The organism is Methylobacterium sp. P5_C11 (genome assembly GCF_054049775.1).
This window is the reverse complement of record NZ_JBFULS010000004.1, coordinates 54,880-168,240: the sequence shown is the minus strand read 5'-3', so window position 1 is coordinate 168,240 and position 113,361 is coordinate 54,880. Positions and strand designations below refer to the sequence as shown.

General features: G+C 70.3%; 103 protein-coding genes (2 of these 103 cut by a window edge). 60 read left to right on the top strand and 43 right to left on the bottom strand.

Annotation, left to right across the window (positions count from 1 at the left end; translation table 11 throughout):
• The 9 genes from ACXJKQ_RS04465 to dxr all read left to right on the top strand — a co-directional run.
• On the top strand, nt 1-722 hold the 3' portion of the coding sequence (locus ACXJKQ_RS04465) for a class I SAM-dependent methyltransferase (protein ID WP_457104569.1). Its footprint begins 184 nt before the window's first position; 722 of the gene's 906 nt are visible here — the last part of the coding sequence; its start codon lies off the left edge, out of view; its stop codon occupies nt 720-722.
• A 13-nt stretch (nt 723-735) separates the two neighbouring features.
• Nucleotides 736-1,476, top strand: a complete 741-nt coding sequence (locus ACXJKQ_RS04460) for a pseudouridine synthase (RefSeq protein WP_457104568.1) — start codon at nt 736-738, stop codon at nt 1,474-1,476.
• Between the two features lie 269 nt (nt 1,477-1,745).
• Nucleotides 1,746-2,813, top strand: a complete 1,068-nt coding sequence (locus ACXJKQ_RS04455; RefSeq protein ID WP_457104567.1) for a 30S ribosomal protein S2 — start codon at nt 1,746-1,748, stop codon at nt 2,811-2,813.
• A gap of 118 nt (nt 2,814-2,931) precedes the next feature.
• A complete protein-coding gene (gene tsf / locus ACXJKQ_RS04450; RefSeq protein ID WP_457104566.1) occupies nt 2,932-3,858 on the top strand; it encodes a translation elongation factor Ts in 927 nt (308 codons plus the stop codon).
• A gap of 110 nt (nt 3,859-3,968) precedes the next feature.
• The gene (locus ACXJKQ_RS04445; RefSeq protein ID WP_457104565.1) at nt 3,969-4,115 is read left to right on the top strand and encodes a hypothetical protein; all 147 of its coding nucleotides are present in this window, start codon (nt 3,969-3,971) and stop codon (nt 4,113-4,115) included.
• A 196-nt stretch (nt 4,116-4,311) separates the two neighbouring features.
• A complete protein-coding gene (gene pyrH / locus ACXJKQ_RS04440; RefSeq protein WP_457104564.1) occupies nt 4,312-5,034 on the top strand; it encodes a UMP kinase in 723 nt (240 codons plus the stop codon).
• A gap of 115 nt (nt 5,035-5,149) precedes the next feature.
• Nucleotides 5,150-5,713, top strand: coding sequence for a ribosome recycling factor (gene frr / locus ACXJKQ_RS04435; RefSeq protein ID WP_457104563.1), 564 nt, complete (start codon nt 5,150-5,152; stop codon nt 5,711-5,713).
• A 19-nt stretch (nt 5,714-5,732) separates the two neighbouring features.
• The gene (locus tag ACXJKQ_RS04430) at nt 5,733-6,590 is read left to right on the top strand and encodes a phosphatidate cytidylyltransferase (protein WP_457104562.1); all 858 of its coding nucleotides are present in this window, start codon (nt 5,733-5,735) and stop codon (nt 6,588-6,590) included.
• Between the two features lie 19 nt (nt 6,591-6,609).
• Nucleotides 6,610-7,788, top strand: a complete 1,179-nt coding sequence (dxr, locus tag ACXJKQ_RS04425; protein WP_457104561.1) for a 1-deoxy-D-xylulose-5-phosphate reductoisomerase — start codon at nt 6,610-6,612, stop codon at nt 7,786-7,788.
• Between the two features lie 31 nt (nt 7,789-7,819).
• On the opposite strand, the gene ACXJKQ_RS04420 is transcribed toward dxr, so the two are convergent.
• A complete protein-coding gene (locus tag ACXJKQ_RS04420; RefSeq protein WP_457104560.1) occupies nt 7,820-8,458 on the bottom strand; it encodes a TetR/AcrR family transcriptional regulator in 639 nt (212 codons plus the stop codon).
• Between the two features lie 137 nt (nt 8,459-8,595).
• Here ACXJKQ_RS04420 and ACXJKQ_RS04415 point away from each other — a divergent pair, with 137 nt between their 5' ends.
• The 9 genes from ACXJKQ_RS04415 (at nt 8,596) to lpxB (ending at nt 20,359) form a co-directional block, all read left to right on the top strand.
• Entirely contained in the window at nt 8,596-9,852 is a 1,257-nt protein-coding gene (locus tag ACXJKQ_RS04415) for an HlyD family secretion protein (RefSeq protein WP_457104559.1), read from the top strand.
• An 8-nt stretch (nt 9,853-9,860) separates the two neighbouring features.
• Nucleotides 9,861-11,447, top strand: coding sequence for a DHA2 family efflux MFS transporter permease subunit (locus ACXJKQ_RS04410; protein ID WP_457104558.1), 1,587 nt, complete (start codon nt 9,861-9,863; stop codon nt 11,445-11,447).
• Between the two features lie 164 nt (nt 11,448-11,611).
• On the top strand, nt 11,612-12,766 hold the full coding sequence (locus tag ACXJKQ_RS04405) for a M50 family metallopeptidase (RefSeq protein WP_457104557.1): 1,155 nt from the start codon (nt 11,612-11,614) through the stop codon (nt 12,764-12,766).
• A 422-nt stretch (nt 12,767-13,188) separates the two neighbouring features.
• Entirely contained in the window at nt 13,189-15,759 is a 2,571-nt protein-coding gene (bamA, locus tag ACXJKQ_RS04400; RefSeq protein ID WP_457104556.1) for an outer membrane protein assembly factor BamA, read from the top strand.
• Nucleotides 15,760-15,809: 50 nt separating this feature from the next.
• Entirely contained in the window at nt 15,810-16,868 is a 1,059-nt protein-coding gene (gene lpxD / locus ACXJKQ_RS04395; protein WP_457104555.1) for a UDP-3-O-(3-hydroxymyristoyl)glucosamine N-acyltransferase, read from the top strand.
• A 108-nt stretch (nt 16,869-16,976) separates the two neighbouring features.
• The gene (fabZ, locus tag ACXJKQ_RS04390) at nt 16,977-17,453 is read left to right on the top strand and encodes a 3-hydroxyacyl-ACP dehydratase FabZ (RefSeq protein WP_331317020.1); all 477 of its coding nucleotides are present in this window, start codon (nt 16,977-16,979) and stop codon (nt 17,451-17,453) included.
• A complete protein-coding gene (gene lpxA / locus ACXJKQ_RS04385; RefSeq protein ID WP_457104554.1) occupies nt 17,450-18,268 on the top strand; it encodes an acyl-ACP--UDP-N-acetylglucosamine O-acyltransferase in 819 nt (272 codons plus the stop codon). The genes fabZ and lpxA overlap by 4 nt, the downstream gene beginning before the upstream one ends.
• Before the next feature lie 11 nt (nt 18,269-18,279).
• Nucleotides 18,280-19,143, top strand: coding sequence for an LpxI family protein (locus ACXJKQ_RS04380; RefSeq protein ID WP_457104553.1), 864 nt, complete (start codon nt 18,280-18,282; stop codon nt 19,141-19,143).
• Nucleotides 19,144-19,168: 25 nt separating this feature from the next.
• The gene (gene lpxB, locus ACXJKQ_RS04375) at nt 19,169-20,359 is read left to right on the top strand and encodes a lipid-A-disaccharide synthase (RefSeq protein WP_457104552.1); all 1,191 of its coding nucleotides are present in this window, start codon (nt 19,169-19,171) and stop codon (nt 20,357-20,359) included.
• On the opposite strand, the gene ACXJKQ_RS04370 is transcribed toward lpxB, so the two are convergent.
• A complete protein-coding gene (locus tag ACXJKQ_RS04370; protein ID WP_457104551.1) occupies nt 20,329-21,009 on the bottom strand; it encodes a peptidase inhibitor family I36 protein in 681 nt (226 codons plus the stop codon). The genes lpxB and ACXJKQ_RS04370 overlap by 31 nt on opposite strands.
• A gap of 20 nt (nt 21,010-21,029) precedes the next feature.
• The gene (locus ACXJKQ_RS04365) at nt 21,030-21,662 is read right to left on the bottom strand and encodes a 2OG-Fe(II) oxygenase (protein ID WP_457104550.1); all 633 of its coding nucleotides are present in this window, start codon (nt 21,660-21,662) and stop codon (nt 21,030-21,032) included.
• Nucleotides 21,663-21,955: 293 nt separating this feature from the next.
• Between ACXJKQ_RS04365 and ACXJKQ_RS04360 the strand changes: the two genes are divergently transcribed.
• Both ACXJKQ_RS04360 and ACXJKQ_RS04355 read left to right on the top strand, forming a co-directional pair.
• Nucleotides 21,956-22,273 (top strand): hypothetical protein, encoded by a 318-nt coding sequence (locus ACXJKQ_RS04360; RefSeq protein WP_457104549.1) that lies wholly within the window; start codon nt 21,956-21,958, stop codon nt 22,271-22,273.
• Between the two features lie 150 nt (nt 22,274-22,423).
• Nucleotides 22,424-24,535: an ABC transporter ATP-binding protein/permease gene (locus ACXJKQ_RS04355; protein ID WP_457104548.1), complete on the top strand. Its 2,112-nt coding sequence runs from the start codon at nt 22,424-22,426 to the stop codon at nt 24,533-24,535.
• 78 nt (nt 24,536-24,613) lie between these two features.
• Here ACXJKQ_RS04355 and eda read toward each other — a convergent pair whose 3' ends face one another.
• The 3 genes from eda to ACXJKQ_RS04340 all read right to left on the bottom strand — a co-directional run bounded on the left by eda (nt 24,614) and on the right by ACXJKQ_RS04340 (nt 28,639).
• Nucleotides 24,614-25,243 (bottom strand): bifunctional 4-hydroxy-2-oxoglutarate aldolase/2-dehydro-3-deoxy-phosphogluconate aldolase, encoded by a 630-nt coding sequence (gene eda, locus ACXJKQ_RS04350; RefSeq protein ID WP_457104547.1) that lies wholly within the window; start codon nt 25,241-25,243, stop codon nt 24,614-24,616.
• Nucleotides 25,244-25,268: 25 nt separating this feature from the next.
• Nucleotides 25,269-27,095 (bottom strand): phosphogluconate dehydratase, encoded by a 1,827-nt coding sequence (gene edd, locus ACXJKQ_RS04345; protein ID WP_457104546.1) that lies wholly within the window; start codon nt 27,093-27,095, stop codon nt 25,269-25,271.
• Between the two features lie 422 nt (nt 27,096-27,517).
• A complete protein-coding gene (locus ACXJKQ_RS04340) occupies nt 27,518-28,639 on the bottom strand; it encodes an asparaginase (protein WP_457104545.1) in 1,122 nt (373 codons plus the stop codon).
• A gap of 162 nt (nt 28,640-28,801) precedes the next feature.
• On the opposite strand from ACXJKQ_RS04340, the gene ACXJKQ_RS04335 reads away from it, so the two are divergent.
• Nucleotides 28,802-29,014, top strand: coding sequence for a hypothetical protein (locus ACXJKQ_RS04335; protein ID WP_457104544.1), 213 nt, complete (start codon nt 28,802-28,804; stop codon nt 29,012-29,014).
• 171 nt (nt 29,015-29,185) lie between these two features.
• Here ACXJKQ_RS04335 and ACXJKQ_RS04330 read toward each other — a convergent pair whose 3' ends face one another.
• The 4 genes from ACXJKQ_RS04330 to ACXJKQ_RS04315 all read right to left on the bottom strand — a co-directional run bounded on the left by ACXJKQ_RS04330 (nt 29,186) and on the right by ACXJKQ_RS04315 (nt 34,903).
• Nucleotides 29,186-30,508, bottom strand: coding sequence for an MFS transporter (locus ACXJKQ_RS04330; protein ID WP_457104543.1), 1,323 nt, complete (start codon nt 30,506-30,508; stop codon nt 29,186-29,188).
• A 147-nt stretch (nt 30,509-30,655) separates the two neighbouring features.
• Nucleotides 30,656-32,056, bottom strand: a complete 1,401-nt coding sequence (locus ACXJKQ_RS04325; RefSeq protein ID WP_457104542.1) for a sigma-54-dependent transcriptional regulator — start codon at nt 32,054-32,056, stop codon at nt 30,656-30,658.
• A complete protein-coding gene (locus ACXJKQ_RS04320; protein WP_457104541.1) occupies nt 32,041-33,504 on the bottom strand; it encodes a sensor histidine kinase in 1,464 nt (487 codons plus the stop codon). Before ACXJKQ_RS04320 ends, ACXJKQ_RS04325 begins: the two co-directional genes overlap by 16 nt.
• A gap of 724 nt (nt 33,505-34,228) precedes the next feature.
• On the bottom strand, nt 34,229-34,903 hold the full coding sequence (locus ACXJKQ_RS04315) for a YfdX family protein (RefSeq protein ID WP_457104540.1): 675 nt from the start codon (nt 34,901-34,903) through the stop codon (nt 34,229-34,231).
• Between the two features lie 469 nt (nt 34,904-35,372).
• Here ACXJKQ_RS04315 and ACXJKQ_RS04310 point away from each other — a divergent pair, with 469 nt between their 5' ends.
• Nucleotides 35,373-35,714 carry an Hpt domain-containing protein gene (locus ACXJKQ_RS04310; protein WP_457104539.1) on the top strand — a complete coding sequence of 114 codons (342 nt, stop codon included), beginning with the start codon at nt 35,373-35,375 and terminating at the stop codon, nt 35,712-35,714.
• A 20-nt stretch (nt 35,715-35,734) separates the two neighbouring features.
• Here ACXJKQ_RS04310 and ACXJKQ_RS04305 read toward each other — a convergent pair whose 3' ends face one another.
• From ACXJKQ_RS04305 to ACXJKQ_RS04280, 6 genes are all read right to left on the bottom strand, one after another.
• Nucleotides 35,735-36,922 (bottom strand): sensor histidine kinase, encoded by a 1,188-nt coding sequence (locus tag ACXJKQ_RS04305; RefSeq protein ID WP_457104538.1) that lies wholly within the window; start codon nt 36,920-36,922, stop codon nt 35,735-35,737.
• A gap of 312 nt (nt 36,923-37,234) precedes the next feature.
• A complete protein-coding gene (locus ACXJKQ_RS04300; RefSeq protein WP_457104537.1) occupies nt 37,235-38,866 on the bottom strand; it encodes an ABC1 kinase family protein in 1,632 nt (543 codons plus the stop codon).
• Nucleotides 38,867-39,075: 209 nt separating this feature from the next.
• Nucleotides 39,076-39,777: a substrate-binding domain-containing protein gene (locus ACXJKQ_RS04295; RefSeq protein ID WP_457104536.1), complete on the bottom strand. Its 702-nt coding sequence runs from the start codon at nt 39,775-39,777 to the stop codon at nt 39,076-39,078.
• Nucleotides 39,778-39,961: 184 nt separating this feature from the next.
• On the bottom strand, nt 39,962-40,756 hold the full coding sequence (locus ACXJKQ_RS04290) for a hydroxypyruvate isomerase family protein (RefSeq protein WP_457104535.1): 795 nt from the start codon (nt 40,754-40,756) through the stop codon (nt 39,962-39,964).
• A gap of 3 nt (nt 40,757-40,759) precedes the next feature.
• Nucleotides 40,760-41,431 carry an aspartate/glutamate racemase family protein gene (locus ACXJKQ_RS04285; protein WP_457104534.1) on the bottom strand — a complete coding sequence of 224 codons (672 nt, stop codon included), beginning with the start codon at nt 41,429-41,431 and terminating at the stop codon, nt 40,760-40,762.
• A 107-nt stretch (nt 41,432-41,538) separates the two neighbouring features.
• Nucleotides 41,539-42,579: a LacI family DNA-binding transcriptional regulator gene (locus ACXJKQ_RS04280; protein ID WP_457104533.1), complete on the bottom strand. Its 1,041-nt coding sequence runs from the start codon at nt 42,577-42,579 to the stop codon at nt 41,539-41,541.
• Nucleotides 42,580-42,764: 185 nt separating this feature from the next.
• Here ACXJKQ_RS04280 and ACXJKQ_RS04275 point away from each other — a divergent pair, with 185 nt between their 5' ends.
• The 4 genes from ACXJKQ_RS04275 (at nt 42,765) to ACXJKQ_RS04260 (ending at nt 47,613) form a co-directional block, all read left to right on the top strand.
• Nucleotides 42,765-44,072: an alpha-hydroxy acid oxidase gene (locus tag ACXJKQ_RS04275; protein WP_457104532.1), complete on the top strand. Its 1,308-nt coding sequence runs from the start codon at nt 42,765-42,767 to the stop codon at nt 44,070-44,072.
• Nucleotides 44,073-44,086: 14 nt separating this feature from the next.
• Complete coding sequence (locus ACXJKQ_RS04270) at nt 44,087-45,148, top strand: lactonase family protein (protein ID WP_457104531.1); 1,062 nt, start codon at nt 44,087-44,089, stop codon at nt 45,146-45,148.
• A 319-nt stretch (nt 45,149-45,467) separates the two neighbouring features.
• Complete coding sequence (locus tag ACXJKQ_RS04265; protein ID WP_457104530.1) at nt 45,468-46,763, top strand: MFS transporter; 1,296 nt, start codon at nt 45,468-45,470, stop codon at nt 46,761-46,763.
• Nucleotides 46,764-46,779: 16 nt separating this feature from the next.
• The gene (locus ACXJKQ_RS04260; protein WP_457104529.1) at nt 46,780-47,613 is read left to right on the top strand and encodes an NAD-dependent epimerase/dehydratase family protein; all 834 of its coding nucleotides are present in this window, start codon (nt 46,780-46,782) and stop codon (nt 47,611-47,613) included.
• Nucleotides 47,614-47,809: 196 nt separating this feature from the next.
• On the opposite strand, the gene ACXJKQ_RS04255 is transcribed toward ACXJKQ_RS04260, so the two are convergent.
• Both ACXJKQ_RS04255 and ACXJKQ_RS04250 read right to left on the bottom strand, forming a co-directional pair.
• The gene (locus ACXJKQ_RS04255; RefSeq protein WP_457104528.1) at nt 47,810-48,841 is read right to left on the bottom strand and encodes a hydroxyacid dehydrogenase; all 1,032 of its coding nucleotides are present in this window, start codon (nt 48,839-48,841) and stop codon (nt 47,810-47,812) included.
• Between the two features lie 4 nt (nt 48,842-48,845).
• Complete coding sequence (locus ACXJKQ_RS04250) at nt 48,846-50,051, bottom strand: amino acid aminotransferase (RefSeq protein WP_457104527.1); 1,206 nt, start codon at nt 50,049-50,051, stop codon at nt 48,846-48,848.
• Between the two features lie 212 nt (nt 50,052-50,263).
• On the opposite strand from ACXJKQ_RS04250, the gene ACXJKQ_RS04245 reads away from it, so the two are divergent.
• The 3 genes from ACXJKQ_RS04245 (at nt 50,264) to ACXJKQ_RS04235 (ending at nt 52,852) form a co-directional block, all read left to right on the top strand.
• Nucleotides 50,264-51,400 carry a branched-chain amino acid ABC transporter substrate-binding protein gene (locus ACXJKQ_RS04245; protein ID WP_457104526.1) on the top strand — a complete coding sequence of 379 codons (1,137 nt, stop codon included), beginning with the start codon at nt 50,264-50,266 and terminating at the stop codon, nt 51,398-51,400.
• A gap of 211 nt (nt 51,401-51,611) precedes the next feature.
• On the top strand, nt 51,612-51,887 hold the full coding sequence (gene infA, locus ACXJKQ_RS04240; RefSeq protein WP_012320343.1) for a translation initiation factor IF-1: 276 nt from the start codon (nt 51,612-51,614) through the stop codon (nt 51,885-51,887).
• Complete coding sequence (locus ACXJKQ_RS04235) at nt 51,884-52,852, top strand: DMT family transporter (RefSeq protein WP_457104525.1); 969 nt, start codon at nt 51,884-51,886, stop codon at nt 52,850-52,852. The genes infA and ACXJKQ_RS04235 overlap by 4 nt, the downstream gene beginning before the upstream one ends.
• Here ACXJKQ_RS04235 and ACXJKQ_RS04230 read toward each other — a convergent pair.
• Nucleotides 52,822-53,124, bottom strand: coding sequence for a hypothetical protein (locus ACXJKQ_RS04230; RefSeq protein ID WP_457104524.1), 303 nt, complete (start codon nt 53,122-53,124; stop codon nt 52,822-52,824). The two genes, ACXJKQ_RS04235 and ACXJKQ_RS04230, sit on opposite strands and share 31 nt — an antisense overlap.
• 155 nt (nt 53,125-53,279) lie before the next feature.
• Here ACXJKQ_RS04230 and ACXJKQ_RS04225 point away from each other — a divergent pair, with 155 nt between their 5' ends.
• Both ACXJKQ_RS04225 and ACXJKQ_RS04220 read left to right on the top strand, forming a co-directional pair.
• Entirely contained in the window at nt 53,280-53,885 is a 606-nt protein-coding gene (locus ACXJKQ_RS04225) for a sulfite oxidase-like oxidoreductase (protein WP_457104523.1), read from the top strand.
• A complete protein-coding gene (locus ACXJKQ_RS04220; protein WP_457104522.1) occupies nt 53,860-54,597 on the top strand; it encodes an FAD-binding oxidoreductase in 738 nt (245 codons plus the stop codon). Before ACXJKQ_RS04225 ends, ACXJKQ_RS04220 begins: the two co-directional genes overlap by 26 nt.
• Before the next feature lie 10 nt (nt 54,598-54,607).
• On the opposite strand, the gene ACXJKQ_RS04215 is transcribed toward ACXJKQ_RS04220, so the two are convergent.
• Nucleotides 54,608-55,705 carry a calcium:proton antiporter gene (locus ACXJKQ_RS04215; RefSeq protein WP_457104521.1) on the bottom strand — a complete coding sequence of 366 codons (1,098 nt, stop codon included), beginning with the start codon at nt 55,703-55,705 and terminating at the stop codon, nt 54,608-54,610.
• A gap of 258 nt (nt 55,706-55,963) precedes the next feature.
• On the opposite strand from ACXJKQ_RS04215, the gene ACXJKQ_RS04210 reads away from it, so the two are divergent.
• Entirely contained in the window at nt 55,964-57,718 is a 1,755-nt protein-coding gene (locus ACXJKQ_RS04210) for a DEAD/DEAH box helicase (RefSeq protein WP_457104520.1), read from the top strand.
• Between the two features lie 115 nt (nt 57,719-57,833).
• On the opposite strand, the gene ACXJKQ_RS04205 is transcribed toward ACXJKQ_RS04210, so the two are convergent.
• Complete coding sequence (locus tag ACXJKQ_RS04205) at nt 57,834-58,739, bottom strand: hypothetical protein (protein WP_457104519.1); 906 nt, start codon at nt 58,737-58,739, stop codon at nt 57,834-57,836.
• Between the two features lie 259 nt (nt 58,740-58,998).
• Here ACXJKQ_RS04205 and ACXJKQ_RS04200 point away from each other — a divergent pair, with 259 nt between their 5' ends.
• The 7 genes from ACXJKQ_RS04200 (at nt 58,999) to ACXJKQ_RS04170 (ending at nt 64,374) form a co-directional block, all read left to right on the top strand.
• Nucleotides 58,999-60,480 (top strand): ATP-binding protein, encoded by a 1,482-nt coding sequence (locus ACXJKQ_RS04200; RefSeq protein ID WP_457104518.1) that lies wholly within the window; start codon nt 58,999-59,001, stop codon nt 60,478-60,480.
• On the top strand, nt 60,477-61,151 hold the full coding sequence (locus ACXJKQ_RS04195) for a response regulator (protein WP_457104517.1): 675 nt from the start codon (nt 60,477-60,479) through the stop codon (nt 61,149-61,151). Before ACXJKQ_RS04200 ends, ACXJKQ_RS04195 begins: the two co-directional genes overlap by 4 nt.
• Nucleotides 61,152-61,154: 3 nt before the next feature.
• Nucleotides 61,155-61,856: a thiaminase II gene (gene tenA / locus ACXJKQ_RS04190; protein ID WP_457104516.1), complete on the top strand. Its 702-nt coding sequence runs from the start codon at nt 61,155-61,157 to the stop codon at nt 61,854-61,856.
• A 7-nt stretch (nt 61,857-61,863) separates the two neighbouring features.
• The gene (locus tag ACXJKQ_RS04185) at nt 61,864-62,658 is read left to right on the top strand and encodes a DJ-1/PfpI family protein (RefSeq protein WP_457104515.1); all 795 of its coding nucleotides are present in this window, start codon (nt 61,864-61,866) and stop codon (nt 62,656-62,658) included.
• Between the two features lie 114 nt (nt 62,659-62,772).
• A complete protein-coding gene (locus ACXJKQ_RS04180) occupies nt 62,773-63,234 on the top strand; it encodes a tellurite resistance TerB family protein (RefSeq protein WP_457104514.1) in 462 nt (153 codons plus the stop codon).
• A gap of 15 nt (nt 63,235-63,249) precedes the next feature.
• Nucleotides 63,250-63,654 (top strand): CidA/LrgA family protein, encoded by a 405-nt coding sequence (locus ACXJKQ_RS04175; RefSeq protein WP_457104513.1) that lies wholly within the window; start codon nt 63,250-63,252, stop codon nt 63,652-63,654.
• Between the two features lie 3 nt (nt 63,655-63,657).
• Complete coding sequence (locus ACXJKQ_RS04170; RefSeq protein WP_457104512.1) at nt 63,658-64,374, top strand: LrgB family protein; 717 nt, start codon at nt 63,658-63,660, stop codon at nt 64,372-64,374.
• Nucleotides 64,375-64,378: 4 nt separating this feature from the next.
• Here ACXJKQ_RS04170 and ACXJKQ_RS04165 read toward each other — a convergent pair whose 3' ends face one another.
• Complete coding sequence (locus ACXJKQ_RS04165) at nt 64,379-65,476, bottom strand: NAD(P)/FAD-dependent oxidoreductase (protein WP_457104511.1); 1,098 nt, start codon at nt 65,474-65,476, stop codon at nt 64,379-64,381.
• Between the two features lie 299 nt (nt 65,477-65,775).
• On the opposite strand from ACXJKQ_RS04165, the gene ACXJKQ_RS04160 reads away from it, so the two are divergent.
• Nucleotides 65,776-66,069 carry a MucR family transcriptional regulator gene (locus tag ACXJKQ_RS04160; protein ID WP_457104510.1) on the top strand — a complete coding sequence of 98 codons (294 nt, stop codon included), beginning with the start codon at nt 65,776-65,778 and terminating at the stop codon, nt 66,067-66,069.
• A gap of 137 nt (nt 66,070-66,206) precedes the next feature.
• Here ACXJKQ_RS04160 and ACXJKQ_RS04155 read toward each other — a convergent pair whose 3' ends face one another.
• From ACXJKQ_RS04155 to ACXJKQ_RS04145, 3 genes are all read right to left on the bottom strand, one after another.
• Nucleotides 66,207-68,864: an MGH1-like glycoside hydrolase domain-containing protein gene (locus tag ACXJKQ_RS04155; protein WP_457104509.1), complete on the bottom strand. Its 2,658-nt coding sequence runs from the start codon at nt 68,862-68,864 to the stop codon at nt 66,207-66,209.
• A gap of 85 nt (nt 68,865-68,949) precedes the next feature.
• Nucleotides 68,950-69,732, bottom strand: a complete 783-nt coding sequence (locus ACXJKQ_RS04150; protein ID WP_457104508.1) for a fumarylacetoacetate hydrolase family protein — start codon at nt 69,730-69,732, stop codon at nt 68,950-68,952.
• Nucleotides 69,733-69,853: 121 nt separating this feature from the next.
• Complete coding sequence (locus tag ACXJKQ_RS04145) at nt 69,854-70,519, bottom strand: HAD-IA family hydrolase (protein WP_457104507.1); 666 nt, start codon at nt 70,517-70,519, stop codon at nt 69,854-69,856.
• Nucleotides 70,520-70,729: 210 nt separating this feature from the next.
• Between ACXJKQ_RS04145 and trpA the strand changes: the two genes are divergently transcribed.
• From trpA to ACXJKQ_RS04125, 4 genes are all read left to right on the top strand, one after another.
• Nucleotides 70,730-71,569, top strand: a complete 840-nt coding sequence (gene trpA, locus ACXJKQ_RS04140; protein WP_457104506.1) for a tryptophan synthase subunit alpha — start codon at nt 70,730-70,732, stop codon at nt 71,567-71,569.
• Nucleotides 71,570-71,649: 80 nt separating this feature from the next.
• Complete coding sequence (accD, locus tag ACXJKQ_RS04135) at nt 71,650-72,546, top strand: acetyl-CoA carboxylase, carboxyltransferase subunit beta (protein ID WP_457104505.1); 897 nt, start codon at nt 71,650-71,652, stop codon at nt 72,544-72,546.
• Nucleotides 72,547-72,554: 8 nt separating this feature from the next.
• Nucleotides 72,555-73,880 carry a bifunctional folylpolyglutamate synthase/dihydrofolate synthase gene (locus tag ACXJKQ_RS04130; protein WP_457104504.1) on the top strand — a complete coding sequence of 442 codons (1,326 nt, stop codon included), beginning with the start codon at nt 72,555-72,557 and terminating at the stop codon, nt 73,878-73,880.
• 234 nt (nt 73,881-74,114) lie between these two features.
• On the top strand, nt 74,115-75,014 hold the full coding sequence (locus tag ACXJKQ_RS04125; protein WP_457104503.1) for an outer membrane protein: 900 nt from the start codon (nt 74,115-74,117) through the stop codon (nt 75,012-75,014).
• A gap of 122 nt (nt 75,015-75,136) precedes the next feature.
• Here ACXJKQ_RS04125 and trxA read toward each other — a convergent pair whose 3' ends face one another.
• Complete coding sequence (trxA, locus tag ACXJKQ_RS04120) at nt 75,137-75,460, bottom strand: thioredoxin (protein WP_010682902.1); 324 nt, start codon at nt 75,458-75,460, stop codon at nt 75,137-75,139.
• Nucleotides 75,461-75,665: 205 nt separating this feature from the next.
• Nucleotides 75,666-79,163: a double-strand break repair helicase AddA gene (gene addA / locus ACXJKQ_RS04115; protein ID WP_457104502.1), complete on the bottom strand. Its 3,498-nt coding sequence runs from the start codon at nt 79,161-79,163 to the stop codon at nt 75,666-75,668.
• 115 nt (nt 79,164-79,278) lie between these two features.
• On the opposite strand from addA, the gene minC (ACXJKQ_RS04110) reads away from it, so the two are divergent.
• The 5 genes from minC (ACXJKQ_RS04110) (at nt 79,279) to ACXJKQ_RS04090 (ending at nt 83,087) form a co-directional block, all read left to right on the top strand.
• Nucleotides 79,279-80,028 carry a septum site-determining protein MinC gene (gene minC / locus ACXJKQ_RS04110; RefSeq protein ID WP_457104501.1) on the top strand — a complete coding sequence of 250 codons (750 nt, stop codon included), beginning with the start codon at nt 79,279-79,281 and terminating at the stop codon, nt 80,026-80,028.
• A gap of 110 nt (nt 80,029-80,138) precedes the next feature.
• Nucleotides 80,139-80,867 carry a septum site-determining protein MinC gene (gene minC, locus ACXJKQ_RS04105; RefSeq protein ID WP_457104500.1) on the top strand — a complete coding sequence of 243 codons (729 nt, stop codon included), beginning with the start codon at nt 80,139-80,141 and terminating at the stop codon, nt 80,865-80,867.
• A gap of 13 nt (nt 80,868-80,880) precedes the next feature.
• Nucleotides 80,881-81,696, top strand: coding sequence for a septum site-determining protein MinD (gene minD, locus ACXJKQ_RS04100; protein WP_149311042.1), 816 nt, complete (start codon nt 80,881-80,883; stop codon nt 81,694-81,696).
• Complete coding sequence (gene minE, locus ACXJKQ_RS04095) at nt 81,693-82,034, top strand: cell division topological specificity factor MinE (protein WP_457104499.1); 342 nt, start codon at nt 81,693-81,695, stop codon at nt 82,032-82,034. Before minD ends, minE begins: the two co-directional genes overlap by 4 nt.
• Before the next feature lie 168 nt (nt 82,035-82,202).
• Nucleotides 82,203-83,087, top strand: a complete 885-nt coding sequence (locus ACXJKQ_RS04090) for an alpha/beta fold hydrolase (protein ID WP_457104498.1) — start codon at nt 82,203-82,205, stop codon at nt 83,085-83,087.
• Here ACXJKQ_RS04090 and ACXJKQ_RS04085 read toward each other — a convergent pair.
• Together ACXJKQ_RS04085 and ACXJKQ_RS04080 are read right to left on the bottom strand one after the other, a co-directional pair.
• Nucleotides 83,077-84,513, bottom strand: a complete 1,437-nt coding sequence (locus tag ACXJKQ_RS04085; protein WP_457104497.1) for a cytochrome P450 — start codon at nt 84,511-84,513, stop codon at nt 83,077-83,079. The genes ACXJKQ_RS04090 and ACXJKQ_RS04085 overlap by 11 nt on opposite strands.
• A gap of 77 nt (nt 84,514-84,590) precedes the next feature.
• Nucleotides 84,591-87,239, bottom strand: a complete 2,649-nt coding sequence (locus tag ACXJKQ_RS04080; protein ID WP_457104496.1) for an ABC transporter transmembrane domain-containing protein — start codon at nt 87,237-87,239, stop codon at nt 84,591-84,593.
• A 963-nt stretch (nt 87,240-88,202) separates the two neighbouring features.
• Between ACXJKQ_RS04080 and typA the strand changes: the two genes are divergently transcribed.
• Together typA and ACXJKQ_RS04070 are read left to right on the top strand one after the other, a co-directional pair.
• On the top strand, nt 88,203-90,026 hold the full coding sequence (gene typA / locus ACXJKQ_RS04075) for a translational GTPase TypA (protein WP_457104495.1): 1,824 nt from the start codon (nt 88,203-88,205) through the stop codon (nt 90,024-90,026).
• A gap of 239 nt (nt 90,027-90,265) precedes the next feature.
• Nucleotides 90,266-90,406 (top strand): hypothetical protein, encoded by a 141-nt coding sequence (locus ACXJKQ_RS04070; RefSeq protein WP_457104494.1) that lies wholly within the window; start codon nt 90,266-90,268, stop codon nt 90,404-90,406.
• A 53-nt stretch (nt 90,407-90,459) separates the two neighbouring features.
• Here the strand turns inward: ACXJKQ_RS04070 and ACXJKQ_RS04065 are convergent, their stop codons facing one another.
• The 5 genes from ACXJKQ_RS04065 to cysK all read right to left on the bottom strand — a co-directional run bounded on the left by ACXJKQ_RS04065 (nt 90,460) and on the right by cysK (nt 93,080).
• The gene (locus ACXJKQ_RS04065) at nt 90,460-90,621 is read right to left on the bottom strand and encodes a hypothetical protein (RefSeq protein ID WP_457104493.1); all 162 of its coding nucleotides are present in this window, start codon (nt 90,619-90,621) and stop codon (nt 90,460-90,462) included.
• A complete protein-coding gene (locus ACXJKQ_RS04060; RefSeq protein ID WP_457104492.1) occupies nt 90,618-90,932 on the bottom strand; it encodes a hypothetical protein in 315 nt (104 codons plus the stop codon). The genes ACXJKQ_RS04065 and ACXJKQ_RS04060 overlap by 4 nt, the downstream gene beginning before the upstream one ends.
• Nucleotides 90,932-91,111 carry a hypothetical protein gene (locus tag ACXJKQ_RS04055; RefSeq protein WP_457104491.1) on the bottom strand — a complete coding sequence of 60 codons (180 nt, stop codon included), beginning with the start codon at nt 91,109-91,111 and terminating at the stop codon, nt 90,932-90,934. The genes ACXJKQ_RS04060 and ACXJKQ_RS04055 overlap by 1 nt, the downstream gene beginning before the upstream one ends.
• A gap of 82 nt (nt 91,112-91,193) precedes the next feature.
• The gene (locus ACXJKQ_RS04050) at nt 91,194-91,697 is read right to left on the bottom strand and encodes a hypothetical protein (RefSeq protein WP_457104490.1); all 504 of its coding nucleotides are present in this window, start codon (nt 91,695-91,697) and stop codon (nt 91,194-91,196) included.
• A gap of 408 nt (nt 91,698-92,105) precedes the next feature.
• Nucleotides 92,106-93,080: a cysteine synthase A gene (cysK, locus tag ACXJKQ_RS04045; RefSeq protein WP_457104489.1), complete on the bottom strand. Its 975-nt coding sequence runs from the start codon at nt 93,078-93,080 to the stop codon at nt 92,106-92,108.
• A gap of 353 nt (nt 93,081-93,433) precedes the next feature.
• On the opposite strand from cysK, the gene ACXJKQ_RS04040 reads away from it, so the two are divergent.
• Nucleotides 93,434-94,309 carry a TAXI family TRAP transporter solute-binding subunit gene (locus ACXJKQ_RS04040; protein WP_457104488.1) on the top strand — a complete coding sequence of 292 codons (876 nt, stop codon included), beginning with the start codon at nt 93,434-93,436 and terminating at the stop codon, nt 94,307-94,309.
• Between the two features lie 12 nt (nt 94,310-94,321).
• Here ACXJKQ_RS04040 and ACXJKQ_RS04035 read toward each other — a convergent pair whose 3' ends face one another.
• Nucleotides 94,322-94,849, bottom strand: coding sequence for a GcrA family cell cycle regulator (locus ACXJKQ_RS04035; protein WP_457104487.1), 528 nt, complete (start codon nt 94,847-94,849; stop codon nt 94,322-94,324).
• 440 nt (nt 94,850-95,289) lie between these two features.
• Between ACXJKQ_RS04035 and ACXJKQ_RS04030 the strand changes: the two genes are divergently transcribed.
• Nucleotides 95,290-96,477 carry a patatin-like phospholipase family protein gene (locus tag ACXJKQ_RS04030; protein ID WP_457104486.1) on the top strand — a complete coding sequence of 396 codons (1,188 nt, stop codon included), beginning with the start codon at nt 95,290-95,292 and terminating at the stop codon, nt 96,475-96,477.
• Between the two features lie 55 nt (nt 96,478-96,532).
• On the opposite strand, the gene ACXJKQ_RS04025 is transcribed toward ACXJKQ_RS04030, so the two are convergent.
• From ACXJKQ_RS04025 to ACXJKQ_RS03990, 8 genes are all read right to left on the bottom strand, one after another.
• Nucleotides 96,533-96,661 carry a TFIIS helical bundle-like domain containing protein gene (locus ACXJKQ_RS04025; protein WP_457104485.1) on the bottom strand — a complete coding sequence of 43 codons (129 nt, stop codon included), beginning with the start codon at nt 96,659-96,661 and terminating at the stop codon, nt 96,533-96,535.
• A gap of 95 nt (nt 96,662-96,756) precedes the next feature.
• Entirely contained in the window at nt 96,757-98,169 is a 1,413-nt protein-coding gene (gene pyk, locus ACXJKQ_RS04020) for a pyruvate kinase (protein WP_457104484.1), read from the bottom strand.
• 152 nt (nt 98,170-98,321) lie between these two features.
• The gene (locus tag ACXJKQ_RS04015) at nt 98,322-98,816 is read right to left on the bottom strand and encodes an SRPBCC family protein (RefSeq protein ID WP_457104483.1); all 495 of its coding nucleotides are present in this window, start codon (nt 98,814-98,816) and stop codon (nt 98,322-98,324) included.
• Nucleotides 98,817-98,897: 81 nt separating this feature from the next.
• Nucleotides 98,898-100,781, bottom strand: coding sequence for a potassium transporter Kup (locus ACXJKQ_RS04010; protein ID WP_457104576.1), 1,884 nt, complete (start codon nt 100,779-100,781; stop codon nt 98,898-98,900).
• A gap of 261 nt (nt 100,782-101,042) precedes the next feature.
• Nucleotides 101,043-101,915, bottom strand: coding sequence for a carboxylating nicotinate-nucleotide diphosphorylase (nadC, locus tag ACXJKQ_RS04005; protein WP_457104482.1), 873 nt, complete (start codon nt 101,913-101,915; stop codon nt 101,043-101,045).
• Nucleotides 101,912-103,435, bottom strand: a complete 1,524-nt coding sequence (locus ACXJKQ_RS04000; RefSeq protein WP_457104481.1) for an L-aspartate oxidase — start codon at nt 103,433-103,435, stop codon at nt 101,912-101,914. Before ACXJKQ_RS04000 ends, nadC begins: the two co-directional genes overlap by 4 nt.
• Nucleotides 103,432-104,448, bottom strand: a complete 1,017-nt coding sequence (nadA, locus tag ACXJKQ_RS03995) for a quinolinate synthase NadA (RefSeq protein ID WP_457104480.1) — start codon at nt 104,446-104,448, stop codon at nt 103,432-103,434. The genes ACXJKQ_RS04000 and nadA overlap by 4 nt, the downstream gene beginning before the upstream one ends.
• A 137-nt stretch (nt 104,449-104,585) precedes the next feature.
• Nucleotides 104,586-105,416 (bottom strand): aldo/keto reductase, encoded by an 831-nt coding sequence (locus ACXJKQ_RS03990; RefSeq protein WP_457104479.1) that lies wholly within the window; start codon nt 105,414-105,416, stop codon nt 104,586-104,588.
• Between the two features lie 319 nt (nt 105,417-105,735).
• On the opposite strand from ACXJKQ_RS03990, the gene paoA reads away from it, so the two are divergent.
• From paoA to lptB, 7 genes are all read left to right on the top strand, one after another.
• Nucleotides 105,736-106,386 carry an aldehyde dehydrogenase iron-sulfur subunit PaoA gene (gene paoA, locus ACXJKQ_RS03985; RefSeq protein WP_457104478.1) on the top strand — a complete coding sequence of 217 codons (651 nt, stop codon included), beginning with the start codon at nt 105,736-105,738 and terminating at the stop codon, nt 106,384-106,386.
• Between the two features lie 10 nt (nt 106,387-106,396).
• Entirely contained in the window at nt 106,397-107,371 is a 975-nt protein-coding gene (locus ACXJKQ_RS03980; protein ID WP_457104477.1) for an FAD binding domain-containing protein, read from the top strand.
• A gap of 23 nt (nt 107,372-107,394) precedes the next feature.
• The gene (locus ACXJKQ_RS03975) at nt 107,395-109,617 is read left to right on the top strand and encodes a molybdopterin cofactor-binding domain-containing protein (protein WP_457104476.1); all 2,223 of its coding nucleotides are present in this window, start codon (nt 107,395-107,397) and stop codon (nt 109,615-109,617) included.
• 204 nt (nt 109,618-109,821) lie between these two features.
• Complete coding sequence (gene htpG, locus ACXJKQ_RS03970) at nt 109,822-111,654, top strand: molecular chaperone HtpG (protein ID WP_457104475.1); 1,833 nt, start codon at nt 109,822-109,824, stop codon at nt 111,652-111,654.
• Between the two features lie 221 nt (nt 111,655-111,875).
• Complete coding sequence (gene lptC, locus ACXJKQ_RS03965) at nt 111,876-112,595, top strand: LPS export ABC transporter periplasmic protein LptC (RefSeq protein ID WP_457104474.1); 720 nt, start codon at nt 111,876-111,878, stop codon at nt 112,593-112,595.
• Complete coding sequence (locus ACXJKQ_RS03960) at nt 112,592-113,269, top strand: LptA/OstA family protein (protein ID WP_457104473.1); 678 nt, start codon at nt 112,592-112,594, stop codon at nt 113,267-113,269. The genes lptC and ACXJKQ_RS03960 overlap by 4 nt, the downstream gene beginning before the upstream one ends.
• Nucleotides 113,270-113,277: 8 nt before the next feature.
• A protein-coding gene (gene lptB, locus ACXJKQ_RS03955; RefSeq protein ID WP_457104472.1) for an LPS export ABC transporter ATP-binding protein crosses the window boundary here: on the top strand, nt 113,278-113,361 show its start. It continues 774 nt past the right edge of the window; only the first 84 of its 858 coding nucleotides appear in the window; the start codon lies at nt 113,278-113,280; the stop codon falls past the right edge of the window.

The window sequence follows — 113,361 nt, the reverse complement described above, 5'->3', positions numbered from 1 at the left end:
TGCTGCGTGCCCTGGGGCCGGGCGGCCGCATGGTCGCCCTGGCCCCGAAGGATCGGGGCGGCACCCGCCTCGCCAAGGAACTGACCACGTTCGGCTGTACCGCGGCCGACCAGCCCCGCCGGCATCACCGGATCTGCACGACCGAGCGCCCCCCGGTCCCGGCAGGCCTCGTCGAGGCAATCGACGAGGGCGCCCCCCGGCACGTCGACAACCTCGCCCTGTGCACGCAGCCCGGGATCTTCTCGTGGGACAGGCTGGATCCCGGCTCGGCGCTGCTCCTGGCGAACCTGCCGCCGATGAAGGGGCGCGGCGCGGATTTCGGATGCGGGCTGGGAATCCTGTCGCGTGCCGTTCTCGGCTCCGACGCCGTGACCGCCCTGACACTGCTCGAGATCGACCGGCGTGCCGTCGAGATGGCGCGCCGCAACGTCGCCGACCCGCGGGCGGTGATTCTCTGGGCGGACATCCGGGCGCCCGGCGTCGTCCCGGACAAGCTCGACTTCGTCGTCACCAACCCGCCCTTCCACGAGGGCGGGGCCGAGGACCAGGCGCTCGGCCGGGCGTTCATCGCCCGGGCCGCCGAGGCGCTGCGGCCCGGCGGCGCGCTCTGGCTCGTGGCCAATGCCCATCTGCCCTACGACGCCGCCCTCCGCGAGACGTTCCGGCAGGTCGCCGTGGCCGTGCAGGGGAACGGCTACCGGGTCTACGAGGCCCGCCGGTGATGGCGGTGCCGGCATGAGCGCGGTGAAATCCGTCCGCCTGGACAAGCTCCTCGCCAATCTCGGCTACGGCTCGCGTCGAGAGATCCAGACCCTCGCCCGCGCCGGCGCGATTCGCCTCGACGGCGCGGATCTCGACGATGCGGGGGGGCGGATCGCCCTCGATCCGGATCTCCCGCATCGCCTGACGATCGACGGCGCCCCCATCGATCCGCTGCCCGGCCTGTGCCTGATGCTGCACAAGCCCCTGGGCGTGACCTGCTCGCACAAGGAGGCCGGGCCGCTGGTCTACGGGCTCCTCCCCGAGCGCTGGCGACGCCGCGAGCCGCCGCTCTCCACGGTCGGGCGGCTCGACAAGGAAACGTCGGGCCTCCTGCTGCTCACCGACGACGGCGCGCTCCTGCACCGGATCATCAGCCCAAAGGCCGGTGTGGCGAAGCGCTACCGCGTGACCCTCGACCGGCCGCTCGCAGGCAGCGAGGCGGAGGTCTTCGCCTCAGGGACGCTGATGCTGGAGGGCGAGGCGCATCCGCTGCTGCCGGTTCGCCTCGACGTCGAGGATGAAACGCACTGCGCGGTAACCCTGACGGAGGGCCGCTACCATCAGGTCCGCCGAATGTTCGCCGCCGTCGGCAACCACGTCGCGGCCCTGCACCGGGACCGGGTCGGCGGCCTCGATCTGCCGGGGGATCTGGCGGCGGGGGAGCACCGGGTTATGACGTCCGAGGACGTGGCGGCGGTCTTCGCGGGGGCGTGAGCCGCGGCCTTTTTCCGGGTCCCGTCGACGCGCGTTCGGCGTTCCCCCTGAGCGTCCCGCCGCCGCTCGAGGCCGCGAACGCGACCGGCGCCACGGCAGCCGCCGCGATCTATCCGGCTCCTTGCCTCCGCCTGCGCACTCTGCTAAGCGCCCGCCTATCCCACACGCGGAGCCGGCCTCATGCCTGAATGAGGCGTTTCCGGTGGTCGCCCGACCGTATCAGGCGGCTGCATCCCTCCGCGGCGGATCCAACCGGAGAGTACAAAGACATGGCCGTCGACTTTTCCATGCGTCAGCTCCTCGAAGCGGGCGCCCATTTCGGTCACCAGTCCCACCGCTGGAACCCGAAGATGCAGCCGTACATCTTCGGCACACGCAACAACATCCACATCATCGACCTCGCCCAGACCGTGCCGGCGCTGCACACGGCGCTGCAGGCGGTGAGCGACACCGTCGCCAAGGGCGGCCGCGTGCTGTTCGTCGGCACCAAGCGGCAGGCGGCCGACACGATCGCCGAGGCGGCCAAGCGCTCGGCCCAGTACTATGTCAACTCCCGCTGGCTGGGCGGCATGCTCACCAACTGGAAGACCATTTCGGGCTCGATCTCGCGCCTGCGCAAGGTCACCGAGACGCTGGAGACCGGCGGCCCGGGCCTGACCAAGAAAGAGCGCCTGATGCTCTCCCGTGAGAAGGATAAGCTCGAGAAGGCGCTCGGCGGCATCAAGGACATGGGCGGGGTGCCCGACCTGCTGTTCGTGATCGACACCAACAAGGAGCAGCTGGCGATCAAGGAGGCGAACCGCCTCGGGATCCCGGTGGCCGCCATCGTCGACACCAACTGCAACCCGGACGGCATCACCCACATCGTCCCGGCCAACGACGACGCCGGCCGCGCCATCGCGCTCTATTGCGACCTGATCGCCAAGGCCGCCATCGACGGCATCTCGCGCGCCCAGGGCTCGTCGGGCATGGATCTCGGCGCCTCGGAGGAGCCGATGGCCGAGGAGCTGCCGGTCGACAACACCGCCGCCGTCACGGTCGAGTCCGATGCCCTCGACCCGGCCGACGTCGCGATGCTTGCCGAGACGACCGAGCATTTCGAGCTGCTCGCCGCTCCGCGCGGCGCGCCGGACGACCTGACCAAGCTCAACGGCGCCGGCCCGCAGATCGTCCAGAAGCTCAACGACGCCGGCATCTACCATTACTGGCAGCTCGCCGCGATGACCCCCGAGGACGTCGCAAAGGTCGATGCCGAGCTGAAGCTCAACGGCCGCATCGACCGCGACTCCTGGGTCTCGCAGGCCCGCGGCTTCGTCGAGGCTGCTGCCGCGGCCTGATCCATCGGGATTTCGCGGCGGCCCCGTCATCGGGCCGTCGCGGTTCCAGACATACCGGGCCCGGCCGCTCACCCGCGCGCCGGGCCTCTCGCATCCAGACCGTACGAAAGGGACCGCCATGGCCAACATCACCGCCGCGATGGTGAAGGAGCTCCGGGAGAAGACCGGCGCCGGCATGATGGACTGCAAGGGCGCGCTCAACGAGACGCAGGGCGACATCGAGGCCGCCGTTGACTGGCTCCGCAAGAAGGGTCTCGCCAAGGCCGCCAAGAAGGCCGGCCGCGTCGCCGCCGAGGGCCTCGTCGCCGTCGAGTCCGCCGGCCACCACGCCGCCGTGGTCGAGGTGAACTCCGAGACCGACTTCGTCGCCCGCAACGACGCCTTCCAGGCCTTCGCCCGCGAAGCCGCCAAGATCGCGCTCAACACCGACGGCACGCTGGAAGGCCTCCAGGCGGCCCACTTCCCGGGCGCCACCGAGACCGTCTCGGAGAAGCTGCAGGCTCTGATCGCCACCATCGGCGAGAACATGAACCTGCGCCGCGTCGCCAAGCTCGAGGTCAAGAAGGGCGTCATCGCCTCCTACGTGCACAACCAGATTTCCGAGGGCCTCGGCAAGATCGGCGTGCTCGTGGCGCTCGAGTCCGAGGGCGACGTCGACGCGCTCTCGGCTCTTGGCCGCCAGATCGCCATGCACATCGCGGCGACCAATCCTGTGGCGCTGGACGCCTCGGGCGTCGACGCCGCCACGGTCGAGCGCGAGTCGAACATCCTGCGCGAGAAGAATGCCGGCAAGCCGGACCACGTCCTCGCCAAGATCGTCGAGAGCGGCCTGAAGAGCTACTACAAGGAGGTCACCCTCCTGGATCAGCCCTTCGTGCATGACGGCTCGAAGACGGTCAGCCAGGTCCTGAAGGAAGCCGGCTCCAAGGTCGGCGGTCCGGTCGCCCTCATGGGCTTCGTCCGCTACGCGCTGGGCGAGGGCATCGAGAAGGAAGACGGGCCGGACTTCGCCACCGAGGTCGCACAGCAGGCCGGTCGCGCCTGACGGCGGTTCGATCACCCGGCGCGCCGGACCGCAGCGAGAGCAACCCCGCCCGGCGCAAGCCGGGCGGGGCTGCTCGTTTCTGGACCTGCGAAAGCGTTCCGCTGCGGATCGTGCTGCGGCGCACACCTCGATTTGCGGCGCTGCGCTATCTCGTCGGCATGGCTTTGAAATCCTTCTCCTACCTGATGATCGGCGTGTTCGCGTCCGGTCTCGTGATGACCGTCCTGGGCGCCGTCGGCGTCCTGGCGGGCAGCTGACAGCCGGCGCCGGCGCGCCTTCGCGCGTGCCGGCGCCGCGCCCGATATGCGGGCGCTTCATCCACGCGGCCTCAAGCGTCGGTTGCGATTCGACCGGTGCGGCGCGCCGGATCGCCCGGAACCCCTCGACGTGGCTCCCGCGCCTGACGTAGAAGCCTCCCGGCTTGCGCGATGCGGGATGGAGCCGGGAACCCCGATGCCGGATACGACGCCGTTTCGCCGGATCTTGCTGAAGCTGTCGGGTGAGGCGCTCGCCGCCCCGGACGGCTACTGGTTGCACCCGCCGACGCTGGCGGGGCTGGCCGAGGACATCGCCCGCACCATCGAGGCGGGCGCCGAGATCGCCATCGTGGTTGGCGGCGGCAACATGATCCGCGGCGCGCGGATCTCGGCGGCCGGCTGGATCGACCGAGCGACCGGGGATTCGCTCGGCATGATGGCCACCGTCATGAACTCCCTGGCCATCGAGACGGCGCTCAACGCCGCGGGCGTCCAGGCGCGCACGATGTCGGCGGTCTCGATGCCGACCATCTGCGAGACCTATGCCCGCCAGCCTGCGCTCCATCATCTGGACAAGGGTCAGGTGGTCGTCCTCGCCGGTGGCACCGGCAATCCGTTCTTCACCACCGACACCGCCGCGGTGCTGCGCGCCGCCGAGCTGCGCTGCGACGCGGTTCTCAAGGCCACGCAGGTCGACGGCGTCTATTCGGCCGATCCCAAGAAGGATCCGAGCGCCACCCGTTACGACCGGATCACCCACGACGAGGCTATCGCCCGCGATCTCAAGGTCATGGACACGGCGGCCTTCGCCCTGGCCCGGGAGAGCCGGCTGTCGATCCTCGTCGGATCGCTGCACCCGCCGAGCTCCATTGCCGCGATCCTGTCGGGCGAGGCACCCTCGACCCTCGTTGTGCCCTGACGCCGCGGCGGGAATGCCGGCGCAACGGTTTGCGGCCCTGAAGAAATTCGTCCATTGAGGCCGCGACTGCCCAAGCCGGGCTCAAGACAACGTCAGACGTGTCGGGACGACCATCATGGCCACACCGGAATTCGACCTCAACGACCTCAAGCGCCGGATGCAGGGCGCGGTCTCCTCGCTCTCGAAGGACCTCGGATCCCTGCGCACCGGCCGTGCGACGCCCTCGCTGCTCGACCCGATCCAGGTGGATGCCTACGGCTCGATGATGCCGATGGCCCAGGTCGCCACGGTCAGCGTGCCGGAGCCCCGGCTCCTGTCGATCTCGGTCTGGGACCGCAGCATGGTCACGGCCGTGGAGAAGGCGATCCGCGAATCCGACCTCGGCCTCAACCCGCAGACCGAGGGGCAGACCATCCGGCTCCGCATCCCCGAGATGAACGAGCAGCGCCGCAAGGAGATGGTCAAGGTCGCCCACAAGTACACCGAGGAGGCGCGCGTCGCCGTGCGCCACGTTCGCCGGGACGGGCTCGACCACCTAAAGAAGCTCCTGAAGGACAGCGCCATCTCGGAGGATGACGAGAAGCGCCAGGCCGCCGACGTACAGAAGGCGACTGATCAGTTCATCTCCGAGATCGACGGCGTGCTGGCCTCCAAGGAGAAGGAAATCATGCAGGTCTGAGGCGCAGGCCGAGACGCCTGTGACCTCCGCCGCCGCACCGGCCGCGCGTCCCTCGGGGCGGCGCGAGCTGTGGCTGCGCGTCGCCTCGGGCCTCGTGCTCGGGGGCGGCGTGCTGGCCGCGCTCGTCTATGGCGGCTGGCCGTTCGCGGGGATCTGGCTCGCTGCCGGCATCGTCGGCTTCGCCGAGTGGATGGTGATGAGCCGCACCGAGCCCCGCGAGATGCTGATCGCCCTGGGGGCCGCGACGCTCGGCGCCCTGCTCCTCTGCCAGCGCGGCGGCGCCCCGGCCTCGGCCTGCATCGCCGTCCTGCTGCTGGGCGCCGCCGCCTGCGCCACGGTGGCGCGGACCGGCCGGGGACGGCTGCGGGCTCTCGTCGGCGTGCTCGGCGCGGCGGCGATCGCGGCGGTGCCCGTGGCCCTGCGCGATGACCCCGCCATCGGCCTCGTCGGGCCGGCCTGGATGTTCGCGGTGGTCTGGTCCACCGACATCGCCGCATATTTCGCCGGCCGGAAGATCGGCGGACCGAAGCTGATGCCCCGGGTCTCGCCCAACAAGACCTGGTCCGGCGCGATCGGGGGCCTGATCGGCGCGGTCGCGGCCGGGACACTCGTCCCGGTCATCGCCGATCTTGCCGGCATGACCCTGCCCAGCGCCGCCTCCCTCCCGGTGGTGGCGGGCGTGAGTGCCGTGGCCTCGATCCTCAGCCAGGCGGGGGACCTCATCGAATCTGGTCTGAAACGCCGCTACGGCGTGAAGGATTCCGGCAAGATCATCCCGGGTCATGGCGGCGTCATGGACCGGCTCGACGGTTTCTTCGCGGTCGCCGTTCTGGCGGCTCTCTACCTGGCCCTGCGCGGGGGCGGTCTGATCCCGTGACGATGAGGGAGTTGAACCCGTGACCCAGGTCGTCACCGTCTTCGGCGCCACCGGCTCGATCGGCCGCTCCACCGCCGACCTGCTCGCCCAGCATGCGGACCGGTTCAGCGTCGGTGCCCTCGTGGGCGGCCGGGATCCCGTCGCGCTGGCCAAGGTCGCGCGGGAGCTGAATGCATCCTTCGCGGCCCTCGCCGACGAATCGGCCGGCCCGGCGCTCGCCGAGGCACTGTCCGGCTCCGGCATCCCCAATGGGGCCGGGGAGGGGGCCGTCATGGAGGCGGTCGCCCGGGATGCCGACATCGTCGTCGCGGCGGTGAGCGGCGCGGCCGGCCTGAAATCGACCCACGCGGCGCTCCGCCTCGGCCGCAAGGTCGCGCTCGCCAACAAGGAGAGCTTGGTCTGTGCCGGCGACGCGTTCATGCGCGACGCCGCGCGCTACGGGGCCACGATCCTGCCGATGGATTCCGAGCACGATGCCCTGAGCCAGGCGCTCGCCGGCCGGCCGCTCGCCGACGTCCGCACCATGATGATCACGGCCTCGGGCGGACCGTTCCGCACGTGGAGCCGCGAGCGGATCGCCGCCGCCTCCGCGGCCGAGGCGGCCGCCCATCCGACTTGGTCGATGGGCATGAAGATCAACATCGATTCGGCCAGCCTCATGAACAAGGGCCTCGAACTGATCGAGGCGCACCACCTGTTCGGCATCGAGCCGGAGCGCCTCGACGTCGTCGTGCACCCGCAATCGGTGATCCACGGGATGGTCTACTGGCTCGACGGCGCCGTCACCGCCGAGCTGGCGCTGCCCGACATGCGGGTGCCGATCTCGCACTGCCTCGGCCTCGGCGACCGCCTCACCATCCAGCGGGGACGGTCCCTCGACTTCGTGACGCTCGGGTCGCTGACCTTCGAGGCGGCGGACGAGGCGCGATTCCCGTGCCTGCGGATCGCCCGGGCGGCCCTGGCCGCCGGCGGTGCGGCGCCGACCGTGATGAATGCGGCCAACGAGATCGCGGTGGCGGCGTTCATCGCCGGCCGGATCGGCTTCTATGGGATCAGCGATCTGGTCGAGCGCGCCTGCACGCATTTCGCCGGGTCGTACCGGACCGCCCCGGCCGACGTCGACGAGGCCCTCGCCATCGATGCGCATGTCCGGATCTGGAGTGCCGAGGTCCTGCCGGAACTGCGCGCGGCGGGCTGACGGCCTTCTTCTCCGTCGCGAGCGGTTTCTTTCAGCGGAGCGCGCCGTAGCCGGCCAGGAACATCCGCACCGCCTCGTCGACCTGATGGCGCGTCTCCGCCTCGCTCGCGACCCCGCCGGCCCGGAACAGCAGGCGGGTCAGCAAGCCGGCCTGGCAGAGATGCAGGAAGTGACGGGCGGCGAGTTCCGTATCGGCGATCCTCAGCCGGCCGGCCTCGACCTGCGCGTCGAGGTAAGCCGACAGGCGCTCGACGCCGCAGGCCGGCCCTGCCTCGTAGAAGGCTTGGCCGAAGCGCGGGAATTTCTCGCAGGCACCGATCACCATCCGGACCACCGACACGTGTTCGGGCCGGCACATTTCCGTCAGGAAGCTCGTGCCGAGCCGGGTTAGGACGCCCGGCACATCGGGGTTCTCCGCGTCGAGGGTGAAGAGAGCCTCGGCCAGGCTGGACTTCTCCTGAATGATCAGCGCCTCGAACAGGTCTTCCTTGCTGTCGAAGTAGACGTAGAGCGTCCCTTTCGAGACGCCCGCTGCCCGGGCGACCTCGCCCATGCTGGCACCGTCGAACCCGGCCGCCAGGAAAACGGTCCGTGCGCCGTCGAGGATCTGCCGACGCTTGTCGCCCTCGTACTGAGCCTGTTGCCGCTCCAGCACCGCACCCTGAGCCATCGTTCCGCTCCACCTCCGAGGCGCTGCCGCGCTTGACCGAACCGTTCGGTCAACATAACCTGCGGCTTCTTCGACGGCGCGTCAAGACGTGCCCGTTCACTGACCGAACGGTTCGGTCATCAGTCTTGAGGCGTCAGATGTCCCTTCGCGAGGACGCGGATCGACCCCATTCCGGCATCGACGCCCGTATCGAGGCCGGCGACGAGGATCGGGCCGAGCATCCTGCGCCACGTGCACCGGTCTCCGCTCCGATGCCGGCGGTAGAGTCGAATCGGGCCGCGCCGGAGACGACAGCGCCCCGCAGGCGTCCGCTCAAGAGGTTCGTCCTTCTCGTCCTGCTGTTCGCCACCGCGATCGGCGGGGCCTACGAGGGATGGCAATGGTGGTCAGTCGGACGGTTCTTCGTCTCGACGGATGATGCCTATGTGCAGGCCGACATCTCGGTGCTCGCCGCGAAGGTGTCGGGCTACCTCGACGCCGTACCGGTGGTGAACGGCCTGTCGGTGAAGAAGGGCGACGTGATCGCCAAGCTCGACGATGGCGATTACCGCCTCGCCCTTCAGGCGGCGCAGGACAAGCTCGCGACGCAACAGAGCACCATCACCCGCATCGCCCGCCAGACCGAAGCCGCGCAGGCGCAGGTCGCCCAAGCCGCCGCGCAACTCGATGCGACGCGCGCCGACGCCGTCCGCGCCCAGGCCGATTTCATACGGTCGACGCAGATGCAGGCGGATTACGTCGCCAAGTCGCGCATCGATCAGACCCGCGCCGACCGCGACCGGACCGAGGCGTCGGTCAAGGCCATGGAGGCCGGCCTGGTCGCCGCCCGCGCCAACGTCGACGTCCTCCAGGCGCAGAAGCGCGAGGCGGAGAGCCTGGCGGCGGAACTCCGCACCGCCGTGGACCGGGCGCGCCGCGACCTCGATTTCACGGTGATCCGTGCCCCCTTCGACGGCGTGGTGGGCAACAAGGCCGTCGAGGCCGGCGCCTATGTCGGCCCCGGCACGCGGATTGCCGCCCTCGTGCCGCTCCAGAGTGTGCGGATCGACGCGAACTTCAAGGAGACCCAGGTCCAGCGCATGCGTCCGGGCCAGCCGGTGACGGTGACGGTCGACGCCTATCCCGACCGCGAGATCCACGCGGTGGTGGAATCGTTCTCGCCGGCCTCCGGCTCGGTGTTCAGCCTGCTGCCACCCGACAACGCGACGGGGAACTTCACCAAGATCGTCCAGCGCCTGCCTGTGCGTGTCCGCGTGCCCGAGGACGTCGCCCGCGAGGGCCTGCTGCGTCCGGGCCTGTCGGTCGTCGTCCGGGTCGATACCCGTTCCGGTGCGGATCGGTCGGTGCTGGACCGGGCCTCGGCCGCCCAGCCCGTCAGCACCGCGAGCCGCTGAGACCGTTCATGGCCGCCACCGCCGCCCTCGCGCCGGGAGCGCCCGCCCGCGCCGCCGAGCCGCCCCTCGACCGCCGCCGCATGGTGGCGTTCGTCTGCATGGTGTTCGGCATGTTCATGGCGATCCTGGACATCCAGATCGTCTCGGCCTCCCTGAACGAGATCCAGGCCGGCCTCTCGGCCTCGGGGGACGAGATCCCCTGGGTCCAGACCAGCTACCTCATCGCCGAGGTCATCTCGATCCCGCTCTCCGGCACGCTGTCGCGGGTGCTCTCGACGCGCTGGATGTTCGCGATCTCGGCCGGCGGCTTCACCGTCATGAGCCTGATGTGCGCCACCTCGTCGTCGATCGGCGAGATGATCGTCTGGCGGGCGCTTCAGGGCTTCATCGGCGGCGGCATGATCCCAACGGTGTTCGCCGCGGCCTTCACGATCTTCCCGCCCTCCAAGCGGACCATTGTGTCGCCGATGATCGGCCTCGTGGCGACCCTCGCGCCGACCATCGGACCCACGGTGGGCGGCTACCTCACCGACCTGATGTCCTGGCACTGGCTGTTCCTGATCAACGTCGTGCCGGGAATCTTCGTGACGGTCTCGACCTGGATCCTGGTCGATTTCGACCAGCCCAACTACGGCCTGATCAAGTCGTTCGACTGGGCCGGACTCGCCTTCATGGCCGGCTTCCTCGGCTGTCTCGAATACGTGCTCGAGGAGGGACCGAATCACGACTGGCTTCAGGACGAGACGGTCTTCGCCTGTGCGGCGGTCTGCGGGATATCGGCGCTGCTGTTCTTCTGGCGGGTCTTCACCGCCAAGCAGCCGATCGTCGATCTGCGGGCCTTCTCGGACCGTAACTTCGCCAGCGGCTGCGTCGCGAGCTTCGTGCTCGGCATCGGGCTCTACGGGCTGACCTACATCTACCCGGTCTATCTCGCCCGCGTACGGGGCTATTCGGCGCTGATGATCGGCGAGACGATGTTCGTCTCCGGCCTGTGCATGTTCGCCACCGCTCCCATCGCCGGCCGGCTGTCCGGGAAGGTCGATCCGCGGATCATGATGGGGATCGGATTCGTCGGCTTCGCCTGCGGCACCTGGATCGTCACCGGGCTCACCAAGGACTGGGACTTCTACGAATTGCTGCTGCCGCAGGTGCTGCGCGGCTGCTCGCTGATGCTGTGCATGATCCCGATCAACAACATCGCCCTCGGGACGCTGCCGCCGGCGCGCATGAAGAATGCGTCCGGGCTCTTCAACCTGACGCGCAACCTCGGCGGGGCCGTCGGCCTCGCCCTGATCAACACGATCCTCAACGACCGCTGGGACCTCCACCTCTCGCGCCTCCACGAGCGCTTCACCTGGGCGAACACGGCCGCGCTGGAGCGCCTCGACACGATGCGGCAGGGCTTCGATGCCTATGGCAGCGCCGCGTCCGACATGGCGCTGAAGGCCCTGTCCAACACGGTGCGCATCCAGGGCCTGGTGATGGCGTTCGAGGACGTGTTCCTGGCCCTCACGGTGCTGTTCCTAGCCATGGCCTGTGCCGTTCCGATGATCCGGCGTCCGATCGCCGTGGGCGGCGGCGGAGGCGGCCATTGACGGGGGCCATCTGAGGATCGGCCGGCCGGTGCGGAAGCGGACGGCGCGTGCGACCTCGCGCGACCGGCACGCAGGATTGCGTTGGCGGTCGGCACCGCCGATCTGCTAGACTGGTGCGATGCCTGGCCCGAGAAGCCGGCGCGACGACGGCCAGGGAACGGCTCATGGACTTCCTCAATGCGATGGGCGGCACCGCCGGCAGTTTCTTCGGCGCGGTGATCCCATTCCTGTTCGTGCTCACCGTCGTCGTCTTCGTGCACGAGATGGGGCACTTCCTGGTCGGGAGGTGGTGCGGCGTCGGCGTGCACGCCTTCTCGCTCGGCTTCGGGCCGGAGCTGTTCGGCTTCAACGATCGCCGCGGGACCCGCTGGAAGCTCTGCGCGATCCCCCTCGGCGGCTATGTGAAGTTTCACGGCGACGTGAACGGCGCCAGCGTGCCCGATCCCGAGGCCGTCGCCCGGATGACCCCGCAGGAGCGGGCAATCAGCTTCCCGACCCAGCCGGTGTCCAAGCGCGCCGCCATTGTCGCCGCCGGGCCGGTGGCGAACTTCATCCTGGCGATCCTGCTGTTCGCCGGCGCGATCTGGCTCGGCGGTCGCTACGAGCTGCCCGCCCGGGTCTCTGCGGTAGAGGCGGGCAGTGTCGCCGCCCAGGCCGGCTTCCAGCCCGGTGACGTGATCACCGCTATCGACGGCGAGAAGATCGGCGACTTCAACGCCATGTACCGCACGGTGACCGGCAGCGCCGGCACGCCGCTGACCTTCACGGTCGAGCGCAACGAGCAGCCCATCACCATCCAGGCGACGCCGGCCACCTTCGAGGAGAAGACGCCCTTCGGCCGCCACCGGATCGGCCGTCTCGGCATCCGGTCGCCGGCGGGTTCGGAGGCCAAGCTGGTGCGGTACGGGGCGCTGGACTCCCTGGATCTCGGCGTGCGCGAGACCTACTTCGTGGTCGAGCGCACCTTCTCGTATCTGAGCAAGCTCGCCACGGGCCGCGAATCCGCCGACCAGCTGTCCGGCCCCATCGGCATCGCCCGCGTCTCCGGCGAGGTCGCCAAGACCGGGGGCGTCGGCGGCCTCGTCGGCCTGATCGCGCTGCTCTCCGTCTCGATCGGTCTCCTGAACCTGTTTCCGGTGCCGCTGCTCGATGGCGGCCACCTCCTGTTTTACGCCTTCGAGATCGTGCGCGGCCGTCCGCTCAGCGAGCGCGCCCAGGAGATCGGCTTCCGCATCGGCCTCGCCCTGGTTCTGATGCTGATGCTGTTCGCCGCCTGGAACGATATCCTCAATCTCGGTGCCTCCTGGCGCAACACCTGATCCCGGACCACCGCGGGGTCCGGCGGTTCCGCCGGATCTCCACCGGAAAGGGTGCCCCAATGCCGCCGCGATCTCGCCCGGCCRCGGCCTCGATGGCGCCGTCGCGGCGGTGCGAAACACGGTTACCATCGTGTTTGCGGGAACGGGAGCGGGCCTGAAAACGCCCGTGGGCACAGGCGTTTACGTCCCGTTCACCACGATCCGCGGATTGTCGGCAGGGTGACGGCACCGTTAAGTGGCGCGAAGGCCACGACCCCCCAAAATCCCCTGACGATGGCCGACCGCGCGTTTGCTTGGCAGGGGAATCCCGCTAAGAGCTACGCTTGGACCGAAGCCACGCTTGGACCAGGTGACGGGACGGCCGATCAACGGTCGCCTGTGACGGGCTAACCCCCGCGACCAGAACAGAAACGGGCGATTGCATGATGTCGTTGACGGGGAAGCCCCGACGGAAGTCGGTGCGGAAAACCATCGTCCTAGTCACTGCGGGTCTTGGCGTCGTCCTGAGCGGGGCCGCACAGGCGCAGCAGATCGTCGTCCAGGGCAACCAGCGCGTCGATGCCGACACGATCCGGTCCTACGTGACCGGGACGGCGTCGGGTTCGGCCGAGGAGGCCCGCCGCAACCTGCTCGCGAGCGGGATGTTCTCCGACGTGAAGGTCGCCCAGTCCGGCGGCCGCACGGTGGTGACCGTCCGCGAGAACAACCTGATCAACCGCGTGGTCTTCGAGGGCAACAAGAAGATCGAGAAGGGCACCCTCGAGGGGGTGGTCGAGGCCAAGGCGCGGGGCCCCTACAGCGAGGCGATCATCAACGCCGACCTCGCCCGCATCCGCGACGTCTACAAGCGCTTCGGCCGCGGGACCGCCAAGGTGACCTACCGGACGGTCGACCTGCCCAACGGCCGCGTCGACGTGATCTATCAGATCGACGAGGGCGATAAGACCGGCATCCTCTCGATCAACTTCGTCGGCAACAACGCCTTCTCGGAGCGGACCCTGAAGGGGCTGATGAGCTCCTCGGAGATGAACTTCCTGTCGTTCATCAAGACCTCCGACGTCTACGATCCGGACCGCATCACCAACGACCTCGATCAGGTGCGCCGCTACTACCTGAAGAACGGCTATGCCGACTTTCAGGTGGTCAACGCCGACGCGCGCTACGTCGAGGGCGACAAGTCCGGCTACGTCATCACCGTCACGGTGAACGAGGGCGAGCAGTACAAGGTCGGGGCCGTCCAGGTGGATTCGCGTCTGCCGGGCCTCGACACGACGAAGCTCGACAGCGATGTCGCCACCGCCGTGGGCGACGTCTACAACGCCGACGACGTCGAGAAGACGCTCAACAACGTCACCCGCGAGGTCAACCGCGCCGGCTATCCGTTCGCGCAGGTCCGTCCCACCGGCCAGCGCGATCCGGGGAGCCACCAGGTCTCCCTGGGCTTCGTGGTCGAGGATGGCCCGCACGTCTACGTCGAGCGCATCAACATCCGCGGCAACACCCGCACCCGCGACTACGTGATCCGCCGCGAACTCGATATCGCGGAAGGCGATGCCTACAACCGCGTGCTGACCGACCGCGCCGAGCGGCGCCTGAACGGCCTGGGCTTCTTCAAGAAGGTCCGCTTCTCCAACGAGCCGGGCTCGGCGCCTGACCGCGTGGTCATCAACATCGACGTCGAGGATCAGCCCACGGGTTCGTTCTCGGTGGCGGGCGGCTACTCCACCCAGGACGGCATCATCGGCGAGGTCTCGGTTTCCGAGTCGAACTTCCTCGGTCGCGGCCAGTACGTCCGGCTCGCCGGCACGGGCGGCCAGTACTCGCGCGGCGTCGATTTCTCGTTCACCGAGCCTTACTTCCTGGGCTACCGGCTCGCCGCCGGCTTCGATGCCTTCTACAAGTACTCCGACCTGACCCGGTACTCGCGCTACGAGACTACGGTTTACGGCGGCCAGCTGCGCCTCGGCCTGCCGATCACCGAGGAGTTCGGCATCACGCTGCGCTACTCGCTGTACAACACCGAGCTGAAGGTGCCGAACACCCTCAAGCGGCCGTACAACGACTGCTCGATCCCGATCCCGGGCTACACCGCCACCTACGCGGCCGGGACGATCGACCCGAACACGGGTCGGAACATCGGCGGTCAGTCGGTCTATCCGAACTGTGCGTATGACGGCGAAGCCTCGATCGCCATCAAGGGTTCGCAGGGCAATACGCTGACCTCGCTGGCCGGCCTGACGCTCGCCTACTCGACGCTGGACGTGATCGGCGCACCGCGGAACGGCCTCTACGCCGAACTGAAGCCCGACGTCGCGGGGCTGGGCGGCGACTCGAAGTTCTTCCGCGTGACCGCCGATGCGCGTTACTACAAGGAGATCTTCGAGGACGTGGTCGGCTTCATCCGCTTCCAGGGTGGCCACATCTCGTCGCTCAACAACGATCCGCTTCGTGTGACCGACCAGTTCTTCCTCGGCCCGTCGCTCGTTCGCGGTTTCGCGCCGAACGGCATCGGTCCGCGCGACGTCGGCATCGCCGATGCGCGCTCGAACGCGATCGGCGGCTCGACCTATATCGGCGGTACCCTCGAAGTGCAGTTCCCGCTTCCTGCGGTTCCGCGCGATCTGGGCCTGAAGGGCGCGCTCTTCGCCGATGCCGGCACGCTGTTCGGCTACCACGGCCAGAGGGCGTTCAACGTGAACGGCGATGCGTTCATCAACGGCATCTCGCCGCAGACCGGAAAGTGTAACTTCAACGCCTTCACGATCGGCGTCGAGCCGGAATGCGTGAACGTCCGCGATACGTCCGCGATCCGCTCCTCGATCGGCGCCTCCATCCTGTGGAACTCGCCGCTCGGCCCGATCCGGTTCGACTACGCCTACGCTCTGACGAAGGACGAGGGTGAGAAGGTGTTCGTCCCGATCCTCGGCAAGTACGGTCATATCGGCAAGGATCAGACCCAGGCGTTCCGCTTCTCCGGCGGCTCGCGCTTCTGATCACAGCCTCGCGCGCCGGCCGGATCATCCCGGTCGGCGCGTTATCGCACATGACAGATCCCGTCTTCTTCACCGCCGCCACCGGCCTCGCCCTGGCCGAGATCGCAGCGGCCGCTGGTACGACCCTGCCCTCGGGGGCGGATCCGGAGCAGCGGCTCATCGGTGCCGCCTCCCTGGAGAGCGCCGGCCCGGAGCATCTCGCTTACATGGACAATGCCCGCTACGGCGATGCCCTCGCCGCCACGCGTGCGGGCGTGTGCCTGGTCTCCCCACGGTTCGCCGCCCGCTGCCCGGCCGACACTGTCGCCTTGGTGTGTCGCGATCCCTACCGCGTGTACGCGACCCTGCTCGGGCGCCTTCATCCGGACGCCCTCCGTCCCGGATCGCAATTCGCCGCCCGCGGCATCGCACCCGGCGCCCATGTCCATCCCGACGCCCGTCTCGAGGACGGCGTCACCGTCGATCCGGGCGCCGTAATCGGGCCTGACGCCGAGATCGGCGCCGGAACCGTGATCGGCCCGAACGCGGTGATCGGCCCGGGCGTCCGCATCGGGCGCGACTGCGCGATCGGGGCCGGGTCGACGCTCAGTCACGCCCTTCTCGGAAACCGGGTGATCCTCCATCCGGGTGCGCGGCTCGGCCAGGACGGGTTCGGCTTCGCCATGGGCGCGACCCATCTCAAGGTGCCGCAGGTCGGGCGGGTGATCGTCCAGGACGATGTCGAGATCGGCGCCAACACCACGGTCGATCGGGGGGCCTCCCGCGACACCGTGATCGGTGAGGGAACCAAGATCGACAACCTCGTACAGATCGCCCACAACGTCGTGATCGGCCGCCACTGCATCATCGTGTCGGGCGTCGGCATCTCGGGCTCGACCACGCTCGAGGATTACGTCGTCCTCGGCGGGCAGGTCGGGGTCGTCGGCCACCTGCGGATCGGCCGCGGGTCACAGATTGCCGGCTCGTCCAACGTCAACCGGGACGTGCCGCCGGGCAGCCGCTGGGGCGGAACGCCCGCCAAGCCTGTGCGGGCTTGGTTCCGCGAACTGACGACCCTGGCGCGCCTCGCCGAACGGTCGGGGAAGGATGCCTCCGACGACGGCGCGTGACCGGGAAGGCCTTGCGCTTCCGGCGATTTCTGCCGAAGAGGGCGCTCCGTTCGTCGATGGCGGCCGGATTCAGGCCGCTGCGGGCGGCAAGTCGAGGTGCGGATTTCGATGAGTGAGGCGGCGCGCGAGACCGGCACCGAGCTGGGCATAGCCGATATCCAGACGCTGCTGGAGCTGCTGCCGCACCGCTATCCGTTCCTGATGGTGGACCGCATCGTCGAGATCGACCGGGACGAGTCCTGCGTCGGCATCAAGAACGTCACGGCCAACGAGCCGCAATTCATGGGCCATTTCCCGGACATGCCGGTCTTTCCGGGGGTGCTCCTGATCGAAGGCATGGCGCAGACGGCGGGTGCGATCTGCTGCCGCCACATCCGGGCGGACGGGCGGAACACCAAGCAGGTGTTCTTCATGACCATCGACAAGTGCAAGTTCCGCAAGCCCGTCACCCCCGGGGATCAGGTGCGCTTCCATATGACGAAGCTGAATCAGCGCCGGACCATGTGGTGGTTCCGTGGCGAGGCCCGCGTCGACGGCACGCTGGTCGCCGAGGCCGAGATCAGCGCCATGCTGGTGACGGAGTGAGCGCCCCCTTCATCCACCCGAGCGCCGTCGTCGAGTCCGGCGCCGAGATCGGTGACGGGGCGCGCATCGGACCGTTCTGCCACGTCGGCCCCGAGGTGGTCCTCGGGCGGGACTGCGAGCTGATCAGCCACGTCGTGCTGGCGGGCCGCACCACCGTCGGAGCCCGCACGCGGATCTTCCCCTTCGCGTCGATCGGTCATCCGCCGCAGGATCTGAAGTACCGGGGCGAGGCCTCGACCCTGACGATCGGCGCCGACTGCCTGATCCGGGAAGGCGTGACCATGAATCCCGGCACCAGCGGCGGCGGCCTGGAGACCGTGGTCGGCGATCACTGCACCTTCCTGGCGAATTCCCACGTGGGCCACGATTGCCGCGTCGGCGCGCACGTGATCTTCTCCAACAACGTCATGCTGGCGGGCCATTGCAGCGTGGGCGATTATGCGATCCTCGGCGGCGGCGCCGCCGTGATCCAGTTCGCCCGGGTCGGCGCGCATGCCTTCGTGGGCGGCCTGTCAGGCCTGGAGAACGACTGCATCCCCTACGGCATGGTGCTGGGCAACCGGGCCTACCTGTCGGGGCTCAACATCATCGGCCTGCAGCGCCGCGGCTTCGCCCGCGAGGACATTCACGCCCTGCGGCGCGCCTACCGACTGCTCTTCGCCCCGGAGGGCACGCTGATGGAGCGCGTCGAGGACGTGGCCGCGACCTTCGAATCGCACGCGGCGGTTCGCGAGATCCTCGATTTCATCCGGCTCGGCGGCAAGCGCTCGATCTGCACGCCGCGCGAGCTCCCGACCCCGATCAGCGCCGCCTGAACGGCCGAGCCGTGGCCGAGGCCGATCCCGTGCCCGAGGGGGCTCTGGTCCTGATCGCCGGGGCCGGACGCCTGCCGGAACTCGTCGCCGAGTCGCTGCGCCGGACGCAGCGACCCTTCCGGGTCATCGCGTTGCGCGGCTTCACGGGGCCGGTCCTGCGCGGGGTCGCCGACGCCACGGTCGATCTCCTCGACCTCGCCGCCACCCTGAAGTTGCTGCGGCGCTGGGGGCCGGCGCTCGTGGTGCCGGCCGGCGGCGTCGCCCGGCCGAGCCCGGCCGCGATCCTCAATGCCGGCGCTGCCCTGCGCAACCGGGAGGCCCTGCGGGCCATTGCGGGCGGCGGCGACGATCGCCTCCTGCGCGCCGCGCTCGCGCTGGTGGAGGAGGAGGGCCACCGGGTCATTGGCGTCCATGAGGCCGCCCCGGACCTGCTGTGCCCTGAGGGACCCCTGGGGTGCCGGACACCGGATGCCGGGGCGGCCGCGTCGATCCGCGCTGGGCGCGCCGTGCTGGAGGCGCTCTCGTCTCACGATCTGGGGCAGGCCGTGGCCGTGGCCGGCGACCGCGTCCTCGCCGTGGAGGGGCCTGAGGGCACCGACCGGATGCTGGCGCGGGCTCGAGCGCTGGGGCGCCGGCCGTTCGGGTTCGGACGGGCGATGCCCGCGACCGTTCTGGTGAAGGCTCCCAAGGCCGGCCAGGACCGGCGCATCGATCTGCCGGCGGTGGGGCCGCGCACGGTCCGGAACGCGGCGCGGGCCGGCTGCGTCGGCCTGGCGCTGGAGGCCGGCGGCACCCTGGTCATCGACCGGGCCGCCACGGCTGCCGAGGCCGATCGCCTCGGTCTGTTCGTCATCGGCTACGGAGGCGCGGCGTGATCCCTCGGGTGCCGGGACCTGCGCGATGACCCAGCCGCGCACCATCTGGCTCGTGGCCGGCGAGGATTCCGGTGACCAGCTCGGCGCCAAGCTGATGCGGGCTCTGCGCGAGGCGGCCCCCGGCGTGGTCTTCGGCGGTGTCGGCGGCGAGGCCATGGCGGAGGAAGGGTTCTCGTCCCTGTTCCCCATGGATGACGTGGCGGTGATGGGGTACCTGCCGGTGCTCGCCCGCGCGCCGACGCTCCTGAGGCGCATCCGCGAGACCGTTGCGGATGCGGTCCGCGCCAAGCCGGACGTGCTGGTGATCATCGACAGCCCCGGTTTCACCCACGCGGTCGCGCGGCGGGTGCGCAAAGCGTCCCCCGAGATCCCGATCATCGACTACGTCTCGCCGAGCGTCTGGGCCTGGCGGCCCTGGCGGGCGAAGGGCATGCGGCCGTTCATCGACCATGTCCTGGCGCTCCTGCCGTTCGAGCCCGACGCACACCGGCGGCTGGGCGGCCCGCCCTGCACCTATGTCGGGCACCCGCTGATCGAGCGCCTTCCGGAACTTCGGCCAATCGGAGCCGAGCGGCGGCGGCGCGAAGCCGTCCCCTACAGCCTCGTGGTGCTACCCGGCTCCCGCCGGTCCGAGATCGAGCGGCTCATGCCGGTCTTCGGGGCGGCGCTCGCGCGGGTGGCCGGCACGCTCGCGATCGAGGCGCTGCTGCCCGCCGTGACCCGCCACCGGGCGCTGCTCGAACGGATGGCCGCCGACTGGCCGGTGCCGGTCCGGATCGTGACCGGCGAGGCGCCGAAATACGCGGCCTTCCGGGAGGCCCGGGCGGCGCTCGCCGCTTCCGGCACGGTGACGCTGGAACTGGCCCTCGCCGGCGTCCCGATGGTCGTCGCCTACAAGGTGTCGCGGGCCGAGGAGATCATCGCCCGTCGGCTCATCCAGGTCCCGAGCATCGTGCTGCCGAACCTGATCCTGGCGGAGAACGCCATGCCGGAATTCGTCCAGGCCGCCTGCACCCCCGGGCCTCTCGCGGAGGCACTGAGGCCGCTGCTGGTGGGCGGTGCCGAGCGCGACGCGCAACTCGCCGCCCTCGCCCGGATCGACGGACGGATGCGGCTCGCGGAAGCCGATACGCCGAGCCGGGCCGCCGCGCGGATCGTCCTGCGCGCGGCGGACGCCCGAGAGGCTCAGCCGGCGCGCCGGCCGCAGCGGATATAGGCCGAGGTCCCGCGGCTGCTCGACCAGGTCAGATGGTCTCCGTCCACCTGCAGGCGGACCTGGGAGGACCAGTGCCGGCCGCGATCGCTGCATTCGGCCGAGGTGACCCAGGCGGCGCCGGCCCGCCGCGTGTCGTGGAAGGTGCAGATCGTCCGGCCGGCGCGGGCGCGATCCTGCGTGATCGTGGCCGGGATGTAGCCCCGGCGCCGCGACCGGGTCCCGCAGGCTTCGTGGGTCGGCCCCCAGACGCCGACATAGTCGACGTTGGCCGACACAGGGGCCGACACAGGGGCAGGAGTCGGTACCGCTGCCGGCGGGGCCTTTGCCGCATCGCCCGGCATCGCCGCGGCCGCCTGCGGTCCCGACGCCGCCATGGCGGTCGAAGGGGTGTTCGACGGGGCGTCAGGCCCCGTCGCCTCCGCGGGTGGCGCCGGCTCGTCGGGGCTGTCGAGCATCACGACCCGGTGTGGGGCCGCGCGCGGCCCGGCGGAGACCGGCGCGGGGCGAAACGGCAGATCCTCCGTCAGGTAGGCGATGCTGTAGGCGAAGAGGCCGATCCAGCCCAGGACCAGGAGCGCCGGCAGGGCGTAGCGGCGCCGGGAGCCGGAATGCTCCCCGTCGCCCGGATTCGCCAGCACGACCGCCCCCATGATCCCCCCCGTTTGTCCGATCAGCGGCCGAAGATACCCTTCAGGAACTGGGCCGTGCGGTTGCGCTTGCGCTTGCGCTCCAATTCCGACGCGTCCTTCAGCCACGCGACCTGCACCACCCGCCGCTCGCCCTCGAAGGGCTCGTGGCCGTGCCAGGAATTGTCGGCGCGCAGGAAGGCGAACATCGTGCCCATGGTCGGCGGCACCTCGACCGCGAAGGGCTCGTAGTTGCGCCCGTCGTACAGCACCCGCAGGCGGCCGGCGGCCGGGGCGTCCCAGGCGTCGTTCATGTAGACGAGCAGGGTCAGCACCTTCGAGGGGCCGTCGGTGTGGATCGAGCCGTATTTGAGCTGGCTGCGGCGCATGATGGTGGTCAGCCGCGGGCATGAGACGAGGTCGATCCCGAACTTTTCGCCGAGGATCTCCGAGAACGCGTCGCTCTCCAGTTCGTCGATCAGCGCCTTGAACCGGCCCTTGAGGGCGACCTCGTCGACGGTGAGGTAGCCGGGCTTGGCGATGTCGGGGAAGTCGCGGCGGATGTCGTCGATCGCGTCGGGATTCAGGACGTTGTTGCCGAGCGTGTAGACGTAGGGCTCGCGGGAGACGGGCGCGGCGCGCACGGCGGAGATGTCGAGGATCGAGAGGGCGGACATCGCTGGGTCCCTTGGCTCCGGCGCCGGTCGGCCGGCACGCCCGGCGCCGGAGACGCGTGCCGGAGGGCCGGTCGCGCCGTCGTGCCGGGGACGCCCGCGCAGGCGTCCGCGATCACAAATCTACAGCTGCATCCGGCGATCCCGGAATCTCATAATCGGCCGATTGCGGCGGTCCGACGGCGAAAGCGGCGTGGTGGCACATTCCGGTGACAGTCTCGGACGGCCCGCTTGTGCAGGATGGCGCCAGACCCGCGGGCTTTCTTCCCGGGTGTGTGTGCCGGAACCCGTTCCCGATGCGGCCGTTGGCCCTCGCTTTGCTCTTGACCCACCTCGCCGCGCTCGTGGCCGGGGCGGAGGCTCATGCCCAGTCGCGGGCGCCGCGCGGCTCGATGACCGCACGGATGACCTGTGCCGAGGCGATGGCCCTGGTGAGGAACGAGGGCGACGTGGTGATCGCCGCCGGGACCGCTCCGGAGCGCTTCGTCAGCGGCCCCGGCCAGTGCAGCGGCTCCGAGATCGCGGAACTGCGCTTCGCCCCGACCCGGGACAACCCGCAATGCCCGATCGGCTACCGGTGCCGCGAGCCGGGCTTCGAGGAGTGGAACTGGTAGGCGCGCGGCCCGCGTAAATCGCCGCACCGTCGGCACGTGACGAAAGTTTCACGCGACAGCGCGGGGCACGTGCCCTTATCTCGCCATCACCCGGGGCCAAGGCCGCCGGCAGCGCCTTCCGCGGGCGTGGAGGGGATGGGAGATCGACGCGTGGCTGCACTCAGGACCGGGCTCGGAATCCAGGCCGTCCTCACGGCGCTGGCCGCGCTGATCCTGCTGGCGTTTCCGGGCATCCCGAGCCCGCCGCTCTACGTCTCGCTCGCGGGCTTCGCCATGGCGGGCATCCTGGTCGCGTCGAACGGCATCTCGGCCTACCTGAAGGTCTTCGTCTCGGTCTACGGCGTCGGCTACCTGCTGCTCGCCGGGTCGAAGACGATCGCCGCGATGGGGCTGCTGCCGCCGGTCATCGCGGCGCTGCTGCCGCCGGCCTTCGCGGCCACCGGGGCCGTGGTCTTCGCCGCCATCGTGCTCGGCATCTCGTATCTCGAGCCGATCCGGGCGATCACCAACATCGCCGACCCCTACTTCGCCAACCGCGACAGGCCCACGAAGGAGATCGGTCTGTTCCGCTGGTTCGGAACCACCGAGGGGCGAATCGGGCGCAACCTCGTGGCGCTCTCCATCTTCGTGAACTTCGCCGACGTGGCGCTGACGCTGCGGTTCAACTTCTTCTATCGCGATATCTACAACTCGCTGCAGGAGTACGACGCAAACGCCTTCTGGTACCAGCTGCTCTGGGTCTTCGTGCCGCTGGCCACGCTGAACATCGCCATCGGCATGTTCGACCTGTTCGTCGATTCCTCGCTGCTGATCCGCTGGCGCACATGGCTGACCCACAGCCTGTACGAGCGCTGGCTCGGCAACGGCACGCATTACCGGATCCCGTTCACCGACGAGGAGGCCGACAACCCGGATCAGCGTATCCAGGCCGATGTCAACAGCTTCATCGTGCAGACCACGACCCTGTCGATCCGGCTTCTGAGCCAGGCCGCCCAGCTCGTCTCCTTCATCGTCATCCTCTGGGGCCTGTCGCGCGACTTCGTGGTGCCGTTCACCGACGCGGTGATCCCGGGCTTCCTGGTCTGGCTGGTCATCGCCTACGCAGTGGTCGGCACATGGCTCACCCACCTGATCGGACGGCCGCTCATCGGGCTCGATTTCCGGCAGGAGCAGGTCGAGGCGAATTTCCGCTTCGCCCTGGCCCGCAACCGCATCTATTCCGAGCAGATCGCGCTGCTGCGCGGCGAGCGTGCCGAGGCGTCCCGGCTGGCGACGCTGTTCCACAGCGTCATCGACAACTACATCGGCATCATCTTTCGCCGCATCAAGCTGATCGCCTTCACGTTCAGCTACCGGCAGGCGAGCGTGATCTTCCCGATGGTGCTGGCGGCGCCGTCTTTCTTCGCCAAGAAGATCACCCTGGGCGCCCTGCAGCAGACCTCGCAGGCCTTCGGTCAGGTGCAGAGTTCGCTGTCGTTCTTCGTGGATTCCTACACGACGCTCGCCGCCTACAAGGCCAATACCAACCGTCTCGGCTCCTTCCGTCGTGCGATGACGAAGGCCGAGGCGCTGGAGAATGCGGGCTACGGACTGATCCAGGGCAACGACAGCACTGGCGACGTGACCGCGCGGGGCCTCGTCCTCGCCCTGCCGGACGGCCGCCCGATCGTCACCGCCGACGCGCTGACGCTGCCGCGCGGCGGCGCAACCCTGGTCACCGGCCCCTCCGGTTCGGGCAAGTCGACAATGTTCCGGGCGATCGCGGGGATCTGGCCGTTCGGCAAGGGCCGGGTCGACGTGCCGGCCGGGCAGTCGGCCCTGGTGCTGCCGCAGCGGCCCTACATCCCGCAGGGTACGCTCCGCGGGGCCGTGGTCTACCCGAACACCACGGACCAGTTCTCCGACGCGGCGATCAGGGATGCGCTGACGGCCGCCCAGCTCACCCATTTGGCGGATCGCCTGGACGAGACCGATACCTGGGAGCGGCGCCTCTCCGGGGGCGAGCAGCAGAGGCTGGCCATCGCTCGGGCGATCCTGTCCAAGCCGGAATGGCTGTTCCTCGACGAGGCGACGGCCTCCCTGGACGAGCCCTCCGAGGCTGCGCTCTACCGGATGCTGCGCGAGCGGCTGCCGGGGACGACCATCGTGTCGATTGGCCACCGCTCGACCCTCGACGCCTTCCACGACCGGCGGATCACGCTGGAGCCTGAGGGCGGCGTGTTCGTGCCCCGGGCGCGCCGGGAGCCGCTGCCGGCGGAGTAGGGCAGCTCCCGCTCCGCGCTGTCCCTCCCCAGCCGCAGCCGGCGGAGGACAAGCGCTAGCGCCAGGACCGATCCGATCTCAGGTCGCCTTCCGCAGCCCGGCGGCGGCGCGGGCCGCCTGCTCGATCGCCGCGGGATCCGGCGTGCCGGGCTTCACCACCCAGCTGCCGCCGACGCAGAGCACCGACGGGATTGCCAGCCAGTCCGGGGCGCTCGCTTCGGTGATCCCGCCGGTCGGGCAGAAGCGCACCGCGCCGAATACCGCCGCTTGCGCCTTCAGCGCCTTGATCCCGCCCGCGGCCTCGGCCGGGAAGAACTTGAACCGGTCGAGCCCGTGATCGAGGCCCCGCATGATGTCGGCCGCCGTGGCGACGCCCGGCAGGTAGGGCACGCCGTTGGCCTTGGCGGCGTCGGTCAGCGGGTCGGTGAGTCCCGGCGAGACGATGAACTCGGCCCCCGCCGCCAGGGCGTTCTCCAAGTCGCGGGGATTGAGCACCGTCCCGGCCCCGACAACCGCCCCCTCGACCCGGGTCATCTCCCGGATCACCTCGAGGGCTGCCGGCGTGCGCAAGGTGACCTCCAGGGCGGTCAGGCCGCCCTTCACCAGGGCCTCGGCGATGGGGCGGGCCTGGGCCACGTCGTCGATCACCAGGACCGGAATGACGGGCACGGAGCGCATCAGCGCGTCGATGCTGGTCAGATCGTTCATGACCGATACCTCCTGGATGCGGTTCTCAAAGGCCGGCGGCGGCGAGCATTGCCGAAGCGCCCCGCTCCGCCGTGTCGGACCCCTGGCGCATGAACGCGAACAGCTCCCGCCCGGTGCCCTGCGCGGGCTCCGGTGCCTCGGCCTCGGGGCGCGCGGCAAACTCCGCGTCGTCGACCAGTACCTGCAGAAGCCCGTCAGCCGCGCTGAGGCGGACGATGTCGCCGTCTCGGATCCGCCCGATCGGGCCGCCGCCCAGGGCCTCCGGGCTCAGGTGGATCGCGGCCGGGACCTTGCCCGACGCCCCCGACATCCGCCCGTCGGTCACCAGGGCGACCTTGTGGCCGCGGTCCTGGAGCACGCCCAGCGGCGGGGTGAGCTTGTGCAACTCCGGCATGCCGTTGGCCTTCGGACCCTGGAACCGGACCACCACCACCACGTCCCGCTCCAGCTCGCCGGCCTTGAAGGCCTTCAGCACTTCGTCCTGGTCCGAAAAGACCCGGGCCGGCGCCTCGATGGTTCGGCGCTGGTCCTCGACGGCGCTGGTCTTGAACGTCGCCCGGCCGAGATTGCCCTTCACCAGTCGCATGCCGCCGTCCGGCTGGAACGGGTCGGCGGGCCGGCGGAGCATCGTGTCGTCCAGGCTCTCCGGCACCGCCTCCTCGAAGACCAAGTCGTCGCCGTCGAGCTTCGGATCGCGGGCATGGTCGCGCAGCGACTGGCCCGCCACGGTCAGGATGTCGTCGTGCAGCAGGCCCGCATCGAGGAGCGCGGCCATCACGAAGCTCATGCCGCCCGCGGCGTGGAAGTGGTTCACGTCGCCGGCGCCATTCGGGTAGACGCGCGCGATCAGCGGCACGGCGCTGGAGAGCCGGTCGAGATCCTCCCAGTCGACCACGATGCCGGCGGCGCGGGCGATGGCCGGCAGGTGGATCGCGTGGTTGGTCGAGCCGCCGGTGGCGAGCAGGCCGACGGCGGCGTTCACGATCGCCTTCTCGTCGACGCAGAGGCCGAGCGGCCGGTAATCGTTACCGGCGGCGCCGATCTCGGTGAGCCGGTGGATCGCCGCCCGAGTCACGGCCTGACGCAGCTTGGTGCCGGGATTGATGAAGGATGCGCCCGGCATGTGCAGGCCCATCATGTCCATCATCATCTGGTTCGAGTTGGCGGTGCCGTAGAACGTGCAGGTCCCGGCGGCATGGTAGGAGGCCGACTCGGATTCGAGCAGTTCGGCGCGTCCGACCTTGCCCTCCGCATAGAGCTGGCGGATCCGCTGCTTCTCCTTGTTGGCCAGCCCCGAGGGCATCGGCCCGGCCGGGATCAGGATCGTCGGCAGGTGGCCGAAGCGCAGCGCCCCGATCAGCAGGCCCGGCACGATCTTGTCGCAGATGCCGAGGAGCGCCGCGCCGTCGAACATGCCGTGGCTCAGAGCCACCGCGGTGGAGAGGGCGATCGTATCCCGGGAGAACAGCGACAGCTCCATGCCGGTCTGGCCCTGGGTGACGCCGTCGCACATGGCCGGCGTCCCGCCCGCCACCTGGGCGGTGGCGCCCCGCTCCCGGGCGAACAGCTTGATCTGGTCCGGATAGCGCCCGTAGGGCTGATGGGCCGAGAGCATGTCGTTATAGGCGGTGACGATGCCGATGTTCATCACCGTCCGCTCGTCGCGGATCGCCGCCTTGTCCTCGCCGGAGGCCGCGAAGCCGTGGGCGAGGTTGCCGCAGGCGAGCTTGCCCCGCCGGACCCCCGCCTCGCGCTCGCGGGCGATCAGGTCGAGATAGGCGCGCCGGGTCTCGCGGGAGCGCGCCACCACGCGCTCGGTGACCGCCGCGACCTCGGGGTGAAGCTCGGTCATGCTCGTTCCTCCAGGCTCGGTGCCGACGGGCGCGAGGCCGATGCCGCGGTTCGTTGTCGGCCCCGCGGCCGCGTCGGTAGCCGGTATCTAAGGGGTGCGCTGCGGGATGTAACCCGGAGCGAACGCCGGCGATGACATGAGGTCTGCCCGCCAGCTCAGGAAACCCCAAGTCCAAGGCAGCGTTCGCTCTCGCTTTCGATCGATGCCGCCCGCATCGTCATCACGAGCGGAGCGAAGTGACCCAGGTCAGCGCGACCCTGGATTGCTTCGCTGCGCTCGCAAAGACGGTGACCTTACGCCTTTGCCCGAAAGCCGTGGCGGTCGGTCATCCTGGACGCCAGACGTCAGCACACCTCGAAGCGCTCCTTCGAGGCATGCCTCCGGATGGAGTCGAATCTTCGAGACGCAGCGCGACCCTGGATTCAATACTCCCAGAAGATCCGCTGCAGCTCCTTGGTGTCGGTGGTCTTGGTCAGCGCCACGGCCGCCAGGATCTTGGCCTTGGCGGGGTTCAGGTCATGGGCGACCACCCAGTCGTACGTGTCGTCGGGCTGCTCGGCGTTGCGCAGCACGAAGCCGTCCGGGACCCGCGACGAGCGGATCACGAGCGTGCCCTTCGAGCGGATGTCCTTGAGCTTGTCGACGAGGTAGCCGGGGACCGAACCGTTGCCGGTACCGGCATTGACGATCGCCTTGGCGCCGGCCTGGACCTCCGCGTCGTAGACGCCCGGGATCATGTTGCCCGAGCCGTAGACGATGCCCACCAGCGGCAGGCTGTCGATCTGGTCGATGTCGAACTCGGAATTCATGTTGTGCCGCTTCGAGAGCGAGCGGAAGAAGTAGGTCTTGCCCTCGACCACCATCCCCAGGGGTCCCCATTGGCTGTAGAAGGCGCTGGGGACGATGTTCGTCCGCTTGTTCACGTCGCGGCCGCACTGGATGTAGTCGTTCATCGTCACCGTGACGCCCTGGCCGACCGCCTCCTTGCTGGCCGCCACGGTCACGGCGTCGAGGAGATTCAGGGCGCCGTCGGCCGAGATCGCCGTGCCGGGCCGCATCGAGCCGACCACCACGATCGGCTTGTCGCTCTTCACCACGAGGTCGAGGAAGAACGCGGTCTCCTCCAGGGTGTCGGTGCCGTGGGTGACGACGACGCCGTCGACGTCGTCCTGCTTGAGGAGCTGCGACACGCGCTTGCCGAGCTGGACGAGCTGGGCGTCGGTGAAGCTCTCGGACGCGATCTGGAAGACCTGCTCACCGCGGACATTGGCGATGGTGTTCACCTGCGGCACGGCCGCGATCAGCTTGTCCACCGGCACCTTCGCGGCGGTGTAGGTGGCGCTGTTGGCCGCGTCGGCGCCCGCACCGGCGATGGTGCCGCCGGTGGCGAGAATCACGACATTGGGCTTCTTGGCCGCGACCGCGGTGCCGGCGTCAGGCATCTCGCGGGCGCAGAGCGGGGCCGCCCCGAATCCGCCGGCCAGTGCCAGGGCGAAGACCGCTCCGCGCAGGGGAAGGGTCGCGCCGCTTCGGCAAGAGAACATCGGGGATCCTCGACGGTTGAAGGGGGAACGAGTCGGACTCGACGCGGGGATGGTAGCCGCCCGACCGCCCGAGGCAAGGATCATGCGACGGCCCGCGGGCGGCGGATCGTTACGGATGCTCGGGCGTTGTTCAGGCTTGCTGTCCGCTCGGAGGTAAGCCCCATGCTCCATCTCGCCGACTTGCTGGAGGAACTCGAGCGGAGCGCGCCGGCACGGGCTGCCATGTCGATCCTCGAGGCCTCTCTCGCGCGCCGTTCGGCCGAGGAACAGGGCGCGTTCTGGCGTGCCGTCGACATCTACTACGTGTCGCGCAAGGCGCCGCCGGAGCCGATCGCGGCGGCGCAGACAGCCCCGCACTTGGCCGTCGCTTCGTAGGACCGTCCGAAACCGTCCCGGCGCTCGCCGGAGTTGCGCTGCCGCGAGTCCGTTCGACCTTAGCGAGCGCTACCAGGCGTTTCCGCGCGACCGCGCCACCGGGCAGCGCGGCGCAACCGGGACTCGCGCTGCGGCCGGCGAGTGCACTGCGGCGAGCGGGATGCCGGCCGGTCAGGCGTTCGCCGGCACCGCGGGCGGGAGACCGGTTCCGCTCTCCGAACTGTCGCCGGCGGCGACCGTGCTCCGGGTCTCGGGCATCACGGCGAGGTACAGAACAAATCCCAACGCCGCGATGGCCGCCAGGGCCAGGAAGGCGGTGGCGTAGCCGGCCGAAACGATGATCACGCCCGCCAGCGTCGCGCTGAGCGAGGCGCCGATCCCCTGGGCGGTGGCGACAGCGCCCTGGGCCGCGTTGAAGCGGCCGCCGCCGCGGGTGAGATCGGCTACCACGATCGGGAAGAGCGCGCCGTAGACACCGGCACCGATCCCGTCGAGGAGCTGCACGCCCACCAGCCAGAACGGGTTGTCCGACAGAGTGTACAGCACGCCGCGCAGGGCGAGGACCCCGAAGGCCGCGAGGAAGATCGGCTTGCGCCCGATCACGTCGGCCTTGGCGCCCACGAAGATCGCCACCGGCACCATCACGCACTGGGCCGCCACGATGCAGACAGCGATCAGCGAGGTCGCGTGGTCCTTGCCCGAGATGTGGGTCAGCAGCTGACCAACGGAGGTCAGCATCGCCGCGTTGGCGAGGTGGAAGATCGCGCAGAGAACCGCGAAGAGCAGCAGCGCACGGTTCCCCAGCAGCGTCTTGAAGCCCGAGGGCTGCGCCGCCTGGGATTTCGCCTCGTCCTCAGTCATGCCGCGGGCGAGGTCGTTGTCGATGGCGTCGGCCGGGACCATCAGCATGGCGCCGATCGAGAGGGCGGCGAGGACGCCCATGAGCCAGAACACCACGACCGGTCCGAAGAAGTAGGCGAGGCCGCCGGCCACCGCCGCCGAAACCGCGTTGCCGGCATGGTTGAAGCCCTCGTTGCGGCCGATCCGCTTGGCGAACATCTTCGGGCCGACGAGGCCGAGGGTGATCGCGGCGAGCGCCGGCGGGAAGATCGTGCCCGCGACGTGGGCGATCGATTGGGTCGCGGTCACGAGGTAGAAGTTCGCGATGAACGGCAAGACGAGGCAGCTCGCGGTCACCGCGATGGCGCCGCCGATCACCACGGCGCGCTTGTGGTTCGTGGCGTCGATCAGCGCACCGGCAGGGGTCTGCGCCAGGAGGCCGAGGATGCCCGCGATGGTCATGACGAGGCCGGTGGTCGCCTCGTTCCAGCCCTGGTCGGGTCCGCGCACGGCGATCAGGTAAATCGCGAGATACGGGCCGAGACCGTCGCGTACGTCGGCGAGGAAGAAGTTCAGCGCGTCGAGGCCGCGCAGGGCCTTCGCGGCGGGCGCCCGGGTGCGGTCGCCGCCCGCGCCTGTCTCGATCCTGTCCATCCTGCCGCGATCCCCCGACCGTCGGACGGCGCCGGCCCGTCGGGGCCGCACCATCGCACGCGGTGCTCGACGTCGGCCCGCGCGATCGGTTCCCGCCTGGAGCGGCCGTGAGCCGGGGCTCGACCGAAACTCTTCGTGTGGACAGCCTCAACGGGTCTCGTCGTCCCCCGAAGCGTCGGGATTTGCGACATCGGCTGTCGCCTCTCCCGACAGATCGGCGCCCGGCACCCCGAGGCCGTAGCGCTCGATCTTCGCGTAGAGGAGCTGCCGCTGGATGCCGAGGCGCCGCGCGGCGCGGGCGCGGTTGCCGTCGGCGTCGCGGAGCGCGGCGGCGATCATGGTCCGCTCCAGACGGGCCACGGCCCCGGGCAGGTCACCGGCGAGCCAGTCGGCCGGTCCCGTCTCGTCGCTCCGGCGGTCAGCCTGTTCCGGCAGATCGATGGCGTCCGCCGCGATCGCGCCGCCGCGCACCAGAACGGCCGCCCGCTCGACGACATTGCGCAGCTCCCGGACATTGCCCGGCCATTCATAGGCCAGCAGGCGGGATGCCGCGGGGCCGCTCAGGCGCTTGCCGGAGGGGAGGAGGAAGTGCTCGGCGAGTGGCACGATGTCTGCCAGGCGCTCGCGTAGCGGCGGCAGGGTAATCGGCACGACGTTGAGGCGGTAGTACAGGTCGGCGCGGAACAGGCCCTCGGCGACGAGGGTCGGGAGGTCGCGATGCGTAGCGGCCACGAGGCGGACATCGACCCGGGCGGCCCGTCCCCCGAGGGGAGTCACGACGCAATCCTGGATCACCCGCAGGATCTTGGCCTGCATCGCCGCCGGCATGTCGCCGATCTCGTCTAGGAACAGGGTCCCGCCCTCCGCTTCGTGGAAGGCGCCGGCGCGGTCCGCGGTCGCCCCGGCGAACGCCCCACGGACATGCCCGAACAGCTCGCTCTCAAGGAGGGCGGCTGGGATCGCCGCGCAGTTGACCGGGACGAACGGCCGCGCCCGTCGCCGCGAGAAGGCGTGCAGCGCCCGGGCGACCTCTTCCTTGCCGGTGCCGGTCTCCCCCTGGATCAGGATCGTCGAGGCACTGTCGGCCACGAGGCCGATGGTCTTCTGGACCTTCCGCATGCCCGCGCTGGACCCGATCAGCACCGGGTGCCCCGGCGGCGGGGCGGAGGCGCCCGGATCGGACCGGGCCGCGCGCAGCATCGCGTCGAGGACGGCGGCGAGGTCCGCACGGCCGATCGGCTTGGTGAGATGGTCGTGGGCGCCGAGGCGCATCGCCTCGATGGTGTTGGCCGGGCTGGCGAAGGCCGTCAGCACCGTGACGGGGGGCGGTTCCGGCAGGGCGCGGATCCGCTCCAGCGTGGCCATGCCGTCGAGGTCGCCGGGCATGCGCAGGTCGAGGAGGACGGCCGCCACGGGGCCGTCGCGCAGCCGTGCTAGCGCCTCCGAGCCGGAGGCCACCGGCAAGGGCGTGTGGCCGAGATCGGCCACCGTCTCGGCGAGCCCGTCACGCAGGGCTCTGTCGTCGTCGACGATCAGGATGGTCGCCATGGCAGATCCAGGAGGAAGGTGGTGTGGGGGGCGGCGTCGACCAGCCGGGCCTCGCCGCGATGCGCCAGGGCGATCTCGCGCACGATCGCCAGACCGAGCCCGGTCCCGTCGGGGCGGGCGGTGACGAAGGGCTCGAACAGGCTGGCACGGATCGCGGGATCGATCCCGGGACCGGTGTCGGTGACGCGAAGGTGCAACCGCACGGCGCCGTCGACCGTGGCCCGCGCGGCATCGAGGCGAACCTGGCCGCCGGGCGGCGCGTGCTGCAGGGCGTTCAGCAGGAGATTGTCGAGGGCGCGGGCGACCTGCCCGCGGTCGAGATGCGGATGGTCCGCCGCCGGCAGATCCTCCGCCAGGACGGCGATCCGGACCGCCCGCACGGCCGCCAGGTCCTCGTGAAGGCGCGCGCACTCGGCCAGGAGCGGCGTCACCGGCGTCGGCGTCCGGTGGAGGGCGCGCGCCTGCGTCAGGTTGAGGAGGTCGCGCAGCAGCGTATCGACCCGGGCGATCTGGCCCAGCACCGCCTCCAGGGCCGCGGCGGCACGGGGCGGATCGCCGCTCACCAGGGCGTTCTCGGCCTTCAGGCGCATCGCCGCGATCGGGTTTCGGATCTCGTGGGCGATGCTCGCCGCCAGCCGGCCGACGGCGGCGAGCCGCTCGGCGGCCACGACGCGGGCTCGGGCCTCCCGCAGCCGTCCACCGGCGGCGTTCAGGGCATCCACCAGCCGGTCGAACTCGCGCTCGCCGGTGCGGTCGAGATGGGGCAGGTCCTCGCCGTCCGGGCGCGGTGCGGCGAGCGCGGCTTCGAGCCGGGCGATCCGTCCCGAGAACCCGTACAGGAACCAGCCCAGGAAGGCCGCCGACCCGAGCACGGTCGCGGCCAGGAAGCCGAGACCCGCGAGGAAGCGCGTGTAGGTGGGGCCGTCGGTGACGTGCGTCCGCCCCATGGACCACGCCGTAAGTCCGGCCGTCGGCCCGTGCAGGGCGCAGCCCTGGAGCAGCAGCACCTGGGTGCGGCTCGGCCGGCGCACCGAAACCGCGTGGTCGACGCGCAGAACCTGCGCGTTCAGCGCCGCGATGGCGTCGTGCTCGGCCGCCGGAAGGTCCGTCTTCGGCCCGGTCCCCTCGTAAGTCGGATAGGCGTAGGCCATAGACCCATCGGTGGCGCTCCAGATCCCGCCCTCGATGCCGGGGAAGCCCGCGAGGGCCGCGGTGACGGCGCCGACGAGGTCCCCCGCCGCGATCCCGGCGCGGCGGCCCCGGACCAGGGCGGCGTACCGGTCGATGATCTCGCGGCAGGCCCGCCCGACCTCGATATCGGCCTGTGCGACCTGGACGCCCGTCGATTGGCTGTACACGCCGAACATCAGGTAGGCGGTCGCGGCCGCGGAGGCGAGCAGCAGCACCCACAGTGCGAGCAGCCGGGCGCGCAGGCTGTAGGCGGTCACGGCGCAGTCCGGTCGGGCATGGCGCTGGCTCCCGCGGCGGCATCATGTGCGCCAGGACCCGATCCCTAAGCCATTGTCCACCACCGTGGCCACTCGGCGGCCTGGCGAGCCCGACCGGCCGCCGGCCATCGAGGCGCCCGATGATCGTCTCCCGCCGTTGCGGCCCGGGTCACGCGCCCGCGCCCGGTCGGTCAGGCTCGGTCTTGTCCGGGGCCGGCTTCACGCGGTGACGGTGTCGGTGCCCAGGGCCGCCGTTCCCGGGAAAGCCCGATGGACGGACCGGCAGCGCGTCGCTCCGGAGCTGCAGACAGGTTAGCATCGCCACGTAGGAAGGTGCGCCGCCGATCTCCCTTTCCGCGCGGTATGTCCTGCGTCCGGCTGCGTCGAAGGTCGTCCAACGCCTGAGCCAGGTGCACCGCGCAGCGGTTTCGTCGGATAGGCAGCCGCGGTCACTCGCGCGATCGACGCGATCGGAGCCCGCCCTTTGCTCTGGTGCGCAGATCGCCCGGGTGCCGAAGACTGGGAGGCCAGCCGTCCGCGCGGATGCCGCCAGGGGACTGGACAAGATCAGGTTGAACCCGAAAACGGCCGAGATCCAGAACCTGCCCATGCAACCCCTCCGAGACAGCTGACCGGACCCGCGGCCAGGGGCGGCCGGCGCAATCCGTGCTGCGCCGGCCGGTCTCGGAGGTCTTGCGGCGATGATCGGTTCGTCAACGGACGTTCACTGGCCGGACTTGGCCCCGATGGTCGCGCCGGTGGCTTGCGGCGCCGTCTTGTCGGCCATCGCGGGGTTCGCCTTCCGCGGCACGGCCACCGCATCGATCACGTCGAACCGCATTGTGTCCTGGGCCGACTTCAAGGCCGCGTTGGCTTCGTAATACTTGCCCTGTCCGATCAGCGTCGCCGCCTGATCCACGTCGTCGATCGTCTTGTCGAGCGGCAGGACCGCCATGGTGAAGTTGACGTCGACATCGGCGAGCTTGAGCTTCTCGAGGGCGCCCTTCTGGTCGCCCTGGGCAAGATTCTTGTTCGCCTCGGTGACAGCGGAGGCCTTGGCGGGCGTGGCCACGAAATCGTCGCCCAAGGTCAGCTGTGCGTCGACCGGCACCCAGGCGACCTGCTCCTTGGAGGCCGGCTTGGCATCGGCCTTGGTCGCCTGCGGGGCAGCCTTGCCTGCCATATCGCCGGGTGTCTTGAGGTCGGCTTCGGCCTTCGTGAAAACCGCGTCGTCGGTCTTGGCCTTCGCCAAAGCCGCCTGCGCCTTGGCAATCAGGTCCTTGGCCTGGGCTGGATTGGCCTCGAAGATCGCGAGGCGGGTGAGTTGAAGATCCCTGAAGCCCTGGGCTCCGTCCTGCGAGAGTTTGCCGACATCTTTGCTGATCGCGGTCTGGCTCACCGGCGCTGTCCCGACATGCGACGGGGTCGTCTGTTCGGCCGCGTAGGCGCTTCCACCAAGGATTGTGGTGAGTATGAGGGCGGCAGCCATAGATTTCCGATGGATCATCATCTGATCTCCCTCCAATATCGGATGCAAGGCGTTCATCTGCACTCGCCTTGTTCATTCCGTATTCAGATAATAGACATTTGATGATCTGGTCGCATGTCCGCTCCATTAAAAATCGGCAATGCCGTGATGCCGGTTGCTGGCAAGCGCGGTGCCGTCGTGACGACCGATCCGACGCCTCAGGGCCTGCCCTGCGACGGCCGCGGACGACGTCCTGCAGCCTCGCGCGAACCGATCACCCTTTGTTGAAAAGTCGACGCAAGCCGGTGTAAACGCTGCTGAGTAATCCAAGTAGCCGGAGCGCGCGCGCCGATTGCGCGTGTCCCGGATCGTGTCACGGATCCGCTATTGGAGACGGACGGTGTCACACTCCCTGGTGGACCGGGACGTGCTCGACGAACTCACCGCCGTGATCGGCAAGGAGAAGCTCGTCCGTATCTTGGACCGGTTCGTCATCGGCCTCGCCACGGCCTTCGAAGGGCCGGATCGCCCCAATGACGATTACGGCCGTGAGGCCCACACGATGGTCTCGATGGCCGGCATGCTCGGCTGTGCCGAACTGTCCAGGGCCTGTCGCGACCTGGAAGCGTCCGCCATGGCCGGTGACGAACTGACGGGCTCCCTCGTTCACCTCAGAAGCCTGCGCGACAGGACGGTCGCTGCCCTGCGGGATCTGCAGGCGCAGAAACGGCTCAGCGCGTAGCACCGACCTGCCGATCCCGATCAGGCGACCGTCACGGCGTCCAGGGGCGCCTCGAAGATCAGCACCGCGCCCTCGCGCGGGTAAGTCAGGTGCGCGGTCCCGCCGAAGCTGTGGGCGAGGCTGCGGGCGATAAGGCGGGTGCCGAATCCCGTGCGGGTCGGAGGCGACACGGGCGGGCCGCCGCTTTCCTCCCAGCGGAACCGGAGCTTCGGCACACCCTCCGCGTCCGCCACGTTCCAGGTGATGCAGACCCAGCCGGCGGCCACCGAGAGTGCGCCGTACTTGGCCGCGTTGGTGCCGAGTTCGTGCAGCATGAGCGCCAGGGTCATGCCGTGCCGCGGACCCAGCGTCAGGTCGGGGCCGGCGATGCGGAAGCGGCCGGCGACGCCGTCGCCGTGGAGAGACACGGCCCCCTCCACCAGACCCGTCAGGGAAGCTCGGGCGAAGGAGCCCTGCAGGAGCACGTCGTGGGCCTTGGCGAGGGCCAGCAGCCGCGCCGCCAGTGCCTCGCCGGCCGCTTCCAGCGACGGCGCATTGCGCATGGTCTGCGCCGCGACGGCCTGGACCATGGCCATCGTGTTTTTCATCCGATGGGCGAGTTCCTGCATGAGCAGCGTCTGGCGCGCCTCGGTCAGCTTCAGCTCGGTGATGTCGCGCGACACGGCCAGAATCCGCTCGGGCCGGTCCGGCGCCGCTCCGATCGGCGTGACGGCCACGTCCCACCACCGGATCACGCCGCCGGTCTCCGTCTGGGCCTGGAAACGGCTCGGCCGTCCGGCCCGCGCCCGGTCGAGGGCTGCCGCCGCGGCCTCCCGGTCCTCGGCGCGCGTCCAGGCCTCGATCCAGGGCCGGCCGATCGCCTCGGCCGCGTCCTCGGCAGCGGACAGGGCCGGACCGTCCTCGCTGGCGGTGATCAGGTACCCCTCGCGGTCGAGCAGTTCCAGGTAATCGTTGAGGACCTGCGGCGGCCCGGACGGGCGTCCGCCACCGGCGCCGCGCGATCGCGCCTCGGCGACGTGGCCGGCATCGCATCCATGCGGCGGTTCGCGGGGCGCCTCGACGCGGTCGGCGGCCAGGCGTCCAGCCTCCACACGGCTGGCGGCTTCGATGAGGCGGCCGAGCCGTTGGCTGCGCTGCCGCTCCCGGTCAGCCTGCGAAGTCGCCTGCGTGAGCAAGCCGCGCAGGCGGCGATTCTCCGCTTCGAGCATATCGACGCGGCGCTCCGCCCCGTCGGTCCGCGGCCATACGATGCCCGCTCCCATCGCCCGCCCCCCTCGTCGTCCCGGCGAGGCGCCTGTGCGTGCGCCGCCGGAGGTCCACCGATCGCGAGGCGCGGCGATGCAACATCGGAGGCGGGAAGCACCGGCGGTTCGAGCCGCTTCTTGTGCCGGAATCCCGCCCGCTGCCGAGCGAATCGTTGGATGTGTCAGGCTAGCATGACGGGCCGGATAATCAATCGCGCCGGGTATTTTGATTCGGCTGATGACTGATTTTTTCGCCTTGTGCGGGTGCGAAGACAGCTACTTGTTTCGCATCAGCAGCACCAGCCAGCCGATCCCGAGGATGAAGATAATCAATCCAATTGAGACGAAGACCGGCGTGCCGAGATCGATGAGGCGGGGCGCGAGCTGAGTCGCGAAGGCCGCCACCACCAGGGCTACGGCGACACGGGCGGCGGCGCGCTCGATGCCGCGGGTGACCTTGTCGAGGCCCTTCACCTCGATCTCGACGGTGACGCGGCCCTGCTTCAACCGCACCAGCATCAGGTGGATCAGGGTCGGCAGCTCGGACGCCGCGCCGTAGAGGCCGACGCCCAGCGCCTCGGCCTTCTGCTTGAGGGCCGAGAGCGAGAACTGCGTCTGCATGCTCGCCCGCACCGTGGGGCCGGCCGCCGCGAACAGGTCGAAGTTCGGGTCGAGGTGGCGCATCACGCCGTCGGCGGTCACCAGCCCCTTGAACAGGATGGCGAGATCGGTGGGCATGGCGAGGTCGTTCTCGCGGGCCATGTTCATGAAGTCGGTGAGCACGAGCCCGAGGTTCAGCGGGATCGAGGAGTGGCTCTCCACGAAGGACTGGGCCGAAACCTGGAGGCGGGTGAGATCCGGATTGCTGGTGCCGGTCCAGTCGAGGAGCACGGCCATGAGGCCGTCCGCGTCCTGCTTGAGCATGGCACCGATCAGCACGAGGAGCTGCGAGCGCCGCCGCTGCGACAACCGCCCGATGATGCCGAAATCGATGAAGCCGATCTTGTTGCCCGGCATCGCCAGCATGTTGCCGGGATGCGGATCGGCGTGGAACACGCCCTCGATCAGGGCCATCTGAAGGAAGGCGTCGGTGCCCTTCTGGGCAAGCAGCTTCTTGTCGACGCCGGCGGCGCGCAGGGCCGCCTCGTCGTTGGGCGGGATGCCGTGGATGAAGTCCTGCACCAGCACCCGCTCGGAGCAGTATTCCCAGTGGATCTTCGGAAAGACGATGTCGTCGCGGTCCTCGAAGATCTGAGCGAGCAGCTCGCAGTTGCGCGCCTCGTTCAGCAGGTCGAGTTCGCCGTTCAGGCCCTCCGCGAGGTGGCGCATCTGCTCCCGCGGCTGATAGCGGGCCATGTCGGGCCACTCGTTCTCGACGATGCGGGCGCCGTGCGCCATCAGGCGCAAGTCCGCCTCGATGATCTTGCGCAGGTTCGGCCGCAGGACCTTGACGATCACGTCCTCGCCGGAATGCAGGCGCGCCCGGTAGACCTGGGCGATCGACGCCGAGGCGATCGGGTTCGTGTCGAACTCGGCGAAGATTTCCTGGGGCGGGGCGCCGAGATCGAGTTCGAGCTGCGGCCCGATCTGTGCCCACGATACCGGCACGACCTGGCTGTGGAGCTTCTGCAGCTCCTCGGTCCAGGCCGGCGACAGCAGGTCCGGCCGGCTCGCCAGGACCTGCCCGAACTTGATGAAGGTCGGGCCCAAGGCCTCGATCGCCCGGCGCAGCCGCTCGGGCTCGGACAGGCGGGTCACGTCGACCCGAGGCTGGCGCCGCGGCAGCAGTGGCAGGTAGCGCAGGCCGAGCCGGTCCACGACGCGGGTGACGCCGAAGCCGATCAGGATCGTCGCGATCTCCGACAGCCTCTGACGGTCGCGGGCGGCAACGAAGGCTGTCTTCAGCATGGAGGGCGCGATCCGTTCGGACGGGAATAGTCGCCCGGACAGCACGAGCATAAGGACTTTTTTGCGGTCGCGAAGCCCCGGTCAACCGTGTGGGGGCGCCGTCGGCGTCGCGGGCGGCCCGCGGAAGTCGGGTGTCGCCGCGCCCTGGATCGCTTCACGGCGCTCGCGCCGCCGCCGCCGGATCTCGCCCTCTCAGCGCGCCCGACGTGTCAGAAGGCCGGCTCCAGCCCGCTCGCGCGATATGCCGCTGCGGCTTCCGGCGTCGTCAGCCCGGCGAGGAACCGGGCGGCCCCATCGCGGTCGGTCGCGCCGCGCAGGATCGCGGCCGAGAAGGTCGTCACCTCCTGCACCGGATCCGGGAAAGCCCCGACCACCTCGATCCCCGGCACCACCATCAGCTCGCTGATCTGCTGGACCGCGAGGTCAGCTTCGCCGGAGACGAGCTTCTCGGCGGTGAAGCCCTGCGGGATGATGGTCGCCCGGGCGTTGACCACCTCGGCGAGCCCCAGCCGCGGCAGCAGGCCGGCGAAATAGATGCCGCTGGCGCCCGCGCGGGAATAGGCCACCGAGCGCGCCTCCGTGAGGGTGCGCTTCAGCGCCTCGACAGAAGAAATGTCCGGATGGGGCGCCCCGGCCTTCACGGCGATCCCGTAGCGGGAGCGGACGGCGTCGATCCGGGTCTCCGGTTCGACCCGGCTTTCGGCGACCAGCCGGTCCATGGCGTCCGAGAGGACGAGGACGGCGTCGGCGGCCTCGCCCCCGGCGAGCGCCTTCATGATCACGGTGGTGGGCGCCCAGTGAATCGCCGCCCGGTCACCTGCGGCCTCGAAGGCCGGGATGACATGCGCGTCGAAGGCCCCGCGCACCACCAGGGCGCATTTCAACCGCGTCGCGTTCTGCCTGTCTGCCATGGTGTGTCCGATCATCCTGCTTGAGGGCGTGGTCGCCCGGCGATCCGGTGAGCGTGGTGTCCCCGCCTGCAGCCTTCATCGTTGAGAGCGAGGCGGGCGTGCGCCGCCACGGGTACCGGGGCCACGCGCACCGCGATTGCCCCGCTCCGCCGGCCAGGACGGCGCCGCGGTCGCAGGCGCTCCCTCAGGTCGCCGACCGCATCCAGCCGAGCCCCGCCTCGGTGCCCGAAGCGGGGTGATACTCGCAGCCGACGAAACCGGCATAGCCGACCGCCTCCAGCGCTTGGAAGATCGGATCGAAGGCGATCGTGCCGGTCCCGGGCTCGTGCCGCCCCGGATCGTCGGCGATCTGCACATGAGCGATGAGGGCCGCGTGCGCCCGGATCAGCGCCGCCGGGTCGTGCCCCAGGCAGACGCAGTGATAGGCGTCGAACAGGAGCTTGACGTTGTCGCGACCGATCGCGCGGATCGCCTCCACCGCCACCAGCGGGTCGTCGATCACGTAGTTGGCGATCGAGCCCGGTCCGATCGGCTCGACGATCACCGTCATCCCCCGTGCTCGCGCGGCGTCGGCCGCGAAGGCGAGGTTCTCGAGATAGGTCTCCCAGAGGCGCGCCCGTTCGACGCCGGCTGGCCGGACTCCCGCCATCGGGTGGACCATCCGGCAGCCGAGCTGCGCCACGTAGTCGAGGGTCGGCTCGATGGTCGAGCGGTAATGATCGACCTTGTCGGGGAGCGCCGCGAAACCTTTCTCGCCCTTGCTCGCGTCACCGGCGGGAAAACCGGTCTGGATCAGGGGCACGCCCGCCCCCTCGAGCCAGGCCGCCACCTCCCGGGCCGGAGTCGCGAACAGGTTCGGATGTTCGACCGCGCGGAAGCCCGCCCGCGCGGCGGCCGCGAAGCGCTCCGCGAGCGGCAACTCCGTGAACAGGAAGCCGCAATGGCCGCTGAGGCGGTCCTTTAAGGCACCGAGCTTCATGGTTCAGGCGCTCCTGCCGGTCTCGATCATCGCGCGCATCCGGTCCACCGCCGCGTGGGGGGCGGTCAGGACCGGAACGTTCACAACCCTGCGCACCGCCTCGGCGGCCCGGGACGTGGAGAAATGCGCCAGCATGATCGCGTCGCAATCGGCGAGGTCCGGAGCCCGCTCGGCGATCAGCCGGTTGTGGGTTTCGGTGTCGCCGGCGCGCAGGCGCACCATGGCGTCGTCCACCAGGATCGTCCGCAGGGTGGCCGAGCCCCCGGCCTGACCCACGAATTCCTCGAACTCGTCGGTCATCGTGCCGATGGACGGCCCGAAGGTCGCCAGCATGCCGATCCGCTCGCCCTGCGCGATCGCGGCCCGGAACATCGCCTCGTTGGGCTTGAGCACCGGGACCGGCAGGGTCTCGATCAGCCGGTCGATGGCCGGTCCGAAGGCCGAGCAGGTGATCAGGATGCCGTCGGCGCCCATGTCGTGGCCGTAGCGGCCGAACCGCACGAAGCGCTCGATCATGCCCTCCGAGATCGCGCCGGGCTCCTTCGCCCGGTCGAGCGACAGGCCGTCGTCGAGGAGGTTGACCGTCTCGGCCTCCGGCCAGCGCTCCGTGAACGCGGCCTGGATCGGCGCCATCGCGACCGGCGTCGCGTGCAGGAGAACGATGCGGGGGGCCATGCTGCGTCTCGGGTTCTGCGGGCACCGGCCTGGGCCGGAACGCGGGTCCTCAGCTTGTAAGCGATTTCAAACAGGGGGCAAGATAGCGCAACTTCGCCTCCGGCGATCTAGCGCGGGGGCGGCGCGGTGCTGGCGCGGAGGATCAACTCGGCGTCGATCTCGGTGAGGCGCACCATCGGCTTGCCCTGGATCCGGGCGATCAGGTGGTCGCCTGCGGCGTGGCCGATCTCGGCGGAATGGATGCGGATCGTCGTCAGCGGCGGGTCCAGGAAGGGCGCGAAGTCGGAATCGTTGTGGCCGATCACCGACAGATCGCGGGGGACAGACAGGCCGCGGGCTCGAGCCTCGATCATGGCGCCGAAGGCGATCTGGTCGGTGCCGCAGATGATCGCGGTCGGCGGCGGGCCGCCGGCCAGCATCTGGCGAAAGCCGTCGCGGCCGCCGCCGATCCCGTAGGAGATCTCGATGTCGTGCTCGGGCGCGAGCACCAGACCTCGGGCTGCGAGCGCCTGCGCGATGCCCGTCACCCGCGCGCCGCCGCGGTCGTTGTCCTTGCGCAGGCCGGAGATCACGCCGATCCGGCGGTGGCCGAGATCCATCAGGTAATTGGCCGCCCGGGCCGCCGAGGCGGCGTTGTCGAACCCGACGCAGGGGCGTTCCCGCGACAGGCTGAAGGTCTGCACCATCGGGATGCCGGTCCGGGCGATCCGGGCGTGCAGGTCCGGGTGATGGATGTCGCCGACCAGCATCAGCCCGTCGACGCCGCGCTCCAGCAGGAAGGTCGCTTCCCGCAGTTCGTCCTCGATGTTGTAGCCGGCATTGGCGGCGACCAGCGTGTAGCCCGCCTGCCGCAGCCGGTCCTGGAAGCTCGACAGGACCCGGACGAAGGCCTCGTTCTCGATGTTGGGCACCACCGCGCCCACCGCCATGAACCGGCGGGTCGAGAGCGCCCGGGCGGCGCCGTTCGCGACGAAGCCGAGGTCCTGGGCGGCGCGCATCACCGCCTCGCGCTTGTCCGCCCGGACACCGGCCGAACCGTTGAGCACCCGGGAGACCGTGGCCGTCGAGACCCCGGCGCGGCGGGCGACGTCGCGCGCTACGGGACTTCGCGGCGCGGCGTCGAGAATCTCACCCGGCAGGTCCAGCACGCAAAGTTCTCCTGACCGATCCGGATGCGCAGCGGGCGGGTCTCAGCGTGCGCCTCCACCCGGACGGCCGGCCGGATCCGGAAGTATATTGACACTCCTGGGGCGGCCTGGCTATCTGAAAGCGCTTTCAAAAAACGTGTCCGGGATGGTTGCCAACGCCCCGGACGATCCTCGGGGAGACGCGGATGGCGACGCTCGACCGGCCGGCCTCCGTCGCGGGAGCACCGGAGCGCGCGGCGCCGACGGTGGGCGGAGCCGACGCGAGTGCGGCCGGCATCGCGGCCCCGCAGGCGCTCGTTACCAGCCTGAAGCGCAGCGACGCGGTCACGCCCTATCGGTTCCGCGACCTGCTGGCGCTGGACGATTTCGAGCGCCACGCGCGCAAGCTCCTGCCGCCGATGATCTTCCAGTACGTGTCCGGCGGGGTGGAGACCGGTTCCGCCCTGGCGCAGAGCCGCGGCGCCTATGCCGACTACGCCCTCGTGCCGCGGCTGATGCGCGACACCTCGGCCCGGGACACCGCCACCACGCTGTTCGGCCAGACCTACGCGGCGCCCTTCGGAATCGGACCCCTTGGCGGGGCCGCCTTCATCGCCTACCGGGGCGACATCGTGCTCGCCGAGGCGGCGCGACGGATGAATCTGCCGATGTGCCTGAGCGCCTCCTCGCTGATCAAGCTGGAGGACGTGCACGCCCGGAACCCGCAGGCCTGGTTCCAGGGCTACCTGCCGGGCGACCAGAACCGGATCGACCGCCTGCTCGACCGGGTCGAGGCCGCCGGCTACCGGACCTTCGTGGTCACCGCCGACACGCCGACGCTGGGCAACCGCGAGCACAACATCCGCAGCGGCTTCTCCATGCCGATCAAGGTCACACCCAAGGTGGCATGGCAGAGCGCGACCCACCCGCGCTGGCTGCTGGGGACCGTCGCCCGGACCTTCCTCAAGCACGGCGCGCCGCATTTCGAGAACACGGAGGCCGAGCGCGGGCCGCCGATGATGTCCCAGGGCGCGGTACGCAACACCATCGCCCGCGACCAGCTCTCGTGGAAGAACCTGGAGGCGATCCGCAAGCGCTGGTCCGGCAACCTGCTGGTGAAGGGGCTGCTGTCTCCGGAGGATGTCGAGATCGCCCGGGAGTGCGGCGCCGACGGCGTGATCCTCTCGACCCATGGCGGCCGCCAGCTCGACTACGCCATCGCGCCGCTGGACGTTCTTCCGGAGATCGCCGCCCGGAAGGGCGGCCTGAAGATCATTGTCGACAGCGGCATCCGGCGGGGAACCGACGTGATGAAGGCGCTGGCGCTCGGCGCCGACTTCGTCCTGCTCGGCCGGCCGTTCATGTTTGCCGCCGCGCTCGGCGGCGTGGCGGGCGTCGAGCACGCGATGCGGATCCTCAAAGAGGAATTGAACCGCGACATGGCGCTGATCGGCGTCAACCGCCTGTCCGAACTCAACCCCGATTTCCTCCGTCGCGTCCCGCGGCGGGGCTGAACCGGACACGCCGCATGACCGACGCAGCCCTCCGCCCTCTCGGCCTCGCCTTTGTCGGTTGCTTCACAACGGAGCGGCGCAAGGCCCGCGGCCGGGGCATCGACGTCTACCGAACCCACGGGGGCCTGGAGGCCTGGACGCATCTCGGCGGGGTGGAGGGGCTGACGAACCCGTCCTTCCTGGTCGCCGACCCCCGGCGCGCCGTGGTCTACACGGTCCAGGGCGATGGCGAGGCGGCCAGCGCCTTCGCGGTGGCGGACGACGGTACCCTGCGCGCCCTCGGGAGCGCGGCGACCGGCGGCACCAACAGCGTCCATCAGGCCCTCGATCCGAGCGGGCGCTTCCTCATCGTCGCCAACTACGCCACCGGCTCTGTCGCACTGCTGCCGGTGCGCCCCGATGGCGGCCTGGAGCCCGCCTGCCACGTCTTGTCGCTGCCCGGCGAGCCCGGCCCGCACCGGACCGAGCAGGCCTGTGCCCACCCGCATCACGTGGTCATGGCACCGGACGGGCGCCACGTACTCGTGCCCGACAAGGGACTCGACCGGGTCTTCGTCCTGCGGCTGGACGGCGATCACCTCGCGGTGGCCTCGGAGACGGCGATGCGGCCGGGTGCCGGGCCGCGCCACATCGCGTTCCATCCGAACGCGCCCCTCGCCTTCCTGGTCAACGAACTGGACTCGAGCGTCGCCACCTGCCGTTGGGATGCGGAAACCGGCACGCTGACGCCCCTGCACCTCGCCCCGACCCTACCTCCGGACTTCTTCGGCGCCAGCACCGCCGCAGCCATCGCGGTCACGCGGGACGGCCGGTTCGTCTACACGTCGAACCGCGGCCAGGACGGGATCGCGCGCTTCCAGGTGGACGTCGCCGGGCGGCTCGATCCCCTCGGCTGGACGTCCTCCGGCGGTCGCGACCCGCGCTTCATGAGTGTGGCGCCGGACGGCGATCACCTGCTCGTCGCCAACGAGCAGGGAGATGGCCTGGTCGAATTCGCCATCGATCCCGCGCGCGGAGACCTCACCCGGACGGGATCACGTCCGAGCCTCAGCCCCTGCACCCTCGCGTTCCTGTGACGAAGGCCTGGAACCTGTCCGCTTTCACGGCGGGGCCGACCCGCCACCCTCCGTCCGACACTCGGGCTGCGATGGTCAGACTTCTCCGGTGGAGTCCGGCGCTGGCGATGGAGCGCGACGGTCCCGGGCAGACAGGCACACGATATGGCGCAGGTCCCGTCTTCCGCACGGGAGAGGGAGGCCGTCGCCGACGCACGCCGTGTGACTTCGATAGCCCGCACGGGAAGCAGTAGTCCCGCCGCCGGCAGCCATCTCTGAAATCGCGCCAGCATATCTCAAAACAACAAGAAAAATCAGAATACCATCGGAAGGAAACGCAATGTTCGTCAAGCGTTACAGGTTCATGATCGCCTTCCTGCTGTTTATAGCCGGGATCATCAACTACATGGACCGCGCCGCGCTCGGCGTCGCCGCCCCCTTCGTCAAGCAAGACCTCAATCTGTCACCCTCCGAACTCGGGGTGATCTTCAGCACGTTCTTCTTCGGCTACGCGATCTTCGCCTTCGTGGGCGGGCAGCTTGCCGACCGCTACGGGCCGCGCAGCGTCTACAGCTGGGCCGCCGCCGCGTGGTCGATCCTGTGCATGCTCACCGGCGCTGTGACCGGCTTCGCCCAGATGTTCATCGTCCGCGCCCTGTTCGGCTTCGCCGAGGGACCGATGAACTCGACCACGAACCGCACCATCACCACGTGGTTCCCCCGCGAGGAGACCGCCCGGACCATCGGCTTCACCTTCTCGGGCCAGACGGTGGGCAGCGCCGTCGCCGCGCCCGTGGTCGGATTGCTGGCGATCCAGTACGGCTGGCGGGTGGCGTTCGTGGCCATCGGCGCCGTCGGCCTCCTCTGGGTCGTCGCCTGGCGCATGCTCATGACCGACCGGCCGCAGGACAATCCCCGGGTCGACCCGGAGGAGATCGCCCTCGTAGAGCGCAGCCGGGCTGTCACGCACCTCGCGCCCTCGGACCATGCCCGCTCCCTGAAGGAATACCTGGTCCTTCCGAGCACCCTGTCGCTCGGCCTCGGCATGTTCGCGGTGAACTACACGCTCTACATTTTCCTCTCGTGGCTCCCGAGCTACCTCACCGACGCCCTGCACATGCCGGTGAAGGAGATGGCGCTGGTCGCCTCGATCCCCTGGGCCTGCGGCTTCGTCGGCTATGTCGGCGGGGGCGTGGTGGCCGATTTCGTCTACACGCGCATGGGCGACAAGCTGGCCGCCCGGAAGATCACCACGATCGTGCCCCTCGCCATCGCGGGCGTCGCCCTGATCGCGGTCAACGCCGCGACCAGCACCGCCATGGCGGTGTCGCTCATCGCGCTCGCTGTGCTGATGCTGACGAGTTCCGTGCAATCCTGCTGGGCGACGATCCACGAACTGGTGCCCGAGGCACGGGTCGGCGGGGTCAGCGGCTTCATCCACCTCCTGAGCAACATCTCGGGGATCATCGGGCCGACCGCCACGGGCTTGGCGGTGCAGTATCTCGGAGGCTACGCCAGCGCCTTCGTGATCGCCGCGCTGATCGCGGCGGCCGGCGTCGTCGCCATGGCGATCTTCGTCCGGCGGCCGCGTACCCCGGCGCAGGCCGGCCCCCTGGCCGCGGCCAAGGCCATCTGACCCAGGAGCAGCACCCATGAGCGCCGAGACCGTCCCGCAGAAACCCGTCCTCCTGACCGGCGCCTCCGGCGCCCTTGGGCGCATCCTGAGCCGGGCGCTCGCCGCGCAGGGCTGGACGCTCCGGCTCACCGACCGCGTGCCCTTCCCAGACCCGCTGCCCGAGGGCGCACGCTTCCAGGCCGCCGACCTGGAGGACGGGCCGGCGATCCTGCGGCTGGCGGAGGGCTGCGGCACGATCCTCCATTTCGGCGGGATCTCGGTGGAGCATCCGTTCGAGACGGTGATCGGCCCCAACATCCGCGGCCTCTACCACGCCTACGAGGCGGCCCGCCGCGAAGGGGCGCGGATGGTCTTCGCCTCCTCGAACCACGCCATCGGGTTCCACGAACGGTCCGAGGTGCTGGACGACGACTGCGCCCTGGCGCCGGACGGCTATTACGGCCTGTCCAAGGCCTACGGCGAGCTGATGGGCGGACTCTACCGCGACAAGCACGGGGTCGAGAGCGTCTTCCTGCGCATCGGCTCCTGCTTCCCGGAGCCCACCGACGCGCGGATGCTGGCCACGTGGCTGTCCTACGCCGACCTGACCCGGCTGATCACCCGCGCCACCCTGGCGCCGACCCTTGGGCCGAAGGGCTCGGTGGTGATCTGGGGCGCCTCGAACAACAGCCGCATGACGTGGTGGCGGCAGGACGGGCGGGCCGTGATCGGCTGGGCACCGCAGGACAGCGCCGATGCCTACGCACCGGCCCTGGAGGGTAAGACAAGCGGCAACCCGGTGGTGGAGCGCCATCAAGGCGGCGGGTTCACCGCGATCGACTATTCGCGCCGCGAACCGCCCGCGCGGTGAAACGCGCAGGGTCATTCGACCCGACTGGTCCCGCCCGCGACCTCATCCCGGAGCGCGGACGCGCGGCGGCCGCCGCGACCGAGGTCTCCTGGGATCGCAGCGGTATCTGAATGCCTCCGGGACTGCTGAGCAGCACCTCAGGATGAGGCGATCCGGGCCGATCGCTGGAGGCGTGTGGACGGCAGCGTCGCGAAGCTCAACCGAACAGCTGCGCCCGGCGCTCCAGCACGGCGGGCCAGACTTCCGGATTGACGAGGCGCGGCGGCCGCTCGCCCTTGAGCAGTCCGATCACCTGCTCGGCCCCCCAGGACGCGACGTTCCGGCGCGCCTCGTGGGTGACGCCGGCGGTGTGGTAGGTCGCCACCACGGTGTCGAGCTTCAGCAGGGCGGAGTCGAGGGGCGGCGGTTCCGGCGACCAGACGTCGAGGCCCGCTCCCGCGAGATGCCCCGATGCCAGCGCCTCGGCGAGTGCCGCCTCGTCGTGGACGCCGCCCCGGGCGGTGGTGATGAACAGCGCGCCCCGCTTCATCGCCGCGAAGGCCTGCGCGTCGAAGCTGCCGCGCGTCGTGTCGTCGAGGGGGCAGTGCAGGGAGACGATGTCGGACCCGGCGAGGAGCTGCGCCCGGCCCACCGGCTCCGCGCCGCGCGCCCGGATCTCGTCGGCCGAGAGCAGGGGATCGTAGGCCAGGACCCGCATGTCGAAGCCCCGTGCGAGCTTGGCGACCGCCCGGCCGGTATGGCCGATCCCCACGAGGCCGAGGGTCGAGCCGCCGATCTCGTGGCCCATCAGCGACTCCCGCGGGAAGCCGCGGGCGGTCCGGAGCAGCCGGTCCGAGACGCAGATCTTGCGCGAGACGGCGAGCATCAGGCCGATCGCGAGTTCCGCCACCGAGCGGGCATTGCCGCCCACCTGGTTGACGACCGCGACGCCCGCCCGCGTGCAGGCGGCGGCGTCGATCGTGTCGAAGCCCGCGCCGCCCGACGAGACGGCCAGCAGGTTCGGGCAGGACGCGAGCAGGTCGTCCGTGACATGCCAGCGACGCGGCAGCTCGTCCCGCGCCGGGGAGACGTGGAAGACGTGAGCCTGCTCGAGCATCGCCTGGAGCGTGCCCTCGGGCCCCTGCAGGTCGCCGACCTGCAGGCCGATGTCGGGCTCGGCCCTCAAGCGCGCGTCGAAGATCGGGTTGATCCAGACGTTGAACCGGCAGACGCGCTTGAGGGCCGCCACGGCCTCAGCCTTTCACCACCGCGTCGATCGCGTCGATGACGTGGTCGATGTTGTGGGTATTGACCGCGGCCACGCAGATGCGGCCGGTCTCCAGGGCGTAGACCTCGTGCTCCTCGCGCAGGCGGGTGGCCTCCGCGGGGCTGAGGCCCGTGTAGGAGAACATGCCCTTCTGCACCTTGATCGCGTCGAAGCCCCGCTCCGGGTGGCGCTGCTGCAGGCTGTCGGCCATCCGCTCGCGCATGGCGCGGATCCGGTCGCGCATCTCGCCGAGTTCCCGCTCCCAGTCGGCGCGCAGCTCCGGATCGGTCAGCACGATCTCGACGATGGCGGCGCCATGGGTATGGGGGTTCGAGTAGCTCGCGCGGACGAGACGCTTCGCGAAGGCCTCCACCTTGGCCTTCGCGGCGGGGTTCTCGGCCACGATGGTGAGCGCGCCGACGCGCTCGCCATAGAGGGAGAACGACTTCGAGAACGACGAGGCGACCAGGAATTCCTGGCCGGATTCGGCGAACAGGCGCACCGGCTCGGCATCGGCGTCGAGGCCGTTGCCGAAGCCCTGATAGGCGATGTCGAGGAACGGGATCAGGCCGCGCTCGGCCATCAGGGGCACGAGGTCGCGCCACTCGTCGAGGGTGAGATCCGCGCCGGTCGGGTTGTGGCAGCAGGCGTGCAGCACCACGATCGAGCCCTTCGGCAGATCCTGGAGATAGGCCTTCATGGCCGAATAGTCGGCGCTGCCGGTCTCGGCCGAGAAATAGGGATAGTCGACGACCGTGAAGCCGGCTTGGCTGAACAGCGCCTTGTGGTTCTCCCAGCTCGGATTGCTCACCGCGACCTTGGCGTTCGGATAGAGCTTGGCGAGCACGTCCGCGCCGGTCTTCAGGGCGCCGGTGCCGCCGATGCTCTGGAGCGTCGCGACCCGGTTCTGCGACAGGATCGGGGCGCCCTTCCCGAACAGCAGTTCCTGGACCGCGTCGCGGAACGGCTTCGTGCCCTCGATCGGCCGGTAGGTCTTGGGCAGGCCCTTCTCGATCCAGCGCTTCTCGGCGGTCTGCACGGCGCGCAGGCGCGGCACCTTGCCGTCGGCATCCGTGTACACGCCGACCACGAGGTTGAGCTTCTTCGGGCTCGGATCGGCGTTGAAGGCCTCGAACAGGCGCATGATCGGATCGAGCGGCGCGTCCTGGATGCCGGCGAACAGCGAGGTCATGATCGTCAATCGTCCCAGAGGGTCTTCGGCGGCGACGCGCGTGGGCGCCCCGTCATGCCCGGCAACGGGCCGGGCCGGAGCCCCTTATTCCGCACATCGCGCCGGCCCGCCAGCGCTTCGGCGCGCATCAGCATCGCAATCCGCTCAACGATCCTTCCTCGCCTCCTGCGCCGCTCTTCCGAAGGGCGGCCCATCGGCCATAGAGTGCCGCCATGATGCGTCGCCTCGCCCCGATCCTCGCCGGCCTCCTGGCCGCCACCCCGGCCGCCGCGCAGGCGCCGGTCCGGATCGGCCTGTCGGCTCCGCTGACGGGGCCGGACGCGGCCTTCGGCCAGGGGCTCCGCCAGGGCGCCGAGCAGGCGGTGGCCGATCTGAACCGGGCCGCCGGAGGGCGCCCGCGCTGGGTGCTGATCCCCGCCGACGATGGCGGCGAGGGACGGCAGGCCGTTGCCGTCGCGCGCAAATTCACCGCCGACGGGGTGCGCCTCGTGGTCGGGCCTCTCGAATCCGGCGCGGTCGCCGCCGCGGCCCCGGCCTACGAGGAGGCCGGGGCCGTGATGGTGGCGCCCGGCGCGACCTACACGCCGCTCACCGGCCGCGGCCTGTGGAACCTGTTCCGGCTGGGCGCGAGCGACGCGCAGCAGGGGCGGGCGGCCGGAGCCTATCTCGCGCGGACCTTCGCCGGGCGCCGCGTCGGCATCGTCAACGACCGCTCGACCTTCGGCCGCGGTCTCGCCGACGCGGTGGCGACGCGGCTGAAGGAGGCGGGCACGCCGGAGGTGCTGTTCGACAGCTTCGCCCGGGGCAGCCGCGATCCCGCGGACGTCGTCGCCCGGCTGAAGGCGGCGCGGATCGAGGTTGTGTATTTCGGCGGCCTCGCGCTCGAGGCGGCCGCGCTCCTCCGCGCGATGCGGGACGCCGGGCTCGGCGGGACGCTGGTGGCGAGCGACGGCATCCTGGATCCGGGCTTCGCCGCCGCGGCGGTCGGGGACGGGGAGGGGACCGTGATGACGCTGGTCCCCGACCCGCCGCGCCTGCCCGAACCGCGCGCTGGCCGGTCGACGCCGCGCGGCCCGGAGGCGGAGAGCGTTGCAGCGGGAGCCTACGCGGCCGTCGAGCTGCTGGCGCAGGCCGTCGAGCACGCCCGCGCGGCCGACCCGAAGACCGGCCGGATCGCCGACGGCCGACGGGTGGCCGAGGCCCTACGGGCCGGCAAGATCCGGACGCTTCTCGGCCCGGTCGGCTTCGATGCCCGGGGCGACCGGTCCGGAACGCCGATCGCCCTGCGGATCTGGCGCCGGACACCGGATGGGCGCCTCGACTATGCCGGCAATGATGCGGAGCCTTGACCGGCGGCGATTCATGTCGATGACGGAACTGGTTCAGCCGCCGTGACTTGCCGCCGGTTCCCCGGGCGACTACATGCGGGCTGTGCTGCTGAGCTGGCGCGGGCGATCCGTCGGATCGGATCCGCGCCCTGCGGCGTTTCCCGAGCTCGATGACAGCCGAACACGCATTGCCGGAACGCCTGCTGCCGGACGGTCCGACTGGAGAAGGTGCATGGCGAAAGAAGAATTGATGCAGTTCGACGGTCTCGTGATCGAGATCCTGCCGGATGCGCGCTACCGCGTGCAGCTCGACCAGGGCCACGAGATCGTGGCCTACACGGCCGGCAAGATGAAGAAGAACCGCATCAAGACGCTGGCGGGTGACCGGGTGACGGTCGAGATGTCGCCCTACGACCTGGAGAAGGGGCGTCTGGTGTTCCGCCACAAGGACGAGCGCTCCTCCGGACCGCGTCCGCCCGTGCGGGGCGGCCAGTTCCGCCGCCGTTGAGGACCGGGCACGCGGCCCGGGCTCCCGCGGCCGCGTCAGCCTATCTGCTGCTCACCCTCACGGCCTTGCTCTGGGCCGGAAACGCCGTAACCAGTCGCTGGGCGCCGGGCCACGTCTCGCCCCAGGTGATCACGACCCTGCGCTGGGCCGTCGCCTGCGGGGTTCTCATCCCGTTTGCCGGCCGCCGCCTCGTTGCCGCCTGGCCGCAGCTGCGGCCGCACCGGCTGCGCATCCTGCTGATGGGCGGCCTCGGCTACACGGCCTTCAACTGCCTGTTCTATGCGGCCGGCGTCCATACGGGTGCGATCAACCTCGCCCTGTTCCAGGGCGCGATCCCCGTGCTGGTGATCGTTCTGAACCGCCTCGCCTATCGGGTGCCGGTCACGCCGGGCCAGATGCTGGGCGTGGCTCTGACGCTGGTCGGCGCGGGCCTGGCCGCCACGCACGGCGATCTGTCGGTCCTGACGAACCTCGCCTTCAACCGCGGCGACGTCCTCGTCTTCGGGGCCTGCCTGCTCTACGCCGGCTACACCATCTTCCTGCCGACACGCCCCAAGGTGCCGGCGCTGACGTTCTTCTCCGCCATGGCTCTGGCGGCCCTCGTCACCTCCCTGCCGCCGCTGGCCGTCGAATGGGCGACGGGCCACGCGGTCTGGCCCAACCGCGAGGGGTGGGTGATGGTGGCGTTCGTCGGCCTCGGCCCGTCGCTGCTGGCGCAGCTCTTCTTCATGCGTGGCGTCGAGCTGATCGGCCCGAACCGCGCCGGCCTGTTCGTCAACCTCGTGCCGATCTTCGGCGCGATCCTCGCCGTCCTGTTGGTCGGCGAGCCGTTCGGGGCGACGGAAGCGGTCGCCCTGGCTCTGGTGCTCGGCGGGATCGCCTGCGCCGAGCGCCTGAAACCGGCCCTCGCCGCCGAGGCGACCCCGGAGGCCGCCTACTCGCAGACGCGGACGCGGCGGACGTAGACGTCGCCGTAGGGATCGACGGTCCGGCGGCGCTCGAAATGGCAGACCGGGCCGTAATCCTCCTCGACGTAGACCGGCGGCGGGGCGCGGTAGACCGGACGGCCCGGGTAGTAGCCGTTGTTAGACGACGCGATGGCGCCGCCGACCGCGAGGCCGCCGAGAACGCCGAGCGCGGCCGCGCCGCCGGCGCCGATCCCGTCGCGCGCCTGCGCGGCCGGCGCGAGGGTGGCGAGGCTCCCGACGACAAGGCTCGTCGCGAGAAGGTACTTCATGACTTCCCCCTGAAAGCAGGTGATTCGTGCCGGGGACCGGCACAGTCCAGCTAGCACACCCGAGCTTTGGGGCGTTTGTTCGGCCGCACGTGGCGGCTTGACGTGAGGTGTTCCGCCGCACCAAACCGGGCCGGAAGCGTGGATCGGAGGCCGGAATGGTGACACGGGGCTTCGTCGGGCGCAGGCAGCCGCCCGAGACCGGTGCGCGCCTGCCGCCGGGCCAATATCTGACCGACGATTTTCCGATCCTGCAGATCGGCCCCAACCCGGCCGTCGACCTCGCCGCGTGGCGGTTCACGCTGCGCGAGGGATCCCGGCCGATCAAGGCGTGGAGCTGGGAGGCGTTCGAGGCGCTGCCGCGGACGACGTGGCACGGGGACATCCACTGCGTCACCAAGTGGTCGAAGTTCGACACGACCTGGGAGGGCGTCAGCTTCGACGACCTGCTGGCGGATGCCGGGATCACGGCGCCGACCGGCTTCCTGTTGGCGGAATCCCACGACGACTACACCACCAACGTGCCGGTGGCAGACCTCGTGGGCGGTCGCGCCCTGGTGGCGACGCGCTACGAGGGCCAGCCGATCCACCCGGATCACGGCGGCCCGGCTCGGCTGTTCGTGCCGCACCTCTATTTCTGGAAGAGCGCCAAATGGGTGAAGGGCCTCCGCTTCACCCAGACCGATACCGCCGGCTTCTGGGAGCTGCGCGGCTACCACATGTACGGGGATCCCTGGCGTGAGCAGCGCTACATCGGTGATTGAGCCCATCGTCTTCCGCTGGCATCAGGCGGAGATCACCGCGATCGCGCCGGTCACGCCCCATGTGAAGAGCGTCCGGCTGCGCTGCAGCCTCGCGGAGGCCTATCGGGCCGGGCAGCACGTCGATGTCCGCCTCACCGCCGAGGATGGCTACCAAGCCCAGCGCAGCTATTCCGTCGCCTCGGCGCAGGACGGCAGCGGCACCCTCGAGCTGATGATCGAGACGCTGCCGGACGGCGAGGTCTCCGGCTGGTTCTCGCACGTCGCCGAGGTCGGCGACCGGGTCGAGCTGCGCGGGCCGATCGGAGGCTCATTTTCCTGGGACGGTCCCGATGGCGGGCCGTTGCTGCTCGGCGGCGGCGGGTCCGGCGTCGTGCCGCTGCTGGCGATGCTGCGGCGGCGGGCGCAGGGCTGGCGCGCGATCCCGGCGGCCCTGATCTACTCCGTCCGCAGCCGCGCGGAGGCGATCGCGCTGGCCGAGCTGGAGAGGTTCGCGCAAGCTGATTCCAACTTCTCCCTGCATCTGGCGACCACCCGGGAGCCTGGAGGCAAGCGCATCGACGCCACCCTCGTCGCCGACGCCCTGGCGCGGCTCGGAGCGCCCGGGAAGGTGTTCCTCTGCGGCTCGAACCGGTTCGTGGCCGCGGCCTCCGACCTGATCCTGGCGGAAGGCGTCGCCCCGGGCCTGATCCGCACCGAGCGCTTCGGCGCCTGAGCGCCGTGCGTCAGGGGCTGAAGATCAGCACGAGGTAGACGAAGAACAGCACGAGGTGCACCGCGCCCTCCAGCACTGTGGTGCGCGAGCCCGAGAAGGTCTGCGCGCTGAGGATGAGCGTCACGGCGAGCAGGGCCATCTCGGTGGGCTTGAGGCCGAGCACCACGGTCTGGCCGGTCAGCAGCCCGATGGTCAGGACCGCCGGCACGGTGAGGCCGACCGTCGAGGTGGCCGCGCCGAGGCACAGGTTGATCGCCCGCTGGAGTTCGTTGCGCGCCACCGCCCTCAGCGCCGAGATGCCCTCCGGGGTGAACACGATGGCGGCGATCAGCACGCCGCCGAGCGCCGACGGGGCGCCGAGCGCGGCGATGCCGTGGTCGAGGATCGCCGCGAGGCTCTTGGCCAGGATCACGATCGGCAGGACGTTGGCGAGCAGAAGGCCGATATGCTTGGCGACGCTGCCGCGCGAGGCCGGAGCCCGATCGGTCGCGGGCTCGCCCGTCTCCCGGGCCTCCGCGTCGATGAAGAACTCGCTGTGCCGGCCGGTCTGGATCAGCAGGAACACGCCGTAGAGCGCCAGCGTGAAGGCCGAGAATGTCACCGCCTGAAAAGTCGTCAGGGTGCCGTCGCTGGTGGAGCTCGTGAAGTTCGGGATGATCAGCGCGATGGTGGTGAGCGGGATGATCACCGACAGGAAGGCCGAGGCGCCCTGCAGGTTGTAGCGTTGCTGATGGTGGCGCAGGCCGCCGACGAGGAGCCCGAGGCCCACGACGCCGTTCAGCACGATCATCAGGACCGCGAACATCGTGTCGCGGCCGAGGGTCGGCGCGTCCTTTGCCGACAGCATGACGGCGGAGATCAGCGCCACCTCGATGATGACGATCGCCAGCGTCAGGACCAGGGTGCCCAGGGGTTCGCCGAGGCGGTGAGCCAGTTCCTCCGCCTCGTGCACCACGCCGAAGGCTGCCCAGACGATGACGGCGAGCAGCCACGCGAATAACCCGCTGGCGAAGAGAGGCTGCGACAGGTCGCCGAGCCAGGCCTTGCCGAACCACGCAAAGGCCAGAACCGTCGCCCAGGCTGCCGCCACCCGAAGGGCTGCCGTCATGTCGGTGGTGTTCCTTGGTCGACCCGCATCGATGATGCCGTATCCGAGACTTGACCGTTTCATAGGACAGGCGTCGGCCGGTGCCAGTGATGACCGCACCGATTGAGCGGGCGCAACCGCCCCATGCTGCGGCGGGAGTGGTCAGTCGGCCCGCGAGGCGTTACCGTGCCGCCACCCGAATAAAGTCCGGCGCCTGATTCCTATGCTGCGCGATGGCGCGCTGCCGGGCGCGGCGCGGCCGTTGAGAGTTCCCGAAACTTGCCTTTCCCGACCCTGCCCGCCCCCCTCGCGCGGGCTCTAGCCGACCGCGGCTACGCCGATCCGACCCCGGTCCAGGCCGCCGTGCTGGAAGCGGCCGCCGGTTCCCGCGACCTCCTCGTCTCCGCGCAGACCGGCTCCGGCAAGACCGTGGCCTACGGTCTTGCCATGGCGAGCATCCTCATGGGCGAGTCGGAGATGTTGCCGCCCCCGGCGGCCCCCCTCGCCCTCGTGATCGCCCCGACCCGGGAACTCGCCCTGCAGGTGCAGCGCGAGCTGTCCTGGCTCTATGGTCCCGCTGGCGGCCGCGTCGCCGCCTGCGTCGGCGGCATGGATCCGCGCCGGGAGAGCCGGATGCTCGCCGAGGGCACCCACATCGTCGTGGGCACGCCGGGTCGCCTGCGCGACCATCTCGAGCGCCGCAATCTCGACCCGACCGCCCTGCGGGCCGTGATCCTCGACGAGGCCGACGAGATGCTCGATCTCGGCTTCCGGGAGGATATCGAATTCATCCTCTCGGCGACGCCGTCGGAGCGGGCCACCTATCTGTTCTCCGCCACCCTGCCGAAGGCGATCGAGACGCTGGCCGAGCGGTATCAGCGCGGCGCCCTCCGCCTGGCCATCAAGAGCGAGACCAAGGGGCACGCCGACATCGCCTACCGGGCGGTGCGGATCATGCCGCGGGAGACCGAGCACGTCGTGCTCAACCTCTTGCGCGAGGCGGATGCCACGACCGCGATGGTCTTCTGCAACACCCGCAACGCCGTCCGCCACCTTCAGGCCAGCCTGACCGAGCGGGGCTTCTCCGTGGTCGCGCTCTCGGGCGAACTGGGTCAGGGTGAGCGCAACGCCGCTCTCCAGGCCCTGCGCGACGGCCGCGCCCGGGTCTGCGTTGCCACCGACGTGGCCGCCCGCGGGATCGACCTGCCGTCGCTGAGCCTCGTCATCCACGCGGATCTGCCGCACGACGCCGAGGTGCTGCAGCACCGCAGCGGCCGCACCGGCCGCGCCGGTCGCAAGGGCACCTCGGTGCTCCTGATCCCGAATTCCCGGCGGCGGCGGGCCGAGCAGATGTTCGCCATCGCCAAGGTCAGCCCCGAATGGTCGGGACCGCCCTCGGCCGACGAGATCCGGCGCCTCGACGGCGAGCGCATGCTCTCCGACCCCCTCTTCGCCGAGCCGCCGGCCGAGGAGGACGTCGCCCTCGCCGACACGCTGCTGGCGAGCAAGAGCCCGGCGGAACTGGCCGCCCTGCTGGCCCGCGTCTACCGCACCCGCCTGCCGGCGCCCGAGGAGGTCAGCGATCCCGGTGAAGGTCGTGCGCCGCGGGGCGAGCGGCCGCCCTACGACCCGATGGATCCGGAGCGGATCGCCGCGATGGGGCCGGCGGTCTGGTTCAGGCTCAATCTCGGCCGCCGGGACAATGCCGATCCCCGTCGCCTTCTGCCGATGCTGACGCGCCGGGGCGGGATTGGGCGCCAGGAGATCGGTGCCATCCGGATCTTCGACCGCGAGACCAAGTTCGAGATCCGCGGCAACGCGGCGGCTCGCTTCGCGGAGGCCTTCGCCCGAAACGGCTCGCCGGAGATCCAGGTCGAGGCCCTCGCGGGCGACGGCGGACCGGCCGAGCGCAATGATCGGCCGAGTGGTCCGAAGGGGTTCGCTAGCCCGCGCGCCGGCAAGCATCAGCGCAAGGTGGAACGGCCCGGGCCGAAGGGCGACCACAAGCCCGGACGCAGTTCCGGCCGGGCCTGAACCCAGCCTCCGCCCGTAGGGCGGGGGCCTTTTCGGGAAGCGGTCCGCAGCGCGGCGACTGTCGTCCGCGCGGGCCAGCGGCCGGTTCAGCCGGCGCCGCGCCCGGAGCGACGGATCAGAACACGTTCTTGACGGCGTCGCCGAGGGCGTCGACGCTTTCCTTCAGCTTCCGCCCGGCCGGCGCCAGGGACGGCAGCTTTATACCCAACACCTCGGTCTCCTCCGCCTCGGCGGGCTCAGCCTGGGCGAGGGTGGCGGGGGCGGCGCCCTTGGCTTTGTCGGCCGGTCTCGCCGTCGCGGGCGCCTTGCGCGCGGCGACCGGCTTGGGCGCCGGCTTCTCGGCCCGGTCGGACTTCTGTGCGCGCTCGGCCTTTTCGGCCTTCTCGATCTTTGGGGCGCGCTCGACCGCCTCGGGCCGCTCGGCCCGCTCGGCAACCGGAGCCGCGTTCGGCACGGCCGGCTCGACCAGTTCGCGAGCCCGGACCGTCTCGGCGGGCCGGGGGGGCTGCAGCGTCGCCGTGCGGGTCGGCCCCAGGGGCGCGACTTCCCGCGTGGCCGTCATCGGCGCGACGGGGGTCGGGACTGGGATGCGCTGCGTCGGGGGCACAGGGGCCGCGGCGCCCGTTACGGGCTTCGACGCCGCCGGCGGCGGGGCGGCGGGCGCCTTCGGTGCGGGCGTGACGGGTGCGAAGGCCTCCGGCAGGGACGCCATCCGCAGGGCCGGCGTCTCGGGCTTGGCGGCCTGCACCAGTGCGGGCGCCGCCTGGACGGAGCCCTTGATCACGGGAAGCCCGTCCTTCAGCTCGGGCCAATCTCCGGCTCGGCCGGACGCGACGAACTTGACGGGTGACGGCGCGGCGAGACCGGCCATCACCGTCGAGGCCGCGACGCCGAAGCCCGCCAGCGCGCTCGCGCCAGCGAGACTGAACAGGACGACCCGAAGGTTCAGTGCCGGCCCGGAGCGGCCTGTCGGCATCCGCTGGGTCCGCGTCTCGGACGGGTCGAGATTGAGATCATTCATAGGCCGGGGTCTCTGACACGATGCACGCCGCGCGCGACCGGGCTCCCCATGACCGGCCGCCATCCCCCAGGTAGGTGGAGGTGGTTCGACTCTGTCGGCGATAGAGAAGCTGCAATACGGCGCAATGATGTCGGTCCGGATTGCTTGCCCAGCCAGTCCTGGCTTGGCTATCCACAAGATTACGCCTCGGCGCTTAAGAATCGGTGTTCGGCGCACCGGCCGGGTCAACGCGTCCGCGGCGTCGCCGGCCACGGTCGGCATGGACTTCGCCGACGTGGTCGCTATGCGTCTCGGCGTGGATACACGCCCGAACCTGCCCCCGAGATCTGCGGCGACCCCGCCGCCGCCCGGCCTGCGTGCCAACCGCTGGCCCTGGTCGGCTTGGTCCACGCGCGCGCGGCTCGTCGCGGTTGTCCTCCTCATCGACGCCTTCGCGGCCCTGATCTCCTGCGCGGTGATCGTGTTGAACGCCCGCTCGGCGGTGCGGGTCGAGACGCGCGCCTCCCTGGCCACCGTCGAATCGCTGGTGGCCGACACGATCCGCCTCTCCGACACCGCCGCGCCGGACTCGCTGCTCCAGACCCTGGACCTGCGCTTCAGGGTGCTGCGGCACGTTCGGGTGGCGGTCCTCGACGCGGACGGCGAACAGATCGGCCAGCCGCTGCCGCCGGCGCGCGCCGACCGGGAAGCCCCGCGTTGGTTCGCCGAGCTGATCATGCCGCCCATCGAGCGCCACGCGCTGCCGATCGCGGTCGAGGGGAAGCGCCTGGGCACCGCCCAGATCACCACCCAGCCGATGGACGAGATCGACGAGATCTGGGGCTATGCCCGCGCGCTCTCGCTGACCACGCTGGCGATCAACGCCGCGATGCTGATCGCCCTCTACATCGCGCTGGGCCGCATCCTCGCGCCGCTGCGGCGGCTCGGCGCCGGCCTGACCCAGCTGGAGCACCACGACTACACCGCCCGCCTGGAGCCGCCCGGCGCCCGGGAGCTGGCGGTGATCGCCGAGCGCTTCAACAAGGTCGCCGAGGCCCTGAGCGAAGTCCGCTCCGCCAACGGCCGGCTCAATCGCCAGTTGCTGACCGCCCAGGACGACGAGCGCCGGCGCACAGCGCTGGAACTGCACGACGAGTTCGGTCCCTGCCTCTTCGCGCTGGAGGCGAACGCCGCTTCGATTGGCCGTATCGCGTCCGGAACCGCCGAGCCCAGCCGGGAGAAGCTCGCCGCCCGGGCGGCCGAGATCAGCGCCATCGTCGGTCAGGTCCAGACCGTCAACCGCGAACTCCTCAACCGCCTGCGGCCACACGGCCTGGGACAGGCGCCGCTGGCGACCTGCCTCGACCTGCTCCTGCGCGGTTTCAGGCAGCGCCATCCCGGCCTGACGCTCGTGGGCCGGTTCGACGGGCTGGCCCGGGGCTACGGTGACCTCGTCGACCTCACGGTCTTCCGCTGCGTGCAGGAAAGCGCCACCAACGCCGTGCGGCACGGCGCCGCGACGCGGGTGGAGGCCGAGGCGACCGAGACCGGCGGCCGGCTCGACCTCACCATCCGCGACAACGGGACCGGGATTCCACCGGAGCACGGCACGGGGCTCGGTCTGTCGGGGATGCGTGAGCGCGTCGAGGCCCTCGGCGGCACCTTCACCCTTGACAATGCCGGCCCCGGGGCGATCGTCCGGATCACGATCCCCGTTCCGCCTGGCCGGGGCGAAGAGACCAGCACCGCGCCGAGCGCATGAACGCCATCGCATCCCAGATCGACGCCGCCGCCACGCGCCTGCCGGTTCTCGTGATCGACGATCACCCGATCGTCCTGCAGGGCTGTCGACGCGTCCTTGAGGATTCCGGCGTCGAAACCATCGCCGAAGCGACCACCGTAGTCGGCGGCTACCGCATCTTCCACCGGCTCCGGCCGCCGGTGGTGATCTGCGACCTGACCTTCCAGGGCAGCGGCATGGCCGGGCTCGGCCTGATCCGCCGGATCCGGGCAGTCGCTCCCGAGACGCGCATCCTGGTCTTCAGCATGCACAACGATCCGGTCATCGTCGCCCGCGCCCTCGAGGCCGGCGCGCTCGGCTACGTCCTCAAGGATCACGCCTCGGCCGAGCTGTTCGAGGCCTTCGCCAAGGTCCGCGTCGGCGAGGTCTATCTCGATCGGCGGCTGGCCACCGAGGTGGCGATGCTGCGCGCCGACGCCCGGCGCACGCCGGAATCGCAGCTCACCCCGCGCGAGCAGCAGATCCTGGCGCGCCTCGCCCAGGGGCGGTCTTACGGCGCCATCGCGGCCGACCTGTCGGTGAGCTACAAGACCGTGACCAACGCGTGCTCGCAGATGCGTCAGAAGCTCGGCGTGCGCACCCTCGCCGAGCTGATCCACGTCGCCGTCACGCACGCCCAGCGGCAGGGTTAGGGCATGGCGCCGCCCGAGACCGCTGACACGCGCAAGGGGCCGGATTCCTTCTCCCGGGAGGCCTGGACGCGCAACGCCGGCGCCTACGAGACCATCCGGTCGATGCCGTTCAACGCCGAGCTTGCCGCCGGCACGTTGCCGCAGGACCGCTTCCGGCACTACATCGTGCAGGACGCGCATTACCTGATCGGCTTCGGCCGGGCGCTGAGCCTCGCCGCCGCGAAGGCGCCGGATCCGGACGCGATCGTGCACTTCTCCCGCGCGGCGCAGGAGGCGATCGTCGTCGAGCGCGCGCTCCATGGCGGCTTCTTCCGCGACTACGGCATCGATGCGGAGACCTTCGCGGCCACGCCGCTGACGCCGGCCTGCGACCACTATGTCAGCTACCTCGTGGCCACGGCCTATGCCGAGACCTTCCCGGTGCTGTGCGCGGCCCTGTTGCCCTGCTTCTGGATCTACAAGGCGGTGGGCGACGACATCTTCGCCCGCGCCGCAACGGATAACCCGTACCGGGCCTGGATCGACACCTATGCGGGTGCGGATTTCGCCGAGGCGGTGGCGGCGATGATCGCCGCCACCGATCGGGCGGCCCGGGACGTGGCGGCCGCCGAGCGCGCCCGCATGCACCACGCCTTCGCGCAGGCCACGCGCCTCGAATGGCTGTTCTGGGACAGCGCCTACCGCGACGCGGCCTGGCCCCTGTGACCCGTCCGTGATCGCCCCGGAGGCTCGCCGCCGCGACGTCGTTGCCGCTGCGCTCGCTGCTGCCCTGCTCTGGCCAACCCGTCCCGCTGCGGCCGCCGTCGCGGCGGATGGGCCGGGTCCGGTCCCGGCCGACCGGCCCGTCCGGATCGCCATGCTGCTCTATCCGGGCCTGACGGCCCTGGATCTCGTCGGGCCGCAGACGCTGCTGGCCGGATTGGCCCCGGGCAGCCTCCATCTCGTCGGCGAGGCGGCCGGCCCGGTGACGAGCGATACCGGCCTCGCCCTGGTGGCGACCCACACCTTCGCGACCTGCCCGGCGGATCTGGACGTGCTGTTCGTCCCCGGGGGCGACGGTACGCCGGCCCAGATGGGCAACCCGGCGCTCCTCGACTTCCTGCGCGACCGTGCCGCCCGGTCGGCCTGGGTCACGAGCGTCTGCACCGGGTCGCTGATCCTGGGGTCTGCGGGCCTGCTGCGCGGCTACCGCGCCACCTCGCACTGGAGCGTGCGCGACACGGTGCTTCCGCTCCTGGGCGCCGAACCGGCGGCGGAGCGCGTCGTGTTCGACCGCAACCGCGTCACCGCGGCCGGCATCTCGGCGGGACTGGATTTCGGGCTGGCGCTCGCCGCACGCCTGCGCGGGCCGGATTACGCCCGCACCGCGCAGCTCGTCGCCGAGTACGCCCCGGCGCCGCCCTTCCGGTCCGGCACGCCCGCGGAGGCAGGCCCGGCGGAGGCCCGGGCTGCCGAGGCGATCCTGGCCCCCCTCGTGACGGGGGCCGAGGCGGCTGCGCGCCGCTGAACCCCACGGCGGCGATGCAAGCCGGCCACGGTCGGGCGTCACGTGCGGTCGCATGCTTGACGGCGCGACACCAGGGACCGAACTGTTGCACTGCACGATCCCCCCGGAGCCGCCATGTCCCTGATCGCACGCCTGCGCGCCTACGCGGCCGAGGCCCTCGGCGTCGGCACGCAACAGGCCGTGGACGAGACGCATCTCGCGGCCACCGCGCTCCTCGTTCACGTCGCCCGCGTCGACGGCATCCTGGCGCCCGCCGAGAGCGAGCGCCTCTCGCGCCTCGTGCAGGGCCATTACGCCGACGGTCCGGACGCGGCGCGGGCTCTGATCGCGCGCGCCACCGCCATGGACGCGGAGGTGCGCGACGTGGCGAGCCTCGTGGAGATGATCCCGCACGAGGCCGACCGGACGGAGCGTCAGGACCTGCTGACCATGGCGTGGTCGGTCGCCGCTGCGGACGGCAACGTCGACGAATTCGAGGAGGCCCTGGTGGAGCGCCTCGGCCGCCTGCTCGGCTTCGACGAGGCCGCCATCGCGGCCGCCCGGCGGAGCGGCCAGCAGGGCGTCGCGGCCGCGTAGGCCCGGCCTCCCGCGATGATCGCCAGCCTGGCCCTGATCCTTCTCGCCCAGCTGCTGGGCGAAGCCCTCGCGCGCGGCGCGGGCGTGCCGATCCCAGGCCCGGTGATCGGCATGGGCCTGATGTTCGCCTTCCTGCTGCTGCGCGACAACGCCCGCCTCGGCTTGCCGCGCGTGCTGCCGAAGCCGCTCACCGACGGCACGCTCGAATCGACCGCGCGCGGGCTGCTGATGAACCTGTCGCTCCTCTTCGTCCCCGCGGGCGTCGGCGTCGTCGGCCGCCTCGACCTCCTGCGGGCGCAGGGCGCGAAGCTGGCCCTCGTGCTGGTCGTCTCGACCGCCCTGTCGCTGCTCGTCACAGTCCTGGTCTTCCGCGCCGTCGCGGCCCTGGTCGAGCGGCGCGGGACCGGCCGGGAGCCCTGACGCGTGGGCGGCGACTTCTCGCTCTGGGTCTACCTCGCCAAGACGCCGCTCCTCTGGCTCACGGTGACGCTGACCGCCTACGTCCTGGCGGACCGGATCGCCGCCGCGACGGGGCGGCACCCGATCGCCAACCCCGTGCTCATCACGGTCACCATGGTCGGTGCCGTCCTGGCGATCACCGGAACGCCCTATCCAGCCTATTTCGAGGGCGCGCAGTTCGTCCACTTCCTGCTCGGGCCGGCGACCGTAGTGCTGGCCATGCCGCTCTACGAGCGGCGGGCCACGGTCCTGCGCGCGCTGGCGCCCATGCTGGCCGCCCTGGCCGCGGGCTCGGCCACCACGCTCGCCGTGGTCATCGCCCTCGCGCGGCTGCTCGGCATCCCCCAGCCCGTCCTCGTCTCCCTCGCCCCGAAATCCGTGACCTCGGGTGTCGCGATGGGCATCGCGGAGGCCCTGGGCGGCGACCCGACGCTCACGGCCATCCTGGTGATCCTCACCGGCATCATCGGTGCGATCCTGGTGACGCCGATGATGGACATCCTGCGGATCCGCGACATGCGCGCCCGGGGCTTCGCGGCGGGCCTCGCGGCCCACGGTATCGGGACGGCGCGCGCCTTCCAGGTCAGCGAGGTGGCGGGGACCTTCGCGGGCATCGCTATGGGGCTCAACGCCTTCGTGACCGCGATCCTCGCGCCCCTGGCGCTGCACCTGCTCTTCTGACCGTTCAGGCGTCCAGGCGGTCGGCCACCGCCTCGGCCAGCGACAGGCTGGAGGTCAGCCCCGGGCTCTCGATCCCGAACAGGTGCACGATCCCCGGCAAGCCGTGCTCGGCCGGCCCGTCGATCCAAAAGTCCGCCGCCGGCTCGCCCGGCCCGGTCAGCTTCGGGCGCAGGCCGGCATAATCGGGATAGAGCGCCCCGTCGGGCAGGCCCGGCCAGTAGCGCCGGATCGCCCCGTAGAAGGCCTCGGCGCGCTGCGGATCGACCCGGTAGTCGAAGCCGTCCACCCATTCGACGTCGGGTCCGAAACGGGTGCGCCCGGCAAGGTCGAGGGTCAGGTGGATGCCGAGGCCGCCGTCGATCCGCGGGGCCGGATAGATCAGGCGTGAGAAGGCCGGCTTGCCGGTGCAGCCGAAGTAATTGCCCCGGGCGAGGCGCAGGGTCGGGACGCGCGCGGCCGGATAGCCGTCCGTGCGGGCCGCCAGGGCCGGGGCACCGAAGCTCGCGGCGTTGATCACCGCGTCGAAGGCCATCGTGCCCGGCTCGGCGCCGCCGAACGCGGCCTGCCACTGCCCGTCCCGCCGCGAAAGGCCCTCGACCGGAGTGCGCAGGGCGAGGGCGCCGCCGTGATCCTCGATCGCGCCGAGCAGGGCGAGCATCAGCGCGTGGCTGTCCACGATGCCGGTGCGCGGCGAATGCAGCGCCACGGTGCAGGCGAGATGCGGCTCCAGGCGCCGGGCGGCGGCCCCGTCGAGAAGCTCCAGGCCGGCGACGCCGTTGGCCTCGCCCTGCCGGCGGATCGCCGCGATCTTCTCGGCCTCCGCATCGTCCGACGCGACGATCAGCTTGCCGCACGCGCGATGCGGGACACCGTGACTCGCGCAAAAGTTGTATAAGCGCTTTGCGCCTTCGACGCAGTGATGCGCGCGTTCGGAGCCGCTCGGATAGTACATGCCCGCATGGATCACTTCGGAGCTTCGGGCCGACACCCCGGTTCCGAAGGTCTCCTCGGCTTCCGCCACGATGACGGCATGCCCACGCAGCGCGAGCGCCCGCCCGATGGCGAGACCGACCACGCCAGCGCCGACGACCAGGGCTTCCATGTGTTCGCTGTCTCCTCGGCGCCCGGCGGGCAGGTAAGTCCTCAATACCGCACTTGAGCCGGAACAACGACGCGTCCGTTGATTCGTCGTTGACCGTAATTCTCAATCCTAAGTAGAAATATCGACGCGATAAATGCGCGGCTCGGTTGTAGCGGCAGCGGCAGGGCGCATAATGCGCGGTACCGCCGCCTCCGGCACGGGTCGACCTGTAATCGGAATAACGACCGGCCGTCGGCGGCGAAGCACCCGACGAAACCGATGAGCTGACATCTGAAACGTGTAGAATCGAGGTGACGACCATGCAGACGACATCGCCGAGCGTCGAACTCGCCGCAAAGATCCTGAGTGCCTACATCACGCGGAACAGCGTCCCCGCCGGAACGCTGCCCGACCTGCTCTCCGAGGTTCATCGCTCGATCACTGCCTTGGACCGGCCGGTCGAACCCCTGGTGAGGCGCCCGACCGAGGCGCAGATCCGCGCTTCGATCCGGCCGGATACCTTGATCAGCTTCGAGGACGGCAAACCCTACAAGGCGCTGCGGCGACACCTGACGATGCGCGGTCTCACGCCCGAGGCCTACAGGGCCAAGTAGAGCCTCCCGGTGGATTACCCGCTGGTCTCCGCGGTCTACAGCGCCCGCCGGTCGACGATCTCCCGCCAGATCGGGCAGGACCAGAGGCTGCGGATGCAGCAGGCGGCCGAGTAACGGCCAAGTCGGCGCCGCGACCGCTAGAGCCAGTCCGAGGCCGGTGCCTCGGCGGCTGCGGTCGCCACCTCCTGGATCAGGAGGGCCACGAGCCCCGACCAGCCGGTCTGGTGCGACGCACCGACCCCGCGGCCCGTGTCCCCGTGATAGTATTCGTAGAACAGGATCAGGTCGCGGAAATGCGGATCCTCCTGTTCGATCCGGCTGTCCCCGTAGACGGGCCGACGCCCGTCCGGACCGCGGGTCGAGAGGCCGATCAGGCGCCGGGAGAGGTGATCGGCGATCTCGCGCAGCGAAAAGGTCCGGCCCGAGCCCGTGGGGGCCTCGACCCGGAAATCCGGACCGTAATAGTCGTGGAAGCGGTTCAATCCGGCGATGAGCAGGTAGTTGACCGGCATCCAGACCGGCCCCCGCCAGTTCGAATTGCCGCCGAACAGCCGCGAGCGCGACTCGGCGGGCTCGTAGGCGAGGCCCAGGTCGCGGCCGTCCCAGGCGAAGCAGAACGGCGTGTCGGCATAGACGCGGGAGACGGCCCGCAGGCCGAAATCCGAGAGGAACTCGTCCGGATCGAGGGCGCGGTGCAACAGCGCCTTCAGCCGGTGCCCGCGCAGCAGCGAGAGCAAGGCCGACTGGCCGTCGCCGGGCTCGTTCCAGCGCGAAACCAGGGTGGCGAGGTCGGGTCTGTTCTTCAGGAAGAACTGCATCCGGTCGCGCAACGAGGGCAGCCGGTCCAGGTCGCATGCGTTGATCACCGCGACGGCGAGGATCGGGATCAGGCCGACCATGGTCCGAGCTCGGATCGGGAGGCGCTGGCCGTCGCGGGTCTCGATCACGTCGTAGAAGAAGCCGTCCGGCTCATCCCAGACGCCCGCGCCGGTGGCGCCTGCGATGAGGAGAAAGTGCTCGAAGAACTTCTCCGCCATGTCCTCGTAGGTCGGATCCCCGAGCGCCAGCTCGATGGCGATCCGCATCAGGTTGAGGGCGTAGGTCGCCATCCAGGCGGTGGCGTCGGACTGGGTGAGTGAGGCGCCGTCGCCCAGGGGCTTGGACCGGTCGAAGATGCCGATGTTGTCCAGGCCGAGGAACCCGCCCTGGAACAGGTTGCGGTCCTCGGAATCCTTGCGGTTCACCCACCACGTGAAGTTCAGGGTCAGCTTGTTGAAGATCCGCTTGAGGAAGGCGTGATCCGGCGTGCCGGTGAGCGAGCGGTCGAGTTCGAACACCCGCCAGGCGGCGAGGGCGTGGACCGGCGGGTTAGCGTCCCCGAAGCCCCATTCGTAGGCGGGCAGCGCGGCGTTCGGATGGGTATAGGCCTCGTCGACCAGCAGCAGCAGCTGGTTCTTGGCGAAGTCGGGATCGATCAGGCCGAACACGATCGCCTGGAGGGCCAGATCCCAGGAGGCGAACCAGGGATATTCCCAGGCATCCGGCATCGAGATGATGTCGTTGGCCCGCAGGTGCGCCCAGTCGCCATTGCGACCGTGCCGGCGCCCGGGGGCCGGCGCGGGCTGGGCCGGATCGCCGGCGAGCCACTCGCGCACGTCGTAATGGTAGAGCTGCTTCGACCAGAGCATGCCGGCCAGCGCCTGCCGCTGCACGAGCCGCATCTCGGGGTCGGCAATCGGCGCCTGCAGCGCCCCGTAGAAGGCGTCGGCCTCCGCCTGGCGGGCGGCGAAGACGGCGTCGAACTCCGCGAAGGGCTCGCCGGGCGCGGTCTCGGGGCGCAGGCGCAGGCGCAGGGTCCGGCTCTCGCCGGGGCCGAGATGCAGGTCGTAGCGGGCGGCGCACTTGGTGCCCGACAGCGCGTTCGCGGCGGACCGGTCGCCGCCGACCACGCACCGGTCGATCCCGTCCTTGTAGAAACCCTCGGCAGGGCCGCTTCCGAAGAGCCGGTGCGTGTTGGTCTCGTTCTCGGTGAACAGCAGCTCGGCTGCCCCCTCGGCGAAGAAGCGCAGGGGCGGCATCGCAGGATGGCGCGCCCAGACCGAGCCCTCGGATCCCACCGTCAGCTCCGGCTTCGGCGTCCCCTGCTTCCACGACCACGTGTTGCGCGCCCAGAGCTGCGGCAGCAGCGTCACGGCGGCGGGGTCCGGGCCGCGATTGGTGACGGTCACCCGCATCAGGATGTCGTCGGGCGCGGCCTTGGCGTAGGCGATCGCGACGTCGAAGTAGCGGCCCTCGTCGAACAGGCCCGTGTCGAGGAGCTCGAATTCCGGGTCGTCGAGGCCGCGCCGCGCATTCTCCTCGACCAGGCGCGCGTAGGGGAAGGCGCCCTGCGGGTACTTGTACAGCATCCGCATGAAGGCGTGGGTCGGGACTCCGTCCAGGTAGTAATAGAGTTCCTTGACGTCCTCGCCGTGATTGCCTTCCTCGTTGGTCAGGCCGAACAGGCGCTCCTTCAGGATCGGGTCTTGTCCGTTCCAGAGGGCGAGGGACAGGCACCAGTTGAGGTGCCGGTCGCCGAAGCCGCCGATCCCGTCCTCGCCCCAGCGATAGGCGCGGGACCGGGCGTGGTCGTGGGGCAGGTAGTCCCAGGCGTCGCCCCCCGGGCTGTAATCCTCCCGGACGGTGCCCCACTGCCGATCGCTGAGATACGGCCCCCAACGGCGCCACGCCGGATCGGAGCGGGCCTCCACGAGCCGGCGTCCCTCGGCGGTCTCGAAGAGGTTCGGCTTGATCATCGACTGGCTGCTCCCGGCCCCGCCGTTCCGCACCGGATAAGGCCGCGCCGTCCCCCCGCCAAGCCGGCGTCGGCGCCGCGGCGGCTCACACGATGCGGATCGACAGGTCCGGCAAGCCCTCGATCGTCCCCGCGAGCACGTCCCCGCGGACCACCGGCCCGACATTCTCCGGCGTGCCGGAGAAGACGATGTCGCCGGCCTTGAGTTCGAAGGCCCGCGACAGCTCGGCGATCTGCTCGGCCACCGACCAGATCATGTCCGACAGGTCGGCCTCCTGCCGGACCGCGCCGTTGACGGCGAGGCGGATGCGCCCGCGCGCCAGATGGCCGACCCGCGCCACCGGCAGGATCGGGGTGATCGGCGCGGAGAGGTCGAAGCTCTTGCCGATCTCCCAGGGCTTCTTCTGGTTGCCCATGCCGCGCTGGAGGTCCCGGCGCGTCATGTCGAGGCCGGTGGCGTAGCCGTAGACGTGATCGAGCGCCTGGGCGGCGGGAATATCGCGGCCGCCCGACTTCAGCACGGCGACCAGTTCGATCTCGTGGTGATAGTTCTGGGTCAGCGACGGGTAGGGATGATCGGCGATCCCGCCGGCGACCACCTGCACGGCGTCCGCCGGTTTCTGGAAGAAGAACGGGGGCTCACGGGACGGGTCGGAGCCCATCTCCCGGGCATGGGCCGCGTAGTTGCGGCCGATGCAATAGATCCGGCGGACCGGGAAGACCTGCGGTTCACCGAGGACCGGGATGACGGATTGCGGCAGCGGGAACAGCGTGGCCGGCGTTGCCTCGGCGGCGGCGGCTGGGCCGAGACTTCCGGCGCCTCCGACGGCGATGGCTCCGAGGACGCGGCGTCGATCGATCGTTGCCATGACGACTCCCGTTGCCCGGACCCCCGATACGGGGCGCCCCGTGGGCGCGTTCGGTCGCGGCCGTCGGCGATACGCTGACGCAAGGCAGGCCGCCAGCGGGGCCGCCGCCGGGACGCGCCGTTCAGGCGCCCGCTGTCACCCGGAATCCGTCCGCCGCCGCCGCGATGCGGAGCCGGCTGTAATCCGCGATCGCCGGATGGCCGGTCCGCATCGCCTCGTGATGGGTGGCGGTGACCACCACCACGCACGCACCCGCGGCTTCGGCCGCACGGATTCCGGCCGGCGCATCCTCGAACACGAGGCAGTCCGGCGCCGCCACGCCGAGGCGGTCGGCCGCCATCAGGAAGCAATCTGGCGCGGGCTTGCCCTGCGTCACGTCCTCGGCGGCCACCATCGTGGCCGGGACCGGCATGCCGGCCGCCGCGAGGCGGCGCGCCGCCAACGCCCGGGGAGCCGAGGTCACGATCGCCCAGCGGTCGCGCGGCAGCGCCTCCAGGAAGGCCCGCGCACCCGGGATCGCGACGATGTCGCCGACATCCTCCATCTCGGCCCGGGTGATCGCGTCGGCCTCGGCTTCCGGATCGACCCCGGGCAGGTTCAGCCGCCAGATCGTCTCCACCGAGCGCACGCCGTGGATCGTCGGCAGGAAGGACGCCACGTCGAGGCCGTGCGCTTCCGCCCAGCGCGACCAGACCCGCTCCGCCGAGGCGATCGAGCTGATGATCGTCCCGTCCATGTCGAACAGGAGCGCGGCCAGGGGGCGCGTCGGCAGAGGTATTTCGGGCATGGGGGACCGCTAGGCCGCCGCCGTCGCCGCGGCAACCGGGCGGCACGCATGGCCGCGTTTCGCCGGCGGCCGATGCCCCGGATCGACGCCATCCCGCAACCGCCACGACGTGTTGCGGGCGCCGCCCGCTTCACGGGCCGATGCCTTTGGTGTAGCGCGGGTGCAACCCCGGGCCGTCGGAGGCCCAGCAACCGCGAATATCACCAGACCATGCCGAGCCGCATCGACGCCACCTTCGCCCGCGCCCGCGCGGAGAACCGGGCCGTCCTCGTCACCTACGTGATGGCCGGCGACCCGGATGCCGAGACCTCTCTGGAGGTCCTCAAGGCCCTGCCGGACGCGGGTGCCGACATCCTGGAATTCGGCCTGCCGTTCACCGACCCCATGGCGGACGGTCCGGCGATCCAGGCGTCGGGCCTGCGGGCGCTCAAGGCGGGCCAGACCGTCTCCCGAACCCTCGACCTCGTCCGCCGCTTCCGCGCCGGCAACGACAGCACCCCGATCGTGCTGATGGGCTACTACAACCCGATCCACACCTACGGCGTCGATCGGTTCCTCGATGACGCGGTGTCGGCCGGCGTCGACGGGCTGATCGTCGTGGATCTCCCGCCCGAGGAGGATTCCGAGCTGTGCCTGCCGGCCCTCGGCAAGGGCCTCGCCTTCATCCGCCTCGCCACGCCGACCACCGACGAGCGCCGCCTGCCGGTTGTCCTCGCGAACACGGCGGGCTTCGTCTACTACGTGTCGATCACCGGCATCACCGGGACCGCGACGCCCGATTTCGGCAAGGTCTCGGAGGCTGTCGCCCGCATCCGTCGCCACACCGACCTGCCGGTGGTGGTCGGATTCGGCGTGAAGACCGGCGCGCACGCGGCGGCGATCGCCAAGGGCGCCGACGGCGTCGTGGTCGGCTCGGCGCTCGTGGACGCCCTGGTGCGCTCGCTCGACGGCGACGGCCGGCCGCAGGCCGGAAGCGTCGCGGCGGTGACGGATCTGGTCCGCGAACTCGCCGCGGGCGTACGGTCGGCGGGTGTGGGACGCGCGGCCTGAGGGACGGATCGGGCACCCCTGGCGGCGGCATGCGCCGCACCTGATATCTGCGCGGGCATGAAGCGGACGGACGCAAGTCGATGGTCGAACCGATGAACTGGATCTCGGAGGTGGTACGCCCCCGGATCAAGACCCTGTTCAAGCGCGAGACGCCCGAGAACCTGTGGGTCAAGTGCCCGGATACGGGGCAGATGGTGTTCCACAAGGAGGTGGAGGCCAATCACTGGGTCATCCCCGGCTCGGAACATCATCTGAAGATGGCCGCCCAGGCGCGCCTGAAGATGATGTTCGACGAGGGCACCTGGATCGACGTGGCCCTGCCCGAGGTCGCCCCCGACCCGCTGAAGTTCCGCGACGAGAAGCGCTACGTCGACCGGCTCAAGGAGGCCCGCGCCAAGACCGGTTTGCAGGATGCGTTCAAGATCGGGTTCGGCCGGGTGGGCGGGCTGCCGATGACGCTCGCCGCGCAGGAATTCGGATTCATGGCCGGGTCGCTGGGCATGGCGGCCGGCGAGGCCTTCGTGCGCGGCGCCGAGACGGCGCTGGAGAAGCGCACGCCCTACGTGCTGTTTTCGGCCTCCGGCGGCGCGCGGATGCAGGAGGGGATCCTGTCGCTGATGCAGATGCCGCGGACCACCGTGGCGGTGCGCCGGCTGAACGCGGCCCGGCTCCCCTACATCGTGGTGCTGACCAATCCGACCACCGGCGGCGTCACGGCCTCCTACGCCATGCTGGGCGACGTCCACCTCGCGGAGCCGGGCGCCCTGATCTGCTTCGCGGGACCGCGGGTGATCGAGCAGACCATCCGTGAGAAGCTGCCGGACGGGTTCCAGAGGGCGGAATACCTGCGCGAGCACGGCATGGTCGACCAAGTGGTCCATCGGCACCAGCTCAAGGAGACGATCACCCGCCTCTGCAGCCTCCTGACCAACAAGTCCGAAGCCGGCGCGCCGCTCGCGGCCTCCGAGGCGGCCTGAGCCCGGCGATGGCCTCGTCCGACGCCCTGATGGCGCGCTTCCTGGCGCTCCATCCCCGCACGATCGACCTGTCGCTGGGCCGGATCGAGCATCTGCTCGCACGGCTCAACCACCCCGAGCGCCGGTTGCCGCCGGTGATCCACGTCGCCGGCACCAACGGCAAGGGCTCGACCATCGCGTTCATGCGGGCGATCCTTGAGGCGGGCGGGCTGGCGGCGCATGTCTACACCTCGCCCCACCTCGTCCGCTTCCACGAGCGGATCCGCATCGGTGGGATCGGCGGCGGCCACTTCGTCGACGAGGACCGCCTCGCGGACGCGTTCTCGCGCTGCGAGACGGCCAATGCCGGCGAGCCGATCACGATGTTCGAGATCACGACGGCCGCGGCCCTGCTGCTGTTCTCGGAGAGCCCGGCCGACGTGCTGCTGCTCGAGGTCGGCCTCGGCGGGAGGCTCGACGCCACCAACGTCATCGACCGGCCCGCCTGCGCGGTGGTGACGCCGATCGGCCGCGACCACGCCGAGTATCTCGGCGACACGGTCGAGTCGGTCGCGACCGAGAAGGCCGGGATATTCAAGCGCGGCTGTCCGGCGGTGATCGCCGCACAGGATTACGCCGAGGCGGACGCCGTCCTCTGCCGGCGCGCCGAGGCCGTCGGCGCCGGGCCGGTCTTCGTGGGCAACCAGGACTTCTCCGTGCACGAGGAGCGCGGCCGGCTCGTCTATCAGGACGAAACCGACCTGTTCGATCTGCCGCGGCCGCGCCTCGCCGGTCGCCACCAACTGGTCAATGCCGGCACGGCGATCACCGCGCTGCGCGCCGCCGGGTTCGGTGACATCGGCACGGCGGCCCTGGAGCGGGGCCTGACCGAGGTCGATTGGCCGGGACGGTTGCAGCGCCTCGGCCGCGGTCGTCTGGCCGCCCAGCTCGATCCCGGTACCGAGCTGTGGCTCGACGGCGGCCACAACATCGATGGCGGCCGGATCCTCGCGGCCGCCATGGCCGATCTCGGCGAGAAGAGCGACGTGCCGCTCGTGCTGGTGGTCGGCCTGCTCGGCACGAAGGACGCCGACGGCTTCCTGCGCAACTTCGTCGGCCTGGCCCGGGCGCTCGTGGCCGTCCCGATCACCGGAACAATGGCGGCCCGACCGGCCGAGGAGGTCGCGCGAATCGGCGAGAGCGTCGGCCTCTCGACCTACGCGGCGCCAAGCATCGAGGCCGCGCTCGCCCTGGTACGGGACATCGCCTTCGAGCGACCGCCGCGGATCCTGATTTGCGGATCCCTCTACTTGGCCGGCATGGTTCTCGCCGCCAACGACACGCCGCCCGTCTGAGTGCTCCTCAGTCTGGGCGCAACGCGTTGGCCCGCCGTACCTTGCGGCATCACCGCTGGACACTCGGGGGAATTTGGTTTCCGCGTCTGAAACGTCGTCGATTCGCCGCAATTGACCCGACGGAAACACACTTACGGCCACGCTTTCCATCGGCTGTGGCAGCTTAGCTACATCCTCGGTCGGCCCGATCGCATAATTTCCCCCTCGATCGGGCTTTTGCTGGGGATCACAGTAATGAAGACGCTTCTCACCTCTCTCGCGGCGTTCACCGCGCTCACTGCCGCGGCTTCGGCCGCCGACCTGCCGCGCCGCGCTGCGCCGCCGCCGGTGTTCACCCCCGTTCCGGTGTTCACCTGGACCGGTGCCTACTTCGGTATCAACGCTGGCTACGCCTTCGATGCCAGCAGCAACGCCACCCGCGGCTTCGTGCAGACGCCCGGTAACCCGGTCGCTCTCGTGCCGGGCGGTCTCGTCCCCTACCAGGCCCTGCGGCCGAACGGCTCGTCGCTGGTCTACAGCAACGACAGCCGCGAAGGTTTCTCGGGCGGTGGTCAGGTCGGCTACAACTGGCAGCTGACCCCGGGCAACGGCGCCGTGTTCGGCGTCGAGGCCGACGCCCAGTACCTCGACTTCGGCCGTCGCGCCCGCTTCGCCACCAACGCCGTGGCGATCAACCCGGGCTTCGTCCCGGTCAATGGCACGCTCAACACCATCGACTTCTTCGGCACCGTCCGCGGCCGTCTCGGCTACGCCTTCGACCGGACCCTGGTGTACGCCACCGGCGGTTTCGCCTACGCCACCGGCACGGATGACGGCGCCCGCGTCGGCCTGCAGAACTTTGCTGGCCGCCGGAACGACTTCAAGACCGGCTGGACCGTCGGTGGCGGTGTCGAATACGCCCTGCCGACCGACTCGTTCCTGAACTTCTTCCGCTCCTCGGCCGTGACGCTGAAGGTGGAAGGTCTCTACGTGAACCTCGACAACAACAACAACCGCGCCCAGCTGCCGCTGGTCGGCGCCGCCATCTCGCCGGTCGGCCTCGTGCCGGTCTACTCGCTGACCAACGCCAGCCGGAACGAGAACGCCTTCGCCGTCGTCCGCGCCGGCCTGAACTACAAGTTCGGCTCGTACTGAGATCGGACGCGGGATCCCGGGTTTCAGCCCGGGATCCATTAAAAAAACATGGTCTCGAAACCGAGAAAGCCCGGCCTCGCGGCCGGGCTTTCTTTATGTCCGATGCGCGGTTTCCCGAGCGGTCAGGCGGTCTGGGCGCCGATCCAGCGCGACAGGTCGCCCTTCGGCGCGGCGCCGACCTTCTGGTCAACCCGCTCGCCGTTCTTGAACAGGAGCAGCGTCGGGATCGAGCGGATGCCGTACTGAGCGGCGATCTGCGGGTTCTCGTCGACGTTGACCTTGGCGATCTTCACCTTGCCCTGAAGGTCGGTCGCGATCTCCTCGAGCGCCGGGCCGATCTGACGGCACGGGCCGCACCACTCCGCCCAGAAATCCACCACGACGGGCTCGGCGGACTTGAGAACGTCCTGCTCGAAGCTCGCGTCGGTCACTTTCACCGTCGCCATAACGTCACCTTTCGGAAGTCGCCGCCCGTCGGGCGGCGTCGAACGGGCAGGGGCCCGCGCGGTCCGTTCAGAATTGGCAACGGCTCCCCCCCCGGTCAAGAAGTCAGGCCGCAGGGGTGCCGCCGCTGTCAGTCACGTGCTGCGCAATGTGCGTTGGCGCATGTGGATAGAGGCATTCGTCCCGCGGCCCCGTGAGACGCTCCCGTCACGCCTCGATGCCGGCTCGGTCCAGCGCCGCGGCGATATCGTCCGCGCCGAGGACGCGGACCACCGGACCCGACGTCCAGACGAGGATCGGCCGAACCGTGCGGCCCGGATAGATCTGCGCGAGAAGACGCGCGTAGAGCGCGATCTGGCCCGCCTCTGCGGCGGGCAGCGGCGCGTCGGGCTCGGGCGGCCGCCCGGTTTTGAAGTCGGCGAGGCAGACCATATCGGACGTCACCGCGAGGCGATCGACGCGCCCCTGAACCATCCGCTCCGAGCCCGCCGCCCGGACACGACCCGACAGGGCCACCTCCGCGCGGGCATCCCGGGCGAACAGGACGGCCAGCTCAGGGTCCGCGATGATTCGGAGGACCGATCGGACGATCGCGTACGGGGCCGGCCTGGGCAGGCCGGGTGCCCGGGCGCGCACGAAGGTGAGCCCGGCCGCCTCGCGCCGGGCGGGGTCGACCCGGGGCAGATGCTGCAGCAGGGCGTGGATCAGGATTCCGCGCCGTCGGGCCTGCGCGTCCGCGAGACGCGGCGGCGGCACGCGGGTGCCGTCCGCGGCCTGGAGCGCGCCGGACGGGTTCAGGGTCGGCACCTCCGGTTCCGCCGGGACCGGACTGCGCAGCCAATCCGGCTCCGGATCCGGCTCAGCCGCAGTCGCCGCAGTCTCCGCCGAGGGCGTCACCGGCAGGGCGGCGCCGTCCTGCCAGAGCGTTGCCGGTCCATAGGACAGATCGAGGCCCCGACCGGCTCCCAGCGCGGCTTCCAGACCGGCGCGGATCATCCGGCACCAGGCGGCCTCGCTCTCGCGTTCGTGGCCGCGAAAGGGCGCCACGATCAGCCGGTCGGCCGCGCGGGTCATGGCGACGTACAGTAGACGGTTGTGCTCCTGCCGCGCGCGGGCGAGCAACGCTGCGCGCGCCACCTCGGTGGCCGCACAATCCTGAGTCCGCCCTCCGGACCAGACCGGAGGCACTACGGCCTCCGTCGCGGGCAGCGGCAGGAGAGGCGGATCGTTCCGGCCGAGCGGTTCGCACCCGTCGAGGATCACCACCACGGGCGCCTCCAGCCCCTTGGCGCCGTGGACCGTCATCACCCGGACCTCGTCGCGACCCGATTCCAGGTCGCGCTTGACCGTGTGCCCGGCCTCGGCGCCGACGTAGCGGGCCAGGAAGCCGCCGAGGGATGGCGCGTCCTCGCCGGTCTCGGCCTGCGCGGCGGCGGCGAGGAACACGTCGATGGCGTCCCCCGCCTCGCCGCCGAGCCGGGCCACCAGCTTCGCCCGGCCACCCTGCGGACCCAGGAGCCGCGCGTAGAAGCCGAACGGACCGTGGAGGCCCGCCAGGGCGATCCAGCCCGACAGCGCGGCCACGCCGCACGTCGCGGCCGGATCGCCCGCGGCGGCGTGGCGGTGCAGGGCATCCTCGAGGGTTTCGGCGCGGTCGCGGCGGGCGGCGATCCGCACGAGGTCCTCGTCGGTGAGCCCGACCAGGGGCGTCTTGAGGGCGGTGGCGAGGGTCAGGTCGTCGGCCGGCAGGAGCCCGGCCCGGCCCGCGGCGACCAAGTCGGCCACCGCGATGTGGGCGGAGACTTCGAGCCGGTCCTGCCCGGCGACCGGCACGCGGAGCCCCTTCAGCGCACGGATCACCTCCTCGAAGGCGGGTCCGCGCTTCCGGACCAGGATCAGCACGTCCCCGGGACGCCAGATGCGTCCGGTCGCGTCGCCCGTCGTGGTCCAGTTGCGCACCGCCTGTGCCACCCGGCGGGCGGTCACGATCGCCGGGGCGCTGGTCTCGGGCGCGTCGACGGGAGCGGTCCAGGCGTCCGGCTCCGCCGCGGGCTCGGGCTCGGCGATCGGCCACATTTCCACCGCCCCGGGCGCGCCCGGCCGGGCGCTGGCATGGACGGTCGTGCGCACCGTGTCCTCGAAGGACAGGCCCTCGTTGTGCGCCTCAAGGGCGAAGACCGCGTCGACGGCCCGCAGGACGAGGCTGGTCGAGCGGAACGACAGGGTCAGCGGTACGTCCGCGAAGGTCAGTCCGGCCGCGCGGGATTCCGCGATCCAGGACGCGCGGGTGAGGGCGAATTCCCGCGGTTCCGCGCCCTGGAACCCGTAGATCGACTGCTTGGGATCCCCCACCGCGAACCGTGTGCGGCTGCCGACGCGGGCGCCCTCGCCGGCGGCGAATTCCTGGGTGATCGCCCTCAGGATCGCCCATTGCTCCGGATTGGTGTCCTGCGCCTCGTCGACCAGGACATGGTCGATCCCGCGGTCGAGCTTGTACAGGACCCAGCCGGCGCCGACCCGGCCGAGCAGATCCAGCGCCTTGTGGATCAGGTCGTCGAAATCCAGGGCACCGAGGCGGGCCTTCTGCGCCTCGACCCGCCGATGGATCTCGGCCGCGATCTGGAACAGCGCCTGGGTCCGGGCATGGGCTCGGGCGGCGCGCAGGCGGTCGAACAGGGCCTCCAGCCGGTCCCGTTCGACGATCAGGACCTCTTTGGCCTCGGCCGGGACGCTCTTGGTTCCGAGGCTGCTGTCGGCCTTGGGCTCGTCCTTCTGGGTGAAGAACACGGCCCGGTAGAGCGCCAGGGCGTCCGTCCGGTCGGACAGGTCCGCGGCGCGCACCCGCTCGGCTTCGGCGGCCGCCAGGGCATCGGCGAGCTTCTCGTCGTTGGCCTTGCCGGTTCGCAGCGCCGCGATCAGCGCTTCGCGATCCTCAGGGCGGCATCCGGGGCCGCCGTCGAGGATCGCCGTCTCGATCTGCTCGGCGGTCTCGTCGGCGGCGAGACCCAGCGCGCCGTGCAGCCGCGCGAAGGCGCCGTCCAGGCCGGCCGCATCGCCGATGACGCTGCGCGCCCGCATCGCCGATCGGATCGCAGCCCGCAGGGTATCGCCCGTCGCTTCGGGAGTGACCCGCGCGAGGGCGGCGCTGAGGGGCGTGTCGCCGTTCGCGACGGCGTCGGCTAGGACGTTGGCCATCTCGAGATCGAACAGTTCCTGGGCCTTGGTCTCGTCGAGCACCACGAACCGGGCCGGCACGTTCGCCTCGAAGGGGAACATGTGCAGCAGCCGCTCGCATAGGGCGTGCAGGGTCTCGATCTTGAGGCCGCCCGGCGTCTCCACCGCCCGGGCGAAGAGGCGTCGCGCCAGCCGCAGGCGCTCGGCTCCGGCCCGCTCGCCGGTGAGCTCGGCGAGTTCGGCGGAGAGCGTCGCGTCGTCGAGCGTCACCCAGCGCCCGAGCAGGCGGAACACGCGGATCGCCATGTTGGCCGCCGCGGCCTTGGTGAAGGTCAGGCAGAGGATGCGGCCGGGCGGGGCGCCGTCGAGGAGCAGCCTTACCACCCGGTCGGTGAGGACCTTGGTCTTGCCGGCGCCGGCATTGGCCGAGACCCAGGCGGAGGCCCGTGGATCGGCCGCACGGCGCTGGTTGGCGCGGGTGAGGTCGTCGACGACGAAGGGGGCGGGGGCTCGGGAGGTGGCGCTGCTCAACGGTCCGGTCCGGCTCGGCTGCCGGCTCTCTCTACAACAGAAACGGGCCGGCTGGTCCGCCAAGGCGTCACACCGGGCATTGCGGGATTGCCCCGGGCGCGGCGCCGTCCCATGGATGCGGACGATCCCTGCCGCGACACCGAACACGCCCGTGACCCAGCCGACATCCGAGCCGGCGCGCCCGCCGATCCGCTTCCGCGGCCGCTCCTTCATGGCCACCGTCCTGGCGCCGATACCCCCGGTGGCCGACTGGTTCGGCGACCTCGACGCCCTCAACCGCCGCGCCCCGAACTTCTTCGCCGGCCGGCCCGTGATCCTGGACCTGTCCGGATTGCGGCTCACGCGGGAGGATCTCGACGGGCTGCTCGCGGAACTTCAGGCGCGCAACATCGCGGTCCTCGGCATCGAGGGGGCTGCACCGGCGCTCCTGGGTTCCGGAACGCCGCCGGCCCTGTCGGGTGGGCGACCCGCGGGCGAGATCGACACGCCCGGCGACGCCGTCCCGGTCGAGCCGCAGCCCAGGGACACCGCGCGCTCGCTGATCCTGGACGCTCCGGTCCGGTCGGGCCAGACCGTGATGCATCTCGAGGGCGACGTCACCGTGCTGGGGGCCGTGGCCTCCGGTGCCGAGGTCATCGCGGGCGGCTCGATCCATGTCTACGGCGCCCTGCGCGGCCGGGCGATCGCCGGCGCCGCCGGCAACCCGGCCGCGCGGATCTGGTGCCGCCGCTTCGAGCCGGAGCTGGTGGCGATCGACGGCCTCTACCGCGCGGCCGACGACCTCGATCCGGCCTTCCGGGGGCAGGCCGTGGAGGTGCGCCTGTTCGAGGACGCCATCCGGCTCAACCTGTTCGAGCGGGGTTGAAGCCTCCGATACCGGGATCCCGGCAGAATTTGCCGACCGGATCAGAAACTTAACCCTTCGGTAACCATACCCACCGTCAATGGTCCGGTAAGGACTCTTAACGGGCGGACATGAGCGAGACCCACCCCGAGCCGATCGATCCGGAGACCGCCCCCGCGGCGGCTCCTTCCGCGCCCCGGCCGCTCAGCCTGCGCGGACGGGCCTTCAAGGCCCTGGCCCTCTCCCCCGAGCCGCCGCTTCCCGAGTGGCTCGCGGGTCTCGACGCGGCGCTGAAGCGCTCGCCGACCCTGCTGAAAGGCCGGGCCGTCATCCTCGACTGCGCCCAGCTCAAGCCCGAGCCGGACGCCCTTGAAACCTTGATGCGTGAACTCAGGGCGCGCGGCATCGCGGTCCTGGGCATCGAGGGTGCCGACGCGGTCCCCGAAGGTCTGCCGCCGCTCCTGATCAAGGGACATCCGTCCGAGCGGCTCGAGATCCCGAGCGTCCCGGCCGAGCCGGAGCCGCAGGTGGTCACCTCGATCACCGTCGAGGGCTCGGTCCGCTCCGGCCAGAGCGTCATCAACCCCACCGGCGACGTGACCGTGATGGGGTCGGTCTCCTCGGGGGCCGAGATCCTGGCCGGCGGCTCGATCCACGTCTACGGCGCCCTGCGCGGTCGCGCGATCGCTGGAGCCGCGCGCAACCCGCGCGCACGAATCTACTGCCGCAAATTCGAACCCGAGTTGCTGGGGATCGACCGCCTCGTGCGGACGGCGGAGGACATGGGCACGGCCCTGCGCGGCAAGGCCGCCCAGGTCTGGCTCGATGGCGGCAACATCCGAATGGCAAGCCTGGATTAAGGGAGATCGACGCGTGGCAAAGGTTCTCGTCGTCACATCGGGCAAGGGCGGCGTCGGCAAGACGACGACGACCGCGGCCCTCGGAGCGGCCCTGGCCCAGGGCGGGCAGAGCGTGTGCGTCGTCGATTTCGACGTCGGCCTGCGCAACCTCGACCTCGTCATGGGTGCCGAGCGCCGGGTGGTCTACGACCTCATCAACGTGGTCAACGGCGACGCCAAGCTCCCGCAGGCGTTGATCAAGGACAAGCGGCTGGAGACCCTGCACCTTCTGCCGGCCTCGCAGACCCGCGACAAGGACGCGCTCACCGATGAGGGCGTCGCCCGGGTGATGGACGAGCTGCGCGCCAAGTTCGACTGGGTGATCTGCGACTCCCCCGCCGGCATCGAGCGCGGCGCCCAGCTCGCCATGCACCACGCCGACGTGGCGGTGGTCGTGACCAACCCCGAGGTCTCCTCGGTGCGCGACTCCGACCGGATCATCGGCCTCCTCGATTCCAAGACCGCCAAGGCGGAGAAGGGCGAGGACATGGAGAAGCACCTGATCCTCACCCGCTACGACCCGATGCGGGCCGACCGCGGCGACATGCTCAAGACCGAGGACGTGCTCGACATCTTGTCGATCCCGCTGCTCGCGATCATCCCGGAGAGCCAGGAGGTGCTGCGCGCCTCGAACCTGGGCTGTCCGGTGACCCTGAACAACCCGCTCTGCGCCCCGGCGCGGGCCTATGCGGATGCTGCCCGCCGGCTCAAGGGCGAGACCGTGCCGATGAGCCTGCCGGTGGAGCGCAAGTCCTTCCTCGACAAGCTGTTCATGCGGAGGGCGGCGTGAGCATCCTGGGACTGTTCCAGAAGCGCAGCTCCGGCGCGGTCGCCCGCGACCGCCTGCAGCTGATCCTCGCCCACGAGCGCGCGGAGTCGGGTCGCCCCGATCTCGTGATCCAGCTCCGGGAAGAGATCCTGGCGGTGATCGCCAACCACGTCGCGGTCGAGCCCGACAAGGTGAAGGTCACCCTGGAGCGCGGCGAAGGCGTCTCGACCCTCGGCCTCGACATCGAGCTTCCGCTCGGTGCCTCGGCCAAGCTCGATGCCAAGCTGGCGGCCAAGCTCGCCGAGGTCGCGGCCAATAAGGGGTCGGCCAAGCCGGCCTCCACCAAGAAGGCCGCTTGAGCCGGGCGGGGACCGTCCCCGCCGGACTGACGGACTTAGAGCCGCGCCCGGCCAGCCGGGTGCGGCTTTGCCATGTCGGGCCGTCGTCATGCTGCAATCTCGGCTCTCGACCGGGCACGCCGCCGCCCCATGTCGGGATCCTCGGGGGAGGCCGATGAGAGGAGCGCCATGCCGAGCGCAACCACGGACGATGGAATCCGCCTCCATTACGAGGAGAGCGGGCGGGGAACGCCGCTGATCTTCGTCCACGAATTCGCGGGCGATCACCGCAGCTACGAGGCTCAGCTGCGCCATTTCGGCCGCCGCTTCCACGCCGTCGCGTTCAACGCGCGGGGCTACCCGCCGTCGGACGTTCCGGATTCCGTCGCCGCCTACTCGCAGGCGCGCGCCGCCGACGACATCCTGGCCGTCCTCGACCATCTCGGCGCGCCGAAGGCCCATGTCGCCGGCATCTCGATGGGGGCCTTCGCGACCCTGCATTTCGGCCTGCGGCACCCCGACCGCGCCCTGTCGCTGTGCCTCGGCGGCTGCGGCTACGGTGCGGAACCCGAGCGGCAGGCACCGTTCCGCGCCGAGGCCGATGCCACCGCGGCGATGCTCCGTCGCGACGGCATGGCCGCCTTCGCGGTGCGCTACGCCTACGGGCCGACGCGGGTGCAGTTCGAGGTCAAGGATCCGCGCGGCCATGCCGAATTCAAGCGGATGCTCGCCGAGCACTCGGCCCTCGGCTCGGCCAATACTCAGGCCGGCGTTCAGAAGGACCGCCCGTCGCTCTACGATCTCACGGACGTCCTGGGCCGCATGACCGTCCCGACCCTGATCGTCGCGGGCGACGAGGACTGGCCCTGCCTCGCCCCGAGCCTGATGCTGAAGCGGGTGATCCCATCGGCGGCCCTGGCGGTCCTGCCTCATACCGGCCACGCCCTCTCCGTCGAGGAGCCGGATGCCTACAACCGCCTGCTCGACGATTTCCTGGCGCAGGTTGAGAGCGGCCGCTGGCCGATGCGCGATCCCCGGGCGATCTCGGAGACCATCACGGGGATCAAGGGCTGACCGGATCGCGGGGGATCAGCCGGAACAGGGCCGATCGGTCCGGCTGCGTCGTCACCACTGCCTGCGGCAGCACCGGCGCACCCTCGTCGAGCACCAGCCGGAACCGGGCCAGGAGGCGCGCCAGACACAGGACCGCCTCGCTCAGGGCGAACTGGGCGCCGATGCAGACACGCGGGCCGGCCCCGAAGGGCAGGTAGGCGAAGCGCCGCGGCGGCGGCGCCCCCGGCAGGAAGCGCCCCGGATCGAAGGCCTCCGGATCGGACCAGAGCATCCGGTGCCGGTGGAGCACCCAGGGGCTGACCATGACGATGTCGTCGGCCTTCACCGCGTGCCCGGCGACCGAATCGGGACCGAGCGCCCGCCGGACGATCACGAAGGCGGCCGGATACAGGCGCAGCGTCTCGTCGATCACCGCGCGGGTCAAAGGCAGGCGGCCGTCGGTCTGACAGCCGGTGGGATCGGTCAGGTCGGCGGCCCGCGCCTCGGCGGCGACCCGCTCCTGTACCTCCGGGGCGAGGGCCAGCAGGTAGGCCGCCCAGAACAGCGTGCCGGCCGTGGTCTCGTGGCCGGCGAGGATCATGGTTGCGACCTGGTCGCGAAGCTCTTCCGGCGTGAAGGCCGCTCCGGTGTCCGGGTTGCGCGCCGCCGCGAGCAGATCGAGGAGGTCGCGCGAGTGCGGCCTGTCGCGCTCCGTTTCCCGACGCGCCGCGATGATCCGGTCGAGGAACGGGATCCAGCGGCGGCGGAACCGCGCGCGTGACCAGTCGAGCGGCACCGGCCAGCCCGGGGGGATGACGATGTCGAGGAGGTGGGGCCGGCCCATCCGCTCGGCGTATTCGGCGATGAACCGGCGCAACTCCCCGCCGTGCTCGTCCATGCCCACCGAGAACATGGCACGCCCGGCGATCTCGAGGGCGAGCCTGTAGAACGACGAGAACAGGTCCACCGGCCCCGCCGCGGCCTCGGCGGCGATCCGCTCCATCCCGTCGGTCACGGCGGCGGCGATATGGGGCACCAGCCCGTCGATCGCCCGCGGAGTGAAAGCGGGCGCCAGGGTCCGGCGCTGGTGGCGCCAGGCCGAACCCTCGCTGATCAGGAGTCCGTCCCCGAGGATCGGGCGCAGGATGCGGGTCGTTCCGGTGGTGCGGGCGTAGTTCGCCTGATTCTCGACGAGGACCCGCCGGATCGCATCCGGGTCGCTCAGCACGAAGCTCGACCGCCCGAGAAGCCCCCGGCGCGTGACCGGCTCCTCGTAGGCGCGGCGGGGGAAACCCGCCAGCGCGTTATCGCGGATCGAGCGCAGGTAGGCGGTGAGCGGCAGCTCCCGCTCCGGAGGGGCACGGTGCGGCGGCACCACGCGCGGCAGGCCGGCAAGGCTCGGGGTCGTCCGGTCCGGGGTCGCGGTCGCGTCCGAGGGTATGGGCATGTCGCGCCATCCTGTGCCGGAGACGGGTGAGCCTGTAAACCGCGGCCCGCGCGCGGTGCAGGCCGGTCACGCCTACGTCATTCCGCCGCCGTGCGCAGGCGCGTTTCGGAACCCTTCACCGGCAATCGCGTCGGGAACCGGGCGGGATCGGCCTCCGGCGACAGGCTCGCCACGAGGCTCGCCCGGGGGAGGGCGGCCTCCGTCACGTCGAGCAGCGTGTCGACGCCGCGCTCGAGATGTTCGTCCACCCGGTCCACGACGAGAACCTCCGGCTCGCGCAGGATCGCCCGCGCCAGACCGACCCGCACCCGGACGCGCTCGGCGAGCAGCTGGCCCCGGTTGCCGACCTCCTTTTCGAGACCGCGCCGCTGGATCGGCCGCTCCAGGTCGAACTCCCGGAAGACCTCGCGCGCCTCTCGCTGGATCAGCGTCTCGCCGTGCATCCGCGCCGTATCGATCCGGCCGAAGAGCAGGTTGTCGAGCACGGTGCTGCGCGGATTGATCAGATTGGGATCGTAGGATTCGACGTCGCAGCCGTCGTCGCCGTGCATGAAGCCCTGGACCACGCCCCGGGCACCGACGATGCGCTTGGTGAGCGCCTGGTCGAGCAGGCCGAAACGCATCCGCGGCTCCACGTAGGCCAGGGCCAGAGCCAGGAAGGCCGCGCTGTCCGCCTCGCTCAGGCGTCCCTCCGCGGGCAGGCGGGCGAGCCGGCGCAGGTAATCCGGCAAGGCGTCGGGGGTGATCAGAGAGAACCGCCGGAACAGCGGGTGGCCCGGCGGCACGTCGGCGAAGATGTCCTTGAGGTTGCTGGCGATGGCGACGCCCATGCGGTCCAGTTCGTCGAGGAGCTTCACCTTGTCGAGCGCGTCGCGGAACAGGGGAACGCCGGCGAGGCGGCGCGGATCGGTCAGGGACGGATCGCGGGGAACACCGAACAGCAGGTTCTCCGCCACGGTCGCCTGATCGTTGTAGTGACCCCGCGAGAACGGGATCACCAGATCGGCGAGGCCCGCCCGGACGAAATGCTCGCGCAGGTGCTCGCGCGCCGCGATCATGCGCTGGCCCACCGGCGTGTCATGGGCCACCGAGCTGAGGGCGCCGAGCCCGAACCGGTAGAGATCGTCGCCGAGGTCGAGCCGGGCCAGCAGATCGAGCAGGCGCTCGTCGAGGGATCCGGCATCGTGGACGCCGAGCCGCGCGTAGTCGATCCAGGGGTCGTCGACGCTGTCGCAGGGATTGCCGGTCTTCACCGCCTCGTTGATCCGCGCCTTGCTGAGATCGAGGCTGTCCGTGCGCAGCGGCCGCACGCGCAGACCGTAGAGGATGTTGTCGCGCAGCGTCCCGGGGAACAGCACGGGCTGGATGCCCGCGAAGGCGATCCGATACGCGCGGGCCTGCTGCGGCAGGGTCGCCAGGTCGTGCTCGCCGATCCGGAGGGTTCCGCCGGGCGGCGATTGCAGCCCCGCCAGCGCCCGGGCGAATTCCTGCGCGACCGGGCCGGGGGGAACCAGGGCGACGTGCCCGGGCAGACCGACCTCGAGGTCGCCGACCTCGATCGGTGCGCCGCCCTGCGGATCTCGCAGCGACAGGCCCTCGGCCCGAAGGGGGCTGCCGAGGCGCGGCGGCGCGTGCTCGGACTTGTGTTCGGCCGGCCGCAGGCGTTGCGGACCGAAATGCGCCGCCACGGTCTCGTATTTGACCTCGACGTCCAGGCGCTGCTGGTCCCAGTCGATCAGCTCCTTGAGGGGCGGAGGCAGATCGCGATAGGCCGCGAGCACCGCCACCAGCTGCCCGATGTCGAGCTGGCCCTTCAGAGCGAAGTAGCCGCCGATCGCGTAGAACAGGAACGGCGTGACCTGCGCGAGGAGGTTGTTGAGGTACTTCACCGCGAACTTGCGGCGGTAGATCCGGAGGCGCAGGTCGTAGAGCCGGTAGAGCCGGCCGCCGATCTCCGCCCGCTCCCAGCGGCCGGTGTCGTTGAGGACCACGGCCTGCAATCCGTCGAGCACCTCGGCGACGCGCCCGGCGAGGGCGCGGGACGCGATCTGGCGCTGACGGCTGAGGCGGATGATCTCGCGCCGCAGCCGCGGGATCACGATCATCTGCACGCCGACCATGCTGCCGGCCGCGATGCCGAGCCAGATGTTCTGCATCATGATGAAGGCGAGCGCGGTGGCGGCCTGGGTCCCCAGGAACACCGGCACCACGATCGCGTCGCCGATGAACGAGCCGATCGGCTCGACCTCGTCGCGGATGATCGTCGCCGTCTCGGAGGATTTCACCTCCCGCTGCGTCTCCGGCGAGAAGCGCAGCATGAGGGAGAACAGCTGGAATCGCAGCCGGCGCAGCATCCGCTCGCCGAGGATTCCTTTTTGCAGGTTGATCCAGAACTTGAACGCGCCGTTGATCAGGACGAGCGTCAGGAACAGGGTCGAGAGGCTGAGGAGCAGCTCGAACCGGTCGAGCTGAAACCCCTCGAACAGGCGCGTCGCGCCGCCGCCGAGGGCGTCCGGCCATTGGATCGTGAGTTCGAGGAACGGGGCGGTCGCCTCGCCATGCGCGTAGGCCTTGCCGGTGATCGCGTCGTTGACGATGCGCTTCGGCAGGTCGAGGGACGCGAAATAGAACGGCAGCGACGCCAGCACGACCGCGCAGATTTTGAGCTGATCGCTCTTCGAATAGCGCCAGATGTAGGGGAACAGCCGCGGGTCAAGCGCGCGCATCGGACACGCCCGGTGAGAGCCCGATATGGCAAAATCGCTGCCGGCTCGGTGTGCGGCCACGCACGGATCTGAGCGAAAACTCCATCGACCGCTGCGGTCCCATCCGACAAGCCTGTAGACGACCGGCGTTGCGCGCCCCGCCGCCTCGACGCGGCGGTGCGGCCGAGACGCCGGTCCGCACCGTCGTCKCGTCGTCATATAGGACAGGGCGGCTGCGTGGTGGCGTCATCCGTTCACGGATTGCATATTCCCACGGCGATGCGGGGTGTCCTCTTAAAAATGCGGAGGACTCTGCCCCGCACACGAAGGCGGGAGCGCGTACCCGTCCGAAGGCCCAGGTTGTCGAGATCTTGACGATAGCGGCGGCCCAATGACGCGGAATCACCGGCGTCCGGCGGGGTACGGGCCGCACGGCGATCAGGAAGCCTGTCTTCAGGCCAGCCGGTCGCTGCGTGTCGGCGGTGACGCGCGGTTCTGCCCGCTGATCGTGTTCAGCCTCGCTTCGGCAAGGCCGGCAGTGGCTATCTCGCGGGCCGGCGCGGTCCCCGTCCCGCTGTCGGCCGCCGTCCCGACTGTGGCCCTCCGCGCCGCTATTGCCGGCGATGCGGCCCCTGTCGTCCCGCTTGCGGGGGCGGCGAATCGCCACCGCCGGAAACCCCGCTCGGCCTCCGGTACACCGGCGGCGGAACGGCGCGGGATAATTGACCTGCCTCCGGGCGTTCATCAAACTGCCGCGAAGAGGGTGCGCGGATCCCGAGCACCGCACTCATGTCGGTGACCCTCAGAGCTGTCGCTTGGCGGAGCCGGAGCGCTTAACAGGACACCGCCATGCGCGCGGCGGCCTTGCTCATGGCCGCGCGTCCTTATATTGCGACGCAACCACCACGACTCCGTACCTGAACCGGCGCGGACGGCCGCGCCGCGCGGCCGCCAGGGAGCCGGCACAACCCGTTTCGGGCCGCCATGAATCTGCGCAACATCGCCATCATCGCTCACGTCGACCACGGCAAGACGACTCTCGTCGACAAGCTGCTGGCCCAGTCCGGCACCTTCCGCGAGAATCAGCGGGTCGAGGAGCGGGCGATGGATTCGAACGACCTTGAGAAGGAACGTGGCATCACGATCCTGGCCAAGGCGACCTCGGTCCTCTGGAAGGATACCCGCGTCAACATCGTCGACACCCCCGGCCACGCCGATTTCGGCGGCGAGGTCGAGCGCATCCTGTCGATGGTCGATGGCGTGATCGTGCTGGTCGACGCCGCCGAGGGTCCGATGCCGCAGACCAAGTTCGTGGTCGGCAAGGCGCTCAAGATCGGCCTCCGCCCGATCGTGGCGATCAACAAGGTCGACCGGCCGGACGCGCGGATCAACGAGGTCGTGAACGAGGTGTTCGACCTGTTCGCCGCCCTCGACGCCACCGACGACCAGCTCGACTTCCCGATCCTCTACGGCTCGGGCCGCAACGGCTGGATGGCCGATAGCCCGGAGGCCGATCCGTCGGTCGGCCTGGAGCCGTTGTTCGAACTCGTGCTGAAGCATGTGCCGCCGGCCAAGACCGAAGAGGGGCCGTTCCGGATGCTCGGCACCCTGCTGGAGGCCAACCCGTTCCTCGGCCGGATCATCACCGGCCGGATCGCGTCGGGCTCGGTGAAGCCCAACCAGTCGGTCAAGGTCCTCGACCGGACCGGCAAGGTGGTCGAGACCGGCCGCGTGTCGAAGATCCTCGCCTTCCGTGGCCTCGAGCGTGCACCGATCGATATCGGTGAGGCGGGCGACATCGTGTCGATCGCCGGTCTCGTGAAGGGCACGGTGGCCGATACCTTCTGCGACCCGCAGGTCGAGACCCCGATCCAGGCGCAGCCGATCGATCCGCCGACCGTGACGATGTCGTTCATCGTCAACGACAGCCCGCTCGCGGGCACCGAGGGCGACAAGGTCACCAGCCGCATGATCCGCGACCGCCTGTTCAAGGAGGCCGAGGGCAACGTCACGCTCAAGATCGAAGAGGCCGCCGACAAGGACTCGTTCTACGTTTCGGGCCGCGGCGAGCTTCAGCTCTCGATCCTGATCGAGACCATGCGCCGCGAGGGCTTCGAGATCGCCGTGTCGCGGCCGCGGGTGGTGTACGAGAAGGATGAGGCCGGCGGCCTGCTCGAGCCGATCGAGGAGGTCGTGATCGACGTCGACGAGGAGCATTCCGGCGTCGTCGTGCAGAAGATGTCCGAGCGGAAGGCCGAGATGCTGGAGATGCGGCCGTCGGGCGGCGACCGCCTGCGCCTCGTGTTCCACGCCCCGACCCGTGGCCTGATCGGCTACCAGGGCGAGCTGCTGACCGACACCCGCGGCACCGCGATCATGAACCGCCTGTTCAAGGCCTACGAGCCCTACAAGGGCGAGATGCCTGGCCGCCGCAACGGCGTGCTGATCTCCAACGACCAGGGCGAGGCCGTGGCCTACGCCATGTGGAACCTGGAAGACCGCGGCCCGATGATGATCGAGCCGGGCTGGAAGGTGTACCAGGGCATGATCGTCGGCGAGCACAACCGCGAGAACGACCTCGAGGTGAACGTCCTCAAGGGCAAGAAGCTCACCAACATCCGCACCACGTCGAAGGACGAGGCCGTCCGCCTCACCCCGCCGATCCGGATGACGCTGGAGCGCTCGCTGGCCTGGATCCAGGATGACGAGCTCGTCGAGGTGACCCCGAAGTCGATCCGCCTGCGCAAGGCGATCCTCGACCCGAACGACCGTAAGCGGGCCGAGCGCTCCAAGGACAACGCCGCCTGAGCTGAACGACCGGCAACCGGGCGCTCAGGCCCGGTTGCTGATGCGGCCCTTATTCCAGGCGGGGCTCCGGTCCATCGAACCCTTATGCCGAGGGTCCTACCTCGGTGCGGCGGACCCGAGAGGCTCGTGTGAACCCCGTGACTCCAATGCCTGTCGCGTTGAATTCCCTTCCGTCGCTCCAGCCTGCTGGCGCGGCACCACCCTCTTACGTCGTCGGCCAGGACGGGGAGGGGCATTGGGTGGCCGTCGAGGCCGGTGGCCGAGCCGGGGGTATCTTCCGGACCCGTCAGGATGCGATCCGCTACGCTTCCGTCGAGACCGGCTGCCGGCCGAACGACGTGCCGCTGGCCGCCGACCCCATCCCTTTCCGCCTCTCCTGACGTTGTGCGGCCGCGGCGGGTGTCCCGACGCGGCGCCGTGCGGCCCGGCTGCGTCAGCTGCTCCCGGGATCAGTCTCGTCGTGCTGGGTTCCGCCGGCTGGAATCCCCTGGCCGGGCTTGCCGTCGGTCTTCTCGTTCGGGTCCTTGACCGCGTCGGGGGCGATGTTCTTCGGCTTTTCCGGCGGCGGCGTGCCGGTATCGCGACGCTCGGTCATTCCCCGTTCTCCCGCTCCGCACGAGAGAGGCCGTCGGCGACTTTCGTGTCGCCGGTCGAACCTCGCGAGGCCTTCTGGTCCGAATGGCCGCCGGATGAGCCGCCGAGGGCGGGCGGCGAGCGTCCCGGCTCGCCGGCGGCGCCCCACCTGTCCTTGGGTTCGGATTGCGGCGTTCCGCCGGATTCCATGTCGGTGATCGCCGCCTGATCTGCGGTCTGGTGCCCGCCTCCGCTTGGCGGGGTCCCGCGCGATCCGACCGCGTCGTCGGGCTTGCGGGTGACCGTTCCGGATTCGCTCGTCGGCCGGACCATCAGCGTTTCCCGTCGTCCTGACCGACGGCCGCGGTGGCCCTGTCGATCGCTTCGCCGAGATCGCTGCCGGGCTTCGCTTGATCTTCCATCTGGCGGAGCGTCGCGCGCGGCGTCTCGGACCCGGTATCTGCCTTGCCCTCGGGATTCTCCCGCGGAGATCGTCCGGTCTGGTCTGTCATGGTTTGCCTCGCTGCGCCGTCCTGAGACAACGGGGGCGGCGAAGGAGGGTTGCGCCGAGCGGGGCGACCGCAGGCGCGCGGTTCAGGTGTCCGGGCCGACGATCCGGGGCAGGACAGCCTGCATCAGCTGCCGCACCGAATCCTCGGCGGCCCCGCGATTGGCCGCCCGGGCCGCGATGGTCAGCAGATCGCCGTTGCGGAGGATCACGGCGGTCGCGCCCGCACCGTTCTCCAGGGCGTAGACGCTCAACCAGCCGATCGCCGAGCCCGCGGGCAGGGCGGAGAGCCGGCAATCCGGATTCCGCCGCAGACAGACCGCCTCGAGGGCGGCGAAGGTTGTCCTGCCGGAGCGGACCCGCTCTTCGGTCCCGTCGGTCAGGCGCCCGATCTGCAGCTCGATCGTCGGGGCGCCCGCACAGGGCATGCAGTTCAGGCTGAGATGCAGGGGCTCCGCCTGCGCCGTCGCCTCCGGCCCGAGCGCCGTCCTGGCGGCCTCGGCCAGCCCGGTCAGATCGTGGCGGGCAAAGCCCAGAGCCACCGCCGCCTGAGCCCAGAAGCTGAACAGCAGAACGAGGAGGCCACGCATGAGAGACTCACCATCCGGTCGCCCGAGCAGGCGTTAGCGGAAAGATGTCGTCACGTCTAGATGCAATCTTTAGCGCAAATATATGATCTAATTCTGGTGATCAAATCATTAACAGGGAATAATTGTCAAATAATTATCTTGGTTGATGCCTGAATGTCTGCGCCGTGACTTCTAAAGTAGAAGCCATGACGGATACAGGGGGTCGAATTCTGACATCCGTCAGGGGAAAGGCGCGTGCCGAACGTCGGCGGCGCGCGCTTGTGCGAGCGTCTCGAAGCGGCCCGAGGGCCGCTCCGGTGTCGCCTCGTGCTCAGACGCGGTCATTGCATTCCCGCGCCCGAGCTATCGGTCTCTGTCGAGGCGTCAATTTTTCCAGACTTCGCTGACGCTTGCGTTCGGAGCGATGCCCTAACCGATGCCGTCGAACAGGGCCGACGAGATGTACCGCTCGGCGAACGAGCAGGCGATGGTCACGATTCGCTTGCCCTGGAATTCGGGCCGCTTGGCCAGCTCCAGCGCTGCGGCGACGTTGCCGCCGGTCGAGATGCCGCCGGGGATGCCTTCCAGGCGGGCCAGAGCCCGGGCCGTCTCGAACGCCGCCTGGTTGCTGACCTTCAGGACGCCATCGAGGATGCCGGTGTGGAGGTTGTCCGGGATGAAGCCGGCGCCGATGCCCTGGATCTTGTGCGGGCCGGGCTGGCCACCCGAGATCACCGGGGAATCCTCGGGCTCCACGGCGAAGATCTTCAGGTTCGGCAGGCGCGGCTTGAGTACCTCGCCGACGCCCGTGACGGTGCCGCCGGTTCCGACGCCGGCCACGAAGGCGTCGAGCTGGCCCCCGGTGTCGCTCCAGATCTCCTCGGCGGTGGTCCTCCGGTGGATCTCGGGGTTGGCGGGGTTCGAGAATTGCTGCGGCATCACCGAGCCGGGGATCTCCTTCAGGAGTTCCTCGGCCTTGGCGATCGCACCCTTCATGCCCTGCGCGCCGGGGGTGAGCGCCAGCTCCGCGCCCAGGAAGGCGAGCATCTTGCGCCGCTCCAGGGACATGGTCTCCGGCATCACCAGGATGAGCCGATAGCCACGGGCTGCGGCCGTGAAGGCCAGGGCGATGCCGGTGTTGCCGGAGGTCGGCTCGACCAGCGTGCCGCCGGGCTGGAGCTTCCCGGAGGCCTCCAGCGCATCGATCATGTTGACGCCGATGCGGTCCTTCACGCTGGCGATCGGGTTGAAGAATTCCAGCTTCAGCAGGATCTCGGCATCGACGCCATGCTCCTTCGGCAGCCGGTTGAGGCGCACCAGGGGGGTATTGCCGATCGTCTCGGTGATGGAGCCATAGACACGGCCGTGGCCGACCTTCGCCGGTGCGTTGGGGATATCGGCCATCGCGGAACTCCTGCTCGTGGTGACGAATCGGACAGATGTCGTGTCCGGAATAGGCCCCGCCGAAGGAACGCCTTCATGCCGATGGCTCGACCAGTTCCGGACGGGAGGCTGCGATATCGCGTTGCCGCGGCCGGAGCAATCGGGCTAAGTGCCGTTACCGAAAGTTCTTTCCGGAATCCGGTGAACTTTCGGACTGGGTTGGAAGACCATTGCTGGGTAGCCGGTTCCCGATGGAATTTAATTCTCCGGCCTGCGCCGCCGCGACCGACGGCCTCGGATCTCCGGCTACACCCGCAGCGCGCCCCCGTCGGCGAGGGCCGACCCGCCGGGCCGGCCTGCTGGCGGGAATCGGGTTGATCCTGGCGCGGCCGGTCCGAGCCGAGGAGACGGTCCGGATCGTGCTCGCCACGGCGACGCCGGGCGGTGGATTTCCCGCCTTCGGGGAGACGTTCGCCAGCGCCATCGCGGGGGCCGACCCGACCCTCGCGATCGAGCGGCGCGCCACCGGCGGGTCGTCCGAAAATGTCGGCCTCCTGCGCGCCGGTCGTGTCGATCTCGGCCTCGTGCAGGGCGAATACGCCTCTCCCGCCCTTGCCGAAGGTGGCGGCCTGACGGTTCTGGCGCCGATGTACCCGACGCCCGGGCTGTTCGTGGTCCCCGCCGGCAGCGCGATCCGCACCGTTGCGGACCTGCGCGGGCGTAGCGTGGCGCTTGGCACGCACAAATCCGGGCTCACCGTCATGGGCCGCAGCGTGCTGAGCGCCTCGGGCCTTGATCCCGCGCGCGACATCCGCCCGATCCTGCTTGATCGGGCTGGCGACGGGCCGGCCCTGGTGCGCGAGGGGCGCGCCGACGCGCTCTGGGGCGGCGGCCTCGACTGGCCGGGCTTCCACGCCCTGGCCGGAGACCCAGGCGGAGCCCGCTTCTTCGGGCCGTCGGAGGAGGGCATCGCACGCCTCGCGCAGCCCGGCGCGACCCTGCGACGCCTTACCGTGCCGGCAGGCAGCTTTTCCGGGCAAACGGCACCGATTGCGACGGTGGGATCCTGGAGCTTCGTGCTCGCGCGCCCGGGGCTCGACGATGAGACCGCTTATCGCCTCGTCCGGGCGCTGGCGCGATCGGCCTTGGTGGCGGCCCAGCCGAAGAACCTCGTCGGCCTGATCCCGGCGGCGCAGATCAATCCCGGGACCGGTCGCTTCCTGCGCGAAACCGGTGTTGCGCTGCGCTGAGCTTGCGACTTCTCAGCGGAACGAGGCGACGCGCCGGTCACGCTTCCGCTCGGCTGCGGGCTGGTACGCGATCTCGGCATGATGGGTGCAGTAGGGCAGCCCGGTGATCGAGCGGGCGCCGCAGAAGCGGAATTCCGGGGTCGTCGGGTCGCCGAGCGGCCAGCGGCACATGGACTCGCGAAGGTCCATGATGGTGACGCGCTGCGAGACCGCCAGGGCCACCGGCTCGGGGGCGGGCGCAGGCGCCGGGAAGTTCGGTGCCGGGCGATGCGTCAGGATCGCCACCGGCTCTGGCGCCTGGGTCTCGACCACCGCGATGGCTGTCTCGATCTCGACGGTCTTCGAGACGGCCGTCCCGGCTGGCGTCTCCTCGCCGCCCCGCGCGCGACCGGCCAGGCCGAGGCGGTGGACCTTGCCGATCACCGCGTTGCGGGTCACGCCGCCGAGTTGCGCCGCGATCTTGCTGGCACTCTGCCCGTCTTCCCACAGCCGGCGCAGAAGCGCCACGCGATCATCCGTCCAGCCGAGAACCGGTTCCATTATCCCCTCCGCCCCCTGCGGCTCGGCCGCGTTCTCGCGGGCGACGACATCCGTTCCGGCTCGCCAGGAGCCGTCTTGCAACTGGCCCTGTCCGCCATACAGGCCGCGCCCTCGCGCGCCGGGTGTCACACGACGTGCGACACCCTGTCTCGCCAAGCCACCGAGGAACCCTACCGCGCCGTTCGCGAGCGTTGCAAGGGTGGCCTGACACACGGCGCGTGCCGCTGCGCCGCCTGTCCACCGACAATGATCCCCGCCGGCGGCAACCGGCAGCCTGCCCGAAGCAGCCACGCTTGCGCCCCGATCGCGTGGGATCGTGACCCCTTGGCAACAGCGCGGTCTTAATCTCCGTGCTGAGCCGGCTCAGTCGGAACAGAACATACGGCCAAGCTCGTTCCGTGTGGCAGAGTGGGCGTGTTCGGCGGTTCGAGGTAGCGACGATGGGTGTTCGTCAGGTCAGCCTGCGCACGGCGGTGGCGTTCGGGCTGGCGGCTCAGGTCGCGGCCTGCGGCAGCATTCCACGGGCGCCATACACCGCCGAGCAGGCGGCGCTGGCTACCGTTCCGGGCATTCCCGGCGCGCGCGTCTTCGCCGACGCCTCGGTGGATACGATCGCGGCGCTCGCCGCCAATCCGGAGCGTCGCCGCAAGGGCTTCACGTACCTGGCTCTGTCGGGCGGCGGCGGTGACGGCGCATACGGGGCCGGCGTGCTCAACGGCTGGACCGCCTCCGGCACGCGTCCCGAGTTCACCTTGGTCTCAGGCGTCTCGACGGGCGCGCTGATCGCGCCCTTCGCGTTTCTGGGTTCGGCCTACGACCCCTACCTCACGGAGTTCTACACCAGCGGCGTCGCCGGCGAGCTGGTGGCCTCGCCTAACCTCGCCAATGTTCTGTTCGGATCGGGCCTGTTCGGCGACGGGCGTCTGCGCAGCCTCATCGACCGCTACGTCACGCCGGACCTCATACAGGCGGTGGCCGAGGAGCACGCCAAGGGCCGTCGCCTCCTCGTCGTCACCACAAACCTGGATTCCCAGCGGGCTGTGATCTGGAACATGGGCGCCATCGCGGCGAGCGGCGTGCCGAATGCCAGAGAGCTTTTCCGCGACGTGCTGGCGGCATCCGCGAGCATCCCGGCAGTCTTCCCGCCGCAATTCATCGACGTCGCGGCCGGCGATTCCCGCTTCCAGGAGATGCATGTCGACGGGTCGGTGGTGACGCCGGTCTTCACCTTGCCGCAGACCCTGCTGCTGCGCGACGGGCGGATCCGCACAGGCGGCAAGGCCGAGATCTACGTCGTGATCAACGGCCGCCTGGAGCCTGATTTCGAGGTGACGAAGGACAACACACTCTCGATCGTGGAGCGCTCGTTCACGACGGCGAGCCGCGCGCGATCCCGCGCGACCTTGACGGCGACCTACGCCCTGGCCCGCGGCAACGGGATCGGCTTCAACCTGACCTATATCGACGAAAACGGACCCAAGGCCTCGGCCGCGAAGGGCTTCGACACCGCCTACATGCGCGCGCTCTACGAGGCCGGTCTCGAAAAGGGCCGCACCGGCACCTTCTGGCAGCACACGATCCCCGCCGCTCCGACGCTCAAGGAAACCGCCAGCGCCGTGGCGAACTGAGCGCGGTCGGGGCACTGCCGCGCGCCCGAACGGGCCGCGCGGCAGCCGGACTGGACTATCTGCCCAGGATCTTCGTCACGAGGCGGCCGATCGGCGACGCCGTGCTGGCGTTCCGGTCGTCGCGGTCGACGGGGCGGTTCTCGTTGCCGAGGATCTTGGTGACGATGCGTCCGATCAGGTTCATGGGTCGGCCCTCCGATCTCGCGCCAAAACAGCGCAGCTTTCCTATCAACGGGTCAGGCGCCGGCCGCGTTCCCAGCCCGCGGCCCATGCGAGGCCTCAGACCTGCATCAGACGGATGTTGTTGGTGTTGCCGGCCGTGTGGAACGGGATGCCGGCGGCGACCACGATGATGTCGTTCGGCTTGGCGAAACCCTCGTCCCGAGCGTGGTGGCAGGCCTTGGCGGTCATCTCCTCGTAGCTGTCGACGTCCTCCGTCAGGACGCTGTGCGCCCCCCAGAGCAGGCTCAGCCGCCGCGAGGTCGCGACGTTCGGCGTGAGCGCCAGGATCGCGGCCGCGGGGCGCTTGCGCGCCACGCGGGCCGCGGTCGTGCCGCTGGCCGTGTAGGTCACGATCGCGGCGGCATGCACGGCCTCGGCGAGAACGGCCGTGGCGGTCGCCACCGCGTGGGGCGGCGTCTCCTCCTCTCCGGGCTCGGAGGCCGCCACGATCGAGTGGTAGAGCTTGTGACCCTCCACGCTGCGGATGATCCGGTCCATCATCGCCACCGCCTCGACCGGATAGCGGCCGGTGGCCGATTCCGCCGACAGCATCACCGCATCCGCGCCGTCGTAGATCGCCGTGGCGACGTCGGACGCCTCCGCCCGGGTCGGTGCGGGCGCGCTGACCATCGAGTCGAGCATCTGGGTCGCCACGACCACCGGCTTCACCGCGAGCCGGCAGGCGCGGATGAGCTCCTTCTGCCGACCGGGGACGTCCTCGTGCGGGATCTCGACCCCGAGGTCGCCGCGGGCGACCATCACGGCGTCGGACAAGCGGATAATGTCGCTGATCCGTTCCAGCGCCTGCGGCTTCTCGATCTTCGACATGATGCCGGCGCGATCACCGATGATCCCGCGGGCCTCAATGACGTCCGACGGTTTCTGCACGAAGGAGAGGGCGACCCAGTCGACGCCGAGTTCGAGCCCGAAGGCGAGGTCCGCACGGTCCTTCTCGGTGAGGGGCGACAGGTCCAGCAGGGTGCCCGGCAGGTTCACGCCCTTGCGGTTCGAGATCGGTCCCCCGGTGATCACCTCCGCGGTGATCGCCGTCCGCTCCGGTCCGGTGACCCGCACCCGGACCCGCCCGTCGTCGATGAGCAGTTCCTGGCCGGGCACGACGGCGTCGAAGATCTCCGGGTGGTGCAGCGGAATCGACTGCTTGTCGCCGGCGGCACCGTCGAGGACGAAGCGCACCATCTCGCCGGCTTCGAGATCCAGACGGTCGCCCTTGAGCGTGCCGATCCGGATCTTCGGGCCCTGGAGATCCTGGAGGATGCCGATCGGCCGGCCGACCTCTCGCTCCAGGCGGCGAATCGCGGCGTAGACCCTGGCGTGATCCTCCTGGACGCCGTGGCTGAAATTCAGCCGGAACGTGTCCACCCCGGCGAGGAACAGGGCACGCAACTGCTCCGGGGTGGCGCTGGCGGGGCCGACGGTGGCGACGATCTTGGCGTGGCGGTGACGGCGCATGCGGGTCTCGCCCTCCTGAGGCTGCCTCTGGGAACCGAGCCGGGCGATCGGTCGCACCGACGCCGCTCACATCGGTGCGAAGCGGCGGCGCGACGAGGCCCTGCGGCGGCGGCCGCGCGATTTTTCGCGCGGCCGTCCGATTCGGCTGCCGCCTATCTCGCCGCCTCTCGAGCGATCCCGGCAAGCCCGGTCTCGAACACGTCCGCGATGACGGCGGTCGCCTCGGCGTCGCTCATTCCCTCGGCGTCGAAGGTCGCACTCCACATCACGGTGGATCCCGCGCCGTTCGGACGGACCGCCAGCGTGGCATTGTAGGCGCGCACCGGCAGCGGACCCTGGATGAAGCTGTAGCTGTAGCTCATGCCCGCCTCGTCGCGCGTCGTCTCCACTTCGGTGATCGTGCCCTGGCCGCCCGCCACGACGAGCCCACGGATCTGGGCGCGAATGCCGTCATCGTCGTCGTCGCCCGGCAGGATGCAGCGCTGGACCTGAGGGTGCCAGAGCTGGATCGCGCAGAAATCGCCGACCAGCGCCCACACGGCCGCGGGCGGGGCCGGGATGTCCCGGCTGCGGGTCACGTCCAGGGCGCAGGCCGGTCCTGCGGCGAGGAGCGCGACACCGACCGCCATCAAGGGGGCGCGTTGCATGGGACGATCTCCTCGCATTCTGTCGCGCGACAGGACGCAGCCGTCCACACCGACGGCGGGGCACCGTGCCGACCCTGCGGCTCACATCTCGATTTCGGTCCCGACCTCGACGATCTGACGGGTCGGCAGGCCGAAATGGGCGCCGGTCCGCTCGGCATTGCGCTTCATGAAGGCGAACAGGCCCTCCCGCCAGAGCGCCATGCCGGGCCGCGTGGGCGACGGGATGACCACCTCGTGGCCGACGAAGTAGGTCATGTCCTCCAGGTATTCCGGCGGCAACAGGCCGCTCGCCACGGCGCATTGGAGCCCTTCCGGGATCGAGGCGGTCTGCATGAAGCCGTAGCGCAGCACCACCCGCTCCATGCCGGGCGTATACTTCGAGATCGCCTTGCGGATGCCCTGCGCGACGAGGGTGACCTGCGCCCGCTCGCTCGCGGGGATCACCGGCTCCTCTTCGTAGATCACGGTGATCAGGAGGATCCGCTCGTGCAGGCAGCGGCTGCGCTCAAGCAGGCGGCCGAGCGCCATCGGAATGCCCTCCGTGGCGGCCGACAAGAAGGCCGCGGTGCCGGGCAGTGTCACCGGCGGGTGCGAGGCGAGCTGGGCGAGGAAGGTCGCCTCGGACATGCGCATGGTCTGACGGACGGATTCGAGGACGTGGTTGCCCTTCATCCAGGTCAGCATCAGGAAGGCGACGACCGCGGCGAGCAGCAGCGGAAACCAGCCGCCCTCCAGCAGCTTCACGCTGTTGGCGGCGAAGAACACGGCGTCGATCGCGAGGAAGAAGCCGTTGACCGCGAAGACCAGGATCGGGTTGTAGCCCCAGCGGAGCGCGATCAACGCGGCGAGCAGCGTGGTGATGCCCATCAGCGCGGAGACCGCGATGCCGTAGGCGCCTGCCAGCGCATCGGACGAGCCGAAGACCACGACCGCGGTGAGCGTCGCGGCGGCGAGAAGCCAGTTCACGCCGGGCACGTAGATCTGGCCGCGCTCTTCCTGATCGGTGTGCACCACGCGCATCATCGGCATGAAGCCCAGCTGGATCGATTGCTGGGTCAGCGAGTACACCCCCGAGATCACCGCCTGCGAGGCGATGACGGTCGCCATTGTGGCGAGCGCGACCAGCGGGTAATGCGCCCAGTCCGGGGCCAGTCGGTAGAACGGGTTCTCGATGGCGCCGGGCTCGGCGAGGAGCAGGGCGCCCTGGCCGCAATAGTGGATCAGGAGCGCGGGCAGCACGAGGCCGAACCACGCGAAGCGGATCGCGGGTGCGCCGAAATGGCCGAGATCGGCGTACATCGCCTCGCCGCCGGTCACCGCGAGGAAGGCCGCGCCGAGCATCAGGAAGCTCACGTGCCAGCCGGCGTGGAACAGGAAATCCACCGCCCGCCAGGGATTGGCCGCCGCCAGGATCTCCGGCGCGCGCAGGATGCTGGGGACCGCGAGCACGACCAGCACCGCGAACCAGACGAGCATGACGGGTCCGAAGACGCGGCCGATGGCGGCCACGCCCTTGTGCTGGACCAGGAACAGCCCGACCAGGATGACGAGGGTGATCGGGACCACGTACGGCCCGAGCGCCGGCGCGTCGATCTTCAGGCCCTCGATCGCCGAGAGCACCGAGATCGCCGGCGTGATCGCGCCGTCGCCGTAGAGCAGGGCCGCCCCGATGAGCCCGACCACCAGCAGCAGTGCCTTCCACGTCCCCGGCCGGGCCTGCCGGGCGCCGAGCAGCGCCAGCATGGCGACGATGCCGCCCTCGCCGCGGTTGTCGGCGCGCAGGATCAGCACCGCGTATTTCAGCGACACGATCAGGATCAGCGACCACAGGATCAGCGAAACCGCGCCTGTGGCCGCCGCCGGCACCGAGGCGCCGCCGGCGGTCGCCGCCTTCACGGCTTCCTTGAACGCATAGAGCGGGCTCGTGCCGATATCGCCGTAGACGACCCCCAGCGCGCCGAGCATCAGCGCGGTGCCCGGGCCGTTCCGGACCGCGCCGGGCTTGCGCGCCACGGGCGCCGCTGGATGATCGACCGCCGGGGCAGCCGCGGAATGCAGGGCTTGGCTCACGGGCGGATCCGGTCGGTGGCTTCGCAATTGCGCGAAACCCTAGCAAGTCGGTCGCGCGGCGATAGACTCCGGACTTCTCCGATGCGACCACGACGAAGACTTGTCACCCGATTGGGGTGACAGTCGAACGACCGCGGCGCCGGTAGACCCCGCCGCTCAGGCCGCGTCGAGACCGAGGTCGATGATCGCCGCCGAATGGGTGATCCAGCCGCAGGAGATGAGGTCGACCCCGGAGGCCGCGACCGCCCCCACCGTCTCGCGGGTGATCCGGCCCGACGCCTCGGACAGGGCGCGGCCGTCGATCATCGCCACCGCGCGGGCCAGCTGGCCGGGACCCATGTTGTCGAGGAGCACGGCGTCGACCCCGACCGAGAGGGCCTCCTCCAGCTGCTCCAGGCTGTCGACTTCGCACTCGATCTTCACGAGGTGCCCGGCCCGTGCCCGGGCGCGCGCGATCGCCGGCACGATGCCGCCGGCCACCGCCACGTGGTTGTCCTTGATCAGTACGGCGTCGTCGAGGCCGAACCGGTGATTCGAGCCGCCGCCGGCCCGCACGGCGTGCTTCTCCAGGGCGCGCAGGCCCGGCGTCGTCTTGCGCGTGCAGACGATCGACGCCTTGCCGTGCGGGCGCGCCGCCTCGACCAATCCGTGGGTCGCCGTGGCGACGCCCGACATCCGGCAGAGCAGATTCAGGGCGACGCGTTCTGCTGTAAGGATCGCCCGCGCCGGGCCGTCGAGGCGCAGCACCACGTCGCCCGGGGCGACGCGGGTGCCGTCGCCGCGCTCCACCGTGACGGTCACGGCCGGATCCACCAGCGCGAACGCGATGGCGGCGGCGTCGGTGCCGGAGATCACGCCCTCCTGACGGGAGGCGATCACGCCCCGCATCCGGGCACCCGGCGGCACGATGGCGTCGGTGGTGATGTCGCCGGCCCGGCCGAGATCCTCGAGCAGGGCGGCGCGGACCACCGGCTCCACCAGGAGCCGGGGCAGGGGCAGGATCTCGTCGGCGGGGACCGCGTGCGTCATGGCGTCAGAACCTCCTCGGAGCCCACCCGGCCGCGCTCCGCCGTCCGGAGATCGGCGAGCGTGGTCTCGGTATGGCTCGCGGCCGTCAGGTGCGGGTAATCGCTGCGCCAGTGGGCGCCGCGGCTCTCCCGGCGCTCCAGCGCGCCGCGGGCGATCAGCAGGGCGACGAGGGCCGCGTCGCTGGAATCCGCCTCGGGCGTCAGGGCTGCGACGGCCTCCGCGAGTCCGGTGGCGTCGCGCACGACCCCGACTTGGTGCTCCATCCGTGCCCGGATCGCCGTCACGTCGCCGGAGCGGCGCAGGACGTGGCCCTGGGGCACGATGGCGGCCGGCGGCGGCGCGTCGAGGCCGTCGCCGATGAAGCGCGCGTAGGCGAGGCCTTCCAGCAGGGAGTTGCTGGCGAGCCGGTTGGCGCCGTGCAGCCCCGTGGAGGAGACCTCGCCGCAGGCGTAGAGGCCCGGCACCGAGGTGGCGCCGTGGGCGTCCACCTTCACGCCGCCCATGTGATAGTGCGCCGCCGGGCGGACCGGGATCGGATGCACCGCCGGATCGATGCCGGCCGCCGCGCAGAGGCCCGCCACGGTCGGGAAGCGTTTCGGCATCGCGGCACCGAGGGTGCCGCGGGCATCGAGATAGACCGTGCGGCCCCTCTGCAGAGCCTGGAAGATGCCGCGGGCGACGACGTCGCGGGGTGCGAGATCGCCGCCCGCGATTCCGGCCATGACCGCCGCGCCGGTCTCGTCGATCAGCCGGGCGCCCTCGCCCCGCAGGGCCTCGGTGGCCAGGGGCATCGGGTCGGCGCCGGCCGCGATCGCGGTCGGGTGGAACTGCACGAACTCCATGTCGCGCATCACCGCTCCCGCCCGCGCGGCGAGCGCCAGCCCGCCGCCAAGGGCACCCGACGGGTTGGTGGTCGCCGCGTAGAGGGCGCCGACGCCGCCGGTGGCCAGGATCACGGCGCGGGCCGGGATCCGGAACAGGGCGCCGTCGCGCTCGGCGACGATCCCCGCCACCGCGCCGCGGGTATCCCGGATCAGGTCACAGGCGCGGGCCGTGACCACCTCGACGGAGGGCGCGTCGAGCACCGCCCGTACGAGGCCTTCGAGGACGCGCGCACCGGTCGCGTCGCCGCCCGAGCGGACGATTCGGCGGCGGCCGTGGGCCGCCTCGAGACCGAGGGCCAGGGCACCGTCGTCGCTGCGGTCGAACGGGACGCCGATCCGCACAAGCCAGTCGATCAGCCCGGGGCCTTCCCGGACGACGCGGAGCGCGACGTCGGGCTCGGTCAGACCGGCGCCGGCCGCTTCCGTGTCGGCGGCGTGCAGGTCCGCCGCGTCGTCGGTGCCGACCGCGGCGGCGATGCCGCCCTGCGCCCAGCCGGTCGCAGTGCCAAGGCCCAGGGTCGATGCGGTCACGAGCGTGACCGGGCGGRGTGAGAGGCGCAGCGCGACGCTCAGGCCGGCGACACCGCCGCCGACCACGACCACGCGGTCGGCACCGTTCGGGGAGATGGCGTTCATCGCGTGCGCACCTGAAGCATGCGTTCGACAGCCGCCCGGGCGCGGTCGGCGAGCGACGGATCGACCGTCACTTCGTGGGTCATCGTCTCCAGCGCGCGGCGGATGTTCGCCAAGCTCATTCGCTTCATGTGCGGGCACATGTTGCAGGGCTTGATGAACTCGATGTCGGGGTTCTGCGCCGCGATGTTGTCGGCCATCGAGCATTCGGTGACGAGCACCACCTGCTTCGGCCGCTTCTCGACGACGAAATCCATCATCATCGCGGTGGAGCCGGAGAAGTCCGCCTCGGCCACCACGTCCGGCGGGCATTCCGGGTGCGCGATGACGGTGACGCCCGGATAGCTGTCACGGACGTCGCGGATGTCGGCCGGGGTGAAGCGCTCGTGCACCTCGCAATGGCCGGCCCAAGTCAGGATCTCGACCTCCGGGATCTCGGCCTGGACGTTCTGCGCCAGGAACTCGTCCGGGATCATCAGCACGCGCGGAGCGTTCAGCGACTTCACCACCGCGACGGCGTTGCCGGAGGTGCAGCACAGGTCGGATTCGGCCTTCACGGCCGCAGACGTGTTCACGTAGGTCACGATCGGCACGCCGGGGTACTTGGCGCGCAGTCCGCGCACGTCGGCGGCCGTGATCGAATCGGCCAGCGAGCAGCCCGCGCCCATGTCGGGGATGAGGACCGTCTTGCTGGGGTTCAGGAGCTTGGCGGTTTCGGCCATGAAGTGGACGCCCGCCAGCACGATCACGTCGGCATCGACGTTCACCGCTTCTCGGGCGAGCGCCAGGCTGTCGCCGACGATGTCGGCCACCGTGTGGAAGATCTCCGGAGCCTGGTAGTTGTGCGCCAGGATCACGGCGTTGCGCTCGCGCTTCAGGCGGAGGATCGCCTCGATGTCCGGAGCCAGCGCCGGCCACTCGATCGCGGGAACGTGCCGGCTGACACGGGCGTAAATCTCAGGAAGCGGCAGACCCGGGATGGGCGTGCGGGAGACGGGTGACACGGTCGCCGCCATGGCGTCCTCCATTATGCTCAGTTTGAGCATTGTGCCGTCTAACTTATGAGTGCCGGAGCCGGCTGTCTAGATATGCTAGCCTTGAGCATAAATCTTTTGCGACGCGGTGTTACGCTGCGCCGCCGAAGGCCGACCGCTCAGCAGAAGGTCGCGGGGTCGGGACCGATCCGCCCGTCGGTCCGGTCGAGCGCCGCGATCGCCTCCATCTCGTCGGGGCCGAGTTCGAAGTCGAACAAGGCGATGTTCTCGAGAATGCGCTCGGGTCGTGCGGTCTTGGGGATCGCCACGCAGCCGATCTGAACCTGCCAGCGCAGGACCACCTGGGCGGGCGTCTTCCCATGCGCCTTTGCAACGGCGACGACGACCGGGTCGTTCAGCTCCTTGCCCTGGCCGAGCGGGCTCCAGGATTCGGTCACGATTGCGTGACGGCCATCATCGGCCCGCTGCGACCGGCGCTGAAAGTGCGGATGCAGCTCGATCTGGTTCACGGCCGGTGCGACGCCGGTTTCGCCGACCAGCGTCGCGATGTGCTCGGGCGTGAAGTTCGAGACGCCGATCGACCTGGCCCGCCCTTCGGCCCGGAGCTCGATCAGTGTCTTCCAGGTCTCGACGAACAGGCGCCGCTGCGGGCAGGGCCAGTGGATCAGGTAGAGATCGACGTACGAAAGGCCGATGCGCGTCAGGCTCTCGTCGAAGGCGCGCCGGGCCTCGTCGCGACCCTGACGGTCGTTCCAGAGCTTGGTGGTGAGGAAGATCTCCTCCCGGGCGACCTGCGCGTCGCGGATGCCGCGTCCGACGCCCGCCTCGTTGCCGTAGGCGGCGGCCGTGTCGATCAGGCGGTACCCCGCCTGAAGCGCCCGGCCGACGAGGTCCGGCGCCTGTGCGTCGGAGAGTTGCCAGCAGCCGTAGCCGATTTGCGGAATGCGGCGCCCGTCGTTGAGGGCGAGGGTCGGGACGGGTGCGGCCATGCGATCAGCTTTCGGGAGCGTGTTCGGGATCCCCGATATCGTCATCGTCCGACAGGTGTTGAAGCGCCTCGTCCCCGCGAGCGGAGCCAAACAACCCGGTGCGGCGCCACGCGCGGGGAAGTTGCGCGATCCTGGCTCGCTGCCCTCGCGATGACGGAAGGGAAGCCGCCGCGCTCCGGCCTGCACGCCGCCGACCACGGACCAGCCGCGTTGAACGGGCGCAGTCTGGACCGGATCTAATCAATCGAGGCCAGCGTTGGCACGCAGAATTCCAGGCTGCGCCGCATCCCGATGCGTCGCGCACGGGCGGGATGGCAGCATGACCGATCAAACTCCGAAGTCGCCGTTCGCCCTAACCCGGCGCGCCGTGGTGGAGGGCTGCGCGGTGGCCGGGGCGTTGGGCGCCCTCGGCGTCCGGCCCGCGCCCGCCGTCGCCGCGCCGGGCGATCCCGCCCCGCAGTCCCTGCCGGTGCGGCTCACCGTCAACGGCCAGCCGCGCGATCTGGTCCTCGACACGCGCACCACCCTCCTCGATGCCCTGCGTGAGCACCTGGCGCTGACCGGCACCAAGAAGGGCTGCGACCACGGCCAATGCGGCGCCTGCACGGTGCTCATCGACGGGCGGCGGATCAATGCGTGCCTGACGCTCGCGGCGATGCATGAGGGTGATCAGGTCACCACGATTGAGGGCTTGGCCGACGGCGACACGCTCCACCCGATGCAGGCGGCCTTCCTGAAGCATGACGGTTTCCAGTGCGGCTACTGCACGCCGGGCCAGATCTGCTCGTCTGTGGGCATGCTGAGCGAGGCCAAGGCCGGCTGGCCGAGCCACGTCACCGAGGACGTCGCCGCGACGCCGACGCTCAGCGACGCCGAGATCCGCGAGCGGATGAGCGGCAACATCTGTCGCTGCAGCGCCTATCCGAACATCGTCGCGGCGATCCGCGACACCGCCGCCAGCAATCTGTGAGGGGGCGGAGATGAAGGCCTTCACCTACGAGCGTCCCGCGACCGTGCAGGAGGCCGCCAAGCTCGCGGCCGAGCGGCCGAACGCCAAGTTCATCGCCGGCGGAACCAACCTCCTCGACCTGATGAAGCTTCAGATCGAGACCCCGGCGACGCTGATCGACGTCAACCGGTTGCCGCTCGATAAGGTCGAGGCGACGGGGGAGGGCGGGCTGCGCGTCGGCGCGCTGGTGCGGAACTCCGACCTCGCCGCCGACCCGCGGGTCCGGAAAGACTACGCCGTGCTCGCGAAGGCCCTGCTGGCCGGCGCCTCGGGTCAGCTCCGCAACAAGGCGACGACCGCCGGCAACCTGCTCCAGCGGACGCGCTGCTACTACTTCTACGACACGGCCATGCCCTGCAATAAGCGCGAACCAGGCTCGGGCTGCGCGGCGATCGGCGGGTTCAACCGCATCATGGCGGTTTTGGGCGCCAGCGACTCCTGCATCGCCACCCATCCGTCCGACATGGCCGTGGCCATGCGCGCCCTCGATGCCACCGTCGAGACGATGGATCCGAACGGGCAGGCGCGGACGATCCCGATCGCCGACTTCCACCGGCTTCCCGGCGACACGCCGCAGATCGAGACAGACCTGCGGAAGGGCGAGATCATCACGGCCGTCACGCTGCCGAAGCCGGCGGCCGGCATGCACATCTACCGCAAGGTCCGCGACCGGGCGTCCTACGCCTTCGCAACCGTCTCGGTGGCCGCCGTGATCGCCGGCGCGGAGGGCGGCAAGCCCCAGGCGACGCGGCTGGCCTTCGGCGGCCTAGCGCACAAACCCTGGCGCGTCACCGAGGCCGAGACGGCCCTGGTGCAGACCGGCTCCGCCGATGCCGCGGCCGATGCGGTGCTGAAGGGCGCCCGCGGCTACGGCAGCAACGACTTCAAGATCCCCCTGACCCGGCGGACCCTGCGCGCCGTGGTGGCGCAGGCAACCCGCGCGTAGGCCCTCCGATCAAGGACCCTCCCATGGAGATGAACCAGCCGATCGGGCGGACGCCCCTCGACGACCGTCCCGACGGGCTCGTCGGCAAGCCCCTCGACCGGGTCGAGGGCAAACTCAAGGTCACGGGCCACGCGCCCTACGCCTACGAGACGCGGGTGCTGAAGGACCCCGCGTACGGGTTCGTCGTGGCGGCGACCGTCGCGGCCGGCACGATCCGGTCGATCGATGCCGAGGCCGCCCGCAAGGCGCCCGGCGCGATCCTCGTCATGACCCACGAGAACGTGCCCGAGCAGGGTGAGAAGAAGGAGCAGGTCTGGCCGCAGCTCCAGGGCCGGGAGGTCAAGTTCTACGGCCAGCCCGTCGCCTTCGTGGTGGCCGAGACCTTCGAGCAGGCGCGGGCCGCAGCCATGCTGGTGAAGGTCCGCTACGATGCCGCCAAGCCCAAGGGGCTGCTCAGGGACAACTTGGCCGCGGCCTACGAACCGAAGCCGGTCAACTCGCCCCCGGATTCGAAGCTCGGCGACTTCGACGCGGCCTTCGCGGACGCACCCGTGAAGCTCGACGTGGAATACGTGACCCCGAACCAGATCCACGCGCAGATGGAGCCGCACGCCACCATCGCGTCGTGGGAGGGCGACGGGGTGGTGCTCCACACCGCCAACCAGATGCCGAACCGAGGTCAGAAGGCCCTCGGCTCGGTGCTCAAGCTGCCGCCCGAGAAGGTGCGGATCGTCAGTCCCTATATCGGCGGCGGCTTCGGCGCGAAGCTGCAGGTTCAGCCGGAGGCCACGCTTGCGATCCTGGCCTCGAAACTGATCCAGCGGCCGGTCAAGGTCGCGCTGACCCGCCAGCAGGAGTTCCACGTCGCCACCCATCGCACCGACACGATCCAGCGGATCCGGCTCGGCGCCGACACGGATGGACGGCTCACCGCGATCAGCCACGAATCATGGTCGGACACGGCGGACGGCGACGGCTTCTTCGAGACCTCCGCCAACGTCACCCGCTCGCTCTACGCGGCACAGAACCGCGTCACGCGTCACCGGCTCGTGAACCTGAACATGCCCATCGCCTCGTCGATGCGCGCCCCCGGGGAGGCCGTCGGGCAGCTCGCCTTCGAGTGCGCCATGGACGAGCTGGCCGAGCACCTGAAGATCGACCCGATCGAATTGCGTGTGCGCAACGAGCCCGCCGAGGACCCCGAGAAGAAGGTGCCGTTCTCGACCCGCCAACTCGTCCCCTGCATGCGCGAGGGCGCACGCCTGTTCGGCTGGGACAAGCGGCAGGCGGCGGGCAGCCGGCGTGAGGGCAGCTGGCTCGTGGGCCTCGGCATGTCGGCCGCCGCTCGCCTCAACCCGTTGATGCCGTCCTCCGCCAAGGTGCGGCTCGGGCCGGATGGTGTGCTGGTGGTGCGGATGGCGATGACCGACCCGGGCACGGGCACCTACACGATCCTGATGCAGATCGCCGGCGAGATGCTCGGCCTGCCGCCGGGGCGCGTGCGGATCGAGATGGGCGATACGGACTTCCCGTATGCGTCGGGCTCCGGCGGTTCGTTCGGGGCAGCCTCGGCGGGGTCGGCCCTGTACGTCGCCTGCGACACCCTCCGTCGGGCACTGCTCAAGGCCGGGGATCTGAACCCCGACGGCGCCGTCTTCCGCGACGGCTCCGTGACCTCCGGCAACCGGACGGAGGCACTCACCGATCTGGCGCGATCCGGCCTGGAGGCCTCGGGCGAGATCAAGCCCGGCGAGATGAAGCAGAAGTTCTCGCAATACTCGTACGGCGCGCATTTCGCCGAGGTCGGCGTCGATGTGGATACCGGCGAGATCCGGCTGCGGCGGATGCTCGGGGTCTTCACCGGCGGGCGCATCCTCAATCCCAAGACCGCGCGCAGCCAAGCGATCGGCGGCATGACCTTCGGGGTCGGCGCGGCCCTGATGGAGGATGCCGTGGTCGATCAGCGATACAGCTACTTCGTCAATCACGACATGGCCGAATACCATGTTCCGGTCCATGCCGATCTCCCGGAAATCGACGCGGTGTTCCTGCCCGAACTCGACGACAAGGCGAATCCGCTCAAGAGCAAGGGACTCGGGGAACTCGGCATCTGCGGCGCCGGCGCCGCGCTCGCCAACGCCGTCCACAATGCCACCGGCATCCGCGTGCGCGACTATCCGCTGACGCTCGACAAGATGCTCAAGGGCTTTGAGGAGCAGGAGGGGCAGGCGCAGCGGCGGACTTGAGGCCTGCGGGTTGGCGCATCGAGAATCGTCGGCCCCGGACCTCCTCATCGCCGCCGCGCGGGCGACCGTGTCCGGACGCGCGCTTCTGGGGACGGATGCCGCCTTGGGAAGCCGTTGGGGCGCCCCGGGCGTCGTCCGCATTGAAAACGGCGGCGTTCGCAAGCATATCGCCCCCGCATTTTCCCCCATGCGGAGGCATCACCCGTGAGCGAGACGATCGAGCGGCACGAATTCGGGGCGGAGGTAGGCCGACTCCTCGACCTCGTCGTGCACGCTCTCTATTCCGACCGCGAGATCTTCCTGCGCGAACTCGTCGCCAACGCCGCCGACGCCATGGATCGGCGTCGGTTCGAGGCCCTGACCTCGGCGGCGAGCGCCCTGCCGCCGGACGCCAAGGTCCGCATCGCCCCCGACAAGGAGGCGCGGACCCTGACCGTCTCGGATGCCGGCATCGGCATGACCAAGGAGGATCTCGCCACCAACCTCGGCACCATCGCGCGCTCGGGCACGCGGGCATTCTCGCAGACGCTGGAATCCGCCAAGGCCGAGGACCGCCCGAGCCTGATCGGCCAGTTCGGCGTGGGCTTCTACTCGGCCTTCATGGTGGCCGACCGGGTCACCGTCACGTCGCGCCGCGCCGGCAGCGACGAGGCCTGGGCCTGGGCCTCGGAGGGCCAGGGCAGCTACACCCTGGAGCCGGCGACCCGCGCGGAGCCCGGTACCGACATCGTCCTGCACCTCAAGGAGGATGCCGACGAGTATCTGGAGCCCTACCGGCTCGATCACCTCGTGCGGAAATGGGCGGACTTCATCACCGTGCCGATCGCCGTCGTGCGCGACGGCAAGGACGAATCGGCCAACCAGGGCACCGCGCTCTGGCGCAAGGCGAAGTCCGAAGTGACCGAGGAGCAGTACGAGGAGTTCTACCGCTCCGTCGGCATGAACTTCGACAAGCCCTGGGCGACGCTGCATTGGCGTGCGGAGGGGCAGCTCGAATTCTCTGCGCTGCTGTTCATCCCCGGTTCCAAGCCGTTCCAGGCCCTCGACAACGACCGCCAGAGCAAGGTCCGGCTGCATGTCCGGCGGATGTTCATCACCGACGAGGCCGAGCTGCTGCCGCCGTGGCTGCGCTTCGTCCAGGGCGTGGTCGATACCGAGGATCTGCCGCTCAACGTCTCCCGCGAGATGCTGCAATCGACGCCCGCCCTGGCGCGGATCCGCCGGGCGGTCACCGGCCGCGTCGTGTCGGAACTGACCAGCCGCGCCAAGGATGCCGAAGGATACCAGCCGTTCTGGGAGAATTTCGGCGCTGTCCTGAAGGAGGGCATCTACGAGGATTTCGCGCGCCGGGGCGAGATCGCGCCGCTCCTGCGCTTCCGCTCATCGTCGGTGGAGGGCTGGACGTCGCTGCCCGAGTACGTGTCCCGGATGAAGGACGGCCAGGAAGCGATCTACTACCTCGTCGCCGACGATGCCGAGGCGCTGACATCGTCGCCCCAGCTCGAGGGCTTCAAGGCGCGCGGTCTGGAGGTGCTCCTGCTCTCCGACCACGTCGACGCCTTCTGGCCGGACCAGCTCGGCACCTTCGAGGAGAAGCCCCTCCGCTCGATCACGAAGGGCGGCCTCGACCTGTCGAAGTTCGCCCTCGAGGGCGAGCAGCCGGAGGCGCCGGAGGGCATCGACGCGTTCGTGGCGGCCGTGAAGGCGGCGCTCGGCACCGAGGTCTCTGACGTGCGCGTCACCGATCGGCTGGTCGATTCGGCCGTCGTCCTGTCGGCCGGCACGGGCGGACCTGACCTGCAGATGCAACGGCTCATGCGCCGGGCCGGTCGGGCCGGCGCCGGCCAGCCTGTCCTGGAAATCAACCCGCGTCACCCGCTGATTCGCGCCCTCGCCGCGGCGCCCGAATCGGATCTGGCGCAGGCCGCCGGCACGCTGCTCGACCTCGCCCGCATCCAGGATGGCGACAGCCCGCGCGACCCGGCGGCCTTCGCCCGGACGGTGGCGGCGGCCCTGGCGGCGGCGCACGGCGCGTAGGACTACGGAGACACGCGCCGTGCGACTGCGCGCTGCGTGTGTCTCCACACACATCCAAGCCGGACGATTGCAGGTTCGGTTGATCATTCGGAAATGGTAGAGCCATAACTTCGCCACCGGTTGGGCTCATTGCCCGGCCGATGGCGCGGGCGCGGTGGGGGCCGCAGGCGTCTGAGCCGATCCCTCTCGTGCGCGCTTCCAGCGCGCCTCACGGACGCTGCATGAACCCGGTCGAGGCTGAAGCCGGCAACGGACAGGCGGTCGCGGCGGCGCGGACCCGGGCGCATGCGCGGGCGTACCGCCACAGCGACCGCGTCCGCACGATGCGACGCCTGATTCCCGTGGCCGCCGGCGGCTCGGTGGCGCTGCTTCTGGCCTACCTGTTCAATCCGTTCGCGGCTCGGCTGCCGGACGTCTCGGTCGGTCCGGTGACGCTGGCGGGCTCGAAGGTCCGGATGGAGAACCCCCGTCTGGCCGGCTTCCGTCAGGGCACGCGCGGCTACGAGGTCACGGCGGATGCCGCCCTGCAGGACGTCCGCAAGCCGAGCCAGATCGAACTGCAGCAGATGCGCGGCCACATCGCCACCGACGACCAGGGCGGTATCGCACGCATCTCGGCCGCCTCCGGCCTGTTCGATACCGCCCGCGAGGCCCTCGACCTGAAGGACGATATCCGGATCTGGACCGACAAGGGCGAAGAGGCGCGCCTGCGCTCGGCTGCCGTGGCATTCAAAACCGGTGCTATCAGTTCGCAGGAGCCCGTCACCGTGTCGAGCCCGCGGGCCACGGTGAATGCCGACACGCTGGACGTGGTCGAGAGCGGCAAGCGGATTTCCTTCGTGGGCAACGTGCACGTGGTCATCGTGAACGAGGATCCGGCGGAGAAGGCGACGGGCCGCATCCTGACCTCGGATGCCGAAGCCGCGGACGGCCGCCGATGAGCGCCCACCGCATCCTCGGCGCGGCCTTCGCGGCCGGTCTGGTTCTCGCCGGCCCGGCCCTGGCCGAGAAGCCGGCGCGCAAGGACTCGCCCTTCGGCAATATCGGCGGCAGCGGCAAAGACCCGATCAAGATCGACGCCGACCGGCTCGACGTGTTCGACCGGGAGAACAAGGCGGTGTTCGCCGGTAACGTCGTGGCCGTGCAGGGCGACAGCACGATCCGCTGCTCGACCATGACGGTGACCTACAAGCGCGGCAAGGACGGACCCGGCAAAGGTACCAAGGCCGAGGGGGTCAAGGCCGAGGCGAAGGACGACGGTGCGGATTCGGCGCCGCCCCGGAATCCGGCCGAGAACGGCATCCAGAAGGTGGATTGCGCCGGCCCGGTGACGGTGGTGCAGAAGGATCAGGTCGCCACCGGCGACCACGCGGTGTTCGACCAGGATGCCAAGCGGATCGTGCTCACCGGCAACGTCGTCCTGAGCCAGTGCCAGAACGTCACCCGCGGACAGCGGCTGGTCTACGACATGAACACCGGTCGGGCGAACATGGACCCGGTGGCGGGGGGCCGTGTCTCGGCCCTGTTCGTGCCTGGCGATAAGGCGGACGCCAAGGACGGCAAGGCGAAGGGCTGCGCGCAGCCGCCACCCAGGCCGAAGGCGCAGGTCGATTGAGCGGCGCCGTGGCGTTCCAGGCAGGCCCGCAGGAGCCGGCGGGCCGCACGGGTTGGCTCGGCCGTCTGTTCGGCCGGCGGGCGCGGCAACCG

Coding starts and splice junctions, on each gene's coding strand:
- ACXJKQ_RS04460 (WP_457104568.1), top strand. CDS start 736: ATGAGCGCGGTGAAATCCGTCCGCCTGGACAAGCTCCTCGCCAATCTC.
- ACXJKQ_RS04455 (WP_457104567.1), top strand. CDS start 1,746: ATGGCCGTCGACTTTTCCATGCGTCAGCTCCTCGAAGCGGGCGCCCAT.
- tsf (WP_457104566.1), top strand. CDS start 2,932: ATGGCCAACATCACCGCCGCGATGGTGAAGGAGCTCCGGGAGAAGACC.
- pyrH (WP_457104564.1), top strand. CDS start 4,312: ATGCCGGATACGACGCCGTTTCGCCGGATCTTGCTGAAGCTGTCGGGT.
- frr (WP_457104563.1), top strand. CDS start 5,150: ATGGCCACACCGGAATTCGACCTCAACGACCTCAAGCGCCGGATGCAG.
- ACXJKQ_RS04420 (WP_457104560.1), bottom strand. CDS start 8,458: ATGGCTCAGGGTGCGGTGCTGGAGCGGCAACAGGCTCAGTACGAGGGC.
- ACXJKQ_RS04415 (WP_457104559.1), top strand. CDS start 8,596: ATGTCCCTTCGCGAGGACGCGGATCGACCCCATTCCGGCATCGACGCC.
- ACXJKQ_RS04410 (WP_457104558.1), top strand. CDS start 9,861: ATGGCCGCCACCGCCGCCCTCGCGCCGGGAGCGCCCGCCCGCGCCGCC.
- ACXJKQ_RS04405 (WP_457104557.1), top strand. CDS start 11,612: ATGGACTTCCTCAATGCGATGGGCGGCACCGCCGGCAGTTTCTTCGGC.
- bamA (WP_457104556.1), top strand. CDS start 13,189: ATGATGTCGTTGACGGGGAAGCCCCGACGGAAGTCGGTGCGGAAAACC.
- lpxD (WP_457104555.1), top strand. CDS start 15,810: ATGACAGATCCCGTCTTCTTCACCGCCGCCACCGGCCTCGCCCTGGCC.
- fabZ (WP_331317020.1), top strand. CDS start 16,977: ATGAGTGAGGCGGCGCGCGAGACCGGCACCGAGCTGGGCATAGCCGAT.
- lpxB (WP_457104552.1), top strand. CDS start 19,169: ATGACCCAGCCGCGCACCATCTGGCTCGTGGCCGGCGAGGATTCCGGT.
- ACXJKQ_RS04370 (WP_457104551.1), bottom strand. CDS start 21,009: ATGGGGGCGGTCGTGCTGGCGAATCCGGGCGACGGGGAGCATTCCGGC.
- ACXJKQ_RS04365 (WP_457104550.1), bottom strand. CDS start 21,662: ATGTCCGCCCTCTCGATCCTCGACATCTCCGCCGTGCGCGCCGCGCCC.
- ACXJKQ_RS04360 (WP_457104549.1), top strand. CDS start 21,956: ATGCGGCCGTTGGCCCTCGCTTTGCTCTTGACCCACCTCGCCGCGCTC.
- eda (WP_457104547.1), bottom strand. CDS start 25,243: ATGAACGATCTGACCAGCATCGACGCGCTGATGCGCTCCGTGCCCGTC.
- edd (WP_457104546.1), bottom strand. CDS start 27,095: ATGACCGAGCTTCACCCCGAGGTCGCGGCGGTCACCGAGCGCGTGGTG.
- ACXJKQ_RS04340 (WP_457104545.1), bottom strand. CDS start 28,639: ATGTTCTCTTGCCGAAGCGGCGCGACCCTTCCCCTGCGCGGAGCGGTC.
- ACXJKQ_RS04335 (WP_457104544.1), top strand. CDS start 28,802: ATGCTCCATCTCGCCGACTTGCTGGAGGAACTCGAGCGGAGCGCGCCG.
- ACXJKQ_RS04330 (WP_457104543.1), bottom strand. CDS start 30,508: ATGGACAGGATCGAGACAGGCGCGGGCGGCGACCGCACCCGGGCGCCC.
- ACXJKQ_RS04325 (WP_457104542.1), bottom strand. CDS start 32,056: ATGGCGACCATCCTGATCGTCGACGACGACAGAGCCCTGCGTGACGGG.
- ACXJKQ_RS04305 (WP_457104538.1), bottom strand. CDS start 36,922: ATGCTCGAAGCGGAGAATCGCCGCCTGCGCGGCTTGCTCACGCAGGCG.
- ACXJKQ_RS04300 (WP_457104537.1), bottom strand. CDS start 38,866: ATGCTGAAGACAGCCTTCGTTGCCGCCCGCGACCGTCAGAGGCTGTCG.
- ACXJKQ_RS04295 (WP_457104536.1), bottom strand. CDS start 39,777: ATGGCAGACAGGCAGAACGCGACGCGGTTGAAATGCGCCCTGGTGGTG.
- ACXJKQ_RS04290 (WP_457104535.1), bottom strand. CDS start 40,756: ATGAAGCTCGGTGCCTTAAAGGACCGCCTCAGCGGCCATTGCGGCTTC.
- ACXJKQ_RS04285 (WP_457104534.1), bottom strand. CDS start 41,431: ATGGCCCCCCGCATCGTTCTCCTGCACGCGACGCCGGTCGCGATGGCG.
- ACXJKQ_RS04275 (WP_457104532.1), top strand. CDS start 42,765: ATGGCGACGCTCGACCGGCCGGCCTCCGTCGCGGGAGCACCGGAGCGC.
- ACXJKQ_RS04270 (WP_457104531.1), top strand. CDS start 44,087: ATGACCGACGCAGCCCTCCGCCCTCTCGGCCTCGCCTTTGTCGGTTGC.
- ACXJKQ_RS04265 (WP_457104530.1), top strand. CDS start 45,468: ATGTTCGTCAAGCGTTACAGGTTCATGATCGCCTTCCTGCTGTTTATA.
- ACXJKQ_RS04260 (WP_457104529.1), top strand. CDS start 46,780: ATGAGCGCCGAGACCGTCCCGCAGAAACCCGTCCTCCTGACCGGCGCC.
- ACXJKQ_RS04250 (WP_457104527.1), bottom strand. CDS start 50,051: ATGACCTCGCTGTTCGCCGGCATCCAGGACGCGCCGCTCGATCCGATC.
- ACXJKQ_RS04245 (WP_457104526.1), top strand. CDS start 50,264: ATGATGCGTCGCCTCGCCCCGATCCTCGCCGGCCTCCTGGCCGCCACC.
- infA (WP_012320343.1), top strand. CDS start 51,612: ATGGCGAAAGAAGAATTGATGCAGTTCGACGGTCTCGTGATCGAGATC.
- ACXJKQ_RS04230 (WP_457104524.1), bottom strand. CDS start 53,124: ATGAAGTACCTTCTCGCGACGAGCCTTGTCGTCGGGAGCCTCGCCACC.
- ACXJKQ_RS04225 (WP_457104523.1), top strand. CDS start 53,280: ATGGTGACACGGGGCTTCGTCGGGCGCAGGCAGCCGCCCGAGACCGGT.
- ACXJKQ_RS04215 (WP_457104521.1), bottom strand. CDS start 55,705: ATGACGGCAGCCCTTCGGGTGGCGGCAGCCTGGGCGACGGTTCTGGCC.
- ACXJKQ_RS04205 (WP_457104519.1), bottom strand. CDS start 58,739: ATGAATGATCTCAATCTCGACCCGTCCGAGACGCGGACCCAGCGGATG.
- ACXJKQ_RS04200 (WP_457104518.1), top strand. CDS start 58,999: ATGGACTTCGCCGACGTGGTCGCTATGCGTCTCGGCGTGGATACACGC.
- ACXJKQ_RS04195 (WP_457104517.1), top strand. CDS start 60,477: ATGAACGCCATCGCATCCCAGATCGACGCCGCCGCCACGCGCCTGCCG.
- tenA (WP_457104516.1), top strand. CDS start 61,155: ATGGCGCCGCCCGAGACCGCTGACACGCGCAAGGGGCCGGATTCCTTC.
- ACXJKQ_RS04180 (WP_457104514.1), top strand. CDS start 62,773: ATGTCCCTGATCGCACGCCTGCGCGCCTACGCGGCCGAGGCCCTCGGC.
- ACXJKQ_RS04175 (WP_457104513.1), top strand. CDS start 63,250: ATGATCGCCAGCCTGGCCCTGATCCTTCTCGCCCAGCTGCTGGGCGAA.
- ACXJKQ_RS04165 (WP_457104511.1), bottom strand. CDS start 65,476: ATGGAAGCCCTGGTCGTCGGCGCTGGCGTGGTCGGTCTCGCCATCGGG.
- ACXJKQ_RS04160 (WP_457104510.1), top strand. CDS start 65,776: ATGCAGACGACATCGCCGAGCGTCGAACTCGCCGCAAAGATCCTGAGT.
- ACXJKQ_RS04155 (WP_457104509.1), bottom strand. CDS start 68,864: ATGATCAAGCCGAACCTCTTCGAGACCGCCGAGGGACGCCGGCTCGTG.
- ACXJKQ_RS04150 (WP_457104508.1), bottom strand. CDS start 69,732: ATGGCAACGATCGATCGACGCCGCGTCCTCGGAGCCATCGCCGTCGGA.
- ACXJKQ_RS04145 (WP_457104507.1), bottom strand. CDS start 70,519: ATGCCCGAAATACCTCTGCCGACGCGCCCCCTGGCCGCGCTCCTGTTC.
- trpA (WP_457104506.1), top strand. CDS start 70,730: ATGCCGAGCCGCATCGACGCCACCTTCGCCCGCGCCCGCGCGGAGAAC.
- accD (WP_457104505.1), top strand. CDS start 71,650: ATGGTCGAACCGATGAACTGGATCTCGGAGGTGGTACGCCCCCGGATC.
- ACXJKQ_RS04130 (WP_457104504.1), top strand. CDS start 72,555: ATGGCCTCGTCCGACGCCCTGATGGCGCGCTTCCTGGCGCTCCATCCC.
- ACXJKQ_RS04125 (WP_457104503.1), top strand. CDS start 74,115: ATGAAGACGCTTCTCACCTCTCTCGCGGCGTTCACCGCGCTCACTGCC.
- trxA (WP_010682902.1), bottom strand. CDS start 75,460: ATGGCGACGGTGAAAGTGACCGACGCGAGCTTCGAGCAGGACGTTCTC.
- minC (WP_457104501.1), top strand. CDS start 79,279: ATGCGGACGATCCCTGCCGCGACACCGAACACGCCCGTGACCCAGCCG.
- minC (WP_457104500.1), top strand. CDS start 80,139: ATGAGCGAGACCCACCCCGAGCCGATCGATCCGGAGACCGCCCCCGCG.
- ACXJKQ_RS04090 (WP_457104498.1), top strand. CDS start 82,203: ATGCCGAGCGCAACCACGGACGATGGAATCCGCCTCCATTACGAGGAG.
- ACXJKQ_RS04085 (WP_457104497.1), bottom strand. CDS start 84,513: ATGCCCATACCCTCGGACGCGACCGCGACCCCGGACCGGACGACCCCG.
- ACXJKQ_RS04080 (WP_457104496.1), bottom strand. CDS start 87,239: ATGCGCGCGCTTGACCCGCGGCTGTTCCCCTACATCTGGCGCTATTCG.
- typA (WP_457104495.1), top strand. CDS start 88,203: ATGAATCTGCGCAACATCGCCATCATCGCTCACGTCGACCACGGCAAG.
- ACXJKQ_RS04065 (WP_457104493.1), bottom strand. CDS start 90,621: ATGACCGAGCGTCGCGATACCGGCACGCCGCCGCCGGAAAAGCCGAAG.
- ACXJKQ_RS04060 (WP_457104492.1), bottom strand. CDS start 90,932: ATGGTCCGGCCGACGAGCGAATCCGGAACGGTCACCCGCAAGCCCGAC.
- ACXJKQ_RS04055 (WP_457104491.1), bottom strand. CDS start 91,111: ATGACAGACCAGACCGGACGATCTCCGCGGGAGAATCCCGAGGGCAAG.
- ACXJKQ_RS04050 (WP_457104490.1), bottom strand. CDS start 91,697: ATGCGTGGCCTCCTCGTTCTGCTGTTCAGCTTCTGGGCTCAGGCGGCG.
- cysK (WP_457104489.1), bottom strand. CDS start 93,080: ATGGCCGATATCCCCAACGCACCGGCGAAGGTCGGCCACGGCCGTGTC.
- ACXJKQ_RS04035 (WP_457104487.1), bottom strand. CDS start 94,849: ATGGAACCGGTTCTCGGCTGGACGGATGATCGCGTGGCGCTTCTGCGC.
- ACXJKQ_RS04030 (WP_457104486.1), top strand. CDS start 95,290: ATGGGTGTTCGTCAGGTCAGCCTGCGCACGGCGGTGGCGTTCGGGCTG.
- ACXJKQ_RS04025 (WP_457104485.1), bottom strand. CDS start 96,661: ATGAACCTGATCGGACGCATCGTCACCAAGATCCTCGGCAACGAGAAC.
- pyk (WP_457104484.1), bottom strand. CDS start 98,169: ATGCGCCGTCACCGCCACGCCAAGATCGTCGCCACCGTCGGCCCCGCC.
- ACXJKQ_RS04015 (WP_457104483.1), bottom strand. CDS start 98,816: ATGCAACGCGCCCCCTTGATGGCGGTCGGTGTCGCGCTCCTCGCCGCA.
- ACXJKQ_RS04010 (WP_457104576.1), bottom strand. CDS start 100,781: ATGCTCGGCGCGCTGGGGGTCGTCTACGGCGATATCGGCACGAGCCCG.
- nadC (WP_457104482.1), bottom strand. CDS start 101,915: ATGACGCACGCGGTCCCCGCCGACGAGATCCTGCCCCTGCCCCGGCTC.
- nadA (WP_457104480.1), bottom strand. CDS start 104,448: ATGGCGGCGACCGTGTCACCCGTCTCCCGCACGCCCATCCCGGGTCTG.
- ACXJKQ_RS03990 (WP_457104479.1), bottom strand. CDS start 105,416: ATGGCCGCACCCGTCCCGACCCTCGCCCTCAACGACGGGCGCCGCATT.
- paoA (WP_457104478.1), top strand. CDS start 105,736: ATGACCGATCAAACTCCGAAGTCGCCGTTCGCCCTAACCCGGCGCGCC.
- ACXJKQ_RS03980 (WP_457104477.1), top strand. CDS start 106,397: ATGAAGGCCTTCACCTACGAGCGTCCCGCGACCGTGCAGGAGGCCGCC.
- ACXJKQ_RS03975 (WP_457104476.1), top strand. CDS start 107,395: ATGGAGATGAACCAGCCGATCGGGCGGACGCCCCTCGACGACCGTCCC.
- lptC (WP_457104474.1), top strand. CDS start 111,876: ATGAACCCGGTCGAGGCTGAAGCCGGCAACGGACAGGCGGTCGCGGCG.
- ACXJKQ_RS03960 (WP_457104473.1), top strand. CDS start 112,592: ATGAGCGCCCACCGCATCCTCGGCGCGGCCTTCGCGGCCGGTCTGGTT.